This window comes from Chitinophaga oryziterrae, from assembly GCF_009758125.1.
Classification (GTDB): domain Bacteria; phylum Bacteroidota; class Bacteroidia; order Chitinophagales; family Chitinophagaceae; genus Chitinophaga; species Chitinophaga oryziterrae.
This window is the reverse complement of record NZ_WRXO01000004.1, coordinates 57,672-173,014: the sequence shown is the minus strand read 5'-3', so window position 1 is coordinate 173,014 and position 115,343 is coordinate 57,672. Positions and strand designations below refer to the sequence as shown.

Here is a 115,343-nt window from a genome sequence, read left to right as displayed (position 1 = left end):
GTAGAAAATGGCCGTATGAAATCAGCAAACTGATGATGGAACCCGGGAACGACGAGCAGCGGTCCCCTGTCTTCCGGTACATCATCCAGGTAGATAAGCCCCTGGATATAATATTCGACAGGTTTGGAAAGGTCCAGGTCCCAATGAAGATTGCTCCCCTTGAACTTCCAGGAAGCAGTCTCAGGAGGATTAAAACTCAGCTTATCTGTATTTGAGATGATGTGATGCGTATTATACAGCTCAGCGAATAACTGATGAACCTGAGGATGTTTCCGGATGGCTTCCAGACGCGCATCCTGGTACACCTCTAACATGAGACCGTGCCAGTCGGGATGAGCCGGATACCAGGTAGAAGAAAGATTTAAATGAGTGCAGATGAGGTCTTTTACATCATCACATAAAGTATCCTCCACTAACCCACTTATTTTAAGATAACCTTGTTGTTCCCAGAAGGATAACTGGGACGGACTTAATAAAACAGGAGAAATAGTATCTGCCACCGAAGAAGACGTCAGCCAGTTATCAAACTGCAAAGTAGCATGATGAAAAAACTCAGCCCCCTTTAAGTCAATGATCCAGGCTTTGAAATGATCAACATCCCGGCATTCAGCATACAAAAACTGGTACGTCTCGAATTTACCCAAACCAAAGATATTCATCCAGATCCCCGCTGTAAACTCGAAATTCTCATATACAGGTATCGCAGTTCGCTGCTTTTTACCCATATGAGTCGCATAAAAAACAAACAGGAAATCTGTCATACATGTAAAGTTCTTAGCTGCTCATAAGCCGCCTGACAATCATCAAAAAAGAATTGCTCATCCACAGTAGCTTCTGGTTTGAAAACTTCCTGCGTAGATTTACTATGATAACCCAACCGGGTATTCGCCTGCTCCATATCCCGTACCGGCACACCTGTAAACTCACTGAAAGCCGTTATCATCGCCTTCCCACCGGCTGCATAATCAAAAAACAAATTCTTAGGATGATGTAATCCAAAAATACGCTCTAACTGTAAAAAATACTGGGTCAGCACCTGTGCGGTATACCGGTTAAAGTCCCCGCCAAACGTTTCCGGCGCATCCGTTTTAAGCAACGAATGACTCACCATCCCCGGCACAGCGTGGATCCCCCGCCGTTTAGCATGAGAAGCAATCACCTCATCCGGCCTGCGATACAAAAAGAAGAACGGCGTTGAAGGGTACCATTCCCGTAAAAGATGGTAATAATGAATATGCCAGCTATCTAATTTGATAATATAATCCGTCTCTTTGAAATTCCGTTGCTGCCCCATCAACGCAACCGCTGCATTAAATAAAGAAGCATCGCCCAACTGTAATATCTCATCCAGCAAAGGCGCTTCCGCAATGGCTATATTCTCTTCCGGCTGTGAAAACACCTGCGATAATAACGTAGACCCGCAACGGGAAACATGGAAGATAAACGCTCCGGGAGATAATGCATTCACTCCCTTACTGGCTTCAACAAGAAACTCCGCGCTGGAAAGGCTCTCTAAAGAAGACCGCTCCTTTTGCCTGCTCCTGCAAATATGTATCGTTTCATCAAAAAACGGATCTGTCATCCGCCTGTCCCCAAGGTCCATCCATTTCACCATTCCATCCTTCAGCTTATAAGGTATCCACATTATTTCTCCGCTTTTAAACTGGCAATTAAATTCCGGGCAGTATCCGTATCCATTCTTTCCAACTCAGCTATCATCTGCGCTTTCACTCCCGCATCCATCTTTTTCGCAGACAGATCATACCCATGTGCCGCAAACAACTGGTCCGTCCAGCTATTCCGGATACCATCAATGATCAGATGTACCCTGGCAGTATCCCCATTATTCACAATACTATGCGTAGTGCTGAAATCCATATACCAGCACTCCCCTGCTTTCAGATGTAACTGAGTACCGTCAATGGTAAAGAAAACAAACGGATTTGTTATGATAGGGATATGTATCCTGAACAGCCCATCCGCATATCCGCACCCAGGGTCTTTATGCGGTTTGATAACGCTCCCCGGCGCCAGAGACAACAGACGCACCGATTCCTTCTCACATTCCCAGCTATCCAGGATCTCCTTTACATAAGGCATAAGACGCAATACCGGTGTATCTTTATACTCCCCGTCAGGATGCGCATAAATATCATTACTCTCCCCACTTACAGAGCGCAAAGAAATACTCCGCCAGTCGCCATTATAATCCCGCGTATTAAAATGCAATGGCCATTCTTCCTTTAAAACCCCGGCCAATTCAGCCTGCAGTTGTCCTATATGATAAGATCCGGAAAATTGTATATAATTCATCTGTAGCCCTAAGATATATTATTAATATCTAATACTCAAGCATTTACTTATAATTCGTAAATTGATTTACAATATTTTATCAGCAGCGTCGAGAACACACATCCCTTTTAATACCCATAGCGGCATATCCAAAGTAAAAATTATGAATCTTTTATTAGAGTTCAAGGTCATTGACGTACCCTCACAATTAATCAAATTAACGTATGACATTCCCTCACACTATTCCAAACATATCTGCGCTTTTTCAAGACCCTTTCTCATGACATCTCCCCCCGTAGACATCCTCTATCAGCAAAAGGCCGTCAACGGTTATATGATCAATAATATCACCTTTTTTGTCAGGCAATCTGCCTCTTTCAGCACCGCTAAAGCAGAAGCGGAAATGGCCTTCTATTGCATGCTCACCGGCAGCGTCCTGATGAACATCAATAAGCCCCTGCACCAGGGACAATACACCCTCATAAACGATAACAGCATTCCGCTGCTATTAGACCTGGAGCCGGGTATCTATGAGCTCCACCAATACGGATATACAAAAACACATCTGATCAATCTCGCTAAAGCCACCTACCCAAGAACGATCTTCATCCAGCTACACCAGGCGATCAATGAAGTGAAGATCACCCGCATACATTCCTCCTTAACCGAAATATGGCTGGAAACCAAACTGAAAGAAATACTGATCCTTTTCCTCGATGATCATATCTCTCCCAAGAATGAAGAACACCTGGACATCATCCTCAACTTCATCCACAACAACCTCGATAAAGATATCTCCATCAGTCAACTTACAAAGATGTATTACATCAGCGAATCCACCCTCAGAAGAAGTTTTATCAGGAAATTCGGGACCTCCTTCTCCCAGTATCTTCAAAAAACCAGACTGGAAAAAGGGGAAGATCTGCTGGCCCATACCAACAACCCTGTTCATGAAATAGCGTTGCAGGTAGGGTACCGGTCTGCCGCCGCCTTTGCACATGCTTTTAAACAACATTTCGGTTATACCCCCACCATTATCAGAGAACGCAGCGCGATAGTAAATTGAACGCAACGCGATACGGTGATATGCCTTTTGAATCGACCTTCATACTCACAATCAAAGGGGACCTCAAAATACGGGACAATCTAAAAACAGCATTATGATCAAAAAATGGCTGGTTGAAATCATATCCCTACTGTTCGTTTTATTATTTATATATACCGCCGTATATAAAATCATTGATTTCAGGAATTTTCAGGCAGTGATCGGTCAGTCTCCCATGATTACCAGGTTTGCGCCCTTAGTAGCCATCGGTGTGCCCATAGCAGAAATAACGATCTCCGGATTACTGGTGCTCCCCCGCTATCGCATAATAGGCTTATGCGCCAGCTTTGCTATCATGTTGTTATTTACGTTCTATATCATCATACTATTAAACTTAAACATACATCTCCCCTGCTCCTGTGGCGGGATCATAGCAGAAATGAACTGGAATCAGCATCTTGTCTTTAACATTGTGTTTGTCATACTCGCATTAATTGGGATCAGCATATACAAGCGATAAACGTTCGTCATGTCGAATACAAATATCATCCGGTTTGTAAGCATCTGTACACTATGCTGCGGATTGCTAATGTTCTTATTGTTCATTACAATGGGGCGGTCCAATGCGACTAAAAACGGGTTTTCCAGGCGGTTCCCGGTAACGAAACTCAGCGTAGCAGAAGAAGTAGATCTTAAAGGCAATAATTTTTACATCGCCGGATATACATCTGCAAACATCTATCTGGGGAATAGGAAAAAACCATTAGAGCTGTGGGTGGGAGATAAAAATTTAAAATTACAATTTCCTGAAAAGATCAAAGCTGTCTGGCAATCAACGCGTCTATCCGTTGATTCACCTTATGTTTATCTGGCTGACGGCATCTCCCCGAAATTTTTCAGAGGAGATCTGCAAAACCTAAAAATGGATACATTCCTGCGTAAAAGCAGCTATTTCACTACTGCTGCAAATATCTCCCCTGGCTCATTTGCGGTACGTGCCGTGAATATTGTTACTAAAGAAAATATGTTATTGAAAATACGAACGGATTCTCCTCATGTTATCACATCGGCAAATACTTTAAAGAAACAGATAGATGGAATATTTTGTACAGATGGTCAGCTTAAATATGATAAAACATCCCATAAACTGGTGTATATGTACTATTACCGGAACCAGTGTCTGGTATTAGATACTAACCTGAACCTGATAAGGACGGTCCGTACTATTGATACAACAACTGTTGCAAAGATTTCAATTGCTCACACATCTGATCAGGGAAATGCTACGTTCTCCGCCCCTCCTTCTTTTGTGAATGCTACAGTATGTCTGCACGCAGATAGAATGTATATCAGGTCCGCTTTACTGGGGGATAATGAAAGCCCTGCTGCGATCGATAAGAATAACCTGGTGGATGTATATTCAATGACAGATGGTCATTATATCCAGACCTTCTACATCCCCATGCAGCATGAAGAGAGTTTTACAGAAATGTGTATTATAAAAGATAAACTGATTGCTTTGTACTCCCATTTTTATGTGGCATATAATTTAAGTAGCGGTAGCCGAAAAGCTGAATGAAAGAGTAGGCATCCAATTTTTCTAACTGTAAAATTTAAATGTATGAAACGAGTAAAAGTTTTGTTGACCAGTGCCGTCATTTTGCTGGCCGTTAGTGGCGCCTTTGCGTCTAAATTCAGGGCAACCAGGGTTTATACCAGACTGGTAGATCTATACCCCGGCCAGGCTATGGAATGTCAGATCAGGGGCTTCTGCGATGGGAATGGTGCTTTATGCACGACTATCGTATACGGCGTTACCTATCAGCTTTACACTTCGGGTTGCGTATATTCTGCAATCGGAGAGATGGTACAATAACAGATAAAGGCTAATTGGCAGTTTTGCCAATTAGCTTCTTCAATAACCCGGATTCTGCGCATTCGCCATAGCCGGATCTTTTAATAGCTGGTCCAGCGGTATCGGATATAAAGTATCGGTGGATTGCCAGCTTTTCTCCAAGGGCTTTAACAGGTCATCCGCCCTTGTATTCCCTGCGATTGTCAGACTGGGTGACCGTTTCAGGTCAAACCACCGGTGTCCCCATTCGGTGAAAAGCTCAAACACCCTCTCTTTTTCAATCATCGCCAGCATAGCCTCTTTTGTGCTGGCAGTAATGTTCGCTAATCCTGCCCTGCGGCGTAAGACGCTGATATCTGATGCAGCAACTGTTAACTTCCCCTGCCAGACTCTCGCTTCTGCCCGGATCAGGTACTGTTCAGCTAATCTTAATATGGTGGTATATTCAGTGACAGGCGTCACTTCCGTTGCTTTGTATTTAGTGGGATAATAATAAGTATTGCCATTATACGTCCTGCTGGTAATCCAGCTCGTTTTACGCTTATCTGCAGGGTCAAACGATGCAACGACTGAAGGTCTTATTGTTGCATTGACCGGGTTCGTCGCAGAAATGACGAAAGTAGCAGCATCAGCACTATTTGCATCCACCCTGCTCAATTGCCAGATAGCCTCATTGCTGTTCATTAAAAATACTTTGTCCAAAGGACAGAAATTGAATGTAGCGTTATTACCAATAACTGCACTGGCTTGTATTTCAGCATCACTCCATTGTCCCCTGTATAAGTATACCCTTGCCAGTAAAGCAGTGGCTACCCATTTGTTGGCACGGACCCTTTCATTTTTAATATAGTCTCCCGACAATAAATTCTGCGCATCTTTCAAATCAGTAATAATCTGGTCATACACCACTTCCTTTGAGGTACGTGCTATGTTCTCATTAATATTATAGTCTGTTGTTAAAGTCAGTGGCACATCTCCAAATAAATTGATCAGGCAGAAGTAAGAAAAAGCTCTCACGAAGCGGGCCTCTCCGGATAATTGTTGCCTTAATGTCTGGGAGATATTGGTAGTTTGCAGGTTCAGTCCTTTTAATATTGAGTTGGCAATGTAAATTTCCTTGTACGGATCACTCCAGAGTGTCGATATCACGGCATTATTAGAAAGTATTGCATTATTATAGAAATCGATCCCTCCTCCTGAACCAGGAATCAATTCATCCGACGATAATCCGGCCAGGTAGGTGATACTGGTAAGATCTCCCGAAGCATATCCGGCTAATAATGACGCATATAAACCTGCAATAGCTTGCTCAGCGATAGCATCGCTGGAAAACACCGTATTGATGACCAACTCCGATTTGGGTGGATCGATCGCAACTATTTTTTTGCAACTGACCATTGTAATTATCAGCGTTGTATATAATAATATTTTTGGTTGCATAGCTTTACTTATAAAGTGATGTTAATACCAGCTGTAAATGTTCTCAAAGGAGGCAGGCCATTGTTCTGCGTCTCTGCATCAAGTCCCTCATATCCCGTGATCGTCAATAAATTCTGCCCCTGCAAAAATATGCTCACAGTGTTGACTTTTTTAGGCTTCCAGTTTTCCGGGAACTGAAAAGAAAGATTCACACTTTTTAATCTTACAAAAGACGCATCTGACACTAGAATATCGCTGTTCTTGTACCTGTCATAACTCTGTACGGCGACAGTATTTACAGCACTGCTGAATTGCTGGACAGAAGCATTATCCCCTGCGGCTCTCCAACGGTCCAGTACACTCACAGGCTGGTTTTGATTAAATTGTCCCGGCAGTCCCATATTATATCTATAGTTATAACCCAACTGCTTTACAAAATAGAGGAAGAAATCAAGATGAAATAATTTGTAATCAAACCCGTTCTGCAATCCTCCATACAATACAGGTTTAAGGTTTTTCACTGATTGCTGGTCTTTTACGTCAAACACCCCATCGGAATGTATATCCTCTACCTTGTAGAGTCCTGTTACAGGATCCACGCCCTGATAGTGGTATAATTTCAAAATAGATACCGGTTCTCCTATTACATACTGATTCGCATAAGATGAATTGGCAAGTCCCGGGAAGGAAATGAGTTTATTCTGAGGGATAGTGAGATTAAAGGAGCTTGTCCAGGTAAAGGGAGCCAACTTTATATTAACACTTGTCAGCTCGGCTTCCAACCCTTTATTCTCTATAACGGCTTTCAGATTATACTGGACTGATGGAAATCCGGCAGTGGGAGGTAATGGATAACTAACTAACAGGTTAGACGATCTGTTCCTGTAAAATTCCACCGTACCTGAGATACGTTTCCCGAATAACTCGAACTCCAGTGCCGCTTCCAGCTTTTTGGTCACTTCCCATCTGAAATCAGGGTTTGCCGGACGGGATGGAACAATAGCAGATACTCCCTGGTACGACGTACCGTCCAATGTAGTATAACCATCCAGATATTCATAGTTGGATATCTGATCGCTGCCTGTAGAACCATAACTAACCCTGAGTTTACCAAAGTTTAAAAAGAGAAGGTCATTTTTGATAAAGTTTGTTCCTGAAAATATCCAGGCGGCCCCTACTGCCATAAACTCCGCAACCTGGTTGTTAGCCCCGAACCTGCTGCTGGCATCGATCCTGCCGGATACATTCAGTATGTATTTACGGTCCCATTCATATTTAATACGTCCGAAAAGAGCGGCGTATTTATATTCTGCATATTGATATGTTGGGACAATGGTCGTCTGAATGGCGTTCCTGATGTCATCCATTTGTTCCTCTGTCTGAAAGCCACTGGCAGTTTGCTTCAGGTGATCGGTTACTTCATACTGGTAGGTAGTACCCAGTAAACCGGTTAATGTTCCTTTTCCGATGGCAGTTTTATAATTTACCTGTGGTTCTGCAATCCAGGAGTGTACTTTACTATGCCCGTATGTTGCAGATAAAGGCATGAGGGGAGCCACATCCGGATTGAAGGATGTTCGGAACCGCTTACTTTTTTCCCTTACTGAACTCATAACAAATCCAAGGTTGGATGAAAATGATATCCATTCATTGAGCTGGTAGCTGAATTGTCCTGCGGCGATTAAATTAGATGTATTACCAACGTAAGGACGTTTGGTAAATAAAGCAGGATTCGAAAAGGTGTTATGCTGCCAGTTTATATTATTCAATGAGTCATACAGCCTGGGGGCATCAGGAGCGAGATTGAGTGCAATTTGGGTAAGGTCCTGTCCTATACTTTTTGTTTTCCCATTGGAATAGTTAAAAGAAATATTGACTTTAATCCCTTTACCGGAGGGAATAGTATTTAAGTTACCATGAATGGAAGTCCGGTCAAATAAATTCTCTCCCGGAAAAGGCATGGTTTGTCTGTAATTTCCAAAAGTTATCAGCCCTTGTGTATACTTACTACCTGCTGATACGGTGACGAATTCATTATTAATATGGACTATTCTGCCAATTAACTCTTTTTGCCAGTCGGTATTGCGGGTTGTATCCCATTCATTATTTGTATCATAGTCATAGCGCTTCATCGTTGTTTTATCGTTTTTGATCCCCTCTAAGCGCATGGCCAGGTATTGTGGCGTATTGAGCAGTTTCATGGTATGGGCGACCTTACCTCCCCCTCCATAAACACAGGCAGTTATCCGGAGGGAATTTTTCCATGATGTTATAGGATTTCCCTTTTTTGCCATGGAAGAGTCTGCCTTTTTTGTTGTAATCAATATAACACCATTTGCGCTTCTCGAACCATAGATAGCTGTTGCATCCCCGTCTTTCAATATTTCTATGGAGGCAATATCTTCCGGATTGATATAATTCAATGGGCTCATACCATTGTATGGGTTATTAGTAATTGCCGGATACAAGGAAACACCTGGAATATTCAGAGGTTCTGCTATATAAGGTATGCCATCAATAATATAAAATGGATTATTAACCATTCTCAAACTATTCTGTCCACGGACATGAATATCAAAACCTCCTCCCGGAATACCGGTATTCTGGGTGATTTGCACGCCAGGCACCCTTCCCTGTATAGCCTGAAATGAGTTCAGCACTGGTTGAGATCCTATAATTTCTCCTTTTACACGACTTATACCTCCGGTCAAAAGTCGTTTGTCATCCATTCCATAACCTGTTACAACCGTTTCTTTGAGGGGACTTTCCACAGAAAAAAGCGTAATAAGGAAATTGCTTTTCCCAGCTACCTTTTCTGTATACTCCTTACAACCCACATAGGTGACCTTCAGCGTGGCTGTTTTACTAACACGGAAAGTAAACTGCCCGTACTGATTTGTAGTGGTCCCCCTCAGCGTGTTATCCTCCATAACAGTAGCGCCGGGCAATCCGAGATCTTTTTCATCGAATACTCTGCCGGTAACCGTTATGGAATCGTTCTCATTTGTAACAGGTATTATCTCAGCAGTTTTCCTGAGAACAATGGATTTACTATTGATACTCCATGTAACACCTTTCCCTTTCAGCAAGGTGTCCAGTACAATATGGAGAGGAGTATTAACAAAATTAACAGAAACCTTCTGATCACGATCGTATTGTATTTCATCTCCGGCAAAATAGTATTTAACCTGGCGTTCGATGGCATTACAAACTTTTTTAAATGACTTATTCTCCATTTTAAGTGTTACCAGTTTATTTTCCGGCTTCTCTTGTGCGAATAATGGCATCAGCCGCAGGTAAAAGAATAATGTCAGAAAACCGCCTCTATATAAGAAATGATAAGCTTTCATATCATTTGACATAGTTCTTCAGATTGGTAAGGTGTATGTATATAGTCGGTAAATAAAAGATTTCATAACAGTAATGGGTAAGTTTTTTTTTAAGTTTTTCGATTTATGGCGGGAAGTAATTTACTTATAAAAAGAGGCTGCCGGAAATTTATTTCATTCACAACGTATTAACTAAAACATAAAAATCTATCATCTACATTTGCCATTCCAGGTGATTCTACCAGTATTAGTTTGATATTATAATTAAAGAAAATAAATCTACTCTTGATTATAATGTCAGCGTTAGAGTCATATTCTTAATGCCAATCAACTAATCACAATTACTGATATATGCATAAACACTTTATTGCCGCGTTAAAAAGAGGAGATGGAGAAGCACACACCGAAGCATTTAATTTACACAGAAAGAATGTATACAACTGGGCTTTTAAAATATTAAAAGATAAGGACGAAGCCAATGATGTTCTTCAGGAAGTATTTGAAGATTTCTGGAAAGACAGGGAAAGTATTAATATTACAAGCACTGTGAAAGGTTATCTGACCGGAATGGCAAGGTACAAAGCGTTAAATGTATGTAGATCGAAAAAGAAACAGGGCATCCAACCCCTGGAAGCCGGAGAAATACTTCCCGCTGAACAGTCTGCCAATAATGCCATGGAGAACAAGCAGGCCCTCGAATTTGTGCGCGTGGCTGTGAATAAAATACCGTCCGAAAAACATAAAGACGCATTTATACTTGTTCATATAGTTGGACTGAACTACAAAGAAGCTTCCAGAAGAATGGGGATATCAGTACCGGTTATCAGGGTATATGTTAGCAGGGCTATCCAGTTCTTAAGACCAATTTTGCAGAATTCTTTATTAATTCTGTTATGGTTTCAATTAAAATAGCGACTTATGTATAATTCAGATATGGAAGACAACGATTTTATATTAGCCCTCATTATTTCCGATATTTCCGATGACATTACGGAGGAAGAGCGTGTTTTATTGAAAAAAATATTAACAGAAAATAAAGATGCGCAGAATTTATATAATGAGACGTTTGATTTATTAATGAGTGATGAAGCTGTGAATGGAAGAGCTGAATTATCCAGATATGCTCCGGTATTTATTACAGCTAAACATCCGGTACGCAAGTTCTTTGATCGTTATTATATAGGACTCAGTGTTGCAGCTTTGGCACTTCTCATCCTGACTATCTCCATCATAAATCCGCATAGGGATAGTAGTCATATAAGTAAAGTGTCGATGCCATGCAGGGATAGTATCCAGATGGTATTAGATAATAGGAAGATTCTGGATATGGGCAACCATGATATGACAATAGTTGGTGCCGTTAATGGAAATTACGGTTCCACACTTACTTATCACCTGGACAAAAATGCTGGCAGGACCGCTGTCTTACATGTACCGGCCGGCAAGTCTTACCATCTTATTTTATCAGATGGGACATCCGTTTGGATTAATGCTGCTACCACAGTCACATTTCCTCTTACGTTTGGTGATATTCGTGAAATCAGCTTATCAGGAAACGCAGATATTGATGTAGCTAAAAATGCCCATAAACCTTTTTGGGTCCATTTACCCAATAGTGTAATACAGGTACTTGGTACCCGCTTTAGAGCAAGTAGTCATGATGGTATGGAAGGAGTATCGCTCATGAGCGGAAAAGTGAAGTATATAAAAGGAAAAGATACAATGATGCTGAAGCCAGGTGAAGAAGTATTTACACAACCCGATTTCAGTCTGAAAAAGGACCTCTTCATTATTGATGATATGGAGGAGGGAATTTACCAGTGCAAGAATGGTATTTCGATGGAAGAATTAGCTGGTCTTATCCGTAAATACTTCAGGATGGAAGTGAAAATAAGTAAACTGCGTCAAAACATAAGATTTTATGGCATAATAGAATATAACAAACCAGTTACTGTTCTTTTAGAAACATTGAAAAGTATTTACGGAGTGAAGTATAACACTACCAACAATACAATTCAGATAAATTGATTATTCCGGAGATTCTCAGATATAAAATCTTACTCACCCTCAGTAAGCGTTCATCTCACAGTTGTTGTTAAATTAACCATGAAAGACACACCGGTATTTTTCATTTGAATAAATGGTTGGTACGTTTGTTAGCTTTTATCTTCTATCCTTGAAAGACCCTATAAGTCTGCCCGTGAACATGCAAATGTTGCGGGCGGACTTTTCCCGGTTACCAAAAGAGCCGTCAGAACCTTCTGACGGCTCCTAGAAATCCATACCATATATTCATTATATTGTCTGCATGGGAAATGGGCTTTCATAACCATACGTCAAGGGAAGCCTATTATGCTTTGCTGCAAACAAAGGGAATTGGGTTTATTCATTCCATGTGAAAGACTTCAGTTAAGGGTACCGTTACAGGGGAATTATCCGGGTTCGTCTCCATAATATCCGCCATAAACGCCCACCAGCGCTGCACAACCGGCAACGTGCCCAGGTCCTGGGAAGACTGTGAGCCCGACTGTTGCTGTACGCCAAACAGGATATTTGTTTCCTCATCCAGGAAAATAGTATAGTCACTCACGCCATTGTCTTTCAACAACTGATGTAACTCCGGCCAGAGTGCATCATGACGTTTGCGGTATTCGTCTTTGCACCCGGGTTTCAGGTGCATTTTAAAAGCGATCTTCATGGTAACAGGAATATAGTGAGACTCTTAGCCCCGTGCGCTCCTAAAACCAGCGACTGCTCTATATCAGCCGTTTTAGAAGGCCCCGCTATAAACACGCCAAAGCCGGTCTTTGGTCCGCCGATATGATCGTACGCATCATGCATAGTGGGGACAATATTTGAAGCAGACAGTACGATCGCCAGGTGTTGCGCGATAAAAGGCAATACTCTCACCACCAGCTCCTTTTCCGTTACCCATACCGCCCCGTTTTCCGCAACGCCTAATTGTCCGGGTACAATCGCCAGGTCTACCTGTTCCAGTTGACGTCCATCCCCTGTCTGCCATTCGGTGGCCGCTCCGGGGTAAAAATCAGGGTTTACCGCCACTACAAGCCCCGGTGCATCCTTATAATGTGCTTTGATATCAGCATACTGAGCAATGTCGATCACCTCTCCACCCAGCGATTCCACTACTTTACGGAAAGCGGCAGGATCGCCCGGAATGGTATTCCTGAATCCTTCAATATCGGGTAATACTTCCTGTGGAGGCTGATTTCCTTTTATAGCTGCTAAAATTGTTTCCCGGCTGCTCATAATATAAAATATTCGTTGAAAGGCTGAAAATACTAACTTTATCTTAAAGTACAGGTATGCTGAAAAAGAAACGGCAGCTAAACTACCTCAATAAAAGATGGGCAAATATGCACCATCATCTGCTGGTCTTTTCCAATAACGGAGGTCAGGAAACCATACATAAATTACGTGTGGAAATAAAAAAGGTAAGGGCTTTTACACAATTCTCACACGCCTTAAGGGGGCAACAGCTTTCCTCAGCCGACCTGAAAAAGGTAAAACGGATATTCAAACATGCCGGAATGATCCGGGACGCATATACCAGCCTGCTGACAATGAAACGTTACCGGATCAATAATACAGTACTTAGATCTGAGGAAGCGGGTATAGTAAAAAATGAATCCGGCAAATTCCGCGCGCGCTCCGGAAATTACGACAAAAGGATCTCGAAAGCAGATAAGACTTTCCACAGAAAGGTCCATGCGGTAAAGAATAACGCTATTAAGCACTGGTTTGGCACACAACTCAGTTTTATTACCTCCGCACTTGAAGGGGCCTCTGCATACCATCTCCACCCTGCCCGGAAAAGAATAAAGGCATTGCTCTACATTCTTGCCATCTTACCTGAAAAAATGGCCACCAGCCTCGGGTTGAATACGACCTACCTCAACAAATTACAAGATGCCATTGGCAAATGGCATGATCATACGACCGCCACAGCCTTACTGATTGGTAAAACCCCCAAAGGGAAAAGTATGGTCGGCAAATTGCAGGAAGAAGAACACAAAACATTACGGGAAGTCCGGGAACTATCCGCTGACTTTTTATCTAAAGCCCTTGTTCCCCCCAAACCATGAATCCCGTAGACGCTTCGTAGTCGTTTTGTATACAAAATGTAGATCCCCGGAATTAGCAGGCAGTACAGACAGCCCGTATCTTTGCAGGGTGAAATCAGCAGCTATGTTTAAACTCTTTATAAGTAGACAACAGCAGATGCCACCAGGACTTCAGCGCAATATCAAGACCATCAACCCGCCTGCGATCTGTTATCAGATTGCCGGGATGACATCTATCATACATTATTAGAATGGGAGAACCGGCTGATCCCTTTGCAGAAGCATAGCGTTACACAATGTGCTTACTGTTAAATGAACCGGGGACAATTTAATAAAACTAATAACCCCAAAGCAAAGAGGCCGTACCAGATGATACGGCCTCTAATTATTTCCCTCAATCCCTGCAAATCTTATCAATAGCCTGGTAGTCAGCCTGAAAACCTTTGTAAAATAATAGAGAAAATAAAATGGAAGCCGCATACCGGAGATGTCATTGCCATTTGGTGCGATCAGAAAACGTAAAGCAAGCAATAAGGTTGTCAACTTTAGCCTCATATTATTACTGAACCTGAAGTCGAGATAAACATTCCTTAAAAAATCTGCTTTCTTCGTTTTCTGTTTACCTAATAATTCATTTAATAAGAACCTGCTTGTATAATTCAGACTTTGATCATTAGCTGCATCATACAAAGGAAAAGGTGTATTAAAAAGATGACCCGATAGAATGCGTCCTAAGAGATCGAACCGTTCAAGTTCGGGGCCAGGTTCTTCTGCATTAAAAAAAGTAAGATCAAGTAATGAGCGGAGTGTCGGATAATAATCACTTACACCATTATTAATAAGCAGTAATTTATAATAGTCTTTATAATCATATTCCCGCTCAGGAGACAAATAATCATCCCCTAATAACTGACTGAATAATACATTCGTATTCATACTGTATTTGCTCAGTCTGAAATGGAATTCAAAATTAAATGTACCTCCAAAAGCCCCTTTTTTATCAAAACAAACGTCTTTATGTTGCTGATAATACTGTTTAGGGAACCTATTATAAAAATCCTTATTCCCCATCTCATACCCTTCATTTTTCAGGATATCCACAACAGGTATAATGTCCTTTTCTGCAATAATAACATCTATATCAGCACACTCTCTCAGGCTGATATCCTTGTAAATAAAGGCAGCAAGATCAAACCCTTTATACGGATGCGTATGGATACCCTGTTGCCGCAGGATATTGGTGATCCTGTCACACTCCACCTTTCTGCTAAAGATCCTGGAAGAGAAGTTCATGCAAAAGGAACGGAACAATATGAATGTCTCTTCTTCCACCAGTTCCTTCACCGGAAATAATACATTGAACACAAGCGGTCTGATACGATGAACAGTACTCAGGTCATATACCTTCTTCCAGTTGATCCGGCTGTCAGCAATAAAGGACACTAATACTTCTTTATCTGCTGTTTTAAGAAAGACCCTGCAACACAGCACCAAAAACGCTATTTCCGTATTATACCTTTCCTTAATTATCTTAATCTCCACAACGATCAGAGTTTTTGTTTATCATACATATTCCGGAATAATCCGTTTGCCGCTATCAGGCTATCAAAGGACCCTTCCTCTGCGATCATCCCATCTTTCATAAAATAGATATGATTCGCTATCTTAAGATTATACAACCGGTGCGTGATCAACAGTACCATTTTATTACCCACAGAGGCCTTTATATGCTGAAACACTTCATATTCGGCAGTCGCATCCAGCGCGCTGGTGGGCTCGTCCAGTACCATCAGGCTTCCATTCCTGTAAAAAAGTCTTGCCAGTGCCAGCTTCTGCCACTGCCCTCCACTTAACTGCTCACTGCCCTGAAACAAAGTACCCATACGGCTGTTATAACCGGCAGACAATCCTGATATAAACGGATGCGCATCTGCCAGTATGGCCGCCTGCCGGATCCCGTTCATATTTCCCGGATCATGAAAGGCTTCGAAAGCGATATTCTCTCCTACCGTAAGAAAATATTTTTCAAAGTCCTGGAACAAAAACGTACTGTTATTCCTGAAATCAGGTAAAGTGATTTCCGAGATATTAACACCATCCACAGCAATGGACCCTGTCTGAAGATCATATAAGCGCGCCAGTAATTTTACAAGAGTAGATTTACCTGAACCGTTCTCCCCTACCAGCGCAATAATATTTCCCGGTGCGCAATTGAATGATATATCATGTAATACCCGTTTCTCTGTCAGCGGATAATGAAATGAAACATTATTGATGGACAAACCTTTATTCTCCCGGGGAAAAACAGTACTGGCAGCCGGCATTTCCGGAAGAGGCAGGTCCAGGAACAGGAAGAGATCTCTCAGGAAAATCCTTTGCTGAAATAACTGAACCAACGCCTGCAGAAAATTCCTTGAAGTAGCCTGAAGACGCTGAAACCCCTGCAGATATATGACAAACACCCCCACTGTTATCAATTTCCCCCATACATTCCTGGCCAGGTAAACCAGGATAAATGTAATAATTGCCACTTCCAGGAATTCTGCTATCACACTGTAAAGTGTATTCTTTTTATACAGATCCTCTTTTTCCTGGTGAATGAATGTCCTGAAAGAACTGAATCTGGCCAGAAAATCCCTGCCGAAACCAAAAATCCTTACCTCCTTTGCATGGGCCACACTTGTTAATATATGATACAGGTAATGTGCTTCTCTTTCTTTAGGCGCCAGGTTTCTTTCAAGACGCATCAATGAAAAACCAGCGTACCATTTAATGACAGCAAGTGGTAGTGATAATATAATTAATAAAAGAGCAAACAGCGGCTTGAGCGAAAACAGGAAACCAAACAGGAAACACAAAGAGAGACTGTTTAATAACATAGCGTTAAACCCGCTTAATATAGCAGGTGTTTTATAGATCACCTGCTGCTGGGCAAGATGTAACGTATCATGATAAACGGGATTCTCATAATAATCATAAGATACATTCACTGCCTTATTTAATACCTGCTGAGAAAGATAATCTGTTAAATGCTGCTGATGCATCGTATTAATATAAACGGCATACTGGCCGGCAACTGCCTGCAACAACTGAATACCGCCCCAGACCGCCAAAGGAGTGATGGCAGCGGCAAAATTAATATTGGGCGGCATCATCGCATCAATCAGCAGCCTGAGACATAACAGGGAAGCCACCGGTGATATGGCCAGCACAACCTGCAGCATAAAATTGATATAGAAAGCAGTCTTATCAGCACGCCACAACAGCGAAATGGAACGAAACAGGTCCTTCAGGATTACAATCATTTTGATCAAACTAATGACAACATATCCTGCTCCAGCATCTGCTGAAGATATACAAGCGTTTCCTTTTCACATTGTCCGGAACTAATATCATACTTAGTAGTAAGAGAAGAAACTATTTCCTTTACAGGAAGTGCATGCTCCAGCATATTCCAGATGTTGGTCCCAACGCTGTTCATACCAATATAGATACCTTTATTGATATCCATCATCACTACTTCATCTCCAATAAGACTGATAAGAAATTTTTGTTCATTCCGTAAAACAAATGTGTCAGGAGTCAGGTTACATTCTTTCTTCATAATAGAATTTATAAGCAAGTCTTCGGGGATTAATACTACAGGTTACTGATACGAAAATAGGTATTATTATAAAACAATTACCAGCGATCCAAAAATTCATATAACCATTCCATTAATGAACAATATGCACTGAACATTGTTACTATGTGAGTGAAAGACTAATACTAAGCTTATTCATGTATAATTACCAGGGCTTTGGACTCCATATCCTTTCAGAGATCGAGTTCCCCGAATTGCTTCCTGCAATAGCTGATATTGCTGACATAACGGTTAAGATCGGTGATGTGCCCGTTAACATAAATGGAAAAAGATTACAAGGCAACGATATTTCTTACATTATCAATGAAGAGGAACTCCTCTTTTCCGTAAAAGACATCGCTACCTATTACGCTGCTTATGGCAGGGAAATTATTATCGCTCCGGAAACGGGTAACCTGGAAATGCGTAGCATAAGATTGTTTGTGCTGGCTACTGCTATAGCTGCCATCCTCCTGCAACGGGGATTGTTACCTCTACACGCATCTGCTATTTTAGATGAAGATGAACTGGTGTTGATATGCGGACGCTCCGGTGCAGGTAAATCCACCACACTGGCAGGACTGTGTAAGCAGGGATATACCATATTCAGTGATGATATTACTGTTTTACAGCAATGTACGGATACTAACGTGATAACCGGTACGGCTTCTTACCCTATGATCAAACTATGGGAAGATTCTTTGCTCACATTAGATCAACCCTTCTTCCAGGACAGGTCCTTCCCTGTGAGGCCCGGTATGGATAAATATGGCATCTTCTTTCATGATGATTTTAACAGTAATGAATATCCTGTAAAAAAAATACTGTTGCTGGATATTGGAGAAGATAATGAAGTACGAAGTAAAAAATTAACAGGAACGCAAGCCTTTGAAGCGATATCCAATCAGATCTACAGACCGGTATTACTGCATAGTCAGTCATTGCGGACATTAAGTTTCCAGGTCATCAGTAAACTATTACAGCGTGCGGACATTTACTATATCAGCAGGCCAATGCATTGCAAACCAGAAAAATTATTATCAGTAATATCTTCTTTAGTTTAATATGCGAAAAAAGATATCTATCAGTAACCTGCTGCTTTTTACTGAAGCATGGTCACTGCTGGCAGTGGCAAGACTGGTCCTGATTTTCATTCCTTTCAGGAAGATCACGCCGGTGCTGGGAAAGAATATTACAACACAATTGCCATTACCGTCAATAAAAAGCACGCAGCCGCTGCAACAAAACATCCGGACTGCCATCAGCAGAGCCAGCAGATGGTCTCCATGGAGAACAGCCTGCTTTGAACAGGCGCTGGCAGCAAAGATTATGTTGAAAAATAGAAAGACGGTCTCTATTGTATATTTCGGCGTTCATAAAAAGAGGGAAAAAGCAAACGCAATACTGGCACATGCATGGCTGGAAAGTGGCGGTATTACTGTTACAGGCGGAAAAAGTTCATACCGGTTTTCAGTAATAGCCGTTTTTAAAAGCTGAATACAATCTCTTGTGTTAATGAGGAAAAACTGAACAAAAAATAGCAGATACTTGTTACGATTATATAATTTTCCCTGACGAATAAAAAACACGCAATTCAACCGTTCATCCAAAAAGTATATTATGAAAAATGAATCCACAGAATCACAACCTAAGCAACCCTGGGTAACCCCGGCCTTCACTGTATTGTCTGTTAACGATGAAACATTAGGTCTTGGTGGCGGAGGCCCCGACTTTGGTTCAGAGTTAAGCTGATTGATTTTCCGATGTATCGGGAACCAGCCTGTATCATAAGTACGATACAGGCTTGTTTTGTTTGGATACAAACCCGTTCATTTATCCGAATATCTTTCCTTTTAAAAATCCCCATGCTGCTGCATGATAGGAAGGCACGAAAAAATCACCTGAATACAGCATATTTACATTGATCATTTTCCCATCAGCGCAGGCTACCAGCAGGCGTTCATCATCCTGTAGTATAGTACCGGCTGCTTCAGTAGCAGGTGTATGCACCACTACAGCATCCATAAATTTTACTTCCTGTTTATTAAAGAACGTTTGTGCCCCTTTATTCCAGGGGTTACACGCCCGGGCAAGATTACAGATCTCCTCTGCGCTCATCATCTGCCAGTTGATCGTCACATCTGCCAGTTGCGGACGTTTATGATATGCAGGCGTCCTTTCTTTTTCGCGTATACCGGGCAATGGCAGATGGGACTGCATTACCCGCAGGATAAACTGCACCCCTTCTATACACAATCTGCTGAATAGCTGATGCACATAACTATAATTATAATAAGGCATGTTGGGTGTTTCCTTTCTCCAGACAACTTCACCATCGTCGAATTTTGCAGACAGGCGATGAATCGAAACTTCCAGGGATGGCCGCCCCTGTTTCAGTTGCCAGAATACAGGTACAGGTCCTCTGAAAGAAGGCAATGCCCCATAATGGATATTGAATGCCGGAATGTTCAGCATCCCGATCTTTTTAACATCAAGCAGGTATTTATATCCCAGTACGAATATTACCGGTGGACGTTCTTTCACCAGCCAGTTATATACATCCGTTTTTGGGTCCTTTTCGATCGTACAAGGGACCCTGGCAACCTGCAGCAATTTTGTTACTTTCTCACAGATATAATTGTCCGGAGAAGGAGAAAAGAAAATACACACCTGCAAACCCTGGTTTGCAAGTGTGTAAGCCAATGGGATGCATTCATCCGAATTGGAAATAATACCAATGTGCATGTATAGCTATGGATTATGATGGTTGAGGGAATATTCCGTTCACTGCTATAATATAATTGAAACTGATATATGGCATCAGGTTGTCGTGTGGCTGACTCCCTCCTGTCGGCTGACAGGTACCGTTTGCCAATGCGCCGTTTGTAGTGGTAGTTCCCCCGTCAGGCAGAGGAAGTGTCGTATACAGTGTTACATCCGGATAAGGAGGCGTTAAAGTGCTGTTATTGCCATTCGTTTTTGCCAGCAAGGCATTGGAAGGGCTACCGGTAGTAGCGGCAATATTTGCTGCCTGAAAAACATGCGTATGTGAAGGTAAAGTAGTGCTGTTAAGCGCTACCTGAGCCGCTCCGCCCTTGGAGGCCAGGGCATAGGTACCTGTACCTCCGGCGGTGGAAATAGTACCGGTGCCAACGGGCACCTTTAAGCGGAGGTCCGGTAGTCCGAAAGTAGTAGTGCCGTTACCTCCGTAAACAGTTCCCAACACCGCAAATAAAATCTGGTTATCTGATACATTTAACAATGAGCCATCACATAAGGCCCAGCCCACAGGAGCAAAATTGCCTGCAAAAACCCTGATTTCTCCAACATATGGATCCATAACGTATAGATTTGTGATTAATCAATTGTAGTTGTTTATTTAGGGCCTCGGTGGATACAGCCCCTGGATAGCAATGCAATAGTTCATCGCCAGGTAAGGACCCCGGTTCTCATGACCTGCAGAAGCGCCTGTATTCCCGATACAGGGTCCCATGGGGACCAGCGGATCTGTAGCAACGGGCACCGCATAGAGGTTTGCATTTGCTGCATTCTTTGACGTTTGTGTTGCCACAGTTGGTGTATTGGGATTGCCAAGGTAATGGGTATTAGCCCCACCTGCATCGTATGTATTATCCGCGGTCAGCGAATGAACATGAGGCGGGATCTGACTCGTAGTAAGCACAACCGTCTCTGTTCCACCAGCCTGGCCCATAGTATAAACAGTAGTGGTTTTGGGAACAGTTGTATAACCAAGGATAGCACGGCCATTCAGGTTAGGAAGATTAAAGACTGTTTTAGCATCTCCTCCATAGTAAGATCCTATTAGCGAGTTCAGTGCAGCATATTGATTTATCTGAAGTTGTTGCCCATTACAGGGTAACCAGTCTGCCGGGATACGGTTGTACGGAAAAAGACGGATCTCTCCAACATAGTAATCCATATAATTATTTTATTAAGATAAGGTGAATAATAAATCAGGGGCGTTCAGGATACACACCATCATAACAGATACAAAAATTCATGGCCAGGAAAGGCGCCATGTTGGAATGTGCCAGTCCCCCGCCAGCAGGCAGAATGGCTGCAGCATTCATTGTAACGGGGCTCCCTGCCGCTGCTGCATATGCAATAATTCCCTTATTAGCCGTTACACTGAATGCATTGGTCAGATAAACCGCATTGCCTGGCTGCGATGTTCCTATTGCAGATTGTGTTGCCTTATTCCTGGTTACAATATTAACCGCATGATTGTGTGAAGGCAACTGCGACGGCCCCAGCGTAATGGTTTCAGTTCCCCCTGAGGCCCATGTTGTATGATTCGGTACCCCCGCCTGTGCACCAGTGAGGATAGTGCCTGAAAGATTAGGGACATTAAAACTAGAAGTCCCGTTCCCACCGAAGTGTGTTCCTATAATGGAATATAGTGCAGTATATTGTTGAATCGAATACTGCGTACCGTTACACCACAACCAGCCTTGCGGCGGATAATTAAAAGCAAAGGGGCGGATCTCCCCGATAATTCCATCCATAATAGATCAGATTTTAGTTGTTAGGAAATACTTCATTCATATGTTCGATCGCCTTTCACATATGGATCATATGCAGCAATACATTCTACGACCCGGATACAGGTATCGGGAAATAAAAACGGATAATTACATCCTGGTAAGTAACTACAGAATTTTAAGGGGTACAGTCATACAGCTACTTTTACAGGATATAGCTTTGACTACCGTATGTGATGTTAATAATAAAAAGATTTGTGCTTTGGTGTTAATGGTGTTATTTGGTGATTAAAAACTATAATAACTGGAATTTTACGCTGGATTTAGAATAAACGCTGCTATAAAGCAGCAGCATTTATCTAAATTAGGATGTCAGCATGAGAAATAAAAATTCCTGATGAAATAATTTACTTTTTATTATGTAGAAAAATCTTTATTGCAGATATTACTTTTTGTTTTTCTTATACCACTCCGCAAACGATAACTTCGGAGCTTCCGGCATCTCCCGCTGTTTAGCCCAGGGGTTTAATTTAATATTCAATATCCCCGGGAATGTCCTCATCATTAATCTGCCCGCACTACCGGCAAATTTAAATACGCCCGGTTTGGACAAAACAAAATTCATCGCCTGCATTCCCGCCTTCTTTGACGTATCGCTATATCCTTCCTGTGTGATCACCTGCCGCCACTTATATAACTGTTGATGAATATCAATTTTCACCGGACAAACATTCGAACAGGACCCGCACAACGTAGAGGCAAAAGGCAAATCCTTATACTCCTTCATATCCAGGTTAGGCGCTAATATGGCCCCTATAGGTCCTGCAATCGCATTGTGATAACTGTGTCCGCCACTGCGCCTGTAAACCGGACAGGTATTCATACATGCGCCACAACGAATACACTTCAGGGAATTCCGGAAGTCCTCTCTGCCCAACTGCCGGCTACGGCCATTATCCACCAATACGATATGCAACTGCTGGCCTTCCTTCGGTTGACGGAAATGACTGCTATACGTTGTAATAGGCTGACCGGTGGCACTGCGTGCCAGCAACCTCAGGAACACCCCTAAATGACGGCGCTTCGGAATGATCTTCTCCACTCCCATGCAGGCAATATGTACATCTGCCAGATGAGCGCCCATATCTGCATTCCCCTCATTCGTACAAACCACCATCTCTCCTGTCTCCGCTACCGCGAAGTTCACTCCGGTAATCGCCACACGCGACTGTATAAACTCTTTACGCAAGTGCAAACGCGCTGCTGCTGTCAGAAACTTAGGATCTGCATTGCCTTCAGGCGTACCCAAATGCTCATGGAACAACTCCCCTATCTCTTCCTTCTTTTTATGAATACAAGGCAGTACAATATGACTTGGTGCTTCCTTTGCCAGCTGTACAATACGTTCCCCTAAATCAGTATCGATGACTTCAATGCCATTCTCCGCCAGATAAGGATTCAAATGACACTCTTCCGTGAGCATAGACTTGCTCTTCACCATGCGCTGCACACCATGTTCCTTCAGCAGTCCCAGCACAATACGGTTATGTTCCGCCGCGTCCGCAGCCCAGTGCACTACGGCCCCGTTCTGCTGTGCGTTACGTTCAAATTCAAGCAGGTAATCGTGCAGGTTGCCCAGCACATTATGTTTGATCCGCGAGGCCGCTTCCCGTAAGTTCTCCCATTCAGGAATACTCCAGGCCATCTTATCCCTCTTCTGCCGTACCCACCACAAGGTTTCATCGTGCCAGTCGACCCTGGCCTCATCGGCATTAAATTTCTCCGCCAGCTCCGCGTGTTCTTTATGTTCTATCATAAACTATTATTCAGGATCTCCGCAATATGCAACACCTTAACTGGGCTCTGCTGACGACGCAAAATCCCTTCCAGGTGCATCAGACAGCTCACATCATTTCCGGTAATATATTCTGCTCCGTTATTCACATGATCTGTGATACGGTCTTTCCCCATCTTTACGGACACCGCTTCTTCAAACACACAGAAAGTACCGCCAAAACCACAGCATTCGTCCGTACGTTTCAGGTTCACGAGTTCCAGACCTTCCACCATCTGCAATAACTGCTGAGGCTTGGAGAATGGCGCTGCCACCAACTCGCTCATCTGGGCAAGCCCCAGACCACGTTGCCCGTGACAACTCTGATGTACCCCCACCTTATGCGGGAATTTCGCCGGCAGGCTCGTTACATGCAACACATCCGTTAAAAACTCCGCCAGCTCATAAATATGCTGACGCACATGCGTAGCCGCTTCTTCCTGACCATGCACATGCAGATGCTCCTTGATATGCAGTACACAACTGCCCGAGGGGCCCACTATATAATCGTAATCCTGGAAATGATCAACGAACAGCTCATTACAACCTGTTGTCAAATGCTCAAAGCCGGAGTTGGCCATGGGCTGCCCGCAGCAGGTCTGCCCCTGCGGGTATACTACCTCACAACCCAGTTTCTCCAGCAGGGATAATGTGGCAATGCCCACCTGCGGGTAAAACTGATCTATGTAGCATGGTATGAAGAGTCCTACTTTCATCTATATCGTCTTATTATGCGTATACAACCTCATCTCTACCAGGTCTCCGGGTAATGGCTGCGGGTTCCAGTGCTGGTGAATGGCCAGTGCCGCCCCTATGGCCGTTGCCTGTGCAACCGAAGCTGCATACACTTCCATACGTGGGAATGCTGCTGCCAGCAGATGCATATACACCGGGTTCCTGCCAAAACCGCCGTCTACAAAAATACGCTTCACCGGCGTACCGGTAGTCACTAATTCTGTAGAATGCTTTTGCTGTTCCATGATATCCATCATCAGGCGGTGATAGGCGATTTCATAACTGGCAAAGTCATTTAAAGACCTGTCTGCAAACCGGGAAATATCTACCGGATGCAACAGAGCAAATATAGCTGGGTCAAAGGCAACCTGCTGGTAGTAATTTACCGGTGTCTGATAATATTCTGCCAGCCTGCGTACCTGCTGCTCATGCTCGTTACCGGCAAAGATCCTCGCGGCCTTCACCGGGTTCCCTTCATAAGTGAGATAACAGAGGCAATCCTGTTCCAGTTCCGCAACTGTCAATGGCTGTTTATTGAAGGGATTCAGGGTAATACACCATGTTCCGGTAGAGATCAGCACAAAAGGTTCTGAGAAACTGGTGAGATAAGGGATCAGGGCAGATGAACTGTCATGCAGTCCGGCCCCTACCTGATAATCACCTGTTTCCATCGTTTCATTACAGGGAAAAAATGGGGGGAGTTTATCTGTCAGCCCTTCTTTTTTCACCCAATGATGATAATCCTGTGCTGTAAAATCCCATAACATGGTATGACAACCTACACTGGTGATATCAGCCAAAGGACGACCAGTTACCAGGTAACTGATGTATTGGGGAAGATGTAAAGCATATTGGACCTTCGCGTATAAGGAAGGTTGCAAATACTTCAGACGATATAATTGTAGTCCGGCATTCAGACTGCCTAATGCCGGTGATGCGGTTTCCCAGCTAAGAGAGCCGTAGCTATCCTGAAACTGTTGTTGCAAAGTTTCAGGATAGGGCTTCAGGTAGTTATATAAAGGCGCGGCCACCTGCCCCTGATAATCCAGGTATACCAGGCTGGCGCCATAGGTACTGAAATTGAGTGCTTTTACGGTAAATCCAGGTAACTGTGTTAATTCTTTTAAGCTCTCCTTTACCCAACGGGTCAGCAAAGCCACATCTTCACAGGCATCTCCATCTTCATCTGTTGTTTCCGGAAAACTCTCACCCCGTTCCCATACGATCCTGTAATGCTCATCTATCAGGAATAATTTCTTATTCGTCTTACCTATATCCAATATCGCTATACAGTTCATAGTCCCGTAGCTACCGTTTTCAATCCTCTTTCTTTAATCAATCCTTCTCTTACTTTTAATTTCCTGTAGAAATACACCGGCTCCAGTACACCACCGGAAAGTAAACGTGCCTGTGCAATCAGCGGACGTACATCTGTACGGTATGCATGCTGTAAGATCTCCTGTGCAGCAACTGCATCATTATCCTGCTGGGCAGCCTGCAATGCTTTCGTATCTACCAGCAATGCCTGCGCATAAGCGATCATAATAGCTTCTACGGATTGCAATAAATCTTCCAGAGGATCTTTTACATTATGAGAAGCATCTATCATCCAGCCTAAATCAGTCGCATGATTCATACTACGTGCATCCATCCCTTCTATCAATTCATTAAAAATGAGGAATAGCTGATAAGGGTTGATACTGCCTACTGTTAAATCATCATCTCCATATTTGGAATCATTAAAATGGAAACCGGCCAGTTTACCTTCCATCAATAATAACGATACGATCTGTTCGATATTAGCATTAGGAAGATGATGGCCAAGATCTACCAATGTCTGTGCTTTAGGGCCGAGTTTATTCGCAAATAATAAGGATTGTCCCCAATCTCCGATAGTCGTGGAATAGAAATTAGGTTCATACGCTTTATACTCGATCCATAATTTCCAGTCCGATGGTAAAGCAGCATAAATCTCCTGTAAACTATCCAGCGTATGTTTGAAAGCACCTCTGAAATTCAGTTGACCAGGGAAGCAGGAACCGTCTGCCAGCCACAGGCTTAAAGCATTAGAGCCTAACTCCACACCATAACGGATCACTTCAATATTGTGTTCTATTGCCTGTTTTCGTACCGCCTTATCCGTATGGTGGAGAGAACCGAACTTATAGCTATGCGCCTGGCCCGGCTGATCCTGGAAAGTATTGGAGTTGACCGCATCAAAACGTATATCGTGTTGCGCAGCTAATGCTTTAATAGCAGCCGCGTTTTCAGGAATATCCCAGGGGATATGGAGAGAGATAGAACCACTGCTTCTGTTTAAAGCATGCAGTAACCCTACGTCCGTGATCTTCTCTTCGATATTACGGGGTTCACCACCACCGGAAAAACGTCCGAAACGGGTACCACCGGTACCTAAAGCCCAACTGGGAATAGCTACCTGGAAGTCCTGCAGTTTCTGCAATATCTCCGGCAGACCGTTAATATTTTCAGCGATGTGATGGAAGTTCCTTTCGTGAGACTGCTGAAGACTCTGATTGAATTCAGCTATCTGAAATTTCTCTATATTCATAACGGAAACTTTGTGGGTTCAATGAAAAATACAAAATTAAAGCGGGACTGACCCCGATCAGATCAGTCCCTTAAAAATTTATCTTACAAAAGCGGCTGCCACACCACCATCTACATTCACTACGTTCCCTGTAGATTTACCCAGCAGTCCGCCGGTAACAGCAAAACATGCATTCGCAATATCTTCCGGTAATATCACCTGGTTCAGCAATGTACGTTTCGCATAAAACGCAGGTAGTTCAGACACATCAATACCATATGCTTTCGCACGGCCAGCGGCCCAATCTCCTTCCCATATCTTACTATCCGCAATCACCGCATCAGGATTCACCACGTTCACACGGATACCATAAGCGCCCAGCTCGGCCGCATTGAGGCGGCTCAGGTGCAGCTGTGCTGCTTTCGCAGAACCATAACCAGCGTTATTAGGTCCGCTCACCAGCGCATTCTTACTTACGATGTTCAGCACATCACCACCCATATCCTGCTTACGCATGATATTCACACCAGCCTGTGTTACCAGGAACTGACCTTTCACCAGTACATCGTATAACAGGTCCCAATCCTTTTCTGTATGCGCTTCCAGCGGTTTGGAAATAGACAGTCCCGCACAATTCACTACCATATCAACCCCGCCAAAAGCCAGCGCAGCCACATTAAATGCTTCATGGATATCCGCACTGCGCGTTACATCCAGGATAGCAGTAGCAAAAGTATCCGTAGAATATTGTTTACCGAATTCCGCTTTTGCAGCTTCTAAACGACCCGCATCATTATCATTGATAATGACACAGGCGCCTTCATCTGCAAACTTTTTGGCAATAGCTTTACCAATACCACCTGCACTACCGGTAACCAGGGCAATACGACCTGATAAGGCTTTAGGCTTAGGCATACGCTGTAATTTCGCTTCTTCCAGCAGCCAGTATTCGATGTCAAAAGCTTCCTGTCTTGGTAAAGCCGTGTATTCAGAGATCGCCTCTGCTCCTTTCATCACATTAATCGCATTGGTATAGAACTCCGCCGCTACTCTTGCGGTCTGTTTATCTTTTGAGAAAGTAAACATACCTATACCAGGATATAAGATAACCACCGGATTAGGATCGCGTAAAGCCGGACTATTCGGATGACGGCAGGTATTATAATAATCCGTGTACATCTGCCGGTAAGCAGCGAACAACGGGGCTAATGTTGCCTTTAATGCCTCCGCATCTTCCAGGGAAGCGCCAGGCTCCAGCGGTAATACCAGCGGACTGATTTTAGTCCTTAAAAAGTGATCAGGGCAACTCGTACCCAATGGCGCCAATCTATCCAGGTCTTTGGAATTGATAAACTCCAGTACACGGGCATCATCGGTAAAATGTCCTACCATACGGGTATGACCGGAACATAATCCACGTAACACCGGCGCTAACAAAGCCGCCTGTTTCTTACGTACTTCAGCCGCAGGGGAAGTAATGCGTAACCCACCAAAAGCAGGGCCTTTCTTACCATAATTTTCTTCCAGGTAAGCAGCACAACGTTCTATTACTTCCAGGGTGTTGATATAACTTTCGTAAGCCGTATCTCCCCAGGTGAACAGACCATGAGAGCCGAGCATGATACCTCTGATACCAGGGTTATCATTCAGGCACTGGCGCAGTTGTAATCCCAGGTCAAAACCAGGGCGTTGCCAGGGCACCCATCCGATGGTACCGCCAAAGAGTTCTTTCGTGATGCGTTCTCCATCTTTAGCAGCAGCAATGGCTATCGCAGCATCAGGATGAAGGTGATCAATATGTTTGAATGGCAGGAAGCCATGCAGGGGCGTATCAATAGAAGGAGCTTTAGAGCTGAGGTCAAAAATGCAATGGTTAAAGAGTTCTACCATTTCATCCTCATGTTCAATACCCTTGTAAATATTTTCCAGGCTGTGGAGACGTTCTACGTACAGTGCCGCCAGTCCGCTGCGTTTCAGCGTACCCAGGTCGCCACCGGAGCCTTTCACCCACATTACTTCTGTTTGTTTCCCTGTAAGCGGGTCTGTAGACTCCACTTTGCAGGAAGTATTACCGCCACCGTAGTTAGTAAGCCGGAGATCAGCCCCCAGCAGGTTAGAACGGTAAATCAGCAGGGCTACCTCATCGCCAGCCAGTGCTGCAGCTTTCTGCTCATCCCAGAGATAGCTTACGTGCTTGAAATTAATTGTTGCAGACATATATCAGGTTTAATATTTTAGTTTAATGAATTCCCGTATCCTACCAGCAGTACGGAGATCATGATGGTGATCACTCCTGCGAGGATAGTGCTGAACGTCTTTTTACTCACCCCTCTCCATTCGTGCAGGGTAATACCCCACAGGCTTGATATCAGGATGATGAATGCCATATGCAGTATCCAGGAGCTGGCGCCATTGCCTAGTTTACTTTCTCCCATACCATAGAAGAAGAACTGGAAAAACCAGGTGGTACCGGCCAGTGCGGCAAAGAGGAAATTATTTGCCAGCGGTGTTTTCTTATTTGTATAATCGCCGAATGTTTTGTTACGGGCATTCAGTAAAAGACACCAGAAGAGATTCGTTGTCAGGCCTCCCCATAGCAATACTACAAAGATCACATTATTCTGGAACAAGGGGTTGGCGCCATGTTCTATCGCCACGGCCGCCATAGGTTTCCCCGCTTCTATCCCAAAGTTGAAACAGGCGCTGAGGATACCGGATATGGTCGCTACGATCAGTCCTTTCTTCAGGTTGAACTCTTTAATACTTTCTTTCTTCTGGTCATCGGACAGTTCTCTTTCTTTCAATACGCCGGCGGCGCCGCAGATAGCGATCCCGATTAAACATACTACTACTCCGGTCAGTACCATCTGGCCGCTGGTGCTATGCAGCATGGCAGAAAAAGTATGTGGATTGTCTGAAACGAATAAGTCGCGGTAAATAGGTGGGATCAGTGATCCAAAGGCAGAAGTATAGCCCAGTGCCACGGACATCCCCAGGGACATACCCAGGTAACGCATAGCCAGACCGAATGTAAGTCCGCCGATGCCCCATAAAACGCCCATGAAGTAAGTCCAGAATAAAGTAGTGCTGTCTGTATCACGGATGATGCCCATAAAGTCCGGTACGGTGATGAGAGCGGCGAGGAAAGGCACTATCAGCCACGAAAACAAGCCGCCTACTATCCAGTAACTCTCCCATGCCCAATTCTTAACCTTTTTAAACGGGATATAAAAACTACCGGAAGCAAATCCTCCGATGAAATGAAAAATAACACCTAAAATAGCTTGCATAATTGTGGAATTGGTTCATTTGACTGTGGAATATCATACCTCAAAGAGCGGGTATCCTTCAAAAATAATTAAAGGGAAGGGAGGAACTGTCCTATACCTACCTATTTATTAATTGCACTACGTAAAAAGACTGCGCACATGCCACTCATCTTTGTATTGTTACCGGCCCTGTAGCTTAAAGGGATAAAGCCTGCGGAAAAATTACTGGCCGTGGAGTGTGTGGAACATATCGTTGTTGGTTTTCCCGGCAATGATCAGAATTTACAGTGCACCGAAATCCGGAAGATGAAATTAGGGAAGCGTATTTACAGCCATACTGCCTGGAAACAGGAATGCGGGTTCGAATCCCGTTGGGGTCACAAAAAATAGAAAAGCTTCAAGTTCAAGGACTTGGAGCTTTTTTTTATTTTCATACATTTGTATACAAGTTTCATTATCAGGGGGTAACTAGGTTCGAGTTGTGTTGGGGGGATTCTTTCCGGATGTTCATTCCAATAAGTGTTCTTTAGTCCATTAGCTACTTCAAACAGGCAAAGCAAACTAATGCGGCAAGCGCGTTATTAAGTTAACCAGAATTTTGTTTATCCTGATGAACGTAACTCATTGTGTATCGTCATATGTAACCTCTTCGCTTGGATAACAAAGCGCCCCTGCCTTAGATATAAAACGAGACTGTAACGGCCACCGTTGCTATTCTAATAAAAAGGTTGTTTCCATGTGTTTGTTCAGGTCCTCCATTAACGGCAGTAATGCATCATTGTTTTCCCCGTTATCGTAAGCAATGGCCAAAAGATCACGGAGGTGCATCATGCATAGCATAATGCCAAACTTTACTTTATGCTTTCTATTATCTATGGGTATTCCTTGACTCTGTCCTGTCCAGTGGCTAACGTGATCATATTTGGAATAGTATGAATACAGATTATGTACCTCGTCTTTGCGAGCTATATCTGCATCTTTGAGGCCGGAATAAATCCCTCTTAACGTGAACTTGTAGGCGTCATTTCGTCTGACCTTACCATTTGTCTCGTTATAGTTTATTACACCTACAAACGTTAACGCGTAATCGTTTGCCAGTTTTTTACGAGTTTCTTCATCCAGAAGAACAATATCAGTTACCACCCCGTAAGAATTTCGGGATAGATACCTGGGGATATTATAATGGTAAAAACACAAATCAACACCTGCTTGCATTGAATGAGTTTGGTCGTCAATATTCTTTTGTGGATGTCAATGGTATGAGTTCTGTATCCAATGTACAAAATCCGGCAGACCGCACAGTAAATGAGGACTATATGAAAGCAGGTATGTTAAAGCGGATATATTATCCTACCGGAGGTTATTCTGATTTTGAATTTGAGGCGAACCGCATTTCTACTTCAAAGACAATTGAAAAACCTGGTACTACCATTTTTGTTGCCGCCAAGAAAGATGATCCTGCTGGCGATACCACGCGTGTATCTGTCTTTATCTCTCCCGTAACCGTGAGCACTACAGCTACCATACCGGCAACACTGACACTTAATCTACCGCTATGGAGTGATATAAAAAAACCAGAGATCATTTTCCAGAATCTCACAAAAGGCACCTTCGAACGTTACAGAACTTATCCAGGAGATGCTACATTCAGAACTGTGAATATTGCACTTTATGAGGGTGATCAATATAAGATATCCAGTAGTATTTACCCTAATCCCAATGACCCTAATGATGATACGGATGAGGATGTGTTAGCAACTGTGAAATGGCCAAGCGGACAAACACAGGTGATTAATGTAGTGCAGAAGGGACCTGGACTGAGAATAAAAAGTATCAAAAGTTATGAGATAACGGGGAATCTTGCGAAGCAGGAGGATTACAGGTATGGTACTAATGAATCAGGATTTGGAAAGATTAGCTTTTTCGATTATTTATTTACTGCAAATACCTATGTACAAAATTATGTTTATTGCATCCCGGATGCTAATTCTCCTCAGTTAATATCATATCCATATGCAGTAAACAAGCTTGAGATATTAAGTAAACCGATATTTAATTATTCTGATTTCGGAGGAAGTTCTATTTTCTATCCTGAGGTATCAAAGTATCAAATAAGTACAGGCGGAGATAATGGGAAAACTGTATATAATTATGATTACGAGCTGGATGACAAAGTGGAATCTACTTATCCTGAACCACAATTGTTAGTAAGTGCGGACTGGAAAAGCGGAAATCTTTTATCAGAAAAAGCCTATAAAAGAAAAACAGATAATACCTATCAGTTGATATCTGAAACGATTAATGAATATGGGCTTTTCATGATAGATACCGTATTTGGTTTAAAGGTAAGGCAAAACACTATTTATTATGGAGGTGGTACCTGTATGCCTTCACGAACAGCTACTCATACAAGAGCAACACTAGATAAAGATTTTAAATTTTTCGAGTATCCTGTTTTCTCGGGGGTAAAAAAGGTTATCAACTCTACATCAAAAATTTACTCAGAAGATAACAGTGCATTGACAAATAAAACCACTTATACTTATAATAATTACTCCCATCTCTTACCTAATATCACTACATATATAAACAGTAAAGGAGAGATTGTAAAGAAAGCAGACAGATATCCTCATGATAAAGCTTTAATAGCTGGGATTACCCCTGCGGAATCTGCTGCTATAGATTCAATGATAGCCAGGAATATGGTAGAAACAATGATAGAGCGTGAAGAAACAATAAATGATACGCCCGTTAATAAATCGCACATGGAATTTGGTATGTGGGGCGCTTTTGTAGCATTAAAGAAATATAAGTTACAAAAAGGGAACAACAGTATGTTTGACAAGTTTGAAATATTCAATTACGATACACATGGTAATATACTGGAACAGTCTAACGGCAACAATGCACATGAAGTCTATTTGTGGGGTTATAACAGTTCGTATCCTGTTGCCAGAGTACAAAACAGCACTTATAGTATGGTTTCTGGTATCGTGAATAGTAGTATTATTCAACAACCATTGACAACAGATGCTCTTCAGAATGAGTTATCCAAATTATATAATGTTCAATTATTGCCTAATTGTCTTGTTAATACATTTTCCTATGAGCCATTACTGGGGCTGACAACTATGAAGGATGCAGGAGGTAAGACCATGTATTATGAATATGATAGTTTTGGAAGGCTAAAGACTGTAAGGGATCCAGATGGTAAGGTGGTGAAATTTTATGACTATCAATATCAGCAGGCACTTAATAAGTAAGGAATGTATTCTTTTTTATCACCAGTTTAATCAGTATTCCTATATGAAGTATTCCAAACATCCCATTTTTATATACATATTTCTATTGTACTCTTTTAATCTGGCGGCGCAGGTTAAGCCGGATAATTCAACACGTGCTGCGGCTACTGCTATTTCAGTACCTACTGCATACACCAATACAACCATCAATTATGTGCGTATGTGGGAGCCAGATATACCATTGACGGATACTGCAATGGTTATTATGCCTTCCAGGAAGGTAGCTGAGGTAAAGCAAACCACTCAATACTTTGACGGTCTTGGACGACCAATACAATCAGTTATAAAGGGCATTAGTTATGGGGGAAGAGATATTGTAACACCAGTTGTTTACGACGGGTTTGACAGAGAGCAGTATAAATATATGTCTTATGCACAATCTACCGGGAATGTAAATGATGGAAAATTTAAAACAGACCCATTTAATGCCCAAAAGGCATTTTATCAGGATGCTACGTTTAATCCGGGGATTACAGGAGAAAATATTTACTATAGTAATACGGTTTATGAGTTTTCGCCATTGAATAGGATGATTAACAGTTATGCGCCTGGTAATAGTTGGGTTAATCATCCCGTAAGTAATCAATATCTTCTGAATACTGTGGCGGATTCTGTTCATATATGGAATATAAATGTTGGCATGCCTTCCAGCAGTGGGATATATGCTGTGGGGGATATATATAAAAATGTGACTACTGATGAAATGAGTAATCAGGTAATAGAATATAAAGATAAGGATAATCGTTTGGTACTAAAAAAGGTACAACAGGCTGGCACATTTACGGCCCATACAGGATGGTTATGTACTTATTATGTGTATGACAATCTTGGGCATCTTTGTTTTATTATTCCGCCAATGGCAACTGAGTATGCTATGCGTAATGGCTGGAATGTACCCCCCGTGGTGGGTGAGTTATGTTTTCAGTATCTGTATGATGAACGTGAAAGAATGATCATTAAAAAGATACCCGGAGCCGGAAGACTTTTAATGGTATATGATATACGTGACAGACTGGTATTTTCCCAGGATTCTATTCAAAGAATGAAATCTCCAATGGAGTGGATGGTTACTTTCTATGACGGCTTGAATCGTCCCGTAATAACAGGCATTTACACTAATACGACTACAAGAGAGGCTCTACAAACAAGTATGAATACTGCAGTGACATCCCAGGTCATCTCTTATCCATTTCCAGGGAAAGCTGACCTGGCCTTGTATAACCACGACGGAAGTAGTTTGTATCAAGCTACAAACAGTATTGCTTTTATGAATAATTTTGATTCTGGCTCCGGGTCAGAATTTACCGCTGAGATTAATCCTTCTGCAACGGGCGGCACTACCTCTGTTATGGTAACCAATCCAATGCCGAATATATCATCTTCGGCATTGATACCACTTGCATATACTTTCTATGATAATTATAATTATGCAGGTAAACTGAATTTTCTTAGCAGTGATGCTAATAAACCCGAGGCTGCAGATAGCCTATTCCCAGAAGCTTTACCTGTCGTATACGACAATCAGATAACCGGTCTGATCACCGGTACAAAAATGAGGGTGCTGGGAACAGATAACTGGCTCACATCCACCTCTTATTATAATAAAAAGGGTAGGCTTATACAGGTTGTCAGTGAGAATAATCTTGGAGGACAGGATATTCAGACCACTTTGTATAATTTTAAGGGGAATGTGTTAAGTAGCTATCTGCGTCATCAGCATCCAAAGAGTATCACACCGGAGATGACTTTGCTAACAGCCATGACGTACGATCATGGCGGCAGGCCGTTAACTGTCAGAAAGCGCATTAATGATGATGCCGCCAACGAAAGAGTCATCTCTGCCAATACTTATAGCGAAACCGGTCAATTAATAAAAAAGCGTATTGGAGTTACAACTGATACCCAACTGGATGTAATTAACTATACGTATAATATACGTGATTGGGTGCAGGGTATTAATAAAAGTTTTGTTAATACGGCTGATTCAAAAACCAGTTGGTTTGGAGAGGAGATCAGTTACGACTTTGGATTCAGTACAAATCAGTTTAACGGCAATGTGGCAGGTGTGAAATGGAAAAGTCAATCTGATGGAATAACACGCGCGTTTGGTTATAGTTATGATAAAGTGAATCGGTTGACAGCGGCTGATTTTTCACAGCAGAATACTACTGGTGCTACCTGGGCGAATGATAAGGTAGACTTCTCAGTCAGCAATCTGAATTATGATGCTAACGGGAATATTAAAACCATATCGCAAAAGGGAATGGTTGGTGCTATTTCCCGTACAATAGATCAGATGATTTATTCATATGCTTCCGGAGGAAGTAATAAGTTATTGTCTGTTTCTGACACAAGTAATACAGCCTCCGCCAAACTAGGAGATTTCGTAAATGGAACTAATACCGGGGATGATTATAAGTATGATGTCAATGGTAATCTGACAAAAGATCTTAATAAAGGTATTGATACGATCAACTATAACCATCTTAATTTACCATCACTAATTAAAATTAGAGGTAAAGGCACCATTGCTTACCTATATGATGCTGCTGGTAATAAATTAAAGAAAGTGGTTACAGATAGTACCAGGACTACTCCTTTAATAACTGTCACAGATTATATTGGTAGTTTTGTTTATCGGCAGGATACACTACAATTTTTATCTCATGAAGAAGGGAGAATCAGACCTGTTTATAAAACTGGTCAGTCTATAGGTTTTACCTATGACTATTTCGAAAAGGATCACCTGGGTAATGTGAGGGTAGTATTAGGCACGCAAAATGATACCAGTAAATATTCCGCTACTTTGGAGACTGCTGCCAGTGCAACCGAAAATACATTGTTTAGTAATATTGATAATACACGCAAGGCTATATCGGAAATAGCTGGTTATCCTACCGATAATACAACGAATCCTAATGCTTATGTAGCAAAGCTGAACGCTATAAATGGACAGAAAATCGGTCCATTATTAGTATTACGTGTAATGGCAGGGGATACAATTCAGATGGGGGTAAAGGCATTCTATAAGAGTACAGGAACCAGTACATCAAGTACAACATCTTCAAATATGCTTACGGCTCTCTTGCAGGCATTCAGTGGAGGAAGTCTGAGTGACGGAACACATAATGCAACAGCAGCGGCTTCTCCAATCTCTACTAATTTTAGTAGTATGGATTATGATGCATTAAAACAGAAAGACCCATCTCAGAACCTGACAGATAAGCCTAAATCCTACCTGAACTATGCGTTGTTTGACGACAGGTTCTCCATAGTGAATGAAAATAGTGGTGTAAGACAGGTCCAGGGGAGTCCTGATCAGTTACAAACACTAGGTACAGAGAGAATAGTAATAAAAAAAACAGGATTTCTGTATATTTATACAAGTAATGAAAGTGGAGAGGATGTGTTCTTTGATAATCTGGTAGTTATCCATAATGGAGGACCGTTGCTTGAGGAAACTCACTATTATCCCTTTGGATTAGCGATGGCAGGCATATCGTGCAATGCACTCAAAGGAACTAATTATGTTGCAAACCGAAAGAAATATAACGGAATTGAAAGCACAACTGAACTGGACCTTAATACTTATGACGCATATTATCGAAACTTAGATCCACAATTGGGCAGATGGTGGCAAGTTGATCCGAAAACTGAAGCTGCAATAAGTGAGAGTCCGTATGTCAGTATGGGCAATAATCCTGTAAAGAATACGGATCCACTGGGAGATTATTTTTTTGGTCTGTTTGGTTCTACATCTGCACAAAGACAGGCGGCTAAAGAAGTTGCGGCACAAACAGGAGGACAGGTTATAAATAAACTTAGGCGAAATATTCATGTCAACTATTCAACCTCAGAAAAGACATTTAATCCAGAAACAGGAACAATTGATAATACGGCCGTTGGACACACAGTAAGTTTTAGAGAAAATGGGCATGTAGAGACAGGAAGTGTAGTCGGAAATGATGCATTAGATAAGCAGATAGCATATTGGTCTAATCATACTGTTGATTCAAAAGGGAATATTCAGTTTTTACCCGCTTCTGGCAGAGCTGAGTATGTGCCTATTGAATCCTTGTTAGTGCCATTACCTCCGGTATTGAGATTTCTAGGACGTAGTGCAAGTGTTACAGAATCTATAACTATTAATGCTGTGGGGACTGGTACAGAAGGTGCTTTACCTATGACTGTAGTTGAATTGATACCGAGAGGAACAAAAATCGCAGATATAGTTGATAACGTTAAACAATTAACGTTCACAACAGGTAATGAACATGCTGTAGTTACATTAGCTAATGGAGAAAGAGCTATAGTATCCGGCGGCCCAAGAGCTATAGAATTTAAGGTTGGGCAGATCCAAAGATTATTTGGTCATTCTCATCCATATGATCTACTATCAACAGGACCATCAATAGGTGATAGAGCAGCTTTAGGGTCATTCGAACAATCTAGCTCCTACCTTTTGGAAAGAGGAGAACTTTATAAATTTTGGGCAAAATAACTAAATATGGCTTTGATTTTTTATGGTAGCACCACCTGCAGTTTATGCGGTTGTGTATTAAAGGAAAATGAGAATATATTAGCAATACCAGCTGCTATTGCTAATAAAGCAGATCCCTTATATAAGTTTAATGATCAGGCATTTCATCTTGAATGTTTGAAAAAACAACCAGAGTATAAAGAGCTGGAATTAATGCTGAGTTTACTTAACAAGCATAAGAGTTCAAAGATATGTTTTGTATGCAATCTGCCTATAACAAAACCAGATGATTATATAGGCCTAGGTTTGTTAACATCCGATAATAGCAATCCGATGTTTAAATACAATTTCCTGGAATTTCATAAACAGCATTTTTATGAATGGGAAGAACGGAAAGTCTTAGCAGAATATCTAAAAATCCAGAAGGAATCTCATCAATGGGTTGGTGATAGTTTAGATTTTATTCTAGGATAGTTTAATTGTTTTGTAAAAGAAGCTTTCTCATACTGAGGAGGCTTCTTTTCGTTTATACATAGATATACATTTCGACTTAGTAATTTTAATACCCAGATCGTGTAATTCTTCTAAAGATTTAATCACTTGTTTGGAAAAGCAAACCAACGGATCACACTGGGGAAGTCAATTTAGAAAGGGTTTCCTATGTTTTTCTCTTTTTGTCAATAGCAATTTTTAAAGTCCGGAACATAAGTTTGGAGCCTATGTAAAGCAATAACGGGGCTAAATGAAGGCGATTTTAGCAAACTATCAGACCATACCTGCAGGCGGACACTATTCATACAGTTAAGCTATGTTTCAAGGACTCTATCCCTACCTTTTTTCTCAGAAAACCTGAAAATGATAGTAGCAAGTTTAAGCAAGGATGAATTAATTAATATACCAAAATCCATTGTATCACCTACACAGATAAAATCCGGTTCTTCAATCAGCTTTTATTTGTCAATCGAATGGCTGATTTAATATAACTATTTGATTGTCATAGTCTTAAATCCATACAGTGACTTCAAGTGTTCATAAAACCGGTTCCGGGTAGAGCGGTTCGTTACCTCCCCGCTCCCCCACAGTCCCGTGCGAACAGATTTCCTGCACACGGTTCCTCTGTTTACGGCTTCGCTGTTTGATAACTGTGATAGATTTTGATCTTACAAGAGGTATCCATTCTGTAGTCAGCTTTGCAATTCTATTCCACGTCCAGAGACGTTTGCCGCCTCGATGGTTTAACCATTTATGGAGGAAGTGCTTTGTCCGGTTATAGTACGTAAATACCATTAGCATCAGGTGTTTGGGCAGAAGAAGCAGGCATGAAGGCCAGGCAAAAGAAAGAAGTGGATATGAAAAATTTCATTACTTATGTGATTAGGCTGCCGTAAACGGGCGGAATGGAAAGAAAATAAAGGTTCCAGGCAGTTGATCAACATATCGTCCATATCCAGGGGTTATTTCGATTTAACATATGTATAGTCAATAGTGAGCGTTGTACCCGCAATTATAATCTGTTGAGAAGACAAATAACCTGTAACAGTATCGTAAGTAGGGGCGAAAACAAACTGTGAGCCGGATTGCGTAACACTTGTTATGTTATTTTGTCCCATGGAAATATACGACAGTGCACTATTGCTCAGGAGAAATACCAGGATAGGATCAGCACGAAATACAGCCTGAAATGCGTTCGGCTTATTGTCGTAGGTATAGTTGGAGGTGTAGTTTGTTATTTCGGGCTGAGTAGTGGCAGAAGCTGCATAATAGCTGTATGTTGTGAAACTTTGAGGATTCCCGTTAACAATCGAAAATTCCATATAATACAGCGACTTACTGTCTCCATTTCTAACAGTATCCTTATTACCCATCATAATAACATCTCCCTGGCTATTGAATGTGTATACGAGGCTGTCCTGTAACGTGCCGGAACCATCCAACCGGAAAATGATCATTTTTCCATCCCGGTAAACGAGGGAGTCACTATTACCTACTATTCTACCCTGATTATTGGTAAAAGTCACTTTTACACAATCTCCATTTGTGTTGTGAGAAAAATGGACAGTATCTACTTCGCCCTCGCCCATTGACATTGAACTCGTTAGTGTGGCAACGCTGTTGTCATTATTATAGGCCAGCTCGTACTTTGCGAAAGATCCGTCGGAAGCGGTTAGATTGAAAGATGCAGGCAGATATGCCTGTTTTGTGGGCGCCGACCCATTATCATCCTTTTTACAGCTAAAGAAAAGTGCAACGACAAGCACTACAGGGATAAATTTTGATAAACGCATAGTATTTAATTCATTTATAATTCCCCGCAAATTAGCGCATTGAACAATCCATTATAGCCTGTAGACACTTTGTCGACACTTTATCTTCATATTTAAGCGCATCTGGCCCTGCCTTACACCAGGCATTTTTGCGTCAACTACTCTTTTTTGTCTTTTTCCTGCTGGTTTTCCTATTATATCAGCGCCGGAAGTCTGATATTTTGTTCTTTGATAGCTGTCTCAAATTGTACTCTTAATTGAAAATTTTGTCCGTAACCCAGTAAGAAACATCGCCGATGACACCTTATGATGTGGATAAGGATATTCGATTTAACAATTTTCATATCCAGCTCACTTAACTTTTCCAGGGATTTAACCGTTTGGTTTGAAGAACATACCACCAGATCTGCCTGCCATTTTCATAGGGATACACCTTCACAGATTATAATAAGATCCTATATAAAGTAGGATTGAACAGGTATTGATAAGGTTCATCCTACGTTTATCCTACGTTGCGAACGTAGGATAAACGTAGGATGAACCTTATCAATACCTGTTCAATCCCTTTTCTTAACAATACTTCTTAGAATCTGAGTACCTGTTAATGTGTACTAATTCCTGGGAATACCATAATAGGGAACCTTAGTTTTCATGCTTGCAATACCCTAAATAAAACATAGGAATTTTCTTTTCATTCGATAACTGATCAATATTGTGTAAGTAGCCATCTTTTAACCTCGATTTTTTTTCTATACTTTATACAGGTTAAGGGATGCATCTTTTTCAGGTATCCATTGGGTGAATGTATGTGCCTGTACTTTTTTCAAAAAAATAATCCGTTTGTTTTCTTCAATTTTTAATCTGTATATAGTGTCGGTATCCTGATAAAATATTTTTACAGCGGGCTAATCAAATATTATTTAATGTGGTTTTGCGCTTTTTAATATCAGTTAGATTTATTGATTAAAAATTTATAAAAATATAATGCAGAATTGTTTTGGTAATGTTCTTTTGATTAAATTTAATCACCATTTGGTGCAGAAAATAACCAGGAAGATTTAGTTTTTTTGTATTGTTTTATTTGAAAACCCTTATTGTCAGATTTAAATACTACTGTTCCCGATTGTCTTTGTTCGATTGAAGTGTTGATCTCACGTCTGCATTTATAGTTACCGGTAAACCCTTGGTCATGTAAAGTGTTGCTATTTTTACTGCATAAATAAAATAGTTGTTTATGAAAACCCTCAAATTGCTATTATGGATGATGTGCTTATTGTTAATTCAGGTACAGGCACAGCATAAAAAACCTTCAAATAAAGCCCTCGATTTTTCAGGAAAAGATATGACAAACTATAACTTCACTACCATGGCCAGAGATGCATTGGTAGGCGCAAAATTTGTCAATTCCATCCTGAACGGCTGCCAGTTTGCGAATATGGATCTCACGAATGCCGATTTTACCGGCGCTGTTATGGGAAAGTCAGACAAAGGGCCTGTTAGCCTGGCGGCCACTGTTCTGGACCATACCATTTTCAAGAATGCCGATATGAAGTACGCTAATCTTCAATATGCTACTTTAACTGCTACCGATTTCACAAATGCACAGTTAATAGGGGCGCTATTTGGACTGAATATGGTAATCAGACTTGCTTCCGATAACCAGAGAACAAAATTTGTGGGAACTGTTGTCGACTTAGACCGCTTTCCGATCGCACGTTGGCCTACGGTCTACTGGTCTTATACAGACCTTAGTAACAGCAGGATTAACGGATTTACCCCTTCTTCTTTTTCGTTTGCCAACAGGAATATTACGGGCGCTATGATGAAGGGAAATAATTTCACAAATTTCAATTTCCGGAACTGTATCATGACCGGTGCTGACTTGTCGGGCTCAGATATGAGTTATGCCGACCTCTCTGGTGCCACATTATATAATGCGAAATTTATCAGTACCAGTTTCAAGTACGCAAACCTGAGCAATGTAAAATGTTATAACGCCAGTAATGACAGCGGTGCGGATTTTTCAGGCGCTGTTATGAATAATGCCACGCTGCATCATGGCGATTTTACTGCTGCTATTATGTCCGGTGTATCTTTTTTAGGTGCGTTGGCCGATAGCTGTACTTTTAGCAAAGCGTTCTTTCAGTCGAATAAGCCGTATAATGTCGCAGATTTTTCGAGCTCGGATATATCTTATTCCAGCTTCAATTCAACTGCAATAAATGCAGTTAGTTTCATGAATGTCTATGCTGTAAAAACACTTTTCCAGAATGGCACACTGCAGAATACCAATTTCAGCGGAGCAGTAATGCCTTTGGCAGATTTCAGTAGTAGTAGCCTGCAGGGCGTTATTTTCGCCAATGCTATATTGCAGAAAGCAAAGTTCAATAGCGCCACCATTGAATCTGTCGGTGGAGGGGCTGGGGTGGATTTCTCCTGTTCTCAGTTAGGGGGCGCCGATTTTACCAGCGCCACGGTGTCTAATGCTAATTTTGCGGATGCAGTAATGATTCCCTCGGATTCCTGCTGTCAGGGACTTGATGGATATCATTGTGGTACTATTACCATCAATCAGGTTGGTTATGGCGCCACAATTTTCCCTAAGCTGGGCAATGCTGTCACATGCCCCAATGGTGATAATGCCAAATGCCAGGGATCACAATGGATTGTTCCCAATTGGAATACCGCTCATTGTAATTCGCAGCATGTTACACAAACAGTATGGACAAAACCTTCCTGCAGCAACAATAACCAGGATACCACCGGCGTGATTCAATTTACTGATCCTAATTTAAAAAAGGCAATCATTGACTATCTCTTTAAGGGGGATGCCAGCAGACAGATTACCCGTTCATTGGCGGCACAGGTACTGATATTGGATTGCTCTAACCATAATATTACTAACCTGGAAGGATTGGAATATTTCACCGCCCTCCGAAGCCTGGATCTGTCAAGAAACAAACTCATAGATGGTGGTTTCTTCCAAAAACTGAACTCCATTAACACCTTGAAAGTTGCGTATAATAATTTGTTGGGTACGCTGAATTTATCGGGAGATTCATTATTGCTTTATCTGGATGCCTCCAATAATGCTATCACTGCTATCGCATTTGATCCGGACTGTGCGCTGGCTTTTGTAGATGCATCTGCCAACCAGATTGAAAAATTAGACTTCTCCCGGCAAATATATCTTAATTACCTGGATCTTTCCAATAACAAACTTACTACGGTAGGGGATTTGAGTAAGCTATCGATTCTTACTACTATCTTCCTGCAGAATAACTCTCTTAAGACCGTAGGTAACCTCAAAAATATCTTTGCAAACGGAACCAGCTTCCTGACCTGTATGGATCTGGCCTGTAACCTGCCTTTTAATTGCAGCTCTCTTGGATTAGGTGCTACCGAGCCTGAAAGGGACTTCCTGAAATATTCCAGGTGTGGCGTTAATACCGGCTGCAATAGCAGAAAACGTAAGTAGTGATCTCTTGTTAATCTCTAAACATGATGTATTATGGAAAAAAACAATGTGCATTGTTGGCCTAAACAACAAAAGAAGCATATCATCGCCTGTTTCTTGCTGTTACTGAGCATAAAAGGATTTACACAAACACCCTATAATTGTCCTGCCTGTGATTTACGGGGACACGATTTTAGTGGACAGGACCTCACTAATGCGAACTTCTCTTTCGCAAAACTGGACAATGCTAATTTCAGTAATTGTACATTGAATGGTGCCATGTTTGATAATGCCAGTATGCAAAGAGCCAATTTCAGGAGCGCACAGATCAACTCCAGCAACAAAGGTCCCGCAAATTTCTCCAGGGGGGATTGCAGTCATGCTGATTTTACAGGCGCCTCTTTACAGAACGCAGTTTTTAGCTTTACCAATGTCAATGGAACAATTTTTAATCATAGCAATTTAACCGATGCGACATTTGGATTAAAACTGGTTATAAGAAATGATAAGAATCCCACGCCTCCAAGTTTTGAGGGTACTAAACTCCCATGTGAATTGAAACGGTTTATGAAGAAAGATGATGTAAGCAAGGTTGAATTTCTTCCCTGCAGGACGTATATAGTGGATAAAGAAAAGAGGAGTAGAAAAAATGCCGGCGACAGCGTATATGTATCACTCCGGGGTAGAGATGCTACTGGTTGCGGGACCGCAGGAAATCCCTGTCAGACAATCGCCTATGCAGTGTCTATTGCACCTGCTAATGGTATTATAGGAATGTCAGCGGATACATTTATTGTTGAAAAATTTGTTGAGATAACTAAAAACATTGAATTTGTTGGTGGACTGGATGAAATGAACGGATGGGCACCAACGCCTTATCAATCCTCAGTTTCAGCGGGTACAATGTGGGGGTTTCCGATTTTCCTGATTATGGAGGGATCTGCAAACGTCAGTTTCTCCAATTTGATGATGAGCGGTGTTGAAGGAGCGAGCACGCTGTCCAGTATAGTATTGCAGGCATATAAAGGTACTACCGTTTCTTTAAGTAGTGTGAATATTTATGCGGGTACTCCATTTGATGCAAGGAATGGTCTTTCCGGAGCTGGTTCTACCTGTTGCCTCATGTGTCATGGCCCGGACTATGCAAATTGTGGTCCTGGAGGAACAGCCAGCAGTTCAGTGAATGGAATTTGTTGTGCGCCACCTTGGGGGTGGATGGGTATATCAGGCGGATCAGGTGGATCAGGTACCAGCGATGCTTGCTATGAACTCTGTCCCGGTACCGGCGGATTTCAGGGCGGTGGTAGCTTTGGTATTTTATTGAGCGATGCAACATTGAATATTGATAATACTTCTACCATTATCGCCGGGGCTGGCAGCAATGGTGGTGCCGGCGGTGCAGGGGTTATCAGTGCCGGCGGCGGTGCAGGTGGTAATGGCGGCCCTTCAGCTTGTATAGGAATGTATGGGCATAGTACTGTCAATGGTAGCTACGGTGCCTATCTGGGAAAAGGAGGCAATCCGGGGAAAGGAGGTAGTAGTTCTCAAAATTCAGTTAAAGATTGCTGGGGGAAAAACGGTCAGGATGGACTGCCCGGGGTCTGCAAACAAGTCTTACAATTCTAATCCATCAATACATAGCCCTCCCTCATCTTAACCTTCATAAAACCATTTCTTATGTCTTCCGAACAATCTTCGCAAACACCCGGTCAGGGACAGTTATATATTTTCCATACAGATCTTTCCGACAAATTGCCCGGTGAAGATTACTGGGTATATATCGCCGGGAAGAAATATCCATTAGCGGAACATACTCCTGAAACCCGCGCCAATGCAAGAAAGCAATTCCCATCACTGCAGTTGTTTAAAGACAGTCAGTTAACTCATTATACCGGGCAGCCTGTTGAAGTTCCACATGGATCAGTAATACGCTATTCTATCAGGCATCAGAATAAAACAAAAACATTGCCAGGCAAAAATGGTATTCATCATGTAGCGATATTGGTAACACCGGAAAAAAGTGCGAATACTGCGGCGAACAATAGACAACCGGCAGTAAAATCGCATGTTACGCATTATGTGGAGACAGCCAAAACACTCATATCCCATCATTGTGATTTGAATTCGATGGATGCTGCTACGGCTGATTGCATACAGGAGCATATGGACCAGTTCAAAGCCGCAAATACCTATTCTCTAATTAACAACCTGGCCACAGCCATGGCATCTGCAGGTCCTCCTGCCACAGATTCAGGATGGGCGCGTTATGTTGATTTTAATGCAGGTAAATTGGGAATGCAGCAAACACTCGTTCCAACGGATGATATTATGCAAATAGCCGGCGATGCTATGACAGCGGTGCTGATCAGTACTAAAAACGACCTGCGTTTAAAAGGTGCCTGCTGGCATGCGCAAACAGGTAACAGCGTTCAATCTGCCGGCGAAAATATTGCTAAAGAACAAGGTGTATATCTCCCCGAAAATATAAAATCACATATATCAAAAGATGATAACTGGACAGCTGCGCTTGCAGATACAACGGAAACCTATGGCTTACAGGCAAGCATAAAAGTGGTTGATTCCGGTAATCGCCAGGTAGAACTAACGTTGGACAATTATTACATCCGTTGTTTGGGCGCATATATCCAGTTCCTGGATGCCAACGGTAATCCCATGAGCACTCCCAACTGGTACCCGGATGATGGAGAATTAGCCAGTGAGGTGATGAATGCTGTTAAACTCGACAGAGACGACCTGCGTTATTTAGGTTGGGTAAGTGCAGTAGATACTATTAAAGGCGTTATTGACGCTGGTGTTCCCGGTGAATTAGTGGTGAAATTAACCTTCCCGGAAGGTGCCGTTTCTGCCAATATCTATGGAGGTGGTTTTGGAATCGGCTGCCTCAGTTTTGGAAAAGGCATGGCCATTGGAGCAATTACTACAAGTCTGGTAAATTTTGTAATCCCTGCTTTTTTCATGGGCTTTGGTGTTGCTGCGCAAACATATAAACCACTGTACCAGTTTCTGAAAGAACCTAAGGTTATTGCTGCAGCCGCAACACTTGGTTTGGTGTATTTCGGGGGAGAGATTGGATATGATGGTATTGCTAATAAGCAGATAGATTGGAGCGCAATATCCAGCGCTGGTCAAATTCTCTTTGATATAGGATTAAGCTCACTATTGGAATGGTGTGAGGAGCAAATGTCGGAAGAAGTCATAGAAGATGCTATCCCATTTGCAGGATGGGTGGTGCTGGCTATCAATATTGCTGCTGATGTGATCCAGATGTCGCAAACCATTATTGAATTGGTGAATTGTCCGTACATGATTCCCAATAGTATTTCTACCACTATCACCAGCAGTCTTACCATTCATCCAGACCCGCGCCATGGCGCCTTTCCGGCGGTCCCTTCCGGCTCCAGGGCAAGTTATATTGCTAAGATGATCTACCAGGAACAGAACAGGGCTGCCGTTACATCTGAGCCTGTACCGCTCGATCCTTCTAATTATCCACCGGTCCTGAATACAAGTTTCAGCAATACACTCGGTGGAAAAGTGAAGTTTGAAGTGGATTTCTACATCGATAATTGGATGGCGGGAAAAGCTACCACCGGTGTATTGGAGAATAATGAAGCAATTACTGCAAATATCACAATGTATCTCCTGCAAAAACCAATCCCCCTGGATAGTAATTCTATTTATCAACACACTGCCATATTGGGTTATAATGGACAATACAGTTGGATGTCGCAATCTCAACCTCCAACTGCTACGTTGGCCAATGCGAATAATAGTCAAAATGGAAATGCTATATCAGAATGGATGGGACTGGCTATCAGTCAGCGTTACGGTATGGTGGGACTCTCCTACAAAGCGGCCGGATTAGGAATTACAGATTGTTCAAACCAGTCCCCCGGCCAGTTATATGCTTTCCTGAATGTGGATATCCCTGGTATAGCAATGACTGATGTGAAATTTCCTACCTGCGCATTTTCAGGCTTATCGCAATTGGCATATGATTGCTTTCCACCCAAATTTTTAATGCAGAATGGCATGTTCCAGGTAGATAAAAATGGAAATCCGGAACCAGATCCCGCATACCCTGATCTCGGCAGCTATTATATTGATCCGCGGAAGGCTGGTAACGATCCGTATCAAGATGGCGGATATCATCTCCGGAAAGTAAATCTGGATGATAAATCCGGAATCTTTGATATGTCTACAGGACAGAATAGTTACGGAAGATTTCAATATTTCCCTGACGCTATTACCCTGCATCCTGGTAAGCATGCTATTGGTGTCAACAAGAAAAATTGTAAGATGATGATAACTCCGCTCGCGCCGGACGGAGGATTAGCAGATGGTGACATTCCAATAGCGCTCACTTTTGCAGGAAAAGCACTGGATTATAATGGAAGCAATGGCAGGGCAGGATTGTTGTTTACACCTGTGGCAATTACCTGCTCCTATGATGGTACAATTCTGGTGTTGGAGCAGTTGATATCAAATGACCTTAATCTTGCCAGGATACAGGCTTTTGACTTGAATGGAAAGCCTGTAAGTTGTTTCTCCAATAACAATAATCCATCTCCGACCTTAAGTCTGCCTGAAAACGTTACTTATCTTGATCTGGTGGCTGTTGGGGATAATTTATCAACCTTTCTGTTTGTGCTGTATTATAGTAATGCCGGCGATGCTCCTGGTGACTACAGCATGACTATTTACCAATATGGTAAAAATGCACCGGCAGGAAATCTGTTAGTGACTACGCCTAACGTTCCTGCTGCTGCAATTAATGTGGATATGTGGCATACCATGTATACGTTGAACTGGCAGATGACACAGGATGGCAGCGGAAATAATGCAGGACCTGGAGGGCGTACGGTACCTTCTGCAAGTGAGTGGTTACCACCAGTGCCGAAACATTGAATAGATAAGATGAATAAATACCAGGACTGTATTTTGTTATTTCATGCCATCTTAAGCTATAACCGTTGAGGTTGTATCGTAAGTACGATACAACCTTATTTCATTCGATACCTGGTGGAGATGGATAGTCGTCTAAGCGATCACATGGCCGTATTTTAATAGAAGAGGACTAATACTTGATAATATTCTTTCCCCTTTTTTAAAACCTGCCGGATATGCCAATGTAAAAGCTCCTGCCATCAGAAGGAATGATTCCGGGTCCGGGGTATTCATCCGTTCGACGGGTGAAATATGCCTTATTGCCGATATTATTGATTCCTGCTTTACAGGCATACCGGCCAAACTTATAGGTTGCACTTACATCAAATATGGTATAAGCAGGTATATATCCAGCTACCGGGTCGGTACTAAATTTCGCGTTAGTTGCATCCCCATAGGAATCTCCTACATTATTCACCTGGAAGGTTGCAGAGAACCGCTGATCATTATAAATGATCCCAACCCGGTTAATGTATTTTACGGCGGCTTCTACCCGGTTGTTTTTAAATTCACCGGATGTATATTTTGCATCTGTGTAACCAAAAGCATCAAATATGCTTATTCCTCTTTTGGCATCGGGGTGCAGATATTTTAAAATATTAAATTCTATATAACTTTCCAGCCCTTTATGTGCACTGTTGGCCACGTTCGTTCTGTAAGTATAAGGATCCCCACCCGGATTTGTTAATAAAACAGTGCCTATTCTGCGATTATAAGCCAGATAGAACAATCCTATATCAAAGTTCAGGAAATTGCTTACGGTGCCTCTATAGCCCAGGTCTGCATTAAATCCATCTGCGTCTTTCAGATCAGGATCAATTTTGGAAGTGATGCCAACAGGCGTTAGCTGGGCATAATCAATAGGCCTGTAAGCCTGACTGATATTGACGTAAAGATTGGTATACCTGCTGGTTTTATACTCCGTGCCTATACCAAACAACAAGATCGTTCTGTTCCTGTTATTATCTGTAAAAACTTTTTCGCCATCAGTGATATATCCCTTTGCAGTGCTTCTCAGATACTCAAACCGAACTCCCGGTGTGACAGAAAAATATTTATTGACCCGGAAAATATTTTCTATAAAGGGTGCAATATTAGTAGTGGTAAAATCCAGATCGTACTCATATTCCCCCTGAATACCCATATCAAAGTCTGAGCCGGTAGTTCCTTCGCCGCCGCCTTGTCTTTTAAACCAGGCATAACTGTAACGCAGGCCGCCGGCAAGGGTATTACTGGTGTTGCCTAGTTTATAGTGATGTAACAGGCGTATTTCGGTAGTGGTATTATGCATGGCTTCTTTTTGCACCTCCCTCGGAATATACTCACCGGTTGACGGGTCTATGGTATCTAAAACACCGGGGCCACCATCTTCATTACGCCAGACTAATGATCTGCTGCTGAACAGGTAAGTAGATTTTATATTTAAAGAAGTGGCAGGAGAAAAAGTATAGTTCAGATACCCGGTTATGACATTCCATGGGCTTTTGAGCCAGTTGCGTGCCCGGAATGAAGCTTTTGGGTCAGCGTTGAACATACTGTCATTTAAACCTCCCGGCATTTTAATACGGTTACGTAACAGAGAATATTCCACGCCAGCGCTGAGTTTACCGGAGGCATTATATTGCACCCTTCCAAAGGCGGATAGCTGCTGTTGATGGCTGTTGGGGCGGTAACCTTGCAGGGTACGGTACTGGATAAAGCTGTAATAGCTCCATTTCCTGATAGTACCGGCAAAGGAATTGAAAGAATTGAATAATCCAAAACTTCCGGCAGTCTGCGAGGTAGTAAACTCAAAAGGTTTATTTTGGGGAGGGTCCTTCAATACATAGTTCACTAAACCACCGAACTGCGGCCCGAACTGGAGAGCTGCAGCCCCCCTCACCATTTCGATGCGACTTACGGCCTCCATAGGAGGCAGGTAATATGCTTCATTGTAGCCGTAAATATCTGAGCTGATATTATACCCGTTTTGCCTGGTATTCATTTCAATACTCTGGGTGGGATTCAACCCGCGGGTAGCAATACCATTAGCGGTAAAGCCGCCGGTTTCTGTTTCTGCTATATTCAGACCCGGGATCCGGCCCAGTATCTGCCTGGTATTGTTAATGGCTTTATTGGCATCCAGGCTGTCTATAATAATTACTTCGTTTTTCTTTCCTGAATAGATAATTCCTTCTCTTTCTTCCGGGAGATGGCCGGTACCACGGATGGTACGGATACCATTGACTGTAAAGTTTTTTAGATAATGGATCCTGGTTGAATCAGTTGGTCGCTGCCCACTGGCAATAACGGGCAGCAAAATGAAAGGCAGCCCGAACAGTAATTTGCTCATACGTATAAATGTGCAGCAAAGGTCCTAAATCATGATATATTCATCTGATCGGATCCGGAAAAAGGTTTACGCGATCGGGAAAAAACCGGTTTTGAAACCGAAACTGTATAGCCGGTCTTAGAAAGTGAAACTTATGCCAAAATTACTTTGAGCCCGGATGTTCTAAATTTACAGGACTTTTGAACGCTTTCGTATTTTCCATGCAATAATCCCACACTGCTTTTTCATTTTTTTCAGAATAGTACTTCTCTGCTACGCTTGCCTGCTTTCTGTTCACAAAATACTTTCCGCTGCTATGCTTTACTTCGCCTGATGTGGCTAAATAAACGATTGTGTCTGCGCCTTGCTCCGGCGTTTTGAATAATGGCCTTGCCAGTTTTGCAATAAAATTGAGCACAGCGCCAAGATTACTTTCAACACCAAAGTTTGTCGCCACTGCTCCGGGATGAAGGGCATTTGCAGTTATGTTTTTGATTCCTTGCTGATTGAATGTTTGGCTGAGGTGTTGGGTAATCCATATCAAAAACAATTTGGCATTTCCATAAGCCCTTAATGGGTTATATCCTTTTTCCAATGATAAATCGTCAAAGTCCGGTTTTGCATTCAACTTGTGCGAATTGGATGAAACATTGATGATGCGGCCATCATTGCTGTTCTTCAATATGTCCAACAATAGCGCTGTCAAAAGAAAGGGTGCCAATAGATTTACTGCCATTGTCTTTTCAACTCCATCTATCGTTGTTTCCCTGTCTTTTCCCATAATTCCTCCGGCGTTGTTAACAAGAACATCCAGGCGTTTATACTTTTGCTTAAAGCTATTGGCCATGTTCCGCACGTCTTTTAATGAAAAAAGATTGGCCACAATCAAGTCTATTTTGTCATTACCAGTTGCAGTTCTTATTTCTTCACAAACCTGCTCTGTTTTTTGCAGATTGCGTCCATGTATCACCACTGTAAAACCTTGTTTCGCCAATGCAATGGCCGCTGCCTTGCCAATTCCGCCTGTAGCTCCTGTAATCAATACAATTTTATCGTTCATGTGTCATCCAATTTTCTACAAAGTTATTCGTTAATTGATATACATTTGATATCAGTAACCTATAGGATACCAATATGAAGGATAAAGAACTGACTATAGACCAGAAAATAAAATACGTTCAGGATACGCTGTTTGTCATCAGCGGTAAATGGAAATTGCCGATATTGATCGCGATTAACCAGGGTTGCTATCGCTTCCGGGACATCCATCGCAGCGTACTGCCCATTAGCACCCGTGTATTGTCGAAAGAGCTAAAAGATCTGGAGCAAAACAAACTGGTGATAAGGACGGTCTATGATGCGCTCTCAAAAACAGTGGAATACACAGTGTCTCCTTACTGTAAAAGCCTAAAGCCCCTGGTTGATGAAATGATCAAATGGGGCCAAAATCACCGTCGGAAAATTTCGGAAAAATAATACCCGTTCTTTTATACTGTATAAGACATTCTTTAGTTACCGGGATAATTTACATTCTCCTTTCCCTCTACCAGAAAATCGCGAAGCGCATCTATTAATGCATCTGATGTATTGGAGTTCGTAAAAATCACATAGCCCATTTTCAGGTCCTGGTATACTTCAAAGCGACACTTAAAATCACCGTTATTCCCACCATGACCAAAAGACTTGCCAAAGGGTGTTTCCCTTATTTCAAGGCTCTCACCCATATAAGCAGGATATCTGGGCTTTTTATCTTCAGGCTTGTAGTGAAAATCGGAGTGTTTTTCGAACATAGCCTGGTAGGTTTGTGCATTCAATCCTTTTTGTTCAAGCAGATAAAGCATGAATTTAGTGAATATGCGGGCCTCTGTATACATAGAGTATGCCATGCCTGGAGATTCAGGTAATTCGTCGTATGTGGGCAGCATATCATAGTGACCATTAGCAGCCATGAGCTTTAAAGAGTCGTTCCTGGAAAAAAAAGTATGATAAAGTCCAATTGGATGCAACACTTCTTCCTGTAAAACCTGCTCCACTTTCTTGCCGGTAATTTTTTCGACAACCATTTTCAGGTACTCGAAGCCTTCACCGGAATAACTATAGTCCGTTCCCGGCGTAAACATAAGATTCAATTTTCCATCTTTATTCATCCATCGCCAATTAGGAAAGCCGGTACGATGCGTCAACACATGTCTTGCCGTCATCAGTTTATATCGTTCATCGTATTCGATATCCGGATAAGGAAGATAGAGATACAATGGCTTGTCAAGGTCAATTATTCCACGCTCTGCCAGCCTTTGAACCGCAAATGCGAACACCGGCTTTGTAACTGAAGCTGCTTCAAAAAGGGTATTTTCGTCAACTTTCTCACCAGTGAATGTGTTTCGGACACCATACGTTTTGTAATACACCAAACTGTCATCCTTTATTAATGCCAGTGAAACACCAGGAATTTGGTAGTACTTCTGGTATGTTTCTATGAAATGATCAACCTTGCCGGCACTTTCCGGTCCAAACTGGTGAAGGGTCCCTTTCTCAGGAATCAGATCAGGTGCAGGAGAACCTGAAATGATCATCCCGGGCGCGTTGTTCTTTTGTCCTGCCTTTGCGAAAACCACTGTTGGTTTTTTCTGCTCAATCGCATACACATTCTTTCCATTTTGAACATAAGTATACGGCAGCAGGAGTTCATATTTGCCGGCCGGGACCTCCGTGGAATAATTGCCGGAACTATCCAGATCGGTTGCCACCCATAATTTCGGATTTTGAACCGAATGGAGATAAACTTCACCGGGTAATGGCATCTTCATTGGTTTATCCCAGCTAATGTTACCAGCAACAGTTGCCGGTTTTTCATTAGCGGCTAAAGGGACAATATCTCCCAGACTTTTCGGGTTCCTGTATTTAGCCTCTCCCTTACCCCAACCCATATAAGAGAAACTGTCATCTGCATCCTTGTCAAAAACCAGGAAGTCGAAGCCAATAGACTTATCCACGGTCAACTGATCGCCCAGGCTGATACGCCACTCATAGTAACGTTTATTGCCCTTTCTGGCAAAGGCGACCTCCATCATATCCCAGGAGGCATTTTTAGCGAAGGAGTCGTAAAGAGCTTTATCAATGTTACGTAGCTTTTTGCTGTACATAAAAGACGCAACGCCTGAACCGGATGGCAGATGTCTTGCATCAATGCTGAGCTGCAACCCATCCTGCGTGTTCCAGCGTACATTTTTAGTGGTATCTTCTACGAAATCATTATCCGTTATTGTAAAGGCAATATACAATGAATGGTTTTCCATCCGGTAGCCCAGTTGAAAAAAGCCGCTAAAGTCAGCGTCATCACCAGGTTTTGTATCTGATATATTTGTCTTGATTAAATATTTCACTGCTGTCGGAGGCCAATCGGATAAATCACCGTCTACATTGATTTTCCCGAGCGGGTAAGCATAAGCGACTTTGCCATTATGGGCTGATAATTGCAGACAACACAGGACACCTACGATGAAAATGCAAGCCGTTTTAACTGGTAGTTGTAACATATTCATTTATCGGTTTAATAAGTCAGGGGGCAAATTAATATTCCTGTCAGAAAGACTACTTAAATATAAAAAGGTTGCATGCATGATAGGGTTACCTTATTCATATAAGTTACTCAACGACACAATAACCCGGTTTATTTTTTTTAATTTCACCTGTACAAAATGCAGCTAAATGTCCAACGTGTTTCAGTTAAATAATATTGATCGTAAAGAGATTCTCCCGGGTTTCCAGGCAAGGTTTGTGCATACCGACAGCATGACCCTGAGTTATTGGGATGTTGACAAAGGGGCCGTACTTCCGCTTCATAAGCATATTCATGAACAGGTAACCCAGGTGGAGGACGGTGAGTTTGAATTAACGATAGCCGGAGAAACAAGGGTGTATACCAAAGGCATGGTAGCCGTCATTCCGTCAATGGCAGAACATGGAGGCGTTGCCTTGACGGATTGTAAGATATTCGACATATTCAGTCCCGTGAGAGAAGACTATAAGGCCCTCTGATATACTAATTACAGTTTATCAGGAAAGGGCTCCGGGAGGAGGTCCGCCGGCAGGCCTGGAATTGTCTTCAGGCAGCGGAATAAATTCTTTATTATCTGCAGGAGGTAAAAGAATACGGCCCTGTTTCCAATCTTCCTTGGCCTGCTCAATCCTTTCTTTCCGGCTGGACACAAAGTTCCACCAGATATACCGGTCTCCCAGGTGTTCGCCTCCCAGCATCATTAACGTGGCATTTTCCTTTGCAATGATCAGGGGATCTACACCTTTAGTAAATACCAACAGCCTGCCTTCCGTATAGGTAACACCGTTCACTTCAACACTGCCCTTAACGATGTACACACCTCTTTCGCTATGTTCCATTGGAAGACCGAACCGGGCGCCCTCATTGAGTACAACATGCAGGTAAAACAAGGGTGAACTTGTCTTAACATGACTTGTTAACCCGTAAGCATCACCAGCTATTAAACGCATCCATACCCCCTTGTCGGTAAAAACCGGTAATTCTTCCGCCGTATAGTTTTTAAATGAAGGGTCTGCTTCTTCGTCCTTTTCGGGAAGTGCTACCCAGGTTTGGATCATTTCGAGCCCACCGCCGGCCAGTATTGCCGGGTCCTCAAAACGTTCGCTATGGGCTATCCCTTTCCCGGCAGTCATCCAGTTCACCTCCCCGGGCTTTATCAGTTGCTCCACGCCAAGACTGTCTCTATGCGTTACATTCCCCTCAAGCAGATAACTTACCGTTGACAAACCAATATGAGGGTGCGGTAACACATCTAAGTTGGTCGTTGCGGGTACGCTAATGGGACCACCATGGTCCATAAAGATGAAAGGGCCTATCATTCTCTTTAACCGGAACGGAAGGATACGTTTTACGGAAAAACCCGGGGCTATTACCGCCTGCCGGGATTCTATAATGAGATCAAGCATATTTTGTTCGCAATTGATGCAAAGTTACTACCTATATAGCTATTTCAGCAATAAATGGATTCACCATCGAACAGTGACAATAAAACTTTCAGCATTGAAAAAATTTTACTAAATTAGTAATAACTACCAATTTCTACTTAACCCCCCAAATGCTTAACCCATGAAGGCCCAAGCCTATTTGCTATCTCCTTGTACATCACCTGTAATAAATATTATTAGCACTTCGACTTATATGCTGAACAACCACTCCATGGCATTGCCTCCAGGCTAAAGACAGGAGAGGACTATTCATTAAACGTTACCACCATGAAAAAGAACACAATTCCCAAAAAACTCCAGCTTGTGAAGATCAAAATTGCCAATCTCCGTCAAACAAAACAGAAAGGCGCTATTTGTCTTACATCCCTGGACCAAACCACCTGTCCTGGTTGCCACTTAACGATTGATTGCCTTTAACAGGTATGTAATAAACAATGTCCACGGTTATAACCGTGGACATTGTTTATCTTATCAAACAGCTATACCTCTGGCAGGTATTGCCAGTAAAGGTACAGAGGTTATGTAACTCATTTTTCTGGTCATACTGGGGTGAAATATTCTCTCTACAAAGTTTTTCTGGTATGTCATCATTACCAGCATGTCGATATTTTTATCCCGCAGGTGCTGCTGCATGGCTTCGGGAAAGTCTTTTCCACTCACCTGCATCGCTTCTATTACCGCATCAGGGTACCGTTCTTTTAATCTTTGTTCATAATGTGTAATATGGGTCGTCTTTACGAAGACGGTAATATTATCATCAAAGTCCTCATCTGTAAATACTGCCAACTCTATCTTTGCCTTATATGATCCGGCCAGCCCGAATACGAAGTCCAGCAATGCCGGCTCCTCTTCAAAATTGCTGGTGGCCAGCAGCATCTTTTCCGGCTTCGTCCATTCATAGTCGTAAGGAATGAGGAGTACCGGCAGTGGACTGTGCTTAATTGTAATAGCGGTCCTGCTACCCCATAACTTTTCCATTACACCACCGGCGCCAAAAGTACCCATGATGATCATATCAACCTTTTCTGCTAACGCTTCGCTGATAATAACGTCGTTAACCAGACCGCGGATCGCTTTTGTTTTTACGGTAACACCTTCTGCCTCTGATATGCTCAGCTTCAGCAGATCCAGTTGATGTTCCAACTCTGCTTTTCGCAACGGATACAAGTCGTCCGACTCTTCAAAAATATGAATGATGCAAATTTCCATCGGAAAGAGTTTAGCCGATTGAACAGCAAAGTTCAGTGCGTTGCTGGCGCATGAGGAAAAGTCGGTAGGTACCAGTACTTTTTTCATAATCTGATGTTATTTGGTAGAACGGGGAATTTACTAAACCAATATAAAGGACGATTATTGACAGGCATAAAACAATAACCTTGATCAATGGTATCTGTGATTTAAAACAGCACACTTTTTCACCCGGTTAGCATCTTTTAACCGGGGGAAAATCAGCTATAGTCAAATAAGACAGCAACTTTTCAGGAAGCAGTCCATCCCCCATCCACCGGCATAGCGTGTCCGGTAACAAAAGATGCAGCATCTGAACATAACCAAACCACTGCTTCAGCCACTTCCGCTGGTTCACCCATCCTGCCTACCGGTTCCATACTGATAAATTGTTGTTCCGCTACCTTATCCTTTCCGGTGATCCTATCCACCATAGATGTCCTTATCACACCCGGACATACTGCATTGATACGTACTCCCAACTTCGCATTTTCCAATGCTGCCGTCTTGGTAAGACCCACCACTGCATGCTTGCTGGCAACATATGCAGGGAGCCCCGGAAAGCCGATCAGCCCGGCTATGGATGCGCAATTGACAATAACTCCTTTCCCCTGTTTCAGCATATGAGGCAGCTCATGTTTCATACACAACCAGATACCCGTAAGGTTAATAGCAAGTGTCCTCTCCCAGTTGTCCTGAGTACATTCATGCGTAAGGGCCGACACCCCTTCAATGCCTGCATTATTGAAGGCAAAATCCAACCTGCCATAAGCTGAAAATGTCTTATCAATCATATCTGTTATATCACCGGCATTGGATACATCGCATTTCACAAACAGCGCCTCCCCTCCCTCAGCTTTGATCTGCCGCAGGGTTGCCTGTTCATTGTCTTCTATCCAGTCAGCGACGACCACCTTTGCCCCCCTCCTGGCAAAGGCCAGGGCAGTTGCCTGACCGATACCAAAACTCCCGCCGGTTACAATAGCGACTTTGTTCTCAAAGATCTTTTCCATACGGATTTTTTAATCGTAAAGCTATCTCCTAATCTTTCTTCCGGCAATGATACTGATCAACGTAGAAATTGATTAACATCAAAGCTCAAAGCCAGCCCGTCAATAATGCAGTACATCGCTCAATGGCGTTTGTGCGTAGGCATTTACATAAAAAAAACCTCCGTTACCGGAGGTTCTCTATTATATTATTCGCTAAAATCTATAATCAGGCTAAATCAAACCTGTCCAGATTCATCACTTTATTCCAGGCAGCTACAAAGTCCTTCACAAATTTATCTTTAGCATCTGCGCTTCCATAAACCTCTGCAACAGCTCTCAGTTCTGAGTTAGCGCCAAACACAAGATCAGCACGGGTACCGGTCCATTTTATTTTACCGGTAGCACGGTCACTGCCTTCATACAATTCTTTGTCCGCGGATACTGCTTTCCATGCAGTGTGCATGTCGAGCAGGTTTACAAAGAAATCGTTGGTAAGCAGGCCGGGGCTTAGTGTGAAAACGCCATGTTTAGAACCATCAAAATTAGTGTTCAGCACACGCATACCGCCTAATAATACAGTTAACTCAGGCGCTGTAAGGGTGAGTAACTGAGCCTTATCTATCAGCAACTCTTCGGTAGATACAGGAAATCCCAATTTACGGTAGTTGCGGAAACCATCAGCAATGGGCTCCAGATAGCCGGCTGATTCAACATCGGTTTGTTCCTGCGAAGCATCCATACGGCCAGGTGTAAAAGGAACCGTGATAGCATGTCCCGCATCTTTCGCTGCTTTTTCAATACCTGCACAGCCTGCCAGTACAATCAAATCTGCCAGCGAAACTTTTTTACCGTCTGACTGTGCACCGTTAAATGTTTTCTGAATGCCTTCCAGTGTATCCAGTACTTTTTGCAACTGAGCCGGATTGTTGACCTTCCAGTACTTCTGGGGAGCCAGACGAATGCGGGCGCCATTAGCACCACCGCGTTTGTCAGAACCACGGAAGGTGGAAGCGGAAGCCCATGCAGTGGAAACCAGTTCAGATATGCTCAATCCGGATTCCAGTACTTTTGCCTTCAGGGCAGCAATATCATTTTCAGCTATCAATACATGATCAACCGCAGGAATAGGGTCCTGCCAGAGCAGTGCTTCCTTTGGCACATCAGGGCCCAGGTAACGTGTATGAGGTCCCATATCCCTGTGCGTTAATTTAAACCATGCCCGGGCGAAAGCATCTGCAAATTCATCGGGATTTTCCAGAAAGCGTCTGGATATCTTTTCGTAAACCGGATCAAACCTTAGAGAAAGATCGGTGGTCAGCATGGTTGGTAAATGCTTTTTAGTACTATCATACGCATCAGGAATAATCCCCTCTGCATTTTTTGCTACCCACTGATGCGCACCGGCCGGACTTTTAGTAAGTTGCCATTCGAAACCAAACAGGTTTTCGAAGAAATTATTGCTCCATTTTGTAGGAGTTTTTGTCCATATTACTTCAAGTCCACTTGTAATTGTATCTGCACCTTTACCGGAACCATAACTATTGCTCCAGCCCAGGCCCTGCATTTCCATGTCAGCCGCTTCCGGCTCTTTGCCTACATGGGTAGCAGGAGCAGCACCATGGGTTTTCCCAAAGCTGTGACCACCTGCTATCAGGGCAACCGTTTCTTCATCGTTCATTGCCATGCGGCTGAAAGTATCACGGATGTCTTTAGCGGCAGCAATAGGGTCCGGATTACCATCAGGACCTTCAGGATTCACATAGATCAGTCCCATCTGCACGGCAGCAAGCGGTTTTTCCAGGTTGCGGGAGTGGATATCACCGTCCGCCTTCTCATCTGTCACCAGTACACTATGGCTCTTCTCTACGCCAGGGGAACCATGCGCATAACGCAGATCGCCACCGAGCCAGGTAGTTTCGGAACCCCAGTACACCGCTTCATCAGGTTCCCATACATCTTCACGTCCACCGGCAAAACCAAATGTTTTAAAACCCATGGACTCCAGCGCCACATTACCGGTAAGGATCATCAAATCTGCCCATGAAATTTTGCTGCCATATTTTTGTTTGATAGGCCAAAGCAGTCTGCGGGCTTTATCAAGGCTCACGTTATCGGGCCAACTATTAAGCGGAGCAAAACGTTGTTGTCCTGCACCGGCTCCACCACGGCCATCAGTCACACGATAGGTACCTGCACTATGCCATGCCATGCGGATGAACAAGGGGCCATAATGCCCGAAGTCTGCCGGCCACCAGTCCTGCGAGTCAGTCATGAGCGCGTGAAGGTCTTTTTTCACTGCTTCCAGGTCGAGGCTTTTAAAAGCTTCGGCATAGTTGGCATCTTCCCCCATCGGGTTTGATAAGGACGAGTGCTGACGCAGGATACTTAACTTTAACTGGTTGGGCCACCATTCGTGGTTCCTGGTGCCACCACCACCAACATTGTGCTTCATACTGCCATTATGAAATGGGCATTTACTGATGTCGTTTAATTCTTTTTCCATTTTTATAAAATTTAGAGGGTATGGATTGAACACATGTTTGTACCTGATATTATGTGCTGGTTCATAAAATTAAGGCATTGTAGATATAATCAAAATCAATTAGCTCTATATTTTGATAACTAAAATCTATACGACAGCATCAGTCCGGGTTACAAATTTACTGGTATTTTTTGTTTTGGGATCCGGGAGACTTCCGGATAAAATATGATAACCGGTAGCGCCGTTGTTCTGCGGGTATGATACCAGGCATAAATCCCGCGACAAATATAATCCAGCCGCATTTATGGATAAGGCCGGCCAGGTTAAGACAAGATACATTAATAACGAAGCAATATCACATCTATTTACCACAAAAATACTGGCGGCATCCTCTGCTGTTAATCAGATGATACAAAGGGTCCGAACAAAAAAGACAGCCGCGTTGTTACTGATAAACAAATTATGATAACCAGATGAATTAGTTTATTGTTCCATGTTTTTAGCTATTGTAAGCCCCATACCCACCTTACTTCAACCAGCAAAGCAACAACAATTATAGTAATCAGTCGATAGTGTTACAGTTCCAGGCCGGCAGTAAACAAAATCTTTTCCTCAACTAAAAAACCACTTTTATGAATCCACAACCAAGAATTTATGTAAGCGGCGCATTCTGCTTCGGAGAATCCGTGGCCGTCAACAATCTCCTGGCAGCGAAATATCCCGCAGTCATCCTTTGGTCTTTGCATGTGAATGCCTTCGGCGATCTCGTCATGAACAACACGCAGATCGTTTCCAACGGCGTGTATGCTGAAGCGCAACCCATGGATCTGCCTTCGCGCCTCGCAACACTATATAAGAACGGCATTTCGGTCATTTTCTCTGTGGGGGCCGGCGGTACCAGCGATTTTACTAACATTGAGAACCTCATCAAGCAATACGGCACAGGCTCCAACAACCCGCTGTATATTAATTTTGCTGCCCTGAAATCTGCGATGGTTAACGCCGGTGGTAATATCGACGCGATTGATTTCGACAATGAGGATAACCTGCAATCGGGAGTGATGGTCGATTTCGCCTCTATGCTGGCCGATATTGGGTATTCCTCTGTTACCTTCTGTCCATATAGTTCGCTCAGTGTTTGGAATGATACGCTGAAGCAGCTGATTAAAAAGTTCGGTGCCGATTTCGTCAGCGCCCTGCATCTCCAATGTTATTCAGGCGGAGCATATAACGATCCTCAGCAATGGGGACAAATGATCGCAGAGGCAGGCAGTAGTGCGTTGCTGATACCCGGCCTGGCCACCAATCAGGCTTATCCCGGTACCTGGTGGCAAAATAGTTCCAAGCAGCCGGGACAAAGCGTGAAAGAATATCCCAGTGTAGCCATGTATGGTGGAGGCGACTGGTCCAGCATGTTGCGCCAGGGCAATTATGCCAGTGCGAACGATGCCATGGCAAGCTGTATAGGCGGGGAAACGTTCTTTTTCTATTGCAACCAGCCCCTGAACTTAGGGCCTGGAAAAGTGTACAATACGGGTGATGCTGTTTTCTTTGGTGGCATTCCCCAGTGGGGCAGCGCTCCCCAGTGCAACGGCTACGCCCTCAGCAACGGCTGCTCTAATATCTACAACGCCAATGGCGCCTGCCCGAACGACCTTCAGCAACAATACAGCGAGTGGGCCAGCGGGAAATTCCCTGTGAACGGGGGCTTCATCTGGATGTACGACTCCATCGTCGATTGTGTACTATCCGGACCTTGCGGCGAAGGCGGGGATGATGTGGCCACCGTTGCCACAGCCTACAAGAACGCCATCGTTAGTGGATTGAGCCTCAGTTTGTCGGACAGTCTCAAAGTCGGTCAATTGAAATATTAAAAACAATTTCTGCCATCATGTCTAAAAAGCTGCCGGATATTATTTAGCGGCTTTTTAGACGTGATGGATAATCATAGTAATAGATCGCCATAATTCCTCTTTAATCCTTTGCATCAGCTTTTATACCAGTTATTTCTCAAATCGGATTAGAGTTCTTATATTGAGCATATGCGAGCTAACTGATTAAATTAACATGTAAATCCCGGTGATCCTGTGCCGGATTTGAAACAATAATATTTTTTCCTTCAATATTAACCAGCTAACTGATATGGGATATTTCTTATAAGGATAGACCCTATAATTTATTTGTATGAATATTGTGTTCGTAATTGATATCCTGGGACTTGAAGGTCTGGGAGCAGCATTAACTTCATTAATAAGAAACTGTTCTGACACAAAAAAGCTAACACTACACTTTTTTTGTTCTGACGTAGATATCCGTGATAAGGAGAACATTTTGAAGTTACTTGAAATGGAGAATTATTACGGGGCTACTTCTTTTTATGATTTCAATGCGATTGAAATGTTTGGCCATTTAAATTCTTTACATGGCAACTGGGCAATATATGGCCGGTTCATTATACCCAAATTGATTGATAGTGAATATGCATTGTATCTTGATGCTGACTTGCTTATTTTGTTGGATATATTAACTATAAGTGAGATCAAATTCACCGATCAATTTTTAGCTGCTGTGCCCGGAGGTACATTTATGAGTGCTTTGGACAGGAAGTTTTTAATTAACAGATTAGGCCTTGATAAAGAGCAAAAAAGTTTTAATTCAGGAGTGCTGGTCTTTAATATAAAAAACTGGAATTCAAAAAGCATTTCACTTGAGATAGACCAGATGTGTGAGCAGTATCCCCTCGAATTGATTTCTCATGATCAAACAGTATTAAATGCACTTTGCAACGGCAATTTTCATTATATCGATGATCGTTTTAATAACCTGTGGTATCCAAACAGGGCACTGCCTATCAGGCATAGTTACCATAACTCTATCCTGCATTTTGCAGGTGCTCCGAAACCGTGGGATTTATTTGGGAATATAACTCATTCGGGATATAAATTATGGTCTGATTATAACACAACATTCTGGCAGGAAAAGTACGGAACACTTACATTAGGTAAACTTCAACGTACCTGGAAAATTAAAAAGTCATTATTAAGACGTATTATTAAAGGGCGTCAATAACCTATTATGTATTTTGTTCCAAAATGTGTTATGTTTTACCGCAAAAAAAGAGTGTCAGTTATTTTCTGACACCCTCTTATAACTTTAAAAACAATGGTGGTACTATAACCCAGTGGTGGTACACCAAAATGTGTTAGGTGGAATAGTAGCCGCTTTCATTTTTTTATCTACCATTTCACTCATGTTTGAAATTCTCATTTTACTAAGGTCTAATTTTTTCTTGTTTTTCTTTTTCATAAAACAGGTTCATTTAGAGGGGAAAAAATTGCTTACTCTTTTATAAAGGTTTTCAGCTATCCCTTGTTAGAAGTTAATTGATTATAAAAGATTTGAGGGCCAACTTTACAAGTGTATTCTTTATTAAAAAAACAGTATACCCTAATTTACTTATTTTTTTTGATGTAATTCTAAACCGCGGCCTAAAAAAATAAAACCCTGCCATTCAGCAGGGTTTTACACTGTTAATTAAGGTTGCGAGAGTACAGTACTACTGCATGTCCCATTGGGCTCCAGTTGTAAAAGCTGCAGGAGTTTTCCTGATATCGTAACCCTGCAGGTATTGAACCCGCCTGCACAGGTTTGTCTGTACACACAAGGTGAACCCTGACTGGGAACCTGCTGAAGATTAGTGTAGCCATCTCCAGCGGAAGCGGATCGTGAATTGGTAGCAAAAGCGCCGGCGATCGCAATCGCAAATGCTGCTACTGATAAGCCAACTTTTTTAAAGTTCATGACAGTAAAATTTTGAGTTCAGATACATGCCTACTATTTTCTACAGGTTTTCGGCTTCGCCTGCTCTATTGCAATAGAAATTGTATTGAATACACATTCAACGTTTGATCATGGAGTGCAAACAGCTGATCTCCTTTTATAATAAAGTCTGTAATACGGTCCTCCCCTTTCAGCGGAATGTATAACGTATAGATATATTTCCCATTATCCAATGAGAACACATCTATAATCTCATTATGCTGCCTGGCCTTTCTGTCTTCATTATCAGCCAGCAGGGAAGAGAGTATATAAATCCTGTTATCAGCAATTCTGCCCCTGCTGTTTACATACGTAGGCGGTGCCGAAAATTTACTGATACCTGTAGACATATTAGCTACCTGTATTTTGGCCCTGGCATTGGTATCCAGGGTATGCCCGGTATAGATGGTATGCAGGTTGGTATCCAGGGTTACAAATTCATTCCGGTAGTGATATAGATAGACCAGCTTTCCTGTTTGCTTGTCATAATCCAGTGTTCCATCCGTACAAAAGATCCCATCCACCTGTTTTGTGATGATACCCTCTCCTAATTTTACATAAGGCGTATCCGTTTTTACTTTTGCCAATATATTTTGTCTGTTTCCCAGAGAATCTATATGAATACTGCGCGATATAAAAGATGTAGTGGAGATATTCTGTAACATATTAAAGAAACAGCTTTGAGGCAGGAACCTGGTCATTATCAGGTCATCCAGTTTTCCCCTGTAAAGAGCCGGACTGTTCCCTTCTGCCATATACACAGCAGGAGAATCTACCATTACCCGTGCCAGCTTCCATGCATAACGTTCTTCCGGAGAAATTTTAAGTGTCAGTTCCTGTGCATCCTCTAAGTTTTGGTTTACGGCCAGCAGATGTAAGGAAGCGGAATAGTTACCCAGATAAATATGTCGATTGCTATAGCCTGCAATATAATAGGCCGGGTATTTCAGTACCAATGAATTCCTCAATATAGCCGTTACAGGGGGGATCCTTCGGGTAAACCCGTTCATATTACTGTTAGGCTTATCTGCAAAGGCGTACAGGATGAGGACAAGGGCGAGGCAGCCCGCTATGCAAAACAAGGCAAATTTGAAGGGTTGCTGCATCATGCGTGAGTAAGTTGTTTATCAGACTCTCCGGTGTGTAGCCACATGCCCAGCAATGCCAGCAGCACAAAGCAGACATTGAAATACAGGTGTTGCTTCCAGGTCATACGGGAGATGACGCCACCGCATGAGCAGGGCACTTTTTCCGCCAGTGTTACCAGCACAATAATATACGTTGTAAAAAGTATCATCATAGCAAAAGATGCGTAGAGTCCGGTACGCCGGTAACGGGGAATGACCAGCAGTAATGCAATAATTATTTCGGCTGCAGGAACTACGATTGCCAGTATAGGCGCAAACCTGGTAAGCAGGGGAGATTGTCCTATCACAGCACGGAAATTTTCATAATCAAGGAACTTGCTGACAGCTGTATAAACGAACAACAGGATGAATAAGAGACGAATCGTCTCCAGGGTCAATTTTCTTAACATGGACTTATGGATTTACAGGTTATATCAGACTCTCATAACGTTCGGCATGTGTAAATGAATATAATCGGAGATTTGGAATTGTTTCGGGATAGTCTCCCGGGGCTCACCAGTGTCTTTGGGTATCTGTAATTCTAATTTAAGGAAATATTCTGAACATTGTTATCATTTCCCGATATTTTTAGGCATTGACGCATTTTTAAGAACGGCAGCACCTTCCACCTGCAAAGCCAGAAACCGCTCTACGAAATAGAAGGCAGTATGTGCAGCTGGTGATATGTTTGGCAATATGAGATCAAAAGCATGATCAGTTTGGGGAATGAGATACATCGCAACAGTAACCCCCTTTTTGATCAGACGCTTGTAGAATTTACGTGTGGCGACCACCGAAGTGATCAGATCATGACTCCCCTGTAAAATCAACGTCTGCGGACAGTCCTTATGGACATGAGTGACCGGAGAAAAGGCGGCGTATATTTCAGGGCATTGATCAGGATAGCACCCTAATATGACCGGTAATATCCCGATTGCGGAAAGGTCTTTATCCATACCAAGGCGATGGAAATTTTTGCCCATCATTCTCTGAACCCATTTGGGTGTTGGTTTTGATGCCCCGCGTTTCTGTTGCCGGCGGGTCGTGATGTCCTGGCCGGTGTGATAATACAGCGCTTGCAGGTCAGAAGGGCCGTATTCAGAGATTACCGCATGGACTGAGAGATCGGTATCTGATAATTCAACCGGGATGAAGGCGGGGCTCTTACTATATGCTGCCAGCAAAGATAAGTGACCACCAGCGGAGGCACCACCTATCACGATACGGTCTGGTTCAATTTTAAGGTCTGAAGCCTGGGTTTTCATCCAGGCAATGGCCCGGTAAACATCATTAACCATGCCGGTCATATCTGTTTCCGGGAACAGGCGGTAGGCTACATCCATAATCACATGTCCCTGGGAAACCAGATGTTTAAAAAACGGACGTGTACCGAAATCCTTGTCAAGTACCCCCCACGCACTGCCATGAAAATAAATAAAAGCCACCCCTGAACGCGCTGCATTATCAGCAGGTGTCCATATGTCGCATAACAGCTCCCTGTTAGTGCCAGGTATGACGCAGAATGGAATGTCCTGCCGGAATATAAAGGCTGATCCGGCAGGTATTGTCAATGAAACCGGATTCGAAAGAAAGTGTTCTTTCTGACCTTGTTTTATACGGTTCTCCCAATCAGGTCCATATGCCTGTTTCAAGCCTGTCGGTGCATGGATGGTATTATTTACACGGTAGAGGTATATAAAGAAAACAAGGGTGCTGTAAATGCCAGGAATGACCATCCATAACGGACCCGTAATAATGCACAGCAAAACATCGAAAATACTGGCAATGGCGAAGAATGGAGCTAGGGCAGTAATAAATATCTTGATGGCCCACCAGGCAAAAGAGACCGGTTGTTTCAGCCGGATCACTATCATAAAGCTGGCTAAAACACTTATACCGGCCAGTAATACGGCCGTTGTCTGGAGGAACTGATACATAATATTGGGTTTTTATGACCGGCAAATACTTTTCGTTTAATCTTCCGGGTTTTCAGTAAGCAATGTAAAATCTGCTCAGATCAAAGGTATCCAACCCTTCGGGCGTGAAAAGTGAGACAGATCATGGAACCGGATGATGTTTATCAGCCGCATGAAAGCTTGTGGTTCCTGCTAAGGCAGCCGTTATTTTATTTGCAGCAACTTATCCAAAAGCTATGTAAATAGCTAAAATATTCCAGTCGCTTTCTACAGAATTGTTTTGATGGTTTTTAAATAAGTCCAACACAACTTCATTTCTGTCCTACATCCATGCTTAGCCAACGAAGTACTTTTGCAATAACAAATGTTTTTAGCAAAAAGTAATTTAAAGAATATGAAAACAAAGGCTAAGATAATTGCTTCATTAAAGATTTGGGTAGTCATTTATCCTTCTATCACGTTGTTCCTTTATCTGTTTGGTGGATCAATATCTGCTTTACCTCTGTATGTAAGAACACTCATCTTAAGTATTTCATTAGTTCCCTGGATCATATTTATAGGTGTACCTCTGGTAGATTTTTTAATCCGGTTTGTGGGTAGGAAATCCGTAAAATGATTGCAGTGTTTAAAAACAGTACAGGTTTATAAATATTTCTTAAAATCAAAAAAATGAAAATTATTATCGTAGGTGCATCAGGAACAATGGGTAAATATCTGGTTAGTGCATTTGAAAAAGAGCACGAAATAGTAAAAGTGAGCACGAACGATGGCGATATCCCGACAGATATTACTTCGCCTGATGCAATAGAAAAGATGTACAAACAGGCAGGGGCTTTTGATGCACTGATCTGCACAGCGGGGCCAACCTATGTAGGGCCCTGGAAGACATTGACCGACAAAGAATTTAGAAAAGGAATAGAAGGGAAATTGATGGGACAAATAAATTTAGTGCTTATCGGCCAACACTATATTAATCCTAAAGGATCATTTACCTTGATAACCGGTGCTTTAACACATGAACCACAATTGAAATTTGCCAATGCATCCGCAGCCAATGGTGCTGTGGAAGCATTTGTTCGTGCAGCCGCTATTGAATTGGGAAACGGGGTTCGCATTAATGCGGTAAGTCCTACCGTCATCGAAAATTCGCCTCAATATTTCCCCTTCTTCCCCGGAGAAATTCCAACTACGATGAAAGCTTTAGAATATGGCTTCCGTAAAAGTGTATCAGGTGCGGGAACGGGACAGATTATAACAATGCATTGATTTCCTGAAAACGGATTATCTTTCATTAAGGCAAATTCCCGAAGAGATGATGCATAGTCAAATCTTCCGTAGGGGGCCCCTTCATATGCGATTAAGGGGCTCCCTGCGGAGACCGTGTTTTGTTGTTTAAGGTCCTTTCTGCAAACACGTCGTTCCTAACGGAGCTTATTGAGTGGTGCTTTAACCGGCCTTTTTTTAGTCCCTTCCAAATTAAATATCAATCTCCAGATAATCTTTGTTACTTTGCATAAGTATAATTAATGTATATCTTATTGTATTAGAGGGACTATTAAAAAAAGCATGATGAAAAAGATCTATTTAGTACTTGTGTTATCCGGGATGATACTAACGAGCGGCTGCTACACGGTCAGAACGGCGGGGAATAGTGGTAAAGTACCTCCTGGTCAGGCCAAGAAGGCTGCCGGGGCTAAATCAGCAAGGGATTTTGCACCTGGACATAATAAGTATTAGCATACCTGTTTCCCTTAAACGGGAAACTTATTCAAGCCGATTGTTATTTCGCATTATTAATCTGCTCAATCGCTTCCTCAATATCCTGTGAGGAGGCCAGATCATTTATTTTATTCCGTTCCTCTTTAATACCATTCAGGTATTTTATGATGTAGGGTGCGGCACCATCTTTTTTATAAGTTATGCCCATAAACTTTAACGTTGCTATACCCTGACGAACATATTGCTGGTTCTTCAAACCGGCAATCATGCCCGAAAATTTTTCGGTTAAATGGATCTGCTCCTGCAATGTCCCGTTTACATAGCGCTGGTAAACATAGGGCCATTTGGCGTCGCCGCCGTTAGATGCGTAAACCCTTACGATTACCTGTGTCAGGTCCCCTACATTATCACCTTCAAAGTCTTTTGCATATTTAACAGCAATGGCAGGATCAATTTCATTTATTCCATAAAGAGCAGAGGCCTCCACCTGATATGATGGGCTGATCAGTGCTTTTTTAAATACATCCAAATTGGCCGGATCTTTCAGAGCTGCGAGAGTCCTTAAGGCGGATGCCCTGACCAGCGTATTGCTATCTCTACCGGCCAGTTCAATGATTCGGGGCATTGCCGCATCCCTTAAATCTTTATTGATATTCCTGATATCTTCTTTATTACTGTTTAACGCTTGCAATGCTCTCATACGCAAACCTGAGAACCGGTCGTTTAAAGCTGCAACTAGTATTTTCTGAGCACTTTTATCATCCTGGTTCTTCGATGCAAATTCGATCGCTTCGAAGCGATCGAGATATAACGGAGCGTTGGCATATTGAAAAACGTATTCGTCCAAAGTTTTATGATCATTTTTTTGAGCCACCAGTACTTTATCCGCATCCACATTGACGAGTGTTGGTTTTGATGGTAACCTGAACGAAAGGGTATCTGATTTTTCATTGACCCAAACCTGGTGTTGTTCTGTTTTACCGTCAACATAAATATCGATGGCCATCGGCAATTTAAATATCCGGCCATCCTGTTTTTGAACGAGGTACACGAATGCTGTTTTAGTGTTTTCATCCCAACTGTAGCTGATGTCTAAAACAGGATGTCCGGCCCCATAATACCACTGATCAAAAAACCAGTTCAGGTCAAGTCCGCTGGCATCTTCCATAGCTAATCGTAATTGCTGTGCTTCGGCGCTTTTAAAAGCGTTTGATGTCAGGTAGATATTCAAACCTTTGTAGAAGGCCGCATTTCCCAAATAATTCCGCAACATATTCAAAACACGTCCTCCTTTTTGGTAGGTTACTCCATTAAATGCATCATGAATAGCCTGGTAATGAAAGTTGACCAATGGTGTCATATGGTTCCCCGCATTTCCAAGGTAGCCCTGCAACCCATTATATAGATGTTCATCTGCCGCATCCTTTCCATATTTATGTTCCAGCCAAAGGATTTCGCCAAGATCTGCAAACGATTCATTTAATGTTAAATTGCTCCAGCTTTCACAGGTCACATAGTCACCAAACCATTGATGAAATAATTCATGTTCCACGCCAGTGGTATAATATTGGTCCAATAGCTCCTTCCGGGTATTCTGGCTGCCAAATACATTAGCGGTGGTATTTTCCATGGCACCGCTGACATAATCACGAACCACAATGGCCGAGTATTTATTCCAGGGATAGTCCACCCCGGTAATCTTTGAGAAAAAACCGATTGCTTCAGGGACATCACCAAACATATCTTTTGCATAAGGTGCATATTTGGGCTCAAGGTAATAGCTCACCTCTTTGCCATGCCATTGGTCTTTGTAAATTTTGAAATCACCCACCGCCATCATAAATAAATAAGGAGCATTTGGCAGTTCCATTTTCCAGGTGTCGGTGCGGGTACCGTCGGCGTTTGTCTTTTGCAAGGCCAGCCTGCCGTTTGACAGGGTAACATATTTTGCAGGCACCGTCATGCTGATCTCAGAAGTTGTTTTCTGATTGGGCTTATCAATGGTAGGGAACCAACCGGAAGAGCTTTCGGGTTCACCTTCTGTCCATATCTCGGTAGGCTTGTTCTTTTCGGTGCCGTCCGGGTTGATAAAATATAACCCCTTTTCATTTTTGCGAAGACCTCTGCGCTCATCAGGTTTGGCTGTATAATCAATGAAGATGGTATAAGTTTCAGACCGTGTGTACGTTTTGTCAAGCCAGATATTTAGTGTAAGACTGTCATATTTAAATTTTAAAGGGCTGAGTTTACCCTTTTTGACAATATCGATCAAATGGATATCCATTCCTTTTGCATCAAGCCTTAAAGTATCAGTTGAATAAAAGTGAGGCTTTAAAGTAATCCATTCTTTCCCATACAGGTAACGCTTTTTATAATCAAAGCGCACATCCAGTTTAGTATGGATCAGGTCATTGATCCTTGGCGAAGTTTCGCGATAAGTGCTTTGCACTGGTTTCCTTTCCTGGGCAAATGAATGATGGAATATTGTCAGCAAAATAAATCCTGACAATAAAAAAACGCGGAATATTTTCATGTCTAAATATTAAACTTAGACAAACATACACTACTATGTTATAATAGTACTATAAATGGTTTAAAAGTGCCTTTTTATGTTACCATTCTGATTCCGGTCAACCAGGATCTATCGCACTTATTCAGTCAGATCATTTTCAGCGATAGCACAATCCGGGATAGCTTCGGTTGTGCTTCAACGCATCTGAAAATTTTCTTATCGTCTCCTGCAGTTGTTCCGGAAAATAACAACAAAATCCCCTGTTACAGACATAATATTATCATGTGAATAGTTCTTTGTAAAGTTTATGCAATCGTTTGCAATTTGAAATAAAATACTTACTTTAGATAAGGGTCAACGTAAATTCCACGAGTAAGAATGTTGATTATTAATGTATTGCGCGCAATTTTAGAATTCCCAGGTATTCTCTGCATTATTCCCCGTGATGTTACGAAATCCCGATGAAAAACGTATGTCTGCTTCACTCAAAATTAACCTCTAAATCGATCAAAAATGAATCGGAAAAATTACTCATTATTATTTATACTGCTGTTATGCGTAACGACAACAATAAGACTTTCAGCAGCCACAATTAATGTTTCTTCTTTATCGGCTTTGCAAACGGCTATCAACAATGCTGCGCCAGGGGATATTATCATTCTTGCCAATGGTGTTTATACCGCATCAACAGACATTACTATCAGTAAACAAGGTACTGCTGCCCTGCCCATTACTATTGCGGCCCAAACAATAGGAGGAGCTGAAATAAAAGGAACCGCTGGTTTTAGTCTTGTAAGTCCGGCAAAATATATCATCATCAAAGGATTCAAATTCACGCACAATGCTTCTCAGGCTACCATGGCCAGTGGTACCAGCTTTTGCCGGTGGACCTGCAACCTGTTCCAGACACCCGGTGAAGGAGAGAATCTGTTGATCAACGGAAATGATCAGGAAGTGGACCATAATACATTTCAGCATAAAAATGCCCTGGGACGTTTTATTGCTGTACGTGGCAGTGGCAGCCAGATTGCACAACGCCTGCACATCCATCATAACTACTTCCTTGATCAACAGCCACAAACAGGTAATGGTGCTGAAACATTACAGTTCGGGTTGAGTGGTTATAGTCTCTCCTCCTCCAACAGTATTGTAGAGTATAATCTTTTTGAAGATTGTGCCGGCGAAAATGAACTGATATCTATCAAATCATCTGCTGTTACCATCCGTTATAATACCATCCGTAATTGCCCTGCCCAGTTTACTTTGAGACATGGTAATCACTGCACCGTGTATGGTAACTACTTTATTAATACACCGGGCCTCCGCATTTTTGGGGATGATCACAACATTTTCAGCAATCATTTTGAGAATTGTAGTCCTGCTATTAATATTGGTAATGGTGATGGAGAAGTGGCAGATGGAGCTGCGCTTACGTCACACGATCGTCCGGACCGTACACTGATCGCTTTTAATACCCTTGTGAACAATACGACGAATATCGTGCAGGCTGGCCGCACAAATGGATTAGGAGCTACTACGCAAACCGTTGTCAATAACATCATCCAGGGCGGTGGCCCGGCAGCTTCCATTGCAGGACCCTATACAGGTGGTGTATGGTCGGGGAATATACTCTATAATACCAATGGCGATGGTGATATGCCCACCAGCGGATATACAACCGCGAATCCATTGCTGGTAAGAGACGCTACGGGGACTTTCCACCTCCAGAGTGGTAGTCCTGCCATTAATGCTGCGAAAGGCTCTTATTCGGCCGTTATAGCTGATATGGATGGGCAGCCACGCACCTCTCCGCTGGATGCGGGGGCCGATGAGGTTTCTTCTGCACCCGTTATCGCCCGCATCCTTACGCCTTCGATGGTTGGCCCTTTTGCCAGTGACCTCACACCTGTCTGCCAGGCTGTAATTGCCAGTGCAGATGATGGCAATGTGGCTGCGAATGTACTGGACGGAGATCTGAATACCCGTTGGTCTGCCAGCGGTAATGGGCAATGGATCCAATTTTGCCTCGATGATACACTGACCGTATCAGGTGTACAGATCGCATTCTATAGTGGTAATGTACGGACATCTACTTTTGATGTATTGGTAGGTAATGATACCCTCCATTGGACGACCGCAGCAACAGGACTGGTCAGCAGCGGCACTTCCCTTAGCCTGCAAACATTTTCCTTTACCCCCAGAACAGGGAGGTACGTGCGGATTGTTGGTCATGGTAACAGTGTGAATGCATGGAACAGTTATGCAGAAGTGCGGGTACAAACAGGCAGCAGCTCCCGCACAACGGGTAAGATTGTTGTTGCGGAGCCCTCTTCCTTAAACAGTTATCCCAATCCATTTAATGAACATGCAACGATTAGCTTCAACCTGGAAAAAGCAGGTACAGTCAATCTTACAGTGTATGACATAAATGGTAAATGGATGAAAGTGCTGATAAATACTCACCTGGCAGCAGGCGCATATAATATTCCGTTTGATGCCAGTAATAAACCAACAGGTACATATATACTATCATTGAATTACAATGGGAAAGTGAGTGTGAGAAAAATACAGAAATTGTAATTAACCGGTTTGAAATACAAACGAATGGGCCTCGAAATAAAATTCGGGGCCTATTCATGTCTGGCGAACAAAAATACCTCTTGGATTGTAATGCAATAGACTCTCAAAATAATTACAAATTGAACCTGTTGAAACCAAAATCAAAATAATATGAAAAACACCCCCAGTCGCTCGACTGCCTGCATCACCCTATTTGTAATAGCCATTATTGCATATAACTGTGGCAACAACAAACCTAAAGGAGACGGTACCAAAGCTGATTCGACTATTTTAGCAGAGGATTATGGTGCATTCCAGAACCACCGGGATTCTGTACCATCAAAACAGCAATATCCTGATTCTCTTTTTGTACTCAGTCATGATTATCCAACTACTGTTACACCAGTTGTTAATCCTCCATGGCAACAGGCATTAAATGGTCAGCCCATCTCTGAATCAAATGTATTTGCTTACATGGATTCATTAAAAAGCTATGTGGCCCCGAATGTATTGCCTTTCTTCACTAACAATAAAGAATGGACTGCAGCAAAATATGGCTGGTTCCAGGAGCCCTGGCTGGGCTCTCAGAGAGAAGCCATCCTGGGAACTTACTTAGGCAACGGAAATCCGGCTAATATGTTTAAAACGCTGAAAGAAGATGAAGCAGGATACGCGCTGGTTTTATATGATTCAACAGCCGGCTACACTGTAGGACAAATCTGGGGAAAGACCGGACAAAAAGTAAACCTGTTGAATGATGCTGCACAGTTTACAGAAGGCAGTGTTATCGTAAAGTTTGCCTTCTCAAACGTTAATTATCCATACTGGCCGGTACTGAAAGATGCACAAACCTTTAGCATTTATGATACCATCCCTACAACGGAGAATCCGAAAACAGGCTATCAGATGCGTAAAGTCAGTTTCTTCCAGATGGACGTTATTGTGAAGGATAGCAAAACATCACCAAAAACCGGATGGGTGTATTCCACTTTTGTATATGACATGAATGCCAAAGGTTCAATGTGGGAGAAAATGGTTCCATTGGGCGCTATGTGGGGCGATGACCCAGGCGTTAACAGTCCCATTGCTCCGCCTTATCCAAAACTTTATGAAACAGTAATTAACCCCAATGCACCGGCATATAGTAAAGAAACATTAGGTTGGGGAGGAAGACTGAGTGGACCTAATGATGGTGCTGTTGCCCAGGAAGCTGTTGATATTAACACACATAAACCATATAAAAACCTGGCTTTATCTTCCTGTATGAGTTGCCATAGCCCTGCACAGGATACATTTAAATCATTCCTGTTACCAGCCCCATTCCCAACATCAGATACCTTATTCGTGTATACTCCTGGTAGTGCAGACTGGAACTTATGGTTCAGGGATAATGCAGGTAATGTACCTTTTGATGCAGGACAAGTAGGAATGGATTATGATATGGTAATGGCATTTAAATCAGTAGGCGCTTATGAACAGGCAAAGACACCAGCAGCGCAAAACGTACTGCTCAAAAACAACTTAGAAGCAGTAAGAAGGTTCAGACGGCATAATACCAAAAGTAAATTCTGGCATTAAAAAAACACGATAAAAGTATTTAAATAAAAAAGCAACCCCCGGGTTGCTTTTTTATTTAAATACAGTGCCCATCTCCCTCCCCTCAATATCCTTAGAATGTAATATCATCTGCTACATCCCCGCCCTGCGCATCTGCAAATTGTTTGCGATACTTTTCCTGGTAGGCCGCCTGTGTTTCATTGTAGTTATCAAAGTCTGTCTGCATATCTTTACGGATCTCGTCCCCCCAGTTCATTGCAGCTATCTGGAAGTCGCCGATAGAAATACCGTATTCGTCAGCAATCCATTGAGCGCCGTCTACACCATATTCATATGCGACCTGGCGGGCAACTTCAAGTTCCTGATAATAGGCTTTGTCATTCTTGATACGTTCGACATTCCCTGCATTACCTGCGGAGGCATCGGGTTGCAGATTGCCGAGTATAGGATGTTGGTCTGCTGCGCCGAAATGCTGGCCGAAAAGTGTGACAATATGAAAAGTTTCATCCTGTTTCATACGCTCGGGCCAAAGCAGGCTTACTTCCTGCCATACGGGTAATTCTACACCCAGTGCTTTAGCGATCGCGTCTTCGCTCAGGCCGTTGCCCATCTTTGCACAGGCTGCACTATAATCTTCCAGTGTAATGCCGTGGATGGGTGCTAATAATGGATTCTCTGACATAGTGAATAGTTTTATTAATGATGATAGTTTTGCTGATCTTTTAACAGGCGTTCGTGGAACTTTTCGTTCTCTTCTGTCATATCGGGTACGATACTGTTCCATTCGTCGAACATAGCCCGAAGGTATTGCCGGTATAAAGCGGGGTCTTTAGGAGTACCCGATTCATATGCTTTCAGTAAATGGGCCGTACGCTGCTCGGCCAGGGCGCGTGCATTGTGCAGCACCATCTGTGCTTCTGTGGATGGATGAAATGTGTTCTGGGTCTGGCAATGCGGACAGGTAACATAAGTGGCGATAAAGAACAGTCGGGGAATGGTGATATTACCACTGCATTGCGTACACGCAAAGCGGTCACGGAGCGACTCAAATTCTTCCAGCAGTTTCCTGTAAGGCGTTTCAAGGTCCTGTTCGCCCGCAGCGTTCTGCAGCAGCATTTCATACCTTTGCTCATTATCTTCAAACACGTTATGTCTATCGTAACAAGCCTGCCTGAATTTGTACAGCATATCATGGTAACTGCTGTTTATACCTGGAAATTCCGCTTCAGCAGCATATATAAAACCGATAATTTTCTCATTCCTTACTTCGTTCGCTTTCTGGCGCATTTGTCTTATCTGCCCGAGTAAACCGGCCAGCATCCTCCCATGTGCACGTTTATAAGGATCGGTATCCTGTTCAAAGACTTCTTTCAACTGGGGAATTGCTGCTTCACATACTTCTTCCGTACGTTCTTCCAGCTTTTGCAAAAAAGCAAACCAGCGATCCTGGGTTTGCCTCATTTCTTCGGCCAGCATCGGGTTATCGTATTTCTTTTTAAAAAAGTCGAACATGGGTTAAGAGTTGTTTTCTTTTTTTATATGGATACCATCCGTCAGTTTTACCTGCATGAATGTAAATCCGCAGTACCCGCAGTTGGTCAGGCCATCCCTGTAAGCCCTGCCGGCTCCGCAATTAGGGCAATCACGCGCGTCTATCTTTGCATCTTCCTTGTTCACTTCTCCCCCATAGTTTTTCTGATCAACTGCTTTTTGCCTGAGCCTTTCAACATAACTCAGCATCTTATTCTTATTCTCATCACTCATGGTCCCTGTAGTTATATCAGAGCAGCCGGAGCAACTCTTCTTTTTTGGTAGTATATTCTGCTTCGGTGATCAATTCTGCATCAAAAAGGCCCTTTAGCTTTTTAAGCCGGGAGGTAACGTCTTCCTGTTGTATTGGTTCTGGTTGTGCTGCAGGTTTCATCTGATTCAGCATTACTCCTAAAGCAATGGCCTGCTGGGCAGCATCTGCTACTCTGTTGTTCTCTTTGTCCATGGCATTGGCCATGTTAAATTGTGTAAATTTATTCATGTCCGGCACCATATTCATGCCCGTAACATTATCATAATGTTTGAGAACTTCTTCCGGCAATGTGGCACTGGTAACTGTAAAGCGGGTCACTTCCAGTCCCAGGTCAGTAAAACAGGGCTGTATGGAGGGTTGTATCTTTTCATTCAATACAGAAATGTTCCCGGCAATATCCACTACTGAAATTCCTTCCTGAGCAAGTACTTCTCCGAATTTAGGGGCGATAAAATCACGCAGCTGCAATTCCAGTTCTCTGATGCCCAGTCGTGGGTATGTTCCTGCGTATTCCTTAAAGAATTTCCCCACATCCGCTATCCTCACATTATATGTTCCGAATGCCCGTACCCTCACCTGACCGAATTGATTGTCACGCATCAGTACGGGTACCGGCGTTCCCCATTTCAGGTTAACGAACTGGATAGTATTAAAGAAGTAGATATCTGCCTTGAAAGGGCTTTTAAAGCCGTATTTCCAGCCTTTCAGACGGGTCAGTACCGGAATATTCTCAGTTTCCAGCACATACTTACCGGCGGTAAATACATCCGCCTGCTGGCCTTCATTCAGGAATAATACGGACTGACTTTCCCTTACGGTTAACACAGCGCCGTTCTTGATCTCCTTGTCGGCGTCTGCGAATTTCCACATGAGCAGGTTTGGGTCGGGCGTGGTTTCTTCAATAATTTCGATAAATGGTAATGCCATGCATTTTTGTTTTAACAAATCGTAGCATTTCATGTGCTATCACAAATATGTGATACAGAACAATGGCCTGCAAGTTTGGGTATACTACAAAACGACTATTTGTCTTTAAAACCGGGTCTACAAATCGTCTACGAAATTCATTAATATATTGGTTATTAAATCATTATATCCATTTCAACCGGGAAGCATATATAAAAGAGTTTAACCTGTTTGCAGCCAGGTACTGCGGTTAGGATCATTCCTGCTCATAATCCTCATAAAATGCCTCCACCAGCTCTTCCAGTGATTCACATATATACGTATCCACATATTCCCAGCTCACATATGTTTCACCACACCAGTATCCCAGCTCATCATTCCACCATACCGTACAATAAAGTCCCTCATCAATAAGTAAATGCGCAAAAAGAGGCTTCAGATATATGGCATCTCTTACGTGTTCTTTAATCTCACCGTATTCATCCAATAGGAATATACCATCATCATTTTCATCATATAACTCAAAATCATGGGGTATATATACTTTCCCTTTCATGCAAAAACGAATTAAAACTCACTTTGATCAGTGATTATCATGAATGCTTTTTACAAGACCAATGTACTAAAATATCATTATGTCCTACACATTCCTCCACGATTTTTATTCGCTGCAATTCCCAAACGCTTCTTTTGTTAATCTCTGAAAAGAGGAACATAAAGGCTTGTGAACAGACCTTTATGTTCCTGTTCCATTACTCTTTGCGTAATTGATTCAAAAGATACCTCATTGCCATTTCCCGGAATCTTTCAACATCTGCAGGGTCTACCGGAATATCTGTTTCCTTTGCCAGATCATCCCAATAACGGAGCTTTATATAACTGTCAATTAAAGGGTCTTTTTCATAAATCGCCGCTTCTTCGGCAGTCATTGGTCCGCCCTGGTATTCCAGTGTTTTTTTGCTGGCATCAGAAAGCAAATTATAATATTCCGGATTACTATAGGTGAGATATCTTTTTGCATCAACATGACTGGCTACAAGTATCCCCATTTTTTCCGGAAAACCATTTGCTATCAGATAAGCTTTCCCCAACTTGTCATGCGCTAATTTCCCATAGATACCCATATCCTCTCCTTCTTCTAAAAAATGGCCTATATCATGAAAAAAGGCTGCCAGTACCATCTCTTCATCATACCCCTCCTGCTCCGCCAGTTTACCGGCCTGCACCATATGCATCAGTTGAGTAACCCCTTCACCATACTCCTCTTCCCCATACTGCTTATATAAATTGAAAATAGCGTTTATCCGGACTTCAACATCCTGTTTTTTTAATTGCATAACTCTGTATTTTGAAGGATTAATTCTTATCTAAAAATAATTTATCAGCAGGTATCAGTTGTTTATATAAGCCGGGGCCTTTATAAAAAGCATCCAGCCAGAAACCACCTTCCCCATTATAATATTCTATACGAACAGGATGCCTTCCCACACTTAATTTAATAGATCCGGAACGTTCCACAACACCATGGTCCCCATCATTATTAACAACCTCAGTACCATCTACAAAAAGTTTACTCCCATCATCAGAACTATTGTAAAAAGTATATTCCCCTTCTTTGTCTATTTGCAGATACCCATTAAAGACAACTCCGAAAGTAGCATTTCCCTTGTCTAATATAGGAAGGACCTGTTCACGATTTAATGCGAACTCATAAGCATTCCATTCTTTAACCGGAGTAAGATCTTTAAAAAGCGGCACATATTTCCAGTCCTTTCCTTTATAAAACTGTACATGCAAACCATTCCCGGTAGTGGTATCAACCATCCTGAAATAAGCGATCGTGGTTGTACTCTCATTCTTTTTCCTGTCAAACGACCTGGCTCTTACTACTGTGGATGTTTTTACTATAAAAGGAACTGTGTAAACAGCGGATGTACTATCCGGCTCAGTACCATCAAGTGTATACCGTGTAACAGCATCCTGTGCTACCGTCTGCATAACGACATTTGCAGTAGTATTGATATAAAGCCCGCCGGCCTGTTGGTATAACTTACGTCGGGGTTCAATAACAGGTGCAGTGATCATCGCTCTGCCCAACCATAAATTAGCAGGCGGGTTAAATCCATGAAACGCACTTTTCAGCGGCCTGCCCGTCCATACATACGGCGGTACTATTTTTAACGAAAAGGCGATGGTCGCAGCAAGATCATAAGTGGCCGCCTGTTCCGGAATAATATATCCCTTTCTTATATCTTTCCCGTAAAGGACCATCGCTATTTCTGCTTCCTCCACAGTGGCTCCACCATGTCCATATCCTGTACCACCATGGTCTGCTGTTACAATCACCAGCGTGCTTTTTTCCATCCCCGCTTTTTTGATCGCGGCAAGCACTACCCCTATCAGGGAATCTGCTTTGGCAACTGCACGGTAATATTCATCAGACCCATGTCCGTATTCATGGCCGGCACCATCTACATGATCCATATGCAGAAAAGCAAACAATGGTTTTTTTTGCTGCAGGTATTGCACAAAATCAGTAGTAGTCGAATCTTCTGTAGAGAATGTTTTATCATAGTTGACAGCACTCTTTTCGAATAACCTGCCAAAGCCATCCCAATGATAAACAGCGCCTATTTCTGCCTTCGGATAACTATTACGTATTACACCGAATATAGTAGGGAATATACCTTCCTCATTTCGGACAATAGCAGGAAGAGAATATTCCCCCCTGCCCCAGTCGTTATCAATAATACCATGCTGCTCCACTCCGGCTCCCATGATCATAGAAGCCCAGTTAGGACTACTGGAAGAGGGTAATACGGTACGTACATTCCATTTTACGCTCCCATCAGCAATCATTTTATGCATTACTGGTGTGGATGCCGTACGAATGCCATCAGGACTCATCCCATCCACTCCAATAACAACTACATGTTCAATGCCATTCGGATAAATTTCCTGTGCCATGGCTGAAAAACTTCCAGCCGTCAATAACAGGGTAATAATTTTTTTCATTCGTTATATTTATTAGCCAATGTCGTTTAGTTAAGCTCCAATGGAGCTTAACTAAACGACATTGATTTATTAGTCGGTAATTGCCCCGCAAAAGATCTTGCGGGGCATTATAATAATCTTTATCATTTGTCCCACCATACATGGGAGTCCAATGCATCTCCTTTATCCAGTAACAACACAGCAGCATCGTAATTCACCTTGTTTACCCTCATTTCATCAGCAGGATATAAAACCCTTCTGGGAATATAACCCGGGCCAGTAGTGCCAACAGGAATAACGGGGAAACCGGTCCTTCTCCATTCAGACCAGGCTTCATACCCTACCATATAAAGGGAAATCCATTTCTGCAACCATATTTTATCCAGCTTCTCTGTAGTAGTACCACTATATATCACCCCTGACTGCGCATAGTAATCATCATTGGCAAAAACATCAGCAGCTGCCAGTTTGATGTAAGTGGTAGCATATCCTGACGGAATTCTGCCTGCATAATAGGCAAACTGATCTGCAATCCCATTCTTATAATAAATGGCCGCAGCCGCAGTGCCTCCGCTTATATATCCCAGTTCTGCCGCTTCGGCAAGGGTAAACTGTACCTCGGAATAACTGAGCAATATACCCTGTCCGGCAGTAGCAGATGCCAAAGTAGGATTAGCCTGTAAAGATGCCCAGAAAGGGCCGGGCGATGAAGTCAGATTCGCATCAGGGAATCTGCCAATCCCGTTCAGGTCCCCGGCATACTGAAAGGCAGATGGATCAGGACGTACGCCGTTAGCATCCGGTGCGCTACTGGCAGGTGTTGGTTGTGCATATACCCTCAATCTGGTATCATTTATGGATTTCAGGTAGTCTACCAACTGTTTTGAAGCCTTCGTATCAGTACTGCTGTTATTCGACCTGTAAAAGGGGGATTCATTCGCCGTCCTTTCAGTAATATACTGCAATGCAGCCTGCTCCGTATTAGACGAGAACAATGGATATTTTTCCGGATGCTCTACGATTTTTTTCATCGCAACAGAAGGGTCCACACGTTTTGACTGACGCAACAAAATCCTTAATGCCAGTCCATTGGCAAATTTCTTCCATTTGGTCACATCACTTCCGTAGAGGATATCACCTACCATTGTTTCGGCCGTACTTCCCAGCAAACTGTTCGCTTCTTCCAGATCAATTAATAATCCCTGGTATATAACGTCCTGCTGCTCGTATACAGGGGTATTAATACCTTCTAATTTGGCATTAGCGGCCTGCCTGAAGGGTATAGGCCCATAGAGATCCGTAAGGCACTGGAACATCCAGGAACGAAGTACAAGGGCCACTCCTTTGTAATTATTCAGTCCCTGGGCCTCAGATAACTTTATCACTTCATTCAGGTCCCTGATATAATTATAATTATTCCATAAAAAATAGCCGTTTGCATCAGACCTCGACCAGTTACTGAAATTACTCGCATAATCAGAGGCCAGCAGATTGGCCACAATACCGCCTCTGTCATAAGCACCGGAATAATTCGCATTAATGGCCCCTCTCATTGCATCCGGTAGTAACAACCCAGGATTTGAAATGACAGCCGGTGCATTAGGATTCGTATTTATTTCGTCAAAATTCTTCGTACATCCTGCCAGCAAAATAACCGACAGTAATACTATTGATCGTAACATTTTCATGTTGAATGATTTTTTAATTTAAAAATTCAGATTCAGACTAACACCCATTTCACGTGTGCTTGGCGTACTCATATTCTCAAACCCGGGGACCAGGCCGCTACCTGATGTTGCTGTAGCAACTTCAGGATCGAAATGACGGTTGCTTTTAGGTGTGAATAAGAATAGGTTCCTTCCTGTTAAAGCAATTTTCGCCGTTTTGATAAAGCTTCTGCCTATGATATTGACAGGAAGAGAATAACCAAACGACAGTTCTCTCAGTTTGATATAAGTGGCACTGAAAAGCTGTGCTTCTGAAATATGGTCCAGTGGTTTCTTAATAAAGCCACGGGCAGTGGTACCATATACGCCGGTACTATAAGTGCCATCTGTGCTGGTGGAGTTTTTCTGATAAGAACCATCTGTCATCTGTGCCGCTCCTTCTATGTAGTAAGGGGCATTATATTCTGCTCCCGCGGCTCTGGCACCTCTTCCTTTAGTGGTTTCTTCCAGCTGACCTGCTCCAGATGCCTTGTTATAAAAGCGGGAAATAAATTTACCACCGAACTGCCCTGCAAAGAGGAAATTCAGACTGAACCCTTTATAGTTGAACTGGTTGTTAATACCTGCTATCAGGTCGGGATTCAGATTACCGAGATAGATGTCTTCACTTGTCGGACGTGGTGCACCGTCAGAAAAGATGATCACCTGTCCTTTCATACTACCGCTTTCCACTCTCTGGTAACCAGGACCATAAATAGCGCCCATCTTCTCTCCTACTTTAGCCCTGATGGAAGCATCCTCTCCGGGGGCTGATTGCACAATCTCTTTCACATCGTCTGTCAGGGACACTACCTTACCAACATTATGAGACAAATTCAGCATTACATTCCACTGTAACGAATTCGGGATGCTTACAGGTGTTCCGGAAAGCATCAGCTCTATACCATTGTTTTTAATTTCACCGGCATTAATAACCCTGGCGGTAGCACCGGAACTTTGTGCCTGTGACAGTGCGAGGATCTGGTTCCTGGTACGCTTTTCATAGTACGTAAAATCTATGCCTGCACGGTTGTTCAGAAAACCAAAGGCTGTTCCGATCTCATAGGTAGTAGTCAGTTCAGATTTAAGATTGGAATTCAGTAAAGTGGATGGCCCGGTCAGTGAATAATTACCATTCCAGGGTACGCCATATCCATAAGTATTCTGTATATTATAGGGAGCGGCATCATTACCCGCCTGGGCCCAGCTTAACCTTAACTCAGATTTACTGATAAACTCCGGCATTGTCAGCAATTTTCTCAGATTGGTATTCAATGCGGCAGATGTATAGAAATACGAATTGTTCTGAGAAGGCAATGAGCTGGACCAGTCATTCCTTGCCGTCAGGTCGAGATATGCGTAATCTTTGTAGTTGATACTTGCCAGGGCATACAAACTATTGATCCTTTTTTTAGAACGGTTAGAGGATACTTCTTTAGTACCGGCAGCATTCTCCAGATTATACACACCCGGTATCAGTAACTGAGGTGTGGCAGCCGATTGAAAACCTCCGGACTGATCAAAACGGTTACCTCCTGCTGAAATATTATAACCAAGAGCAGATGTTGTATTATTATTGTAAGTCAGTAAGAAGTCCGTATTCCTTTCACTGTATTTCAGGTTTACTTCTTCATAACGTCCGCTTTCATAATCAACGGTGCTTACCGCCCATTTCATGGGTCTGAAATCATTGTAAAAATCCTGTGCTGTACGAAGTTTAAGTTTAAGATGATCTGTTATTGCATAATCAAGATAGATGTTACCGTATAAACGGTCTTTATTCTGCCCTTTTGTATTCTCATGCATCATGAAAAAAGGGTTATTATGGTTTTCCCCATAATTGTACTGGAACTGACGGATACCTGTAAGTCCCGGCTGCCAGTAATTCTTAAGGCTGTTGATGTTCACATTTCTGCCCATCCAGGTAAAGAAATACATGAATGTATTTCTGCCGTACCCATTATCAGGACGGTTATCACTTTCCTGTTTCACATAATTCACATTAAAGCCTGATGTAATTCTTTTCGTTAAGTTGTAGCTGCTATTCAAACTTACCTGGTAACGCTTCAGATCATTATTAGGGATCACACCTGTTTCATCCAGAGAAGTAAGAGAAAGCCTGTAGGTACCTTTATCATTTCCACCGGAAAATGCTACGTTATTATAAAACTTACGGCCAGTTGTGAAAAAGTCTTTTATATTATCAGGATGAGAGACCCATGGAGAGGCTATAATATCTCCCCTGTTGTTAATCGATACATCAGCTCCACGATAGCCGTTAGTAGTAGGAGAATCAAACTGTGCCTCACTGGTGCCATTATCAAGGCGAGGTCCCCAGCTTTCATCATAACTATCCTCTATCCCATCAGGATAGATAGACCATGATGCACCGAAATTAGATCCTTTGTATACGCCATTATTTCCCTGTCCGAACTTATTCTGGAACTTAGGAAGCCTTGCTACTTTTTCAACGGTATAATAGCTGCTGAAACTAACACCTATCCCATTTCTGCTGCTGCCTTTTTTTGTGGTGATAATAATCGCGCCATTCGCTCCTCTTGAACCATATAAAGCAGCGGCTGCGGGACCTTTCAATACGTTTACGGACTCAATATCAGCAGGGTTGACTTCTGCACTGCTGTTGCCATAGTCTGCCCCTCCGCTGGAATTAGTAACGCCGTCATTGCCGGATGGAACACCATCAATAACATATAGTGGCTGATTCTTATCCAGACTTAATGACGTTTCTCCCCTGATCGTTATCCTGGAAGAGCCTCCCAGCGCGCCGGTCGTTACGATGTTAACACCCGCCACTTTACCGGAAAGACCATTTACAAAATTGGTAGCCGGCGCTTCGTTCAGTTGTGCACCATCTAATTTTTGAGTGGCATATCCTAACGTTTCTTTTTTTCTTTTAATACCCAGTGCGGTCACTACCACTTCCCCCAATGCGGACTCTTTCTGCTTTAAAGTAATACTGAGTTTAAGCTGTTCACCCGCCTTTAGCTGAAGGTTGTTCAACTGCTGATTAGCATATCCGACATAGGATAAGGAAAGGGTATAACTGCCTTCGGGTAAAGCATTAAAAGAAAATGATCCGCCGGCATCTGTTGTTACGATACGTTTGTTGCTTTGTACCGTAACGCCCGGTAAAGGCTCATTCTGTTCATTCCTGACAATTCCGGCAATGCTACCGCTACCCTGAGCCATAACGTCCTGTTTGCATAAAAACATGCCCAGCAGTATTACTGCCAGTAATTTCATTCGTGTGCGCATAAGTTTAATTTATTGATGAGTTGTCCCATTACACTTCAGTTGAAGTATTGCACCCATTCAGGGGCTATGATGTATGTCTGGCTGTTATTTCCTCTTAACGTGTTTCAAAGTAGCGTTCAGTCATGCCGAATGACAGTGTCATTCCTGCTCCGCCCATACCGTTAATAACGGTAACCCCACTCTCAGGTGTAGTGATAAACGAACTGTCTCCGTTCGTCATTTTTGCATAAGTACCATTCCAGGATTGTATCAGGGTATCATCTTTAAAAGTTGCAAAGGTTTTGAGATAATCCAGAATCAGTTTATTAATAAATACCTTATCAAAAGGGTCATGTGTTAACCCGTATTCATGCGAATCCCCGATGGTCAGTTCACTATTCCCATTCTGTGATACCATCACATGTATCCCCCATTTAATGTACGCTGGATATTCTTTCTGATATCGTTCCTTTAATCCAGGAAGAGAAGAGGACGTTTTAAAGGAACTGTAATGGATCATGGAGAGACCACCGCAAAGAGAAGGACCTATCTCCCATTTATCCGGCTGTGCTGCCAGTCGCATCATCTGGATCTTACATTTAGTAATGGATGCTTTTAAAAAAGTTTCAGGATAAAGGGTTTCGAAATCTACCCCACTGCAGATAAATATTTCATCTGCCTGCCAGGACCTTTTACCGGAAGACACATAGGGATGATTTACTGCACTGATGGCCGTATTATAGTGGAACTCAACTTTAAATTTCTCTGCCAGATATCCTGCTACTGCTTTAATGGCTGTGCGGGCTTCCACTATCATTTCACTCCCGCTCCATAAGCCTCCCAGCAATCCTTGTTGCTGAGCGGCCCCGGTTATATTTACTATTTGTTCAGGAGTAAGTAATCTGCAATTTCTATGTTTACTTTCTGCTTCAGTAAATTCTTCCATCACCATTAATTCGTCCGGATGATAAGCAAGATGCAGGGACCCTTTTTCGCTGTGCCATATACCTGCTTCTGTACAGATCTCTTTCCAGATACTGCGTGAAAGCATGGCCTGGTCCAGTTGTACACCGGAAGGTTGTCCTATGGGCCATATCATACCGAAATTACGAATAGATGCACCTACCGGTTCTTCGCTGCGTTCAAAAACAGTTACCTGGTAACCTCTTGATGCAAGCGCTCTTGCCGTTGCCAGGCCGACGATACCTGCGCCAATAATGATGGCGGATTTTTGCTTCATACTGGTAATATTTTAATGTTAGGGACTTCTTTCTTCTTATGCACAAAAAAAGCCAGTGAGCATATAGCGGCTATGCTTCCTGCAACAGAAATACAGATAAGGCTTTGCTGAAAAAGATGGCTCCAGCTGATTGCCGCACTACCGCCAAACTCTTTAAACAACAGTACGGTAACACTACCCAGATATCCTGCAGCATCAGCGATGTACATAATGAAGCCTACGTTTCCTTTACAATGGAACGTGGCGATCATGCGTTCAAAAAAAATAGCGTTATAGGGAATATATGCCATGTACAGTCCCAATCCTGCAAGACTCATCCAGCTAATACTGTCTATATAATGAAGAGTGAACAACCAGGTAGATGCCCCGGTTAAAATACATCCTGCAATGATCAATCCATGAATGACCTTAAAAGCATTGAAGTTATTTTTGATAAGGATCAACAGGCTAAGCGCTACAAGTACAACGATCGCTATCAGTGAATCGATCGTAGCATAAATATGCACGTCTTTTATACCCAGTTCATTCCATATCTCTACTTCAAAATTATCTCTCAGATCTCTGGTAACAGTTAAAAGGATATAAATGATCAATATCAATATAATGCCGGGAAGAAAGTCGTGGACAAAATTTCTACGGTCTGCTGCGGTCATCGGCTTTCTTTCCGACCGGAGTTCCCTGTCCTGTTCTGAAGGCGGAGGCAGACAGTCCAGAATACCTGTAAAGACCACCAAGGGGATTACGAATAGCAGTCCCGTTAAAAAGGGCATCCAGTATTCACTTACGTGATAATTGCTTAATAAAGTACGCCCAACAGTTTTAATAAAACCTGAAGCAAATATGAGGCTTACGGACATTACCGCAGCCATGAATTCCGTGGCACGCCGGCCTTCCAGATAACCAAATACAAGTCCCCAGATCATCCCTAACGGAAAGCCATTCACAAAAAGGAAAATGATATTCCATGGTGCCGGCACCAGCGCAAAAAAGAGCAGCGCTAACCATGAGATCCCGATAAGGAATAATATGGTACGTCCTCTTTCACGGCCATCAATACCAGCTATGAAACGAATGCCGTAAAACTTACTGCAGGTATAACCTATTACCTGGAAGATCACCAGCCATACTTTATAATCTACATTCAGATAATGTAGTCCTTCGAAAGTGGCTGCGGAAAAGGCTTTCCGGAAAGCATACATACTTGTGTATGCACCGAAAGCAGCTAATGCGGTAATGATGGAAACCACACTATATGGCCATTTTTGGAGTCCTGATCGTAATAACTGTTTCATTTTACAGGCTTGCAATTGTTACCACATCAGCAATATCATCTATTATGTGAGTAGGATTATACAAGGCCAGTCCCTCGCGGGAGAAGATGCCGGTAGTAACGCCTATAACATACCTGCAACCTGCATTTTGTCCTTCCCTGATATCCACTTCTGTATCCCCCACTTTCATCACTTCCAGTGGATCTGAGATCTGCAATGAATGCATCATCGACCGGATCATATAAGGATGCGGACGGCCTTCCGGCACCTCGTCTGAGGCTATCAGCAGATCAATCAGTTGTGTCTTTTCCCATTGAAGGCGATCAATAATAATGGAGGCTATATTGCGGGAAAATCCGGTGTTTATACCCACGCGGATACCTGCCTCCTGCAATTTCCTGAAGGTGGCCTCCACATTGGGCAGCGGTTGCAGTTCAGCCGTTTCGTAATACCGCATCATCTGTTCCATAAACGTCTGGTGAATGGATTTTACCAGTTGTTCTTCTATTGGCTCCGGAGCGTTTGCTTCCAGCAATTGCCTGATAGCAAATGCTTTTTCATACCCCATCAGCGGGTCTATCTTGTCCAGGGAGAGATGATAGTCAAAATGACTGAGTGCTGTCTGAAATACCTTGCTTACTTCGTGATTATCCTTTAAAGTGGTGCCTGCAATGTCAAAAACGGCCAATTTTATACCCATAAACGTTGTTTAGTATTACCCTACATACAGAGCAGCAATACTAAACAAAGTTTAGCTAAAGTAAACAAATCCAATATTAACTTAAGATTATGCTATTTACCCTGTTCAAAGAAATAGATGGCTAACATGGACAGTTTGCCTTTCCCGATATTACGGGGACTATGAAGAAGACGACCATCAAATAACATAGAGTCGCCTGCATTAAATTCGATTTCCTGGTCCTCAAAAATGAATTTGGCCTTTCCTGATATAATATACTTATACTCATAGGCTTCTGTACTTATAAGCGGACGCTTCGCTTTTTCATCCAGCTCCAGTAGCACGATATCAATAGTGGAATTTTTAATAGACTGGGTAAAGATGCGATGATAATGAAATCCTTCTGCCTGTTCTTTTTCAAAATATTGATATTCCTCTCTACGTTTAACAAGGATAAGGTTCTTGTCACGTTTCGTAGTAATTTCGCTAAAGAATCTATCCAGGTTAATTTCCAGAGATTTTATAATATCGATCAGTACTATCAGTGAAGGAATTGTACGACCATTCTCTATTTGTGATATCAAGCCCTTGCTTACATCAGCTTTATCAGCCAGCTCCTGCACTGTAATACCCTTTTCACGACGAAGGTCTTTTATACGATTACTGATCTGAATCAGAACATCTTCTTGCATGGAAGCAAATATATTACAAAACTCTATTAAAACTAATGGGCATTATTCATCATGGCTTATCTCTTCCTATAAACCTACCTTTCCCCAATAAAAAATTAATGGCATTATCCACATTTCTATCTACACTCACTTCCGTTTTCAGATGAGCTATATACCGGACAATTTCAAGTTGTAAAGACGGACGTAAATTATCAAATATCTTTTTTGCACGCTTGTTTTCATGTAGTGCCTTTACCAATTTTGGATGAGGATGTATCGTTCTGTCTGATGGATCAAAATCAATCGTCAGGTGTACGCTCTCTCCTATTCTATTGGGTGAATTTTTAAGCATCGACGTATTAATATACAGTCGCCACGAACCACTATACTTTACCAATGTCTGTTTATAAGGCAAATCGTTGATCGCACCACGAACAGGGATGGCCCCTTTGTCTTTCCCTGCCTGTTTAAAAATATCGGTTAAAATGATTTCAGGTACAAATACAAATGGATTTATTCCGATAATCTCTATATCAGCTGTGAATGTGTGCATTATTGTTTGTTGATTTCCTTTACTATATTACAAAATATTTCCCTATACAATGAATCCTGAACTGTCAAATGCCAGACAAAGTGATACCCCCTCCCGTGCAGCCGCACAAAACGATAGTTCTTCAGGATTATCCCGGCCGGCAGTTCAGCCAATTCAAAAAGCGCTCAAAGACGGACCCGATGAACCCGAAGAGTATATAAAAGAACCCATGTTCCCGAAAGAAAGGGACAATGCCATGATATCCCCCTTTCAATTAAAGCCCGATAATAGTTCTTCCACGAAGCAGCGGCAACTGCCACAGGAAGCCTGGCATGTAGTACAGCAGAAGCAGGCCATAGTGCAACGGAAAAAGATAGTAGTGACAACTTCAAAGGCTTCTTATAACTGGGGGAATACCGGAGAAATCGATCATAAAGATTTATTAAGATTTATACGAAGAAGAGATATAGAGGACGGTTGCATCAATATTAGTGAGGAGGATATATTCTATATAGCAATTGATGATTTAATATCCTCCATAGAAGGTGCTATTGATGACGATGAGCGTATAAATAAAGAGTTGGAATACCTGGTATCCGAACTGGAAAAAATAAGAGACGGAGATGAGCAGGAGGAAGTGGAGCCAATAAAAGACCTGAAACGCAAAAGAGAGGACCAGCAGGCTACATCAAACAAAGAGGGCAAAATATATGCAGAGGAAGATATTAAATCCCAGCGTGCACGAAATGCGGCAACCCGGGCCACGGAAGATACTGATATGGACATTCAGCAGCAATCTCCGGAAGAACCATTAAAATTCGTCGCCTGGAATGCCAATCATTTTGGAGAAGGGAACAGCTTGCAGGAGGCTGAAATAATTGAACATATTAAGAGTCTCAATTCCAAAGAGATCATTGAAAAAATAAACGGCGAGGGTAGTAAATTTAAGGTGAGCAACAAAAAACAAAAGATCGAATATTCCGCCCCTGAAATAATAAATTATCTGCAGGTACTGGATGCTCTTACAGAGAAGCTGCCTTCTTATGATGAAATCAGCAAAGTAAATCAATTAATGAATGCAGCCGGTTCTCTTGGTTATATTTTCAAGAGACTGAAAGAGGAAGATCCATTCTATACCCCAAAAATCCCCTTAATATCAGCCATCACCGGCGCATTAAAAAAGCATTATATGATGGCGCACTCCAGCCATTTGATGGAGGTGCATCCCAACCTTATCATGGGATTCAATGAGGTAGGAAAAGGAGTGGAATTCATGCAGGAAACACTTGAAGACAAGGAAGATCTGGATGGAGGTGTTAAAGTCGAAAAGGGGCCTAAATTACAAGCAGTTTCTATAAACGTGACAAAGCTGAATGAATCCGTAGAATGGTACAATGACATGTTCAAAGAAGAGCTTGGAAAGAATAAGCTGGCACCCGTTGAATTGAAAAAAAAATATACCGATTCAGATTATGAAGAACAGTTCAAAGCATTCAAAATGATAGGGATGCCGGACGACCTTCTAAATAAATCACAAATAGAGTACTACCCTATTGTTTTCAACTCGGGTAAATATGAATACAATGGCTTTATCGCTGTTTCCGGCAATAATGTTGAAACAGATACCGCTGAAATAGATTGGACCAAGAACCCTTACCTTTCCGATTATGGTAAATTCCGTCCTATTGTGGTCCACAAATTGCTTAGAAAAGATAAAGAAGGGAACACTCATGGAAATGGAATTTGGTATGGCATGGTACATACAACTCCAAGCGGGAATGAGTTTGACAGAAGAGACATTTATGAAGGACAATTACAGGAAGCTTTACCTAAAATAAAGGCCCTGGCAGAAGCGGATAATGCGCAGTTGATCATAGGCGGAGATTACTATATCGCAGAAGAAGCACTTGTAAAGACCCCTTCCACTTTAAAAACTGAGGGCAATAAATACAAGAACAAATCTGATAATGATTTTTCCAGAACAGCGAAAGAGATCGAGGATAATAAATTGAAATCCAATAGCCCGGTCGGATGGTCTGATAATTCCCGGAGCTATTTTACCGGAACAACGCAGGGTGTAAGAAATTTGATACATCCGGAATCCCGTGACCCATATAATTATAAAGGCAACCTTGAAAATGAAGAACTGGCGTCTGCAAGGTCAGTAACCGGTACAAATAAAACCGACCTTGGTCTTCAAAGCGCTGACTATTTTATAGTTGATCCGGCAACCTCCAAAACCCAGCGGGCAGCAGTGATCAATCCTGTTACCGGGTTACCTTTCCACCTGGAATCTGAGGATAAGGAATTATCAAATGCATGGTTCAGCTTCAGCGACCATGTCCCTGTCATGCTTATAGTATCCGCAGAAAAGAATGATAAGAATGTAGATAATGCATTCCCTTCCAATAAAAGCTATTTTAACAATACCCCTGATAATTTAAACCCTTTTGATCTTAAATTCCTGCAAGTCTCCAATGCCAGGGCCCATGCCATAAATAAGGAGGTTGAAATCCCGGCAGAGATGGAGGATGCGTACAATAGTATGCTGGAAAAGCGAAAGTCAGGTATCTATACGGATGAGGATATGACAACACTGACCAAATTAAAAGAAGCATTCCTTCGGCAGGATGAAAGCAAAGAATCCATTTCCATGGAAATGTTCGAACCATACCAGGCAAGCAATGCATTTATTACCACTATACTTTATCAGATATGGTCTGATATATATGAACTTCAACTGGATAATGAAGAGCAGGAATTACTGGACTTCATTCAGGAAGCTCGCATGATCATCAAGGAAGATAAAATAAATGCTGCTTATAGTATTTCTGAGAATAAGGATGCAGAAGCTGCTTCGTTGTTATCTAAATATTTGGGCGGGGAAAATCTGAAAGAAATTGACAAATTATATAAAAAAGAGAAGCGCGATAAAAAAGACGTAACAGCGTTCATTCAATTAAAGAAGAAACTGCAACAGGACTTACTGGATAAAATTACGGAGAGAATAGGCCAATATAAAAAAGAAGTAGAAAAAGATTCGCTGTTCAATGAGAAGGACCAATATAACAATTTTATAAAAAACTATATCCTTCTTGGAGACATTATAGGCAAGAATGTTATTATGAGCAATGACCGGAAACATGAAAATGACGATGCTGATGACGAGCCACATGGCTCATTTGCACAAGGAGGAGGTATCCCCAATAACGGAACTGATTGCTTCATAAATGCAGTATGTCAATTACTCTCTTTGCCAGCATACAAGTCATTGCACTTAGATAATACAGTACAAAATTTTATACAAAAAGTAATAAATAAAGAGGAGATTAAAGATACAGAGGTTAGCACATTAAGATCACATCTGATCAATTATAAACAGATAAATACAGAAAATGAACAGGAAGATTCCGCGGAGCTATTAGGAAAACTGATGGATAGAATTGATCTGGACCCTGAGCGGGATAAGGCGCTACTGGAAGAGATCCAGGTAATGTATAAAAAATACTTTAAATATACGGCAAGTAACAGGCGCACTATTCTGGAATCAGACAATAACCCTGAATTCCAGAATAAAGTCAAAGATGATAATCCCGCACAATGGATTGATGGTAAGAACACAAGTGCACCGATTACCGAAAATGTGCTTAATATACCTGTAGCTAATACAGAAGGATTGATAGATTGGCTGAACGCAACAAAAGAATTTGTGTTCAATCCGGATTATGACAACCTGAAAACCGTAAACTGGGCGCTCGTAGACGGAGTATGGCTAAGTCTGCGGAAAGTAGCGGAAAAAACAATATTCTCCTATTTACCGGCTGTTCTTACTATCGCATTGAGCAGGTTTAACAATGACCTTACTAAAATAAACAATCCATTTAAAATGCCCGAAGTATTCGAATTGTATGAAGAGGGGGATGATGGGATTGTACGAAAAAAATACACGTTGAAAGGCTTCATATACCACCGTGGCAAGACTCTTCAGGGAGGACATTACTGGGCCCACAGGAAAGATGATGAAGGCGGGTGGAATAAAGCGAATGATGAGAATGTCAGCCCATCAGATATGACGGATAAAAATACCGAAGGCGCTTTCATGCATGATATTAATAATGGGTATATCTATACTTATGTACTTTCCGAAAGAACGAATGTAAAAGAAACCGGAGAGGCAAAAGCATTGGCTGAATATGAAAATTCAGATGATGATGAGAAGCAGAACGAAAATAACAAGGATGAATGGTTTACAAATGCCCAAAAAAATATAGCATCCTATAAAGCTCTGCCGGAAAAGAAGCAGGATAAGTGGTCTGATCAATACAATGAAGATGAACAGATGGATGATGACAGCGTAGTACTGTTTGATGACGATGATTTCAATAGCGACGAGGACGTGGATGCTGAGGAATTCAGTGAGTAGGAACCAACTCCCTCATTCAAGTAATAAAACCAGGCTTAAATAAGCATAATTTGCATTCACACAATGTGTTACTTCAACACAACGTTATATCGCTGACTTTAAACCTGGTGAATACAATGAAAAAATTGCTGTTCTTCTTTATGTTGCTGACTACCGGCGTATATTCCCAGACCAGATTATTCCAGGTCACAACAGCTGCAACGAACCCTGGTGATGCCGTACTCATAAGAGGCGAATACCTGGATAAGATCACGAAAATACAGGTGAGTCGCCTGCCCGACGATAACGTTGATAATATATTGCCTGCATATGTTCCGTTACCCAGGGAAGACGCCGGACCAGATGATGGTGGCACAGATAAGAAAGTAGCCCCCTTAGATAATAAAGGCATTACGGTCGAGGCCCTTCAACGCAATACACAATCCGTTAAATTCATTGTGCCATCCAGCTATCAGCAAGGCGTGTACAGTGTCAGATTAACAGATAGTGACAACCACATCACCGGCTTTAATGTCAATGTTCCTAAAGTGAACTGGGTGATCAGTGAAGAGGGATTAAACATAACTGCCGGAGGGAACCTGCGTATCCAGGGAAAGAATTTATACAGGAAAGGTGCTAAAGGTCAGATCGTCATCATTTCTGCAGATAAAAAACAAGTCATAAGAGCAGCAGTAGCCAATGCTTTTGACGACTTCTCCGTCAATGTAAATATTCCGGGTAGTACTCCTTCGGGCAACTACAACTTATATTATCATAACGGATCAGGTGGAAAAACAGCCTGGAGCGCTCCGCTACAGGTAACTGTTGTGAACCCCTCCACAAATAAATGGGACAAAAAGACTTTCAACGTAAAAGACTATGGCGCTAAAGGCGATGGTGCAAATGATGAAACGGCCGCCTTCAATGCTGCTATATCCGCTGCCAAACAACAAGGTGGCGGAACTGTATACGCTCCTGCGGGACGTTATATGTTAACAGATGCACTCATCCTCCCACCTTTCACCCTGCTTAAAGGTGCTTCCAAAGAAACAACTCAGTTGTTCTGGAACCCAGCCAACTGGGCGACCGGCAAAATGCCCGCCAGTCTTATTAGCGGCTCCCATCATTTTGCCATCAAAGACCTCAATATATTAGCTACCAGGGCCTGGGGTATCATTATGCTAACCGGGCCTGTTCCCGAACAGGGTAATATCACCCTCGAAAACCTGGTTGTTAAACAAAGCGTTGAACCGGAAGTATCCTCCTTCATGGCAAGGGCCAATGTGGAGGCTGCTAAAGCAGAAATAGACAGCAAATGGTTCAAAACCGGGATTCTACTGAGAGGGAGCAACTTAAAAGTCCGGAACTGCTCATTTAATTGTAGTGGCATGTACAACTTCGTTGCTGCCAGTGGCTTCATACAACATTGCAGGTTTGAAAAGAACGGAAGCGACAAAACCTTTATGGCCATCCATCCTAAAGGCTTAATATTTGAAGATTGTTATAAACAGATGAACGGTTATGGCTATGCCACCTCCATCGATGAAAGCAATAATCTGTACGAGGCCAGGAACACCATCCCCTTCAACTATATCAATGACCGGGAAGTGATGACCTTCGATGGTGGCAGTGGTGCCTATGCAGGACCAGTGGCCGGTGTAAAGGGTAACACCCTTACACTCCCCTCCGGCGCCGTTACCAACCAATGGACACCTAATAAATGGATAGGGGGCGGTGTATTTATCCTCGAAGGGAAAGGAGCCGGTCAGTACAGGCGGATCGTCAGCCATACCCTGGATGTTATCCAGCTTGACCAGCCCTTCCTGGTAGATCCCGATGCAACCTCTGTGATCAGTATCACCACCATCCGTAAAAACCTGTTTTTTATCGATAATGACGTGGCTGATGGTGGCGCCTATCAATTCTATGGCTCCGCAGAGAACTGCGTGATTTCCGGGCTTAAAATGCGCAGGTGCATTGGTATAATAGGTCGTGGTTCCCTTATTTATAAAGGGCGGCAACCTAACTGGTACACGGATATTGTTAACTGTGAATTAAATGAAGGGAATAATAACATTCCAAAGATGGCTGTGAAAACCAAAGTATCCAGTTATCAGAATATCAATATCGTTGGCTCCGGTGGTACGGCTATGAATATCGGCACCCTGGTAAGACGTAATAAATTATACGATTTCAGCTTTATCCGTACTTCCCCGGGAGCAAATCCCAATGCCATCACCGATGTCATTATTGAAGATAATAGCTTCACGAATGCGGATAAGGCCATTTCCCTCGGAGGGTCAGGCAACATGAGTTCCAACATACTCATTCACAATAATCACTATAAGAATGTGAATAAACAGGTGGATGTCAATACGGCATTGAAACCAGACAGCTATCTGATACTACAGGATGGTGTGAAATAATAAAAGAGGTACCAGTGAGTACTGGTACCTCCTCGTCTAGAATAATTTTTCCTCTGGTGGTTTCACACCGGCCAGACGAAGATAAACGGTAGTCTGACCCCTATGGTGAGTCTGATGTTCGAATCCCTTGGCCAATGCCATTTCTTTTGTTAAATCAAATTTATTAAAAAGCTTTATCTTCTCTCCTAACTGGGCAGGTGTCATTTTTTGAATGTTGCTGATGGCAAAATCATAACTTTCCATCACTTTTTTTGTTACATTCTCTTTAGTCTTGGCACTGTTCTTTTCTAATTCTCCGGGGCCTGTCGGGCTTTTCACATCTATAGCAGCAGCCACCAAACCATAATTGGCATCTGCCAGATGCAGCATTTGTTCCGCAAAAGAACGCATTTCAGGCGTCGGTTTCAGAGAATACCCAGACTCTGGCATTGCATCCAGGTATTCCTTTGTATAGACCTTGGCTCTCTCCCATTCCTTTACTATCTGATCTGTGGATTCCTGTGCCCGGGCCAGATTGACAAAACTAAAAATAAAACATAGCGTAGCTAAAAGATGAGTTGCTTTCATAACGTTTTTTTTAAGTGATTTACTACATAAAACAGAATAAATGCTCAATAGTTGAGCAATTGATGTTATTATAATACAAAAATATAAAATAGATACCCTTATTGGGGCGGAAGATATATTTGTTCCCTGGGAAGCTATTATAAATTTACAAAATCCCTATATAAAAAGGAAGGTGTACCAAAACTGGTACACCTTCCTTTTATAATATTATTGAAGAAACTTCTCTAGTATTTATCATTCTGCGTAAATGCTTTCGAAGCATCCATTGCCGACTGCGGGATCGGGAAAATCCTGCGGTAAGGCTGAGATGCTGCTTTAGCTGTGCCAGCGGCATCAAATTTACCGAAACGGATCATCTGTTTCCTTCTGTACATTTCCCAATAAGTCTCGTAACCTATCTCATTGTAAAGCGATTGCTCGTCAAGCGTAGTAATAGCTACACCTGGTGCATTGGCATACAGCGCTTCACGTGTTCTGCTGGTGCGTAACTTATTGATATCTGCCATTGCCAGATCTGACTGACTTTTACGGAAATATGCCTCAGCACGTAAGCAATAAATAACACCTAAACGATACAGCGGAATATCTACATTGCTGGAACCATTATCCTTTTCAGGATCGAATTCGAACTTGAATATACGCACACCACGGTTGATCTGTGCCTGGGTGAAAACAGCCTGCGCAGGATTGTCAAAATTAAGCTCAGGAGTAAAATCAACCGGAAGGGCCGTATTCTTTTCACAATAGAGCATTGATACTTTGATACGGTTATCAGCTGTCATCTCGAAGCCACCGTTTAGCAGCTTAGGTCCGTACTGCTGTCCTGCAAGGAGACCACGGTTGAAGTGGAACCAGGGCACGGTACTACCTACTACTGTGCTGGTAGCCGGTACGCTTACATCTGTACCGTCGTTCATGAACCAGGTACCATCAGCATACTGATAATGTCTGGAAAAACGTGGATCATCATGTTTCCCGTCCCAGGTAGCATAAAATTCAGGAGTGGTACATACTGCGTTGGTACCCCTGTTAAGTGGAGAAGGTTTCTGATTCCTTTCCATAGGCATGTAGGCAAAATCGTTATCACTGTTTCTCAGGGTATTGATGTCCTGCGATACTACGAAAATCAGTTCCGGTCTGCCGGCATTGTCTATATCGAAGTTCCTGAAATAATTGCTTTCCAGAGAGAACTGCGGGTTGTCAATGAGCAGGGAGGTATAATAGATCACCTTGTCCATATCAGTACCATTGTTATCAACTGCTGCTTCCAGGAAGTCGAAGCCGCTGGTAGAATAACGATTTTTAAATACTGCACGGTTCATGTACATATCTGCCAGCAAAGCATAGGCAGCCTGTTTGGTGAATCTGCCGTTATGTGTATTCTGTTCTTTCAGGTTAGCCAGATCAGGCAGTATTGCTTCTACTTCTTTGATCAGTCCATTGATGGCTGTATCAGCCTTTTTCACTTCCAACGGAGCATCTGCAACGAAAGGGTTCTTATATGGGGCCTGTCCGAAAAGGTCCAGTGTATGGTAAGTGTAAAATGCCAGCAACCCTCTTGCTTCTGCAAGGAACAGCGTTTTATTGGCAAAATTCTGTGCGTTATTGACGCTGCTGATCGCGGTCAGCGACTTGGTAATACCACTGTTCAGGTTATTCCAGGTATTGGTAAGCACGGAGTTATCCGGTCCCCAGGTAAACTCATGAACGGCACGCCAGACACCACCATCTCCCCAGTCACTACCACGTGTAGGCAGCAATGCTTCATCCGTTGAATATTCCTGTAACCCGAACACATTACCATGGTCCACAAAAGTACCGTCTCCCATTTGTCCGTATGCTGCTGCGATAGCATTTTCCGGATTTGAATTATTAGAGCCTAATACCTCGTCGATCACTTTTTCGTGCAGGTCTGTACATCCTACCATTGCCACAGTAAGGAAGATACCCGCTAATTTATGTAGTTGTAATGATTTCATATTTCTTAAAATTTAACCGTTGCGCCTAAAAGGAATGTTTTTGCAGCCGGATAGGTGGTATAATCGATACCGAGGGACTGATTACCGCCTGATGTCTTCGTTGTATTAACCAATGGATCGTAACCGGAATAGCCTGTGATGGTCAGCAGGTTCTGTGCGCTCACGTACAGGTTAAACGATTTCAACCAGGTCAGTCTGTCGCATGTAAAAGTATATCCGAGACGGACATTGTTTAAACGAACGAAATCAGATTTTTCCAGGTATAAGGACGACAACTGCACAGGGTTGGTAGTGCTGGCCTTCGCTTCGTAATATTTCCTCAGTACGTTACGGTCAGATGCCAGACTGTTGATATTCAGGTCCAGCGCTGTATTGTTAACGAGGTATCCTCCTGTTTGTCCGATGAAGGAAAACGAAAAGTCAAATTTCTTATAACGCATCTGGCTGTTCAAACCGAAGTTGAAATTAGGGATAGCGCCTTCGAAAATCTCTCTGTCATTGGCATTAATGACACCGTCACCTGTTTTATCTTCGAAAATGTCCTTACCATCCTTATCATAACCCAGGTGTTTCAACATATAGAAAGAACCTGCTTCATAGCCATTCTTATAGATGTTTGCGTTCACACCGGAAAGGCCGGGACCGGATATGCTACCGGAGTAAAGTTCAGAAACCGGAAGGTCTTTGATCTTGTTGGATAATGTAGATCCATTCACGTCCAATGTCCAGCTGAAATCCCTGGTGCGGACCAGTTGTGATCCCAGCATGATCTCAAATCCTTTGTTTACGATCTGGGCATCTACGTTCTTCCATACGGTAGTCGTAGGACTAAGCGGACCGGAAGGAATATTCAGGATAGGATTCTTAGTGGTTTTGTTATAGTATTCCAGTGAACCGTACAACTTGTTTTTCCAGAAACCGAAGTCCACCCCTACATTGTACTGTTCTACCAGCTCCCATCTGAGGTCCGGATTAGCAGTACGGTTTACGGTAGTACCGTTCACCAGGTTGAGGTTGTCATACAGGTAATACCCTGCGCCTGTAGACAATGAGTAACTGGCCTGTGTGATCTTGTTAGGTACTTCCTGGTTACCTGTCTGTCCCCAGCTGGCACGGAGCTTCAACTCCTGTATAGCATCCATGTCTTTCATGAAGCCTTCACGGTTTATTGCCCAGCCTAAAGCTACGGAAGGGAAATACCCGTATTTCTTGTTCTCACCGAAACGGGTAGAACCATCTGCTCTTAAAGAGGCTGTAAACATATAACGACTGTCGTAGTTATAGTTCACACGTCCGAAATAAGATTGCAGTTCGTTTTCCTGTGCATAACCACTTGGACTGGTTGCTGTTCCTGCATAACCGGGATTGTATTCAGGATCTACACCCTGTCCCTGTTTGGTGATACCGATCATGCCGAAAGTAGTACCGGAGAACTTAAACTGCTGGTAGGAAAAACCACCCAGTACTTCAAACTGATGCTTATCAATAGAATGATTATACGTCAGGTAATGTTCCAATAATGTAGATAAAGAAGACAGGTTATTCTGTGCATAAGCACCGTTTGGCTGTCTGTCCGTTACGTTCGGATAGATAGTGGAATTACGCTCTGAAGTGGATTTATCAATACCATAGTTAAAACGGTAATTTAATCCTGGTAACAATCTGAGGGTAGCTTCGATGTTACCCAGCACACGGAACGTATTCGTTTTGTCATCATAAATGCTCAGCAGATAAGCCGGGTTGTAATGTGCATTCATGTTGAAGTTGGTATACCCGCCTGTTGAATCACGTAAAGAGCGTGTAGGATTTGCCATCAGGGCATGTATGATAAGCTGACCATCTGAACCGGCAGTATTACCGTTCGGGATAGCTGTTTCATTGATATCGCTGGCTGTCAGATTCATCTTAACGGTCAGGCGTTTCTCATCAAAAAACGACTCCTCGGCATTCAGTCTTGCAGTGGTCCTTTTGAAGCTGCTTTTTTCTACGATCCCATCCTGGGCCATATGGGAAAGTGATGCCAGGTAACTGCCGGTAGCGGAAGTTTTGGCAAAAGACAGATTATGGTTCTGTACAAAACCATTGCGATAGATCACATCCTGCCAGTCGGTATTGCCACCATGATCATAAGCCGGATTTACCAATGCTTTACGATATTCATCAGCATTCAGCACGTCCAGTTTTTTTATCACTTTAGAAGTACCTAAATACGCATCGTAAGTCAGTGAAGGACCACCCTTGCTACCACGTTTGGTAGTGATCAGTACCACACCGTTAGAACCTCTTGCTCCATAAATAGAAGCAGCAGAAGCATCTTTCAGGATGGTGATAGTTTCTATATCACTGGTGTTCAGGAAGTTCAGTGGGTTTTTAGGTTCAGAGCTACCCAAGCCGAAGTCCGGCCCACCTGCGCTCACGTTATCATTACTCAACGGCACACCGTCCACTACGAAAAGTGGCGTACTACCGCTCCTGATAGACCCTACGCCACGGATGAATACGTCCACACCGGCTCCAGGTTCACCACTGGATTGTGCAATGCGTACACCAGCGACCTTTCCCTGCAGCATGTTATCAACAGAAATGTTGACACCCTGCTTAATATTATCAGCTTTTAACTGTGTCAATGCACCTGTTACATCTGCTTTGGTCTGGCTACCATAACCAACTACTACCACCTCTCCTAACTGACTATTGCTTAATTGCAGTGTCACATTCAGGGTTTTGGTACCGGCTGTTACTTCCTGTGAGGTGTAACCGATGGAAGAGATAACCAGTTTTTCACCATTGGCTACCTCAATACTAAATTCACCGCGCTCGTTCGTCGTTGTCACCTTATTGGAGGTCAACGATTTCACGGAGGCGCCGGGTATCGGAGTGCCGTCTGAGCCAACGACCACTCCCTTTACAGGTTCCTGCCGGGCTACCTGGTAATAGTTACGATGAGATGCCTCATGGGCCATGGAAGGGCTTACGGCCGAAAGCCATACCGCGACCATTAAAAGAAATTGATTGTTCATTTCAATCTTATATTACGGTTGATGTTAAAAGGCATACTTAAATTATGACCTGCTGGTCATTTTTCCTGATGATTGGATCATCAATGTATCATTATCATTGCGAAACGTGAGCTGCCCCAAAGCTCTCAGTATCAAACATAGACGGCACACAACTTATCTTGTTGCGATTAAAACTCATATAGGTGACGTGTCCTTTTTTAAACAGGGTGCAATGATAAGCAGCTTTTCAGAATTTGTTGTTAACTCAAAGTTATGTTTACTTTAATAAATTAAGCGCATTTATTAATGATACACGTTTACAGGGAGCTGGGTATCCCTATTAGTCTTTTCAAAAAAAATCAGGCTGTCTCAAAAGTAACTAATACATCTTCGATATGTTTGCGGCAAAACATAATAGGCTCCGTTAAGAGCCTTTTTTTGTGTTTACAATTACTTTTGAGACACCTTGTTTTTTTTAACAGTCTCAATACTTCACCCCCATATCCCCTGCAGGAAACCATTCAGATCTTCCCCTTTATCCAATCCGAGTTTCTGTTTAACTCTGTACTTGGCCATACGAACGCTCTTCGCTTCGATATTCATCAGTTGGGAAATCTGAACAGTATCCATTTTGAGATACAGATAAGCGCAAAGTTTTAAATCAAGCAGACTTAATTTCTTTTCTGCCTTCTCATTGATCAGGTTAAAAAAATCAGGATGCACCTGTTGTATCTGCAATTTTGCCTGTTCAAAATCACTGTCAAGTGACATCTCTTCTCTTAATATTTTCTGGATGTTCACAGGATCTCCGGTGGTTAACTGGTCCTTTATCTGCAACAGCATCTGGTTCTTATGTTCCAGTTGCAATACATTCGCCATCGCTTCTGTTTTCAACTGCTGTTGCTGGGTTTCCAGCAATTGCTGTTCAACCTTCAGTCTTGCCTGCTCTTCTTTTTCCAGCTTTATCTGCAGCTCAGAATCCAGCTTTTCAAACTCAAGACGTTTTTCCCGTTGCTGGGAATAGCGTAGTTTAAAATGGTAAGATTTGAACACAAACAGTAATGCGAATAAGGAGGCTAAAGCAATACAGCCATACAAATAGTTTTGCAGCCTGCGATTATGCTCCCGTTCTTTCAGTGCACGCATTTCCTCATTCTTCCGCTCCGTTTCATATTGTATTTGCAGCTTCTGCGCATTCAATGCCTGCTGCTCGTTGAAATTCTTATTACTATATAATGTCACTTCCTTTTGAAAATCCAGCGCTTTTTTATACAACCCTTTCTCCCCGTAAAAATCAGATAATGCCTGCACCACATTGATCATCGTATGGTAATAAGGGAGTTCTTCTGCTTTCATCAGCGCATAGGCTTCCAGGAGATAGTTTTCCGCAAGCCCATCGTGCCCTTCTCTTCTGGCATATTCACTGAGTATACCCAGACTGCTCGCCTGAACTTCCCGGCTGCCATCTACATTATTCATGATCATTCTGGCAGTATTCGCATACTGCACCGCCTGTTCTTTTGCCTCTTTATCTGTTGCAGGAAAATATTTCAAATAATAATCAGCAATATTGATACAGGCAATACCTTCTGTATAATGCGCCACCTGCCCCGGATATTTATCGTACAACATTTCAGACTGATGCAGATAAAATAAAACACTGTCAAGCTCAGGTTTACTTTTAGATGCATTGTAATTATACTCATGCGCTATCGATAACGCCGTATAACAATTGCTCAGGAGATTATAATCTTTTATCAGTAATGCATTTTCAGTTGCCTTCCGGGCATAAATATTTACCAGCGAATCATCATTCCATTTGGAATAGACCGTATACAACTGGTAATACATCTTGGCTGCAACATAAGGGTCCTTTACCTTTTCTAATTGCTTTAAAGCCAGATTGCAATATTTCACTACGGCATCTGCATCATCCAGTGTTTTATACAGCCATACAATTCCATAGTAAGCATAAGCCATTGCTAAAGGATCATTGGCCTTTTCTGCAAGCGCTAAAGTAGAATCGCTGATCGATTTCAAAGCGACTAATTCCCGGGTATTGGCTTTTACATTCGTTATTAAAGTATATGCTTTAACGGCATCCGTATAATTCTTATTCCGCAAGGATATATTAATAGCCTCTCTGGCCCTGACCTCCGCCTGCGTATAGTTTTTATTGATCCGGTATATTTCGGCTAATTGTCTTAATAAAACAGGTTTTTCCTTTTCACCCAATGCAGGATTATCAACAACTGATTTTAAACTATCTGCCAACATAACCTGTGAAAAGCTGCCTAATGGCATAAACATAAAAAGAATCAGCAACAAAGATTTCATAGACGCTAAAATTACAAGCCTTATGCCAAAAACAATTACAACAATCTGTTATTAATCTATAAAGATATAATAATCATTATATTAAACAAGGTGTAGACGTATTGTAGATACCGGAATTTAGAAACCATCTGTACATTTGAAACAGCCATCAATCTTAAAAACATGAAATACCTGTTCCCCGCATTCTCACAATTGTTTACGCTTTTTTTTGCGATCCCCTTCCCCATGCTTTTATATTACGATATCAAAAATGAGAATCCGCCTGATCTTGCAGGAACAAACCCCTGGATAGCATTGGGCCTTGTCGCATTATCAATGATGCTCTGGATATTCCTGCTGACAACATATTTCCGTAATTGGATATTATCCGTTTTCAGGCTAAAGCATAATATGGAATTATTAAAGAAAGATGGTGTCCTCCGGGAGGCAACCATCCTCGACTCAGCAAAAATCCCCAACAAGAACGCTGAATATAACACCTATGAACTTACATTATCCTTTAAAAACCTCGTAAATACAGAGATCACACAAAAAACGGCTGTAAATGATATCAGACCTGATGAACACCGTTTTGAGACCGGTAAAAAAATCGACCTGCTTATTGACAGTCAGATGAAACGTACCCCTTATTTTATGTTTGCTACTTCAGAAGCCAGTATCAGGAGCGGAATAATGCTATTGAGGACCGGAGGCTTGTTAGTATGTTCAATACTGGTTGCCGGCTATTATATTTTTTCCTACCAACTGGAAAATGATGGTGCAGGATGGCGTTTTATGAGCTTCGGTCATCCCCTGCTTATTTGCCCCCTGGTGCTCCTTTTTTACAAGTGCATAGCGCTGCTTATCGCAAAATTTTCCGGCAACGCTGCGGATCAGGCATTCATAAAGTTTAAAGGCATACGGACAACTGCAAAAGTACTCCACGTGGAAGAGACCGGCACCTATATTAATGAACAACCCATGATACGATTTGAACTGGAATATACCGATGAACAACAGCAGGCACACAGGACCAGCTTCAAAAAAATAATAGGTCTGCTCAAATTAGATCTTGCCCGACAGAAAAACATAGACATTTTTTATCTCAAAGACGATCCTGCACGCATTGCTTTTGCCGAAGATCTGGATAACCTCAATTAAATACAATGAAGTACACAATATTGATGCTCTGCATTATTACATTCTCTGGCTGCAAACAAATATCCGGGAGTGTGGAAGCAACATTCCATCCTGCTGATTCTGTCATAAACAAAGAGAAGCCATCTGATGAATATACTAGCGACACAATTACCATCCATACATCAATTTCCATCAGTTCTTATGAGCATACAGAAAGCAAAAGCTCCGATAAACCTGACTCTGTATACAGATACAGATAAACAGCAATGCCCGTCCCCGGTATAACCAGGATCGGGCATTGACTGTATCAAATTATTAAAATTTACTAGTAAGCTACTTTTACATCTACCGTAAGATAGCTATCAGACAAGGACTTCACTTTCACAATACCGATCTTACCATCGCTGTTCTTAAAGAACACCACTACCGGTAAATTCGCTGCATCAATTGTTTGATTATCATCTGCTACAGTCAGTTTATTTAAGGTAGAAGCATGCGTTAACGTGTCAAATGAAGTTACTTTAAAAGAGGAATCAACATAGTTCCGTACGTTCGTTTTGGTAACATTGGGTATCTTGATATCAAAACTGTTCGGATCTGCACTGCTGAAGAACATGGAGAACGATGCCTGATAAGCGAACGCCAGGTTGATGTACTTACCCACGGAATCAGGGATCGCATCGTCTTTGTATACCAGACCGGTAACTGAAGAGAATACTCGTCCGTAGTTGTTATCTCCCGGTGCCAGTCCCAATTTCACATCAGTGAAAGTAACCACGCTATCTTTACCAATTACAGGGTTGCTGGTACCGGTAGTGTCAGTGTTATTACCTTTATTGCCTTCCAGGGCAGCATCTTTTGTGCAGGATCCAAAAGCCAGCGCAATAGCAACTGCAACAGGCAGGAAGAATTTCTTCATAGGATGGGTTCTATTAGTTCCTGCAAAAATATGAAATATTTTAATCAAGTGTACACAGGAAGTATTACCACGAAGGTCGCCCCCTTACCTTCCTCAGAATCAGCGTATATGACCCCATGATGGGCCGTAACTATCTTCTGACACAGGGCCAGCCCTATCCCGCTACCCTCATATTCACCCCTTCCATGCAGTCGCTGGAAGATCACAAAGATCTTTTTGGTATAAGTAGATGCAAACCCTATCCCATTGTCACTTATCCTGATCTCACCATACCGGGGGCCATTCTGTAACTGCGGATGCCCGGCTATTTCACCTGCGTCCATCATCCTGGAAGTGATCCTGATAAGGGGAGATATGCCCTCCCGGGTGAATTTCAATGCGTTACTCAGCAGGTTATGGAATAACTGCGTTATATGCAGGGGGATTCCCGGTACATGAAACAACCCGTCACATTCCACTACCGCATCCTTCTGCTGTATCAGCATATCAAAATCGCCCAGTACCTGCTGTACCGTAGCGGATAAATCCACTTCCTCAAAGAGATGGTCCTGACGGGATATCCTGGAGAACGCTAACAGGTCCTGGATGAGAGTGGTCATACGGGTAGCGGCATTCCTGATAATACCCAGGTTCTTCATTCCCGTTTCGTTCAGCTGGTCCTTGAACCTGTCTTCCAGTAACGCAGAGAACATGTTGATCTTACGGAGTGGCTCCTGCAAATCGTGACTGGCAACATAAGCAAACTGTTCCAGGTTCTCGTTTACGATATTCAGATCGATATTGGCCTTTTTCAGTTCACTGGTCCTTATCTCCACGATCTTCTCCAGCTCCAGCTCGTTTTCAATACGTTGCTGATAGGCTGCTTTCTCTTCCCTTAAATCGCGGGCAATAGTGGCCCTCCCCTGAGAATTACCCGTTACCGGATCATATACCAGCATCGTAGTGCCTTCTACCGGAATGGCCTCTCCTGTTTTAAAATGACGGTATAATACTTCACCGGACCACACTCCCTTGCTGAACAACTGCGCATTAATCACCTCCTTCAGCTTCCCGGTCTCTTCCGGCATCAGGTAATCACTGTTATGCCTCCGGGCTTCTTCCTGGCTATTTAACCCTAATAGTTTTAACCCCGCCGCATTTACGTAAGTCACATTCCCTTCTTCATCAGACAGACTTACAAAATCGCGGCTGTTTTCAAGCAGTGATAATAATTTCTGTTGTTCTTTCGCGGCATGCAGTTCCGGACGTAAATCCCTTAACGTAGCGCCACGGCCCAATACATGACCATCAAGGGCATCTTTTATGACTACAAAATTAGCGTGACAGGGAATTAATTCTTTGGTGATATAGTGGTTCACGTAGATCGTTCCGCTCCATTTCTGATCAGTGCTTTGTATAGGCCCGGTTATTTTGGCGAACTCCTCTCCACGATAAAGATCTTCTATAGAAAGAGTAGTGATATCGATCTCTTCAGGAATGCCCAGTAATTTCCTGCCGGAAGGGTTCATATAAAAAAAACGGTTATCCAGCGTAGCAGCGCCCATCATTTCCGGACAACTTTCTACCAGTGATAATAACATCTGCTTTTTTTCCTTACGCTTTATATCTGCAGTAATATCCTGCATGGTACCTGCTACGCGGTAAGCGACCCCGTTATCAAAATATGCTTTGCCTATGTTGCGCAACCAGCGCAATTGATTATCTGCAATACCTGCAATCCTGAAGACAACATCGTACAGGCCGCTGCTCTCCGGATTTAACGCATGATCAATAGCTGCCATCACTCTTTCCCTGTCTTCAGGATGAATATATTTTATCAGGACCTCACGCGATACTTCTCCTTCTTCAACATAACCATACAATTCCCGGCAACGATCATCCCATATTACCTGGTTACTCGCAATATCCAGGTCCCAGGTCCCTAAACCCGAAGAAAGCAACGCAAAACGCATCCATTCTTCATTGTCGCCCTTATGTAAGCTACCAGGACGAACGCCCTTATCTAAATGTTGTTCCATGTATAATAATCCCTGTAAAACAACAATAATAAGGGTTATCCTGAAATACTACTTTAATATGAGATATTTTTTGTGTGATTACCTGCCTTCCAGATTAAACATTCCGGCTAATAATTCATAAGAACGGAAACGGTCTTCTGCCTTGTCGGCCATAGTGGATACAACTATTTCATCTACAGCATATTCCGATGCCAACTTCAGTAAACCTGCTTTTACACGTTCCGGTGTACCGGAAATAAAACGGCCCCTGTTAGCTAATACACGTTGCAACTCCTGATCGGTGTATTCATAATCCCTTACCTCTTCATAAGTGGGATATACGTCATACTGGCCTTTTTCAAAGCTCAACAGCCGGTAGTCCATCATTGCCTGCAGTTCATCTGCTTTCTCCTGCGTATCTGCACAGAATACAAAAATACCTACATTAGCCTCCGGTTCTTTCATGAATAAAGATGGTACAAACCTTTCCCTGTATGCTTTTACTGCCTGCGGTCCGCCAACCGGGTAAATGAAATGCGCGAAAGATAATGCCCAGCCATGACGGGCTGCCAGCAAACCACTTTCACCGCTGGAAGTCAGCATCCATAATCCCGGCATAGTATCTATATGCGGGATGGCCCTTACTTTATCATGTATAGTACCAGGCTCGCCGGTTTCTGTGAGATAGGCTTCAAGATCTATTACCTGCTGTACAAATTCACGGGGTTCGAAGTTATTGGAAGGATTGAGGATATGCGCTGTTAGCCTGTCCCCTCCTGGTGCACGGCCGATGCCTAAGTCGATACGACCCGGGTACAGCGCTTCCAGCAGACGGAAATTCTCTGCTACTTTTAATGTGCTGTGATTGGGCAGCATGACACCGCCCGACCCCAGCCTTATATGCTTCGTAGCGGCAGCAAGCCGGGCTATCAGTATCTCCGGAGAGGCGCCGGCCAGAGAACGGGTGTTATGATGCTCGGAGAGCCAGTAGCGGGTGTAGCCCAGCCTGTCTGCCAGTTGTGCCAGTTTCACACTTTCCTGCAGGGCTTCTACTGCATTACTGCCTCTTCTGATCGGAGATTGATCTAATACGCTGAGTCTTAATTTCCTGTCTGTCATATTCATATAATTCCGGAATTATCATTCCAAAATTACGGAATTATAAGTAATGCCTGGTATGGAGGGGTACTATCCCTGATGAAAGTGCAGGCCTGTATTACGTTTTAAAATGAACAGGCAACCAACGCACCTTCCTTACAGGATGATTTCATGAATGAGAATATATACTGCCATCAGCAGCACAAACCAGCCAAAGAATATTTTAAGCTTTCTTCCCTGTATCCTGGGGACCAGCAGGCCGCCCAACACGATTCCAACAACTGCTATCAGCGTTATCTTCAGCAGGAAAAACCAATCGATCCGGTAATGCCCAAGATCTCCTAAAAATCCGGATAAAGAATTGAATGCAATAATGAACAGGGAGGTGCCTACTGCCTTTTTCATAGGCAGCTTAACCAGCATCACCAGCGCAGGTATCAGTAAAAATCCACCTCCGGCACCTAACAGCCCTGTTACAAGACCAATCCCTACTCCATACAATATAAGCCTGACCAGGTTCTTCCCCGGCAATACCTGCTCATTTGTTTTGCTGAAGATCATAGACAATGCAGCGGCCAGCATCAATATGGCAAATAAGATCATCGTTACAAATGACCATGTAACCTTAAAATGACCCAGTGTAAACAACTGTTCAGGAATAGCAGGAATGATAAACTTACGTGTAACAAATACCGTTACAATAGAAGAGAGACCAAACAATATCGCCGTATAAAAACTTACTTCTCCTTTGCGGTAGCTGCCATAAGCACCGATCAGACTGGTACTCCCAACAATAAACAATGAATAGGAAGTAGCTAAAACAGGTGTTATCCCAAAGAGATATACCAGTACCGGCACTGTAAGAATAGAGCCTCCGCCACCTATGAGACCAAGAGAAATACCAATTAGTAACGAAGCCAGATAACCTAATATGACCATTCCATAATGTATTATATTATGCAAAGCTCGCTGAGTTAACCGTTATTGACGGTAACTAAAGTCACATAAATATAACATTAAAAGCTCCGCCGGCATTCCATAAATAGAAGCCAACGGAGCTTATTTAAAAATAGTCCCCACCTATTTTTTATCTACTACCAGGCACACCACCGACATAGGTGGTAATGTAACCTTCACGCCCTGCTGCGCACTGGCAGAATAAGCTTTTAACGTTGCATAATTATCAGGTCCTCCGGCCACGCCCGAAGGCCCGGTGCCATTTACGAACACTTTTCTCGAAAAGCCTGTAACACCGTCTCCGCCCGTTAATACATACCAGTAATAACGGTTACCGGGATTAAAATTCTTAAAGGCTACCTGTACGTTCTGTGCGCTGATCGCCTTGTTCACCAATGTCAGTGATACCTCACCGGAACCAAAAGTAGATCCGTATGCATTGATGCCGGCACTACTGTCTGCTACCGTTGCATTGATGTACCTGTCTCCCAGATTTTTCTGAAAGAAATACAGGTAATAGAAGGCCGGTCTTGGCGCCCATTTCGTTTCACCGGATGCGCCTTCACCCTGACTAAACAACCCGTGATCATTTCCGTTATCCCAACTGTTCGCCAGGTCCCAGCGACTGGCCATACCCACCTTATTCTTCATCAGCTCTCCCAACACCATTACGGCATGCATGCCCGCTACCTGTGATACCATCTGCTGAGAACCCACCGCAAAGATGTTCCACTCAGTCAATGCCACCGGCTTTGATGCAACGCCTGCCGTTGTTAAGGACAAGGATACATAATCAGAGATCGCCTTAGTAACAGCTACGGCAGACGCCAGCACCTCCGGCGGATTGGAGTTTGTATTAAATGGCGTATAGTAGCTATGCACGATAAAGAAATCCGCTGCACTACCCGCCTGTTTTAATACGCCGCTGTTCCAGCCTTTATCCGTAGCCGTAGCCCAGGATGCCGGCTCATGTTCCAGCAACTGCGCCCCTATATAAATAGGTTTACCCGTTTCCGCTGCCGCTTTACGCATAGAGTCCGCATAGACTTTAAAATGCCTGCCATACAGGTCGCCAGTTACCAGCTGCGGCTGCCCATCCTTATTCTGCGTTACATCTATCCTGTAACCTGCCTGCCAGGTACCATTACTCTCATTCCCTATTTCCCAGTACTTCGTACGCCCGTTATCATGCCGTACCCAATCCGCGGCCAGATGAGCTGCCGCTGCTACAGGATCAGTGCCGGTGCCATATCTGGCATACCCGTAATTCACCGTGATAATACCCTCGTTACCGGTTTGCTGTAACATATTGTAGTAATTGTCCAGCGATAACGACCAGCTATCTGTAGTACCACCATACCAGTAACCGGGATCTATACTGTTGCCATCTGCATCACTGATCTTATCCGGCGCATCAGCAGGCTTATTGCCCGATGTGGTATTCCAGAAATAAACGCTGCTCAGATTCCCACCCGGAAAGCGGATAATCCCCGGATGTAACTTCGTGATATGCCCCATTAATGCCGGCTCCGTCACCATCTGACTCATATACAGGTTACTGTTGTTCCCGAATAATGAAGGAGACACTTTCGTTACCACTGTAGATGCATCCACTGTTACCGTATAAGTAGCGGCCGAAGGCGGTGTCATATCCGTATAAGCAGGTGCTGTAAAACTCTTTTGTACCCACTCATTCATAAAGAAGCCAATACTACCTGCTACAGCAGGATCAGACGGAATTACCACCGATCCCCCTATCGTATCTGTATTGCCGCTTCCGCTCTGTTTGTCTGCAGTACCTTTATTACATGCCGGGAAAATCATCAATGCCATGCAAAAGAACCTGATACCGGGAATTTTTTTCATCTGAGATATTTTATTTTACCTTAACGATCCTGAAATTATCATACGCGGCATTATACACATCTACCGGAGTCGCCTCTGTGATAAAACGATAACCAAATGCAACCACTCCACCGGTCTTTAACAGGTTGCCCATTGTCATAGCGCCGGCACCGGTACCTTCTACATCATTGCCATCTGCATCTTTAGCCACGGTTTTAAAATCAGATAACAGGACTGTAACCGTCTCCCATGTATTTCCGGTATCAAACGTTTTATTGGTCTCATCTGCCCATGGCATATACCGGTAGGCATAATTATCACCCAACCGTAGCACATTCACGCCGGCAGTCCAGGGTTCTTTCGTATTTATTTCAAACTTCAATGCATAATTACTGGCCTGTTCTGACATCACAGCGGCTGTAAAAATGGTAGATACATCGCTGAAATTGCCGGAGCGGTTACCATTCCACCAGGCTGCATCTTTAGCTCCTACACCACCAAAAATATTCTGCAGGTAAGCGCCTCTGGTGCCGGGGAACAAGGTAGCGTCACTGGTCCTGTTAGCACCCCACCAGCCCCAGTTAAATACCGGATCTTCTCCCGTTTCACCGGCGTTCGTCAGGTTACTGATCACATCCCCGCTCTGATGGTCATTTAAAGGCCCGTCAGACCTCGTTGTGCCATATTTCGCTACAATGACCAGCCGGCCGGTATCAGAGCCAAGGTCCGGCATCAGCAACCCTACTCTTGAACCGGTTGCATTACCGGTAAAGTCAGTGACCTCTCTGCCACCGGGGAAAACAAGCTTTTCTATCAGCCATAAGTTAGCGCCGCGGATGATCAGGGAATCTCCCGGCATCGCATTCTCATTTGAAATAGCCCAGATGGCCGGAGGTGGGATATCTATCACGAAACTATAAGCCGTTTCTCCGTGCGTTGTCACGATACGTATCTTATTAGGCACATTCGGGTCCGTCGCTTCTGTTGGCGAGTTGCTGGGGATCGTCATGATGATATGCGTACTGGTATTATAAGTAGGATTAAAATAGGCCGATTGTCCGTTAAAAGACACCGTTACGGCCCCTCCAAGGTTCTCGCCTGTGATCAGTATCAAAGTGCCCGGCAAGGCCCTTGCAAAGGTGCTGTCGGTCTTTGTTGAATCCAGCAGGCTCACCGCATTAATGACTGGCGGACCAGATACCTCGTGATCTTTCGAACATGATAACAGCAGGCAGAAAACTACCGGCAGAAAAAGCAAAAAATTATACTTAGTCATAACGTTTCTTTTTAAGATTAAAACTTATAAGGCACCGGTGGTTTTCTCAGATTAGGCGCTGCCGTTAATTCTGATGCAGGATAGGGTATCATGAAATTACTTTCTGATACAGGATAATAAGCCGGAACATCAG

87 protein-coding genes (2 of these 87 cut by a window edge) are annotated in these 115,343 nt (G+C 42.7%); 28 read left to right on the top strand and 59 right to left on the bottom strand.

Annotated features, from left to right (window positions below):
* The 3 genes in view from GO495_RS15680 to GO495_RS15670 are tightly spaced (each overlapping or abutting the next) and all read right to left on the bottom strand, a layout consistent with a single transcriptional unit that may run on beyond the window.
* Positions 1–761, bottom strand: the 5' portion of a protein-coding gene (locus tag GO495_RS15680) for a phytanoyl-CoA dioxygenase family protein (RefSeq protein WP_157300664.1). Its footprint begins 166 nt before the window's first position; only the first 761 of its 927 coding nucleotides appear in the window; its start codon is at positions 759–761; its stop codon lies beyond the left edge, outside the window.
* Complete coding sequence (locus GO495_RS15675; RefSeq protein WP_157300663.1) at positions 758–1,645, bottom strand: hypothetical protein; 888 nt, start codon at positions 1,643–1,645, stop codon at positions 758–760. The genes GO495_RS15680 and GO495_RS15675 overlap by 4 nt, the downstream gene beginning before the upstream one ends.
* Entirely contained in the window at positions 1,645–2,313 is a 669-nt protein-coding gene (locus GO495_RS15670; RefSeq protein ID WP_157300662.1) for an aspartyl/asparaginyl beta-hydroxylase domain-containing protein, read from the bottom strand. The genes GO495_RS15675 and GO495_RS15670 overlap by 1 nt, the downstream gene beginning before the upstream one ends.
* Before the next feature lie 142 nt (positions 2,314–2,455).
* Here GO495_RS15670 and GO495_RS15665 point away from each other — a divergent pair, with 142 nt between their 5' ends.
* The 4 genes from GO495_RS15665 (at position 2,456) to GO495_RS15650 (ending at position 5,213) form a co-directional block, all read left to right on the top strand.
* Entirely contained in the window at positions 2,456–3,358 is a 903-nt protein-coding gene (locus tag GO495_RS15665) for a helix-turn-helix transcriptional regulator (protein WP_157300661.1), read from the top strand.
* A gap of 94 nt (positions 3,359–3,452) precedes the next feature.
* A complete protein-coding gene (locus GO495_RS15660) occupies positions 3,453–3,857 on the top strand; it encodes a MauE/DoxX family redox-associated membrane protein (RefSeq protein WP_157300660.1) in 405 nt (134 codons plus the stop codon).
* Positions 3,858–3,866: 9 nt separating this feature from the next.
* Positions 3,867–4,916, top strand: coding sequence for a hypothetical protein (locus tag GO495_RS15655; RefSeq protein ID WP_157300659.1), 1,050 nt, complete (start codon positions 3,867–3,869; stop codon positions 4,914–4,916).
* A 42-nt stretch (positions 4,917–4,958) separates the two neighbouring features.
* Entirely contained in the window at positions 4,959–5,213 is a 255-nt protein-coding gene (locus tag GO495_RS15650) for a DUF6520 family protein (RefSeq protein WP_157300658.1), read from the top strand.
* A 39-nt stretch (positions 5,214–5,252) separates the two neighbouring features.
* On the opposite strand, the gene GO495_RS15645 is transcribed toward GO495_RS15650, so the two are convergent.
* Together GO495_RS15645 and GO495_RS15640 are read right to left on the bottom strand one after the other, a co-directional pair.
* Positions 5,253–6,632 (bottom strand): RagB/SusD family nutrient uptake outer membrane protein, encoded by a 1,380-nt coding sequence (locus tag GO495_RS15645; protein ID WP_157300657.1) that lies wholly within the window; start codon positions 6,630–6,632, stop codon positions 5,253–5,255.
* An 8-nt stretch (positions 6,633–6,640) separates the two neighbouring features.
* Complete coding sequence (locus GO495_RS15640) at positions 6,641–9,973, bottom strand: SusC/RagA family TonB-linked outer membrane protein (RefSeq protein ID WP_157300656.1); 3,333 nt, start codon at positions 9,971–9,973, stop codon at positions 6,641–6,643.
* A 318-nt stretch (positions 9,974–10,291) separates the two neighbouring features.
* On the opposite strand from GO495_RS15640, the gene GO495_RS15635 reads away from it, so the two are divergent.
* The gene (locus GO495_RS15635) at positions 10,292–10,852 is read left to right on the top strand and encodes an RNA polymerase sigma factor (RefSeq protein ID WP_157300655.1); all 561 of its coding nucleotides are present in this window, start codon (positions 10,292–10,294) and stop codon (positions 10,850–10,852) included.
* A gap of 6 nt (positions 10,853–10,858) precedes the next feature.
* Positions 10,859–11,968, top strand: a complete 1,110-nt coding sequence (locus GO495_RS15630; protein ID WP_157300654.1) for a FecR family protein — start codon at positions 10,859–10,861, stop codon at positions 11,966–11,968.
* A gap of 358 nt (positions 11,969–12,326) precedes the next feature.
* Here the strand turns inward: GO495_RS15630 and rhaM are convergent, their stop codons facing one another.
* Together rhaM and GO495_RS15620 are read right to left on the bottom strand one after the other, a co-directional pair.
* Positions 12,327–12,638, bottom strand: coding sequence for an L-rhamnose mutarotase (rhaM, locus tag GO495_RS15625; RefSeq protein ID WP_157300653.1), 312 nt, complete (start codon positions 12,636–12,638; stop codon positions 12,327–12,329).
* Complete coding sequence (locus GO495_RS15620; RefSeq protein WP_157300652.1) at positions 12,635–13,210, bottom strand: LutC/YkgG family protein; 576 nt, start codon at positions 13,208–13,210, stop codon at positions 12,635–12,637. Before GO495_RS15620 ends, rhaM begins: the two co-directional genes overlap by 4 nt.
* A 56-nt stretch (positions 13,211–13,266) precedes the next feature.
* Between GO495_RS15620 and GO495_RS15615 the strand changes: the two genes are divergently transcribed.
* Positions 13,267–14,046: a CHAD domain-containing protein gene (locus tag GO495_RS15615; protein ID WP_157300651.1), complete on the top strand. Its 780-nt coding sequence runs from the start codon at positions 13,267–13,269 to the stop codon at positions 14,044–14,046.
* A gap of 360 nt (positions 14,047–14,406) precedes the next feature.
* Here the strand turns inward: GO495_RS15615 and GO495_RS15610 are convergent, their stop codons facing one another.
* Genes GO495_RS15610 through GO495_RS15600 form a run of 3 tightly spaced genes read right to left on the bottom strand, consistent with a single transcriptional unit; the run spans position 14,407 to position 17,629 of the window.
* Positions 14,407–15,567 carry a nucleotidyltransferase family protein gene (locus GO495_RS15610; RefSeq protein ID WP_157300650.1) on the bottom strand — a complete coding sequence of 387 codons (1,161 nt, stop codon included), beginning with the start codon at positions 15,565–15,567 and terminating at the stop codon, positions 14,407–14,409.
* Between the two features lie 5 nt (positions 15,568–15,572).
* Positions 15,573–17,330 carry an ABC transporter ATP-binding protein gene (locus tag GO495_RS15605; protein WP_157300649.1) on the bottom strand — a complete coding sequence of 586 codons (1,758 nt, stop codon included), beginning with the start codon at positions 17,328–17,330 and terminating at the stop codon, positions 15,573–15,575.
* A 5-nt stretch (positions 17,331–17,335) separates the two neighbouring features.
* Entirely contained in the window at positions 17,336–17,629 is a 294-nt protein-coding gene (locus tag GO495_RS15600) for a PqqD family protein (protein ID WP_157300648.1), read from the bottom strand.
* A gap of 146 nt (positions 17,630–17,775) precedes the next feature.
* Between GO495_RS15600 and GO495_RS15595 the strand changes: the two genes are divergently transcribed.
* The 3 genes from GO495_RS15595 to GO495_RS32405 all read left to right on the top strand — a co-directional run bounded on the left by GO495_RS15595 (position 17,776) and on the right by GO495_RS32405 (position 19,399).
* Positions 17,776–18,711 (top strand): serine kinase, encoded by a 936-nt coding sequence (locus tag GO495_RS15595; RefSeq protein ID WP_157300647.1) that lies wholly within the window; start codon positions 17,776–17,778, stop codon positions 18,709–18,711.
* 1 nt (position 18,712) lies between these two features.
* Entirely contained in the window at positions 18,713–19,144 is a 432-nt protein-coding gene (locus GO495_RS15590; protein WP_157300646.1) for a lasso peptide biosynthesis B2 protein, read from the top strand.
* Between the two features lie 123 nt (positions 19,145–19,267).
* Positions 19,268–19,399, top strand: a complete 132-nt coding sequence (locus tag GO495_RS32405) for a hypothetical protein (RefSeq protein WP_276611823.1) — start codon at positions 19,268–19,270, stop codon at positions 19,397–19,399.
* An 81-nt stretch (positions 19,400–19,480) separates the two neighbouring features.
* On the opposite strand, the gene GO495_RS15585 is transcribed toward GO495_RS32405, so the two are convergent.
* From GO495_RS15585 to rhaT, 10 genes are all read right to left on the bottom strand, one after another.
* Positions 19,481–20,392, bottom strand: coding sequence for a methionyl-tRNA formyltransferase (locus tag GO495_RS15585; RefSeq protein WP_157300645.1), 912 nt, complete (start codon positions 20,390–20,392; stop codon positions 19,481–19,483).
* 13 nt (positions 20,393–20,405) lie between these two features.
* Entirely contained in the window at positions 20,406–20,987 is a 582-nt protein-coding gene (locus GO495_RS15580; RefSeq protein WP_157300644.1) for a phage tail protein, read from the bottom strand.
* Between the two features lie 39 nt (positions 20,988–21,026).
* Positions 21,027–21,587, bottom strand: coding sequence for a phage tail protein (locus tag GO495_RS15575; RefSeq protein ID WP_157300643.1), 561 nt, complete (start codon positions 21,585–21,587; stop codon positions 21,027–21,029).
* A gap of 34 nt (positions 21,588–21,621) precedes the next feature.
* On the bottom strand, positions 21,622–22,173 hold the full coding sequence (locus tag GO495_RS15570; RefSeq protein ID WP_157300642.1) for a phage tail protein: 552 nt from the start codon (positions 22,171–22,173) through the stop codon (positions 21,622–21,624).
* Between the two features lie 421 nt (positions 22,174–22,594).
* On the bottom strand, positions 22,595–23,965 hold the full coding sequence (locus GO495_RS15565) for a lactate utilization protein B (protein WP_157300641.1): 1,371 nt from the start codon (positions 23,963–23,965) through the stop codon (positions 22,595–22,597).
* Positions 23,962–24,699: a (Fe-S)-binding protein gene (locus tag GO495_RS15560; RefSeq protein ID WP_157300640.1), complete on the bottom strand. Its 738-nt coding sequence runs from the start codon at positions 24,697–24,699 to the stop codon at positions 23,962–23,964. Before GO495_RS15560 ends, GO495_RS15565 begins: the two co-directional genes overlap by 4 nt.
* Positions 24,700–26,016, bottom strand: coding sequence for an FGGY-family carbohydrate kinase (locus GO495_RS15555; protein WP_157300639.1), 1,317 nt, complete (start codon positions 26,014–26,016; stop codon positions 24,700–24,702).
* Positions 26,013–27,287: a sugar isomerase gene (locus tag GO495_RS15550; protein WP_157300638.1), complete on the bottom strand. Its 1,275-nt coding sequence runs from the start codon at positions 27,285–27,287 to the stop codon at positions 26,013–26,015. The genes GO495_RS15555 and GO495_RS15550 overlap by 4 nt, the downstream gene beginning before the upstream one ends.
* Positions 27,288–27,365: 78 nt before the next feature.
* Positions 27,366–29,483 carry a bifunctional aldolase/short-chain dehydrogenase gene (locus GO495_RS15545; RefSeq protein WP_157300637.1) on the bottom strand — a complete coding sequence of 706 codons (2,118 nt, stop codon included), beginning with the start codon at positions 29,481–29,483 and terminating at the stop codon, positions 27,366–27,368.
* A 17-nt stretch (positions 29,484–29,500) separates the two neighbouring features.
* Positions 29,501–30,556 carry an L-rhamnose/proton symporter RhaT gene (gene rhaT, locus GO495_RS15540; protein WP_157300636.1) on the bottom strand — a complete coding sequence of 352 codons (1,056 nt, stop codon included), beginning with the start codon at positions 30,554–30,556 and terminating at the stop codon, positions 29,501–29,503.
* Between the two features lie 1,070 nt (positions 30,557–31,626).
* Between rhaT and GO495_RS15535 the strand changes: the two genes are divergently transcribed.
* The 3 genes from GO495_RS15535 to GO495_RS15525 are packed head-to-tail and all read left to right on the top strand — an operon-like array spanning position 31,627 to position 38,791.
* Positions 31,627–33,798, top strand: coding sequence for an RHS repeat domain-containing protein (locus GO495_RS15535; RefSeq protein WP_157300635.1), 2,172 nt, complete (start codon positions 31,627–31,629; stop codon positions 33,796–33,798).
* Between the two features lie 43 nt (positions 33,799–33,841).
* Positions 33,842–38,338, top strand: coding sequence for a DUF6443 domain-containing protein (locus GO495_RS15530; protein ID WP_157300634.1), 4,497 nt, complete (start codon positions 33,842–33,844; stop codon positions 38,336–38,338).
* A gap of 6 nt (positions 38,339–38,344) precedes the next feature.
* Positions 38,345–38,791, top strand: coding sequence for a hypothetical protein (locus GO495_RS15525; protein ID WP_157300633.1), 447 nt, complete (start codon positions 38,345–38,347; stop codon positions 38,789–38,791).
* Positions 38,792–39,771: 980 nt separating this feature from the next.
* On the opposite strand, the gene GO495_RS15520 is transcribed toward GO495_RS15525, so the two are convergent.
* A complete protein-coding gene (locus GO495_RS15520; RefSeq protein ID WP_157300632.1) occupies positions 39,772–40,602 on the bottom strand; it encodes a hypothetical protein in 831 nt (276 codons plus the stop codon).
* A 1,213-nt stretch (positions 40,603–41,815) separates the two neighbouring features.
* Here GO495_RS15520 and GO495_RS15515 point away from each other — a divergent pair.
* The 3 genes from GO495_RS15515 to GO495_RS15505 are packed head-to-tail and all read left to right on the top strand — an operon-like array spanning position 41,816 to position 48,967.
* A complete protein-coding gene (locus GO495_RS15515; protein ID WP_157300631.1) occupies positions 41,816–44,059 on the top strand; it encodes a pentapeptide repeat-containing protein in 2,244 nt (747 codons plus the stop codon).
* Positions 44,060–44,092: 33 nt separating this feature from the next.
* A complete protein-coding gene (locus GO495_RS15510) occupies positions 44,093–45,664 on the top strand; it encodes a pentapeptide repeat-containing protein (protein WP_157300630.1) in 1,572 nt (523 codons plus the stop codon).
* Positions 45,665–45,715: 51 nt separating this feature from the next.
* Positions 45,716–48,967 carry an NHL repeat-containing protein gene (locus tag GO495_RS15505; protein WP_157300629.1) on the top strand — a complete coding sequence of 1,084 codons (3,252 nt, stop codon included), beginning with the start codon at positions 45,716–45,718 and terminating at the stop codon, positions 48,965–48,967.
* A gap of 199 nt (positions 48,968–49,166) precedes the next feature.
* Here GO495_RS15505 and GO495_RS15500 read toward each other — a convergent pair whose 3' ends face one another.
* Positions 49,167–51,338, bottom strand: coding sequence for a TonB-dependent receptor family protein (locus GO495_RS15500; RefSeq protein ID WP_157300628.1), 2,172 nt, complete (start codon positions 51,336–51,338; stop codon positions 49,167–49,169).
* 142 nt (positions 51,339–51,480) lie between these two features.
* The gene (locus GO495_RS15495) at positions 51,481–52,377 is read right to left on the bottom strand and encodes an SDR family NAD(P)-dependent oxidoreductase (protein WP_157300627.1); all 897 of its coding nucleotides are present in this window, start codon (positions 52,375–52,377) and stop codon (positions 51,481–51,483) included.
* A gap of 74 nt (positions 52,378–52,451) precedes the next feature.
* Between GO495_RS15495 and GO495_RS15490 the strand changes: the two genes are divergently transcribed.
* Positions 52,452–52,793, top strand: coding sequence for a winged helix-turn-helix transcriptional regulator (locus GO495_RS15490; protein WP_157300626.1), 342 nt, complete (start codon positions 52,452–52,454; stop codon positions 52,791–52,793).
* A gap of 32 nt (positions 52,794–52,825) precedes the next feature.
* Here GO495_RS15490 and GO495_RS15485 read toward each other — a convergent pair whose 3' ends face one another.
* Positions 52,826–54,853 (bottom strand): serine hydrolase, encoded by a 2,028-nt coding sequence (locus GO495_RS15485; protein WP_157300625.1) that lies wholly within the window; start codon positions 54,851–54,853, stop codon positions 52,826–52,828.
* A gap of 172 nt (positions 54,854–55,025) precedes the next feature.
* Here GO495_RS15485 and GO495_RS15480 point away from each other — a divergent pair, with 172 nt between their 5' ends.
* Positions 55,026–55,355, top strand: a complete 330-nt coding sequence (locus GO495_RS15480) for a cupin domain-containing protein (RefSeq protein ID WP_157300624.1) — start codon at positions 55,026–55,028, stop codon at positions 55,353–55,355.
* 18 nt (positions 55,356–55,373) lie between these two features.
* Here the strand turns inward: GO495_RS15480 and GO495_RS15475 are convergent, their stop codons facing one another.
* Positions 55,374–56,282 carry a pirin family protein gene (locus GO495_RS15475; protein WP_157300623.1) on the bottom strand — a complete coding sequence of 303 codons (909 nt, stop codon included), beginning with the start codon at positions 56,280–56,282 and terminating at the stop codon, positions 55,374–55,376.
* A gap of 306 nt (positions 56,283–56,588) precedes the next feature.
* Between GO495_RS15475 and GO495_RS15470 the strand changes: the two genes are divergently transcribed.
* A complete protein-coding gene (locus GO495_RS15470; protein WP_157300622.1) occupies positions 56,589–56,738 on the top strand; it encodes a hypothetical protein in 150 nt (49 codons plus the stop codon).
* A 54-nt stretch (positions 56,739–56,792) separates the two neighbouring features.
* On the opposite strand, the gene GO495_RS15465 is transcribed toward GO495_RS15470, so the two are convergent.
* The 3 genes from GO495_RS15465 to katG form a co-directional block, all read right to left on the bottom strand.
* Positions 56,793–57,617, bottom strand: coding sequence for a universal stress protein (locus GO495_RS15465; protein ID WP_157300621.1), 825 nt, complete (start codon positions 57,615–57,617; stop codon positions 56,793–56,795).
* A 182-nt stretch (positions 57,618–57,799) separates the two neighbouring features.
* On the bottom strand, positions 57,800–58,561 hold the full coding sequence (locus GO495_RS15460) for an SDR family oxidoreductase (protein WP_157300620.1): 762 nt from the start codon (positions 58,559–58,561) through the stop codon (positions 57,800–57,802).
* A 205-nt stretch (positions 58,562–58,766) separates the two neighbouring features.
* Positions 58,767–61,043, bottom strand: coding sequence for a catalase/peroxidase HPI (katG, locus tag GO495_RS15455; protein WP_157300619.1), 2,277 nt, complete (start codon positions 61,041–61,043; stop codon positions 58,767–58,769).
* A gap of 800 nt (positions 61,044–61,843) precedes the next feature.
* Here katG and GO495_RS15450 point away from each other — a divergent pair.
* The gene (locus GO495_RS15450) at positions 61,844–62,896 is read left to right on the top strand and encodes a hypothetical protein (RefSeq protein ID WP_157300618.1); all 1,053 of its coding nucleotides are present in this window, start codon (positions 61,844–61,846) and stop codon (positions 62,894–62,896) included.
* A gap of 310 nt (positions 62,897–63,206) precedes the next feature.
* On the top strand, positions 63,207–64,091 hold the full coding sequence (locus tag GO495_RS15445; protein WP_157300617.1) for a glycosyltransferase family 8 protein: 885 nt from the start codon (positions 63,207–63,209) through the stop codon (positions 64,089–64,091).
* Positions 64,092–64,193: 102 nt separating this feature from the next.
* Here the strand turns inward: GO495_RS15445 and GO495_RS32400 are convergent, their stop codons facing one another.
* The 5 genes from GO495_RS32400 to GO495_RS15425 all read right to left on the bottom strand — a co-directional run bounded on the left by GO495_RS32400 (position 64,194) and on the right by GO495_RS15425 (position 67,905).
* Positions 64,194–64,328 (bottom strand): hypothetical protein, encoded by a 135-nt coding sequence (locus GO495_RS32400; protein ID WP_276611822.1) that lies wholly within the window; start codon positions 64,326–64,328, stop codon positions 64,194–64,196.
* Between the two features lie 228 nt (positions 64,329–64,556).
* On the bottom strand, positions 64,557–64,823 hold the full coding sequence (locus GO495_RS15440; protein ID WP_157300616.1) for a DUF6520 family protein: 267 nt from the start codon (positions 64,821–64,823) through the stop codon (positions 64,557–64,559).
* Between the two features lie 65 nt (positions 64,824–64,888).
* Complete coding sequence (locus tag GO495_RS15435) at positions 64,889–65,950, bottom strand: hypothetical protein (RefSeq protein WP_157300615.1); 1,062 nt, start codon at positions 65,948–65,950, stop codon at positions 64,889–64,891.
* On the bottom strand, positions 65,947–66,378 hold the full coding sequence (locus GO495_RS15430; protein ID WP_157300614.1) for a MauE/DoxX family redox-associated membrane protein: 432 nt from the start codon (positions 66,376–66,378) through the stop codon (positions 65,947–65,949). The genes GO495_RS15435 and GO495_RS15430 overlap by 4 nt, the downstream gene beginning before the upstream one ends.
* A gap of 162 nt (positions 66,379–66,540) precedes the next feature.
* Positions 66,541–67,905 (bottom strand): alpha/beta hydrolase, encoded by a 1,365-nt coding sequence (locus GO495_RS15425; protein WP_240915242.1) that lies wholly within the window; start codon positions 67,903–67,905, stop codon positions 66,541–66,543.
* 648 nt (positions 67,906–68,553) lie between these two features.
* Here GO495_RS15425 and GO495_RS15420 point away from each other — a divergent pair.
* Together GO495_RS15420 and GO495_RS15415 are read left to right on the top strand one after the other, a co-directional pair.
* Positions 68,554–69,150, top strand: coding sequence for a short chain dehydrogenase (locus GO495_RS15420; protein WP_157300613.1), 597 nt, complete (start codon positions 68,554–68,556; stop codon positions 69,148–69,150).
* A gap of 303 nt (positions 69,151–69,453) precedes the next feature.
* A complete protein-coding gene (locus GO495_RS15415) occupies positions 69,454–69,621 on the top strand; it encodes a hypothetical protein (RefSeq protein ID WP_157300612.1) in 168 nt (55 codons plus the stop codon).
* Between the two features lie 43 nt (positions 69,622–69,664).
* Here GO495_RS15415 and GO495_RS15410 read toward each other — a convergent pair whose 3' ends face one another.
* Positions 69,665–72,136 (bottom strand): M1 family aminopeptidase, encoded by a 2,472-nt coding sequence (locus GO495_RS15410; RefSeq protein WP_157300611.1) that lies wholly within the window; start codon positions 72,134–72,136, stop codon positions 69,665–69,667.
* Positions 72,137–72,628: 492 nt separating this feature from the next.
* On the opposite strand from GO495_RS15410, the gene GO495_RS15405 reads away from it, so the two are divergent.
* Together GO495_RS15405 and GO495_RS15400 are read left to right on the top strand one after the other, a co-directional pair.
* Positions 72,629–74,695 carry a chondroitinase-B domain-containing protein gene (locus GO495_RS15405; RefSeq protein WP_157300610.1) on the top strand — a complete coding sequence of 689 codons (2,067 nt, stop codon included), beginning with the start codon at positions 72,629–72,631 and terminating at the stop codon, positions 74,693–74,695.
* Between the two features lie 150 nt (positions 74,696–74,845).
* Positions 74,846–76,252 (top strand): hypothetical protein, encoded by a 1,407-nt coding sequence (locus tag GO495_RS15400; protein ID WP_157300609.1) that lies wholly within the window; start codon positions 74,846–74,848, stop codon positions 76,250–76,252.
* A 91-nt stretch (positions 76,253–76,343) separates the two neighbouring features.
* Here the strand turns inward: GO495_RS15400 and GO495_RS15395 are convergent, their stop codons facing one another.
* The 14 genes from GO495_RS15395 to GO495_RS15330 form a co-directional block, all read right to left on the bottom strand.
* A complete protein-coding gene (locus GO495_RS15395) occupies positions 76,344–76,913 on the bottom strand; it encodes a DUF6620 family protein (RefSeq protein WP_157300608.1) in 570 nt (189 codons plus the stop codon).
* A gap of 14 nt (positions 76,914–76,927) precedes the next feature.
* The gene (locus GO495_RS15390; RefSeq protein WP_157300607.1) at positions 76,928–77,743 is read right to left on the bottom strand and encodes a hypothetical protein; all 816 of its coding nucleotides are present in this window, start codon (positions 77,741–77,743) and stop codon (positions 76,928–76,930) included.
* Positions 77,744–77,746: 3 nt separating this feature from the next.
* Positions 77,747–77,995: a hypothetical protein gene (locus tag GO495_RS15385; RefSeq protein ID WP_157300606.1), complete on the bottom strand. Its 249-nt coding sequence runs from the start codon at positions 77,993–77,995 to the stop codon at positions 77,747–77,749.
* A 16-nt stretch (positions 77,996–78,011) separates the two neighbouring features.
* Positions 78,012–78,962, bottom strand: a complete 951-nt coding sequence (locus GO495_RS15380; protein ID WP_157300605.1) for an SPFH domain-containing protein — start codon at positions 78,960–78,962, stop codon at positions 78,012–78,014.
* A 235-nt stretch (positions 78,963–79,197) separates the two neighbouring features.
* Complete coding sequence (locus tag GO495_RS15375) at positions 79,198–79,497, bottom strand: hypothetical protein (RefSeq protein ID WP_157300604.1); 300 nt, start codon at positions 79,495–79,497, stop codon at positions 79,198–79,200.
* Positions 79,498–79,693: 196 nt separating this feature from the next.
* Positions 79,694–80,278 carry an HD domain-containing protein gene (locus GO495_RS15370; RefSeq protein ID WP_157300603.1) on the bottom strand — a complete coding sequence of 195 codons (585 nt, stop codon included), beginning with the start codon at positions 80,276–80,278 and terminating at the stop codon, positions 79,694–79,696.
* Positions 80,279–80,297: 19 nt separating this feature from the next.
* Positions 80,298–81,956 carry an alkaline phosphatase family protein gene (locus GO495_RS15365; protein WP_157300602.1) on the bottom strand — a complete coding sequence of 553 codons (1,659 nt, stop codon included), beginning with the start codon at positions 81,954–81,956 and terminating at the stop codon, positions 80,298–80,300.
* 122 nt (positions 81,957–82,078) lie between these two features.
* Positions 82,079–83,623 (bottom strand): SusD/RagB family nutrient-binding outer membrane lipoprotein, encoded by a 1,545-nt coding sequence (locus GO495_RS15360; protein WP_157300601.1) that lies wholly within the window; start codon positions 83,621–83,623, stop codon positions 82,079–82,081.
* Between the two features lie 18 nt (positions 83,624–83,641).
* Positions 83,642–86,917 carry a SusC/RagA family TonB-linked outer membrane protein gene (locus tag GO495_RS15355; RefSeq protein ID WP_157300600.1) on the bottom strand — a complete coding sequence of 1,092 codons (3,276 nt, stop codon included), beginning with the start codon at positions 86,915–86,917 and terminating at the stop codon, positions 83,642–83,644.
* A gap of 94 nt (positions 86,918–87,011) precedes the next feature.
* Positions 87,012–88,136: a TIGR03364 family FAD-dependent oxidoreductase gene (locus GO495_RS15350; RefSeq protein WP_157300599.1), complete on the bottom strand. Its 1,125-nt coding sequence runs from the start codon at positions 88,134–88,136 to the stop codon at positions 87,012–87,014.
* On the bottom strand, positions 88,133–89,428 hold the full coding sequence (locus GO495_RS15345; protein WP_157300598.1) for a DUF5690 family protein: 1,296 nt from the start codon (positions 89,426–89,428) through the stop codon (positions 88,133–88,135). Before GO495_RS15345 ends, GO495_RS15350 begins: the two co-directional genes overlap by 4 nt.
* A 1-nt stretch (position 89,429) precedes the next feature.
* Positions 89,430–90,107 carry an HAD hydrolase-like protein gene (locus GO495_RS15340; protein ID WP_157300597.1) on the bottom strand — a complete coding sequence of 226 codons (678 nt, stop codon included), beginning with the start codon at positions 90,105–90,107 and terminating at the stop codon, positions 89,430–89,432.
* 92 nt (positions 90,108–90,199) lie between these two features.
* Positions 90,200–90,778, bottom strand: coding sequence for a helix-turn-helix domain-containing protein (locus tag GO495_RS15335; RefSeq protein WP_157300596.1), 579 nt, complete (start codon positions 90,776–90,778; stop codon positions 90,200–90,202).
* A 49-nt stretch (positions 90,779–90,827) separates the two neighbouring features.
* On the bottom strand, positions 90,828–91,310 hold the full coding sequence (locus GO495_RS15330; protein ID WP_157300595.1) for a DUF1905 domain-containing protein: 483 nt from the start codon (positions 91,308–91,310) through the stop codon (positions 90,828–90,830).
* A gap of 49 nt (positions 91,311–91,359) precedes the next feature.
* On the opposite strand from GO495_RS15330, the gene GO495_RS15325 reads away from it, so the two are divergent.
* Positions 91,360–95,712 carry a ubiquitin carboxyl-terminal hydrolase family protein gene (locus GO495_RS15325; protein WP_157300594.1) on the top strand — a complete coding sequence of 1,451 codons (4,353 nt, stop codon included), beginning with the start codon at positions 91,360–91,362 and terminating at the stop codon, positions 95,710–95,712.
* Positions 95,713–95,828: 116 nt separating this feature from the next.
* Complete coding sequence (locus tag GO495_RS15320; RefSeq protein ID WP_205691275.1) at positions 95,829–98,117, top strand: glycosyl hydrolase family 28-related protein; 2,289 nt, start codon at positions 95,829–95,831, stop codon at positions 98,115–98,117.
* 36 nt (positions 98,118–98,153) lie between these two features.
* Here the strand turns inward: GO495_RS15320 and GO495_RS15315 are convergent, their stop codons facing one another.
* From GO495_RS15315 to GO495_RS15300, 4 genes are all read right to left on the bottom strand, one after another.
* Positions 98,154–98,684 (bottom strand): DinB family protein, encoded by a 531-nt coding sequence (locus tag GO495_RS15315; protein WP_157300593.1) that lies wholly within the window; start codon positions 98,682–98,684, stop codon positions 98,154–98,156.
* 224 nt (positions 98,685–98,908) lie between these two features.
* A complete protein-coding gene (locus GO495_RS15310) occupies positions 98,909–100,663 on the bottom strand; it encodes a RagB/SusD family nutrient uptake outer membrane protein (protein WP_157300592.1) in 1,755 nt (584 codons plus the stop codon).
* A gap of 5 nt (positions 100,664–100,668) precedes the next feature.
* Positions 100,669–103,683: a SusC/RagA family TonB-linked outer membrane protein gene (locus tag GO495_RS15305; protein ID WP_157300591.1), complete on the bottom strand. Its 3,015-nt coding sequence runs from the start codon at positions 103,681–103,683 to the stop codon at positions 100,669–100,671.
* Positions 103,684–104,154: 471 nt separating this feature from the next.
* Positions 104,155–105,999, bottom strand: a complete 1,845-nt coding sequence (locus tag GO495_RS15300) for a hypothetical protein (RefSeq protein ID WP_157300590.1) — start codon at positions 105,997–105,999, stop codon at positions 104,155–104,157.
* A 162-nt stretch (positions 106,000–106,161) separates the two neighbouring features.
* Between GO495_RS15300 and GO495_RS15295 the strand changes: the two genes are divergently transcribed.
* The gene (locus tag GO495_RS15295; protein WP_157300589.1) at positions 106,162–107,139 is read left to right on the top strand and encodes a hypothetical protein; all 978 of its coding nucleotides are present in this window, start codon (positions 106,162–106,164) and stop codon (positions 107,137–107,139) included.
* A 304-nt stretch (positions 107,140–107,443) separates the two neighbouring features.
* On the opposite strand, the gene GO495_RS15290 is transcribed toward GO495_RS15295, so the two are convergent.
* From GO495_RS15290 to GO495_RS15260, 7 genes are all read right to left on the bottom strand, one after another.
* Positions 107,444–108,037: a hypothetical protein gene (locus GO495_RS15290; protein WP_157300588.1), complete on the bottom strand. Its 594-nt coding sequence runs from the start codon at positions 108,035–108,037 to the stop codon at positions 107,444–107,446.
* A gap of 44 nt (positions 108,038–108,081) precedes the next feature.
* Complete coding sequence (locus tag GO495_RS15285; protein ID WP_157300587.1) at positions 108,082–110,055, bottom strand: sensor histidine kinase; 1,974 nt, start codon at positions 110,053–110,055, stop codon at positions 108,082–108,084.
* Positions 110,056–110,133: 78 nt separating this feature from the next.
* On the bottom strand, positions 110,134–111,159 hold the full coding sequence (locus GO495_RS15280; protein WP_240915241.1) for an LLM class flavin-dependent oxidoreductase: 1,026 nt from the start codon (positions 111,157–111,159) through the stop codon (positions 110,134–110,136).
* Positions 111,160–111,288: 129 nt separating this feature from the next.
* Positions 111,289–112,071 carry a sulfite exporter TauE/SafE family protein gene (locus tag GO495_RS15275; protein ID WP_157301029.1) on the bottom strand — a complete coding sequence of 261 codons (783 nt, stop codon included), beginning with the start codon at positions 112,069–112,071 and terminating at the stop codon, positions 111,289–111,291.
* 141 nt (positions 112,072–112,212) lie between these two features.
* Positions 112,213–113,955 (bottom strand): alpha-L-arabinofuranosidase, encoded by a 1,743-nt coding sequence (locus GO495_RS15270; protein ID WP_157300586.1) that lies wholly within the window; start codon positions 113,953–113,955, stop codon positions 112,213–112,215.
* 10 nt (positions 113,956–113,965) lie between these two features.
* Positions 113,966–115,210, bottom strand: coding sequence for a glycan-binding surface protein (locus tag GO495_RS15265; protein ID WP_157300585.1), 1,245 nt, complete (start codon positions 115,208–115,210; stop codon positions 113,966–113,968).
* 17 nt (positions 115,211–115,227) lie between these two features.
* A protein-coding gene (locus GO495_RS15260) for a RagB/SusD family nutrient uptake outer membrane protein (protein WP_157300584.1) crosses the window boundary here: on the bottom strand, positions 115,228–115,343 show its 3' portion. 1,516 nt of this gene lie beyond the right edge of the window; 116 of the gene's 1,632 nt are visible here — the last part of the coding sequence; the start codon falls outside the window, past its right edge — the gene reads right to left on this strand; it ends in the stop codon at positions 115,228–115,230.

Coding starts and splice junctions, on each gene's coding strand:
- GO495_RS15675 (WP_157300663.1), bottom strand. CDS start 1,645: ATGTGGATACCTTATAAGCTGAAGGATGGAATGGTGAAATGGATGGAC.
- GO495_RS15670 (WP_157300662.1), bottom strand. CDS start 2,313: ATGAATTATATACAATTTTCCGGATCTTATCATATAGGACAACTGCAG.
- GO495_RS15665 (WP_157300661.1), top strand. CDS start 2,456: ATGAATCTTTTATTAGAGTTCAAGGTCATTGACGTACCCTCACAATTA.
- GO495_RS15660 (WP_157300660.1), top strand. CDS start 3,453: ATGATCAAAAAATGGCTGGTTGAAATCATATCCCTACTGTTCGTTTTA.
- GO495_RS15655 (WP_157300659.1), top strand. CDS start 3,867: ATGTCGAATACAAATATCATCCGGTTTGTAAGCATCTGTACACTATGC.
- GO495_RS15650 (WP_157300658.1), top strand. CDS start 4,959: ATGAAACGAGTAAAAGTTTTGTTGACCAGTGCCGTCATTTTGCTGGCC.
- GO495_RS15645 (WP_157300657.1), bottom strand. CDS start 6,632: ATGCAACCAAAAATATTATTATATACAACGCTGATAATTACAATGGTC.
- GO495_RS15640 (WP_157300656.1), bottom strand. CDS start 9,973: ATGTCAAATGATATGAAAGCTTATCATTTCTTATATAGAGGCGGTTTT.
- GO495_RS15635 (WP_157300655.1), top strand. CDS start 10,292: ATGCATAAACACTTTATTGCCGCGTTAAAAAGAGGAGATGGAGAAGCA.
- GO495_RS15630 (WP_157300654.1), top strand. CDS start 10,859: ATGTATAATTCAGATATGGAAGACAACGATTTTATATTAGCCCTCATT.
- rhaM (WP_157300653.1), bottom strand. CDS start 12,638: ATGAAGATCGCTTTTAAAATGCACCTGAAACCCGGGTGCAAAGACGAA.
- GO495_RS15620 (WP_157300652.1), bottom strand. CDS start 13,210: ATGAGCAGCCGGGAAACAATTTTAGCAGCTATAAAAGGAAATCAGCCT.
- GO495_RS15615 (WP_157300651.1), top strand. CDS start 13,267: ATGCTGAAAAAGAAACGGCAGCTAAACTACCTCAATAAAAGATGGGCA.
- GO495_RS15605 (WP_157300649.1), bottom strand. CDS start 17,330: ATGATTGTAATCCTGAAGGACCTGTTTCGTTCCATTTCGCTGTTGTGG.
- GO495_RS15600 (WP_157300648.1), bottom strand. CDS start 17,629: ATGAAGAAAGAATGTAACCTGACTCCTGACACATTTGTTTTACGGAAT.
- GO495_RS15590 (WP_157300646.1), top strand. CDS start 18,713: ATGCGAAAAAAGATATCTATCAGTAACCTGCTGCTTTTTACTGAAGCA.
- GO495_RS32405 (WP_276611823.1), top strand. CDS start 19,268: ATGAAAAATGAATCCACAGAATCACAACCTAAGCAACCCTGGGTAACC.
- GO495_RS15585 (WP_157300645.1), bottom strand. CDS start 20,392: ATGCACATTGGTATTATTTCCAATTCGGATGAATGCATCCCATTGGCT.
- GO495_RS15580 (WP_157300644.1), bottom strand. CDS start 20,987: ATGGATCCATATGTTGGAGAAATCAGGGTTTTTGCAGGCAATTTTGCT.
- GO495_RS15575 (WP_157300643.1), bottom strand. CDS start 21,587: ATGGATTACTATGTTGGAGAGATCCGTCTTTTTCCGTACAACCGTATC.
- GO495_RS15570 (WP_157300642.1), bottom strand. CDS start 22,173: ATGGATGGAATTATCGGGGAGATCCGCCCCTTTGCTTTTAATTATCCG.
- GO495_RS15565 (WP_157300641.1), bottom strand. CDS start 23,965: ATGATAGAACATAAAGAACACGCGGAGCTGGCGGAGAAATTTAATGCC.
- GO495_RS15560 (WP_157300640.1), bottom strand. CDS start 24,699: ATGAAAGTAGGACTCTTCATACCATGCTACATAGATCAGTTTTACCCG.
- GO495_RS15555 (WP_157300639.1), bottom strand. CDS start 26,016: ATGAACTGTATAGCGATATTGGATATAGGTAAGACGAATAAGAAATTA.
- GO495_RS15550 (WP_157300638.1), bottom strand. CDS start 27,287: ATGAATATAGAGAAATTTCAGATAGCTGAATTCAATCAGAGTCTTCAG.
- GO495_RS15545 (WP_157300637.1), bottom strand. CDS start 29,483: ATGTCTGCAACAATTAATTTCAAGCACGTAAGCTATCTCTGGGATGAG.
- rhaT (WP_157300636.1), bottom strand. CDS start 30,556: ATGCAAGCTATTTTAGGTGTTATTTTTCATTTCATCGGAGGATTTGCT.
- GO495_RS15530 (WP_157300634.1), top strand. CDS start 33,842: ATGAAGTATTCCAAACATCCCATTTTTATATACATATTTCTATTGTAC.
- GO495_RS15525 (WP_157300633.1), top strand. CDS start 38,345: ATGGCTTTGATTTTTTATGGTAGCACCACCTGCAGTTTATGCGGTTGT.
- GO495_RS15520 (WP_157300632.1), bottom strand. CDS start 40,602: ATGCGTTTATCAAAATTTATCCCTGTAGTGCTTGTCGTTGCACTTTTC.
- GO495_RS15515 (WP_157300631.1), top strand. CDS start 41,816: ATGAAAACCCTCAAATTGCTATTATGGATGATGTGCTTATTGTTAATT.
- GO495_RS15510 (WP_157300630.1), top strand. CDS start 44,093: ATGGAAAAAAACAATGTGCATTGTTGGCCTAAACAACAAAAGAAGCAT.
- GO495_RS15505 (WP_157300629.1), top strand. CDS start 45,716: ATGTCTTCCGAACAATCTTCGCAAACACCCGGTCAGGGACAGTTATAT.
- GO495_RS15500 (WP_157300628.1), bottom strand. CDS start 51,338: ATGAGCAAATTACTGTTCGGGCTGCCTTTCATTTTGCTGCCCGTTATT.
- GO495_RS15495 (WP_157300627.1), bottom strand. CDS start 52,377: ATGAACGATAAAATTGTATTGATTACAGGAGCTACAGGCGGAATTGGC.
- GO495_RS15490 (WP_157300626.1), top strand. CDS start 52,452: ATGAAGGATAAAGAACTGACTATAGACCAGAAAATAAAATACGTTCAG.
- GO495_RS15485 (WP_157300625.1), bottom strand. CDS start 54,853: ATGTTACAACTACCAGTTAAAACGGCTTGCATTTTCATCGTAGGTGTC.
- GO495_RS15480 (WP_157300624.1), top strand. CDS start 55,026: ATGTCCAACGTGTTTCAGTTAAATAATATTGATCGTAAAGAGATTCTC.
- GO495_RS15475 (WP_157300623.1), bottom strand. CDS start 56,282: ATGCTTGATCTCATTATAGAATCCCGGCAGGCGGTAATAGCCCCGGGT.
- GO495_RS15470 (WP_157300622.1), top strand. CDS start 56,589: ATGAAAAAGAACACAATTCCCAAAAAACTCCAGCTTGTGAAGATCAAA.
- GO495_RS15465 (WP_157300621.1), bottom strand. CDS start 57,617: ATGAAAAAAGTACTGGTACCTACCGACTTTTCCTCATGCGCCAGCAAC.
- GO495_RS15460 (WP_157300620.1), bottom strand. CDS start 58,561: ATGGAAAAGATCTTTGAGAACAAAGTCGCTATTGTAACCGGCGGGAGT.
- katG (WP_157300619.1), bottom strand. CDS start 61,043: ATGGAAAAAGAATTAAACGACATCAGTAAATGCCCATTTCATAATGGC.
- GO495_RS15450 (WP_157300618.1), top strand. CDS start 61,844: ATGGATCTGCCTTCGCGCCTCGCAACACTATATAAGAACGGCATTTCG.
- GO495_RS15445 (WP_157300617.1), top strand. CDS start 63,207: ATGAATATTGTGTTCGTAATTGATATCCTGGGACTTGAAGGTCTGGGA.
- GO495_RS32400 (WP_276611822.1), bottom strand. CDS start 64,328: ATGAAAAAGAAAAACAAGAAAAAATTAGACCTTAGTAAAATGAGAATT.
- GO495_RS15440 (WP_157300616.1), bottom strand. CDS start 64,823: ATGAACTTTAAAAAAGTTGGCTTATCAGTAGCAGCATTTGCGATTGCG.
- GO495_RS15435 (WP_157300615.1), bottom strand. CDS start 65,950: ATGATGCAGCAACCCTTCAAATTTGCCTTGTTTTGCATAGCGGGCTGC.
- GO495_RS15430 (WP_157300614.1), bottom strand. CDS start 66,378: ATGTTAAGAAAATTGACCCTGGAGACGATTCGTCTCTTATTCATCCTG.
- GO495_RS15425 (WP_240915242.1), bottom strand. CDS start 67,905: ATGTATCAGTTCCTCCAGACAACGGCCGTATTACTGGCCGGTATAAGT.
- GO495_RS15420 (WP_157300613.1), top strand. CDS start 68,554: ATGAAAATTATTATCGTAGGTGCATCAGGAACAATGGGTAAATATCTG.
- GO495_RS15415 (WP_157300612.1), top strand. CDS start 69,454: ATGAAAAAGATCTATTTAGTACTTGTGTTATCCGGGATGATACTAACG.
- GO495_RS15410 (WP_157300611.1), bottom strand. CDS start 72,136: ATGAAAATATTCCGCGTTTTTTTATTGTCAGGATTTATTTTGCTGACA.
- GO495_RS15405 (WP_157300610.1), top strand. CDS start 72,629: ATGAATCGGAAAAATTACTCATTATTATTTATACTGCTGTTATGCGTA.
- GO495_RS15400 (WP_157300609.1), top strand. CDS start 74,846: ATGAAAAACACCCCCAGTCGCTCGACTGCCTGCATCACCCTATTTGTA.
- GO495_RS15395 (WP_157300608.1), bottom strand. CDS start 76,913: ATGTCAGAGAATCCATTATTAGCACCCATCCACGGCATTACACTGGAA.
- GO495_RS15390 (WP_157300607.1), bottom strand. CDS start 77,743: ATGTTCGACTTTTTTAAAAAGAAATACGATAACCCGATGCTGGCCGAA.
- GO495_RS15385 (WP_157300606.1), bottom strand. CDS start 77,995: ATGAGTGATGAGAATAAGAATAAGATGCTGAGTTATGTTGAAAGGCTC.
- GO495_RS15380 (WP_157300605.1), bottom strand. CDS start 78,962: ATGGCATTACCATTTATCGAAATTATTGAAGAAACCACGCCCGACCCA.
- GO495_RS15375 (WP_157300604.1), bottom strand. CDS start 79,497: ATGAAAGGGAAAGTATATATACCCCATGATTTTGAGTTATATGATGAA.
- GO495_RS15370 (WP_157300603.1), bottom strand. CDS start 80,278: ATGCAATTAAAAAAACAGGATGTTGAAGTCCGGATAAACGCTATTTTC.
- GO495_RS15365 (WP_157300602.1), bottom strand. CDS start 81,956: ATGAAAAAAATTATTACCCTGTTATTGACGGCTGGAAGTTTTTCAGCC.
- GO495_RS15360 (WP_157300601.1), bottom strand. CDS start 83,623: ATGAAAATGTTACGATCAATAGTATTACTGTCGGTTATTTTGCTGGCA.
- GO495_RS15355 (WP_157300600.1), bottom strand. CDS start 86,917: ATGCGCACACGAATGAAATTACTGGCAGTAATACTGCTGGGCATGTTT.
- GO495_RS15350 (WP_157300599.1), bottom strand. CDS start 88,136: ATGAAGCAAAAATCCGCCATCATTATTGGCGCAGGTATCGTCGGCCTG.
- GO495_RS15345 (WP_157300598.1), bottom strand. CDS start 89,428: ATGAAACAGTTATTACGATCAGGACTCCAAAAATGGCCATATAGTGTG.
- GO495_RS15340 (WP_157300597.1), bottom strand. CDS start 90,107: ATGGGTATAAAATTGGCCGTTTTTGACATTGCAGGCACCACTTTAAAG.
- GO495_RS15335 (WP_157300596.1), bottom strand. CDS start 90,778: ATGCAAGAAGATGTTCTGATTCAGATCAGTAATCGTATAAAAGACCTT.
- GO495_RS15330 (WP_157300595.1), bottom strand. CDS start 91,310: ATGCACACATTCACAGCTGATATAGAGATTATCGGAATAAATCCATTT.
- GO495_RS15325 (WP_157300594.1), top strand. CDS start 91,360: ATGAATCCTGAACTGTCAAATGCCAGACAAAGTGATACCCCCTCCCGT.
- GO495_RS15320 (WP_205691275.1), top strand. CDS start 95,829: ATGAAAAAATTGCTGTTCTTCTTTATGTTGCTGACTACCGGCGTATAT.
- GO495_RS15315 (WP_157300593.1), bottom strand. CDS start 98,684: ATGAAAGCAACTCATCTTTTAGCTACGCTATGTTTTATTTTTAGTTTT.
- GO495_RS15310 (WP_157300592.1), bottom strand. CDS start 100,663: ATGAAATCATTACAACTACATAAATTAGCGGGTATCTTCCTTACTGTG.
- GO495_RS15305 (WP_157300591.1), bottom strand. CDS start 103,683: ATGAACAATCAATTTCTTTTAATGGTCGCGGTATGGCTTTCGGCCGTA.
- GO495_RS15300 (WP_157300590.1), bottom strand. CDS start 105,999: ATGAAATCTTTGTTGCTGATTCTTTTTATGTTTATGCCATTAGGCAGC.
- GO495_RS15295 (WP_157300589.1), top strand. CDS start 106,162: ATGAAATACCTGTTCCCCGCATTCTCACAATTGTTTACGCTTTTTTTT.
- GO495_RS15290 (WP_157300588.1), bottom strand. CDS start 108,037: ATGAAGAAATTCTTCCTGCCTGTTGCAGTTGCTATTGCGCTGGCTTTT.
- GO495_RS15285 (WP_157300587.1), bottom strand. CDS start 110,055: ATGGAACAACATTTAGATAAGGGCGTTCGTCCTGGTAGCTTACATAAG.
- GO495_RS15280 (WP_240915241.1), bottom strand. CDS start 111,159: ATGAATATGACAGACAGGAAATTAAGACTCAGCGTATTAGATCAATCT.
- GO495_RS15275 (WP_157301029.1), bottom strand. CDS start 112,071: ATGGTCATATTAGGTTATCTGGCTTCGTTACTAATTGGTATTTCTCTT.
- GO495_RS15270 (WP_157300586.1), bottom strand. CDS start 113,955: ATGAAAAAAATTCCCGGTATCAGGTTCTTTTGCATGGCATTGATGATT.
- GO495_RS15265 (WP_157300585.1), bottom strand. CDS start 115,210: ATGACTAAGTATAATTTTTTGCTTTTTCTGCCGGTAGTTTTCTGCCTG.